The 115,343-nt window shown below is 68.4% G+C and carries 89 protein-coding genes and 1 riboswitch (2 of these 90 only partly in view); of the genes, 42 read left to right on the top strand and 47 right to left on the bottom strand.

All coding sequences use genetic code 11. The annotated features are described in order from the left end of the window. The 3 genes from acnD to prpB all read right to left on the bottom strand — a co-directional run. Positions 1 to 1,860, bottom strand: partial view of a Fe/S-dependent 2-methylisocitrate dehydratase AcnD gene (acnD, locus tag C2U58_RS08315; protein WP_102945395.1) — the 5' portion only. Its footprint begins 759 nt before the window's first position; 1,860 of the gene's 2,619 nt are visible here — the first part of the coding sequence; it begins with the start codon at positions 1,858 to 1,860; its stop codon lies off the left edge, out of view. Positions 1,861 to 1,938: 78 nt separating this feature from the next. Beyond that, positions 1,939 to 3,096 carry a 2-methylcitrate synthase gene (gene prpC, locus C2U58_RS08310; protein WP_102945394.1) on the bottom strand — a complete coding sequence of 386 codons (1,158 nt, stop codon included), beginning with the start codon at positions 3,094 to 3,096 and terminating at the stop codon, positions 1,939 to 1,941. Between the two features lie 28 nt (positions 3,097 to 3,124). Next, positions 3,125 to 4,024: a methylisocitrate lyase gene (prpB, locus tag C2U58_RS08305; RefSeq protein WP_172448103.1), complete on the bottom strand. Its 900-nt coding sequence runs from the start codon at positions 4,022 to 4,024 to the stop codon at positions 3,125 to 3,127. Between the two features lie 149 nt (positions 4,025 to 4,173). Between prpB and prpR the strand changes: the two genes are divergently transcribed. Then, positions 4,174 to 5,769 carry a propionate catabolism operon regulatory protein PrpR gene (gene prpR / locus C2U58_RS08300; protein ID WP_172448102.1) on the top strand — a complete coding sequence of 532 codons (1,596 nt, stop codon included), beginning with the start codon at positions 4,174 to 4,176 and terminating at the stop codon, positions 5,767 to 5,769. A gap of 467 nt (positions 5,770 to 6,236) precedes the next feature. After that, entirely contained in the window at positions 6,237 to 8,789 is a 2,553-nt protein-coding gene (locus C2U58_RS08295; RefSeq protein ID WP_102945392.1) for a hypothetical protein, read from the top strand. Between the two features lie 65 nt (positions 8,790 to 8,854). Here the strand turns inward: C2U58_RS08295 and pdxH are convergent, their stop codons facing one another. After that, entirely contained in the window at positions 8,855 to 9,454 is a 600-nt protein-coding gene (gene pdxH / locus C2U58_RS08290) for a pyridoxamine 5'-phosphate oxidase (RefSeq protein WP_102945391.1), read from the bottom strand. 41 nt (positions 9,455 to 9,495) lie between these two features. Here pdxH and C2U58_RS08285 point away from each other — a divergent pair, with 41 nt between their 5' ends. Further along, positions 9,496 to 10,326 (top strand): kinase, encoded by an 831-nt coding sequence (locus C2U58_RS08285; RefSeq protein ID WP_102945390.1) that lies wholly within the window; start codon positions 9,496 to 9,498, stop codon positions 10,324 to 10,326. A gap of 18 nt (positions 10,327 to 10,344) precedes the next feature. Here the strand turns inward: C2U58_RS08285 and C2U58_RS08280 are convergent, their stop codons facing one another. Beyond that, positions 10,345 to 10,548, bottom strand: a complete 204-nt coding sequence (locus tag C2U58_RS08280; protein WP_102945469.1) for a dodecin family protein — start codon at positions 10,546 to 10,548, stop codon at positions 10,345 to 10,347. A gap of 95 nt (positions 10,549 to 10,643) precedes the next feature. Here C2U58_RS08280 and C2U58_RS08275 point away from each other — a divergent pair, with 95 nt between their 5' ends. The 5 genes from C2U58_RS08275 to mdtD are packed head-to-tail and all read left to right on the top strand — an operon-like array spanning position 10,644 to position 15,080. Beyond that, the gene (locus C2U58_RS08275; RefSeq protein ID WP_070207124.1) at positions 10,644 to 11,186 is read left to right on the top strand and encodes a shikimate kinase; all 543 of its coding nucleotides are present in this window, start codon (positions 10,644 to 10,646) and stop codon (positions 11,184 to 11,186) included. Beyond that, positions 11,183 to 12,292 (top strand): 3-dehydroquinate synthase, encoded by a 1,110-nt coding sequence (gene aroB / locus C2U58_RS08270; protein WP_102945389.1) that lies wholly within the window; start codon positions 11,183 to 11,185, stop codon positions 12,290 to 12,292. Before C2U58_RS08275 ends, aroB begins: the two co-directional genes overlap by 4 nt. A gap of 49 nt (positions 12,293 to 12,341) precedes the next feature. Beyond that, positions 12,342 to 12,596 carry a WGR domain-containing protein gene (locus C2U58_RS08265; RefSeq protein ID WP_070207126.1) on the top strand — a complete coding sequence of 85 codons (255 nt, stop codon included), beginning with the start codon at positions 12,342 to 12,344 and terminating at the stop codon, positions 12,594 to 12,596. After that, entirely contained in the window at positions 12,593 to 13,666 is a 1,074-nt protein-coding gene (hemE, locus tag C2U58_RS08260) for a uroporphyrinogen decarboxylase (protein WP_102945388.1), read from the top strand. The genes C2U58_RS08265 and hemE overlap by 4 nt, the downstream gene beginning before the upstream one ends. 10 nt (positions 13,667 to 13,676) lie before the next feature. Next, entirely contained in the window at positions 13,677 to 15,080 is a 1,404-nt protein-coding gene (gene mdtD / locus C2U58_RS08255; RefSeq protein WP_102945468.1) for a multidrug transporter subunit MdtD, read from the top strand. A 46-nt stretch (positions 15,081 to 15,126) separates the two neighbouring features. Here the strand turns inward: mdtD and C2U58_RS08250 are convergent, their stop codons facing one another. The 4 genes from C2U58_RS08250 to C2U58_RS08235 all read right to left on the bottom strand — a co-directional run bounded on the left by C2U58_RS08250 (position 15,127) and on the right by C2U58_RS08235 (position 29,110). Then, positions 15,127 to 18,681, bottom strand: coding sequence for a hybrid sensor histidine kinase/response regulator (locus C2U58_RS08250; RefSeq protein ID WP_102945467.1), 3,555 nt, complete (start codon positions 18,679 to 18,681; stop codon positions 15,127 to 15,129). A 21-nt stretch (positions 18,682 to 18,702) separates the two neighbouring features. Continuing rightward, positions 18,703 to 21,903: a two-component regulator propeller domain-containing protein gene (locus tag C2U58_RS08245; RefSeq protein ID WP_102945387.1), complete on the bottom strand. Its 3,201-nt coding sequence runs from the start codon at positions 21,901 to 21,903 to the stop codon at positions 18,703 to 18,705. Further along, complete coding sequence (locus C2U58_RS08240) at positions 21,900 to 25,394, bottom strand: ATP-binding protein (RefSeq protein ID WP_146033433.1); 3,495 nt, start codon at positions 25,392 to 25,394, stop codon at positions 21,900 to 21,902. The genes C2U58_RS08245 and C2U58_RS08240 overlap by 4 nt, the downstream gene beginning before the upstream one ends. A gap of 137 nt (positions 25,395 to 25,531) precedes the next feature. Then, complete coding sequence (locus C2U58_RS08235) at positions 25,532 to 29,110, bottom strand: ATP-binding protein (protein WP_102945385.1); 3,579 nt, start codon at positions 29,108 to 29,110, stop codon at positions 25,532 to 25,534. Positions 29,111 to 29,251: 141 nt separating this feature from the next. On the opposite strand from C2U58_RS08235, the gene C2U58_RS08230 reads away from it, so the two are divergent. Genes C2U58_RS08230 through C2U58_RS08220 form a run of 3 tightly spaced genes read left to right on the top strand, consistent with a single transcriptional unit; the run spans position 29,252 to position 31,079 of the window. Beyond that, positions 29,252 to 29,935, top strand: a complete 684-nt coding sequence (locus C2U58_RS08230; RefSeq protein WP_102945384.1) for a YceI family protein — start codon at positions 29,252 to 29,254, stop codon at positions 29,933 to 29,935. Next, positions 29,932 to 30,504, top strand: a complete 573-nt coding sequence (locus tag C2U58_RS08225; protein ID WP_102945383.1) for a cytochrome b — start codon at positions 29,932 to 29,934, stop codon at positions 30,502 to 30,504. Before C2U58_RS08230 ends, C2U58_RS08225 begins: the two co-directional genes overlap by 4 nt. A 2-nt stretch (positions 30,505 to 30,506) precedes the next feature. Further along, on the top strand, positions 30,507 to 31,079 hold the full coding sequence (locus C2U58_RS08220; protein WP_102945382.1) for a YceI family protein: 573 nt from the start codon (positions 30,507 to 30,509) through the stop codon (positions 31,077 to 31,079). 136 nt (positions 31,080 to 31,215) lie between these two features. On the opposite strand, the gene C2U58_RS08215 is transcribed toward C2U58_RS08220, so the two are convergent. Continuing rightward, positions 31,216 to 31,476, bottom strand: a complete 261-nt coding sequence (locus tag C2U58_RS08215) for a glutaredoxin family protein (protein WP_102945466.1) — start codon at positions 31,474 to 31,476, stop codon at positions 31,216 to 31,218. 98 nt (positions 31,477 to 31,574) lie between these two features. Between C2U58_RS08215 and C2U58_RS08210 the strand changes: the two genes are divergently transcribed. Both C2U58_RS08210 and C2U58_RS08205 read left to right on the top strand, forming a co-directional pair. Continuing rightward, on the top strand, positions 31,575 to 32,957 hold the full coding sequence (locus tag C2U58_RS08210; protein WP_070207135.1) for an L-serine ammonia-lyase: 1,383 nt from the start codon (positions 31,575 to 31,577) through the stop codon (positions 32,955 to 32,957). Between the two features lie 48 nt (positions 32,958 to 33,005). Next, the gene (locus tag C2U58_RS08205) at positions 33,006 to 33,998 is read left to right on the top strand and encodes an alpha/beta hydrolase (protein ID WP_102945381.1); all 993 of its coding nucleotides are present in this window, start codon (positions 33,006 to 33,008) and stop codon (positions 33,996 to 33,998) included. Between the two features lie 87 nt (positions 33,999 to 34,085). On the opposite strand, the gene C2U58_RS08200 is transcribed toward C2U58_RS08205, so the two are convergent. From C2U58_RS08200 to C2U58_RS08190, 3 genes are read right to left on the bottom strand one after another with little or no spacing between them, the layout of a single operon-like run. Then, positions 34,086 to 35,156: a homoserine dehydrogenase gene (locus C2U58_RS08200; RefSeq protein WP_102945380.1), complete on the bottom strand. Its 1,071-nt coding sequence runs from the start codon at positions 35,154 to 35,156 to the stop codon at positions 34,086 to 34,088. Beyond that, positions 35,153 to 36,397, bottom strand: coding sequence for an O-succinylhomoserine (thiol)-lyase (locus tag C2U58_RS08195; protein ID WP_102945379.1), 1,245 nt, complete (start codon positions 36,395 to 36,397; stop codon positions 35,153 to 35,155). Before C2U58_RS08195 ends, C2U58_RS08200 begins: the two co-directional genes overlap by 4 nt. Further along, on the bottom strand, positions 36,394 to 37,422 hold the full coding sequence (locus C2U58_RS08190) for a homoserine O-succinyltransferase (RefSeq protein WP_102945378.1): 1,029 nt from the start codon (positions 37,420 to 37,422) through the stop codon (positions 36,394 to 36,396). The genes C2U58_RS08195 and C2U58_RS08190 overlap by 4 nt, the downstream gene beginning before the upstream one ends. 78 nt (positions 37,423 to 37,500) lie before the next feature. Then, positions 37,501 to 37,620: riboswitch (SAM riboswitch) on the bottom strand. A 105-nt stretch (positions 37,621 to 37,725) separates the two neighbouring features. Here C2U58_RS08190 and C2U58_RS08185 point away from each other — a divergent pair. The 4 genes from C2U58_RS08185 to C2U58_RS08170 all read left to right on the top strand — a co-directional run bounded on the left by C2U58_RS08185 (position 37,726) and on the right by C2U58_RS08170 (position 43,068). Then, positions 37,726 to 38,613, top strand: coding sequence for a peptidoglycan DD-metalloendopeptidase family protein (locus tag C2U58_RS08185; protein ID WP_102945377.1), 888 nt, complete (start codon positions 37,726 to 37,728; stop codon positions 38,611 to 38,613). A gap of 75 nt (positions 38,614 to 38,688) precedes the next feature. After that, on the top strand, positions 38,689 to 40,293 hold the full coding sequence (locus tag C2U58_RS08180; protein WP_102945376.1) for a peptide chain release factor 3: 1,605 nt from the start codon (positions 38,689 to 38,691) through the stop codon (positions 40,291 to 40,293). Positions 40,294 to 40,380: 87 nt separating this feature from the next. Beyond that, the gene (locus C2U58_RS08175; protein WP_102945465.1) at positions 40,381 to 41,019 is read left to right on the top strand and encodes a hemolysin III family protein; all 639 of its coding nucleotides are present in this window, start codon (positions 40,381 to 40,383) and stop codon (positions 41,017 to 41,019) included. Between the two features lie 123 nt (positions 41,020 to 41,142). Beyond that, positions 41,143 to 43,068 (top strand): AsmA family protein, encoded by a 1,926-nt coding sequence (locus C2U58_RS08170; RefSeq protein ID WP_172448112.1) that lies wholly within the window; start codon positions 41,143 to 41,145, stop codon positions 43,066 to 43,068. A gap of 473 nt (positions 43,069 to 43,541) precedes the next feature. Here C2U58_RS08170 and C2U58_RS08165 read toward each other — a convergent pair whose 3' ends face one another. Genes C2U58_RS08165 through mtgA form a run of 3 tightly spaced genes read right to left on the bottom strand, consistent with a single transcriptional unit; the run spans position 43,542 to position 45,708 of the window. After that, positions 43,542 to 43,973 carry a CBS domain-containing protein gene (locus tag C2U58_RS08165; RefSeq protein WP_102945374.1) on the bottom strand — a complete coding sequence of 144 codons (432 nt, stop codon included), beginning with the start codon at positions 43,971 to 43,973 and terminating at the stop codon, positions 43,542 to 43,544. Beyond that, positions 43,933 to 44,952, bottom strand: coding sequence for a glycosyltransferase family 2 protein (locus tag C2U58_RS08160; RefSeq protein WP_102945373.1), 1,020 nt, complete (start codon positions 44,950 to 44,952; stop codon positions 43,933 to 43,935). Before C2U58_RS08160 ends, C2U58_RS08165 begins: the two co-directional genes overlap by 41 nt. A gap of 6 nt (positions 44,953 to 44,958) precedes the next feature. Continuing rightward, positions 44,959 to 45,708, bottom strand: a complete 750-nt coding sequence (mtgA, locus tag C2U58_RS08155) for a monofunctional biosynthetic peptidoglycan transglycosylase (RefSeq protein WP_102945372.1) — start codon at positions 45,706 to 45,708, stop codon at positions 44,959 to 44,961. Positions 45,709 to 45,790: 82 nt separating this feature from the next. Here mtgA and C2U58_RS08150 point away from each other — a divergent pair, with 82 nt between their 5' ends. The 3 genes from C2U58_RS08150 to C2U58_RS08140 all read left to right on the top strand — a co-directional run bounded on the left by C2U58_RS08150 (position 45,791) and on the right by C2U58_RS08140 (position 50,827). Continuing rightward, positions 45,791 to 46,684 (top strand): Hsp33 family molecular chaperone HslO, encoded by an 894-nt coding sequence (locus C2U58_RS08150; protein ID WP_102945371.1) that lies wholly within the window; start codon positions 45,791 to 45,793, stop codon positions 46,682 to 46,684. Positions 46,685 to 46,851: 167 nt separating this feature from the next. Then, complete coding sequence (locus C2U58_RS08145; RefSeq protein WP_172448111.1) at positions 46,852 to 47,676, top strand: hypothetical protein; 825 nt, start codon at positions 46,852 to 46,854, stop codon at positions 47,674 to 47,676. A gap of 355 nt (positions 47,677 to 48,031) precedes the next feature. Next, positions 48,032 to 50,827, top strand: a complete 2,796-nt coding sequence (locus C2U58_RS08140; RefSeq protein ID WP_102945369.1) for a TonB-dependent receptor — start codon at positions 48,032 to 48,034, stop codon at positions 50,825 to 50,827. A 139-nt stretch (positions 50,828 to 50,966) separates the two neighbouring features. Here C2U58_RS08140 and C2U58_RS08135 read toward each other — a convergent pair whose 3' ends face one another. Beyond that, a complete protein-coding gene (locus tag C2U58_RS08135; RefSeq protein ID WP_068853700.1) occupies positions 50,967 to 51,569 on the bottom strand; it encodes a TetR/AcrR family transcriptional regulator in 603 nt (200 codons plus the stop codon). 103 nt (positions 51,570 to 51,672) lie between these two features. Between C2U58_RS08135 and C2U58_RS08130 the strand changes: the two genes are divergently transcribed. The 3 genes from C2U58_RS08130 (at position 51,673) to C2U58_RS08120 (ending at position 55,578) form a co-directional block, all read left to right on the top strand. Next, complete coding sequence (locus tag C2U58_RS08130; protein WP_102945368.1) at positions 51,673 to 52,569, top strand: alpha/beta hydrolase; 897 nt, start codon at positions 51,673 to 51,675, stop codon at positions 52,567 to 52,569. Next, entirely contained in the window at positions 52,566 to 55,043 is a 2,478-nt protein-coding gene (locus C2U58_RS08125) for an acyl-CoA dehydrogenase (protein ID WP_102945367.1), read from the top strand. The genes C2U58_RS08130 and C2U58_RS08125 overlap by 4 nt, the downstream gene beginning before the upstream one ends. Positions 55,044 to 55,104: 61 nt before the next feature. Next, a complete protein-coding gene (locus C2U58_RS08120; RefSeq protein WP_102945366.1) occupies positions 55,105 to 55,578 on the top strand; it encodes a hotdog fold domain-containing protein in 474 nt (157 codons plus the stop codon). A gap of 462 nt (positions 55,579 to 56,040) precedes the next feature. On the opposite strand, the gene C2U58_RS08115 is transcribed toward C2U58_RS08120, so the two are convergent. Both C2U58_RS08115 and C2U58_RS08110 read right to left on the bottom strand, forming a co-directional pair. Further along, entirely contained in the window at positions 56,041 to 56,397 is a 357-nt protein-coding gene (locus tag C2U58_RS08115) for a DUF1304 domain-containing protein (RefSeq protein ID WP_070209451.1), read from the bottom strand. Positions 56,398 to 56,426: 29 nt separating this feature from the next. Further along, positions 56,427 to 57,758 (bottom strand): MFS transporter, encoded by a 1,332-nt coding sequence (locus tag C2U58_RS08110; protein WP_102945365.1) that lies wholly within the window; start codon positions 57,756 to 57,758, stop codon positions 56,427 to 56,429. Positions 57,759 to 57,860: 102 nt separating this feature from the next. Between C2U58_RS08110 and C2U58_RS08105 the strand changes: the two genes are divergently transcribed. Both C2U58_RS08105 and C2U58_RS08100 read left to right on the top strand, forming a co-directional pair. Further along, positions 57,861 to 59,441, top strand: a complete 1,581-nt coding sequence (locus C2U58_RS08105; protein ID WP_102945364.1) for a choline dehydrogenase — start codon at positions 57,861 to 57,863, stop codon at positions 59,439 to 59,441. 141 nt (positions 59,442 to 59,582) lie between these two features. Beyond that, positions 59,583 to 60,974, top strand: a complete 1,392-nt coding sequence (locus C2U58_RS08100) for a serine hydrolase domain-containing protein (RefSeq protein ID WP_102945363.1) — start codon at positions 59,583 to 59,585, stop codon at positions 60,972 to 60,974. Between the two features lie 253 nt (positions 60,975 to 61,227). Here C2U58_RS08100 and C2U58_RS08095 read toward each other — a convergent pair whose 3' ends face one another. From C2U58_RS08095 to nudE, 9 genes are all read right to left on the bottom strand, one after another. Further along, a complete protein-coding gene (locus C2U58_RS08095; RefSeq protein WP_102945362.1) occupies positions 61,228 to 61,767 on the bottom strand; it encodes a histone in 540 nt (179 codons plus the stop codon). A 731-nt stretch (positions 61,768 to 62,498) separates the two neighbouring features. Next, the gene (gcvH, locus tag C2U58_RS08090) at positions 62,499 to 62,894 is read right to left on the bottom strand and encodes a glycine cleavage system protein GcvH (RefSeq protein WP_102945361.1); all 396 of its coding nucleotides are present in this window, start codon (positions 62,892 to 62,894) and stop codon (positions 62,499 to 62,501) included. Positions 62,895 to 62,960: 66 nt separating this feature from the next. Beyond that, complete coding sequence (gene gcvT / locus C2U58_RS08085) at positions 62,961 to 64,073, bottom strand: glycine cleavage system aminomethyltransferase GcvT (protein ID WP_102945360.1); 1,113 nt, start codon at positions 64,071 to 64,073, stop codon at positions 62,961 to 62,963. A gap of 117 nt (positions 64,074 to 64,190) precedes the next feature. Continuing rightward, the gene (locus C2U58_RS08080; protein ID WP_102945359.1) at positions 64,191 to 64,622 is read right to left on the bottom strand and encodes an NfeD family protein; all 432 of its coding nucleotides are present in this window, start codon (positions 64,620 to 64,622) and stop codon (positions 64,191 to 64,193) included. 1 nt (position 64,623) lies between these two features. Then, complete coding sequence (locus C2U58_RS08075) at positions 64,624 to 65,586, bottom strand: SPFH domain-containing protein (protein WP_102945358.1); 963 nt, start codon at positions 65,584 to 65,586, stop codon at positions 64,624 to 64,626. 59 nt (positions 65,587 to 65,645) lie between these two features. Further along, positions 65,646 to 65,969, bottom strand: a complete 324-nt coding sequence (locus C2U58_RS08070; RefSeq protein ID WP_070208783.1) for a YnfA family protein — start codon at positions 65,967 to 65,969, stop codon at positions 65,646 to 65,648. Then, the gene (mazG, locus tag C2U58_RS08065; protein WP_102945357.1) at positions 65,966 to 66,778 is read right to left on the bottom strand and encodes a nucleoside triphosphate pyrophosphohydrolase; all 813 of its coding nucleotides are present in this window, start codon (positions 66,776 to 66,778) and stop codon (positions 65,966 to 65,968) included. The genes C2U58_RS08070 and mazG overlap by 4 nt, the downstream gene beginning before the upstream one ends. 11 nt (positions 66,779 to 66,789) lie before the next feature. After that, complete coding sequence (cysQ, locus tag C2U58_RS08060; protein ID WP_102945356.1) at positions 66,790 to 67,593, bottom strand: 3'(2'),5'-bisphosphate nucleotidase CysQ; 804 nt, start codon at positions 67,591 to 67,593, stop codon at positions 66,790 to 66,792. After that, positions 67,590 to 68,138: an ADP compounds hydrolase NudE gene (gene nudE / locus C2U58_RS08055; RefSeq protein WP_102945355.1), complete on the bottom strand. Its 549-nt coding sequence runs from the start codon at positions 68,136 to 68,138 to the stop codon at positions 67,590 to 67,592. The genes cysQ and nudE overlap by 4 nt, the downstream gene beginning before the upstream one ends. Before the next feature lie 62 nt (positions 68,139 to 68,200). Here nudE and bioA point away from each other — a divergent pair, with 62 nt between their 5' ends. Both bioA and C2U58_RS08045 read left to right on the top strand, forming a co-directional pair. Continuing rightward, positions 68,201 to 69,592: an adenosylmethionine--8-amino-7-oxononanoate transaminase gene (gene bioA, locus C2U58_RS08050; RefSeq protein WP_102945354.1), complete on the top strand. Its 1,392-nt coding sequence runs from the start codon at positions 68,201 to 68,203 to the stop codon at positions 69,590 to 69,592. Beyond that, on the top strand, positions 69,583 to 70,317 hold the full coding sequence (locus tag C2U58_RS08045) for a 16S rRNA (uracil(1498)-N(3))-methyltransferase (protein WP_102945353.1): 735 nt from the start codon (positions 69,583 to 69,585) through the stop codon (positions 70,315 to 70,317). The genes bioA and C2U58_RS08045 overlap by 10 nt, the downstream gene beginning before the upstream one ends. A gap of 31 nt (positions 70,318 to 70,348) precedes the next feature. Here the strand turns inward: C2U58_RS08045 and C2U58_RS08040 are convergent, their stop codons facing one another. From C2U58_RS08040 to pilG, 7 genes are all read right to left on the bottom strand, one after another. Then, positions 70,349 to 70,816, bottom strand: coding sequence for a chemotaxis protein CheW (locus tag C2U58_RS08040; RefSeq protein ID WP_102945352.1), 468 nt, complete (start codon positions 70,814 to 70,816; stop codon positions 70,349 to 70,351). A gap of 33 nt (positions 70,817 to 70,849) precedes the next feature. Further along, the gene (locus tag C2U58_RS08035) at positions 70,850 to 72,193 is read right to left on the bottom strand and encodes a chemotaxis protein CheB (RefSeq protein WP_102945351.1); all 1,344 of its coding nucleotides are present in this window, start codon (positions 72,191 to 72,193) and stop codon (positions 70,850 to 70,852) included. Then, a complete protein-coding gene (locus C2U58_RS08030; protein WP_102945350.1) occupies positions 72,159 to 78,665 on the bottom strand; it encodes an Hpt domain-containing protein in 6,507 nt (2,168 codons plus the stop codon). Before C2U58_RS08030 ends, C2U58_RS08035 begins: the two co-directional genes overlap by 35 nt. A 94-nt stretch (positions 78,666 to 78,759) precedes the next feature. Next, positions 78,760 to 80,796 carry a methyl-accepting chemotaxis protein gene (locus C2U58_RS08025; RefSeq protein ID WP_102945349.1) on the bottom strand — a complete coding sequence of 679 codons (2,037 nt, stop codon included), beginning with the start codon at positions 80,794 to 80,796 and terminating at the stop codon, positions 78,760 to 78,762. Positions 80,797 to 80,839: 43 nt separating this feature from the next. Further along, a complete protein-coding gene (locus tag C2U58_RS08020) occupies positions 80,840 to 81,370 on the bottom strand; it encodes a chemotaxis protein CheW (RefSeq protein WP_102945348.1) in 531 nt (176 codons plus the stop codon). After that, positions 81,370 to 81,732, bottom strand: coding sequence for a response regulator (locus C2U58_RS08015; protein ID WP_102945347.1), 363 nt, complete (start codon positions 81,730 to 81,732; stop codon positions 81,370 to 81,372). Before C2U58_RS08015 ends, C2U58_RS08020 begins: the two co-directional genes overlap by 1 nt. An 18-nt stretch (positions 81,733 to 81,750) precedes the next feature. After that, a complete protein-coding gene (pilG, locus tag C2U58_RS08010; protein ID WP_070208795.1) occupies positions 81,751 to 82,152 on the bottom strand; it encodes a twitching motility response regulator PilG in 402 nt (133 codons plus the stop codon). Positions 82,153 to 82,401: 249 nt separating this feature from the next. On the opposite strand from pilG, the gene gshB reads away from it, so the two are divergent. Together gshB and C2U58_RS08000 are read left to right on the top strand one after the other, a co-directional pair. Next, positions 82,402 to 83,352 (top strand): glutathione synthase, encoded by a 951-nt coding sequence (gshB, locus tag C2U58_RS08005; RefSeq protein WP_102945346.1) that lies wholly within the window; start codon positions 82,402 to 82,404, stop codon positions 83,350 to 83,352. A 17-nt stretch (positions 83,353 to 83,369) separates the two neighbouring features. Beyond that, positions 83,370 to 84,236: an energy transducer TonB gene (locus C2U58_RS08000; protein WP_102945464.1), complete on the top strand. Its 867-nt coding sequence runs from the start codon at positions 83,370 to 83,372 to the stop codon at positions 84,234 to 84,236. A gap of 79 nt (positions 84,237 to 84,315) precedes the next feature. On the opposite strand, the gene tsaB is transcribed toward C2U58_RS08000, so the two are convergent. Genes tsaB through mrcB form a run of 4 tightly spaced genes read right to left on the bottom strand, consistent with a single transcriptional unit; the run spans position 84,316 to position 90,074 of the window. Next, positions 84,316 to 85,020 carry a tRNA (adenosine(37)-N6)-threonylcarbamoyltransferase complex dimerization subunit type 1 TsaB gene (gene tsaB / locus C2U58_RS07995; protein ID WP_102945345.1) on the bottom strand — a complete coding sequence of 235 codons (705 nt, stop codon included), beginning with the start codon at positions 85,018 to 85,020 and terminating at the stop codon, positions 84,316 to 84,318. Between the two features lie 6 nt (positions 85,021 to 85,026). Continuing rightward, entirely contained in the window at positions 85,027 to 87,060 is a 2,034-nt protein-coding gene (locus C2U58_RS07990) for an ATP-dependent DNA helicase (protein WP_102945344.1), read from the bottom strand. 21 nt (positions 87,061 to 87,081) lie between these two features. Then, positions 87,082 to 87,612 (bottom strand): hypothetical protein, encoded by a 531-nt coding sequence (locus C2U58_RS07985; RefSeq protein WP_102945343.1) that lies wholly within the window; start codon positions 87,610 to 87,612, stop codon positions 87,082 to 87,084. Between the two features lie 23 nt (positions 87,613 to 87,635). After that, on the bottom strand, positions 87,636 to 90,074 hold the full coding sequence (gene mrcB / locus C2U58_RS07980) for a penicillin-binding protein 1B (RefSeq protein ID WP_102945463.1): 2,439 nt from the start codon (positions 90,072 to 90,074) through the stop codon (positions 87,636 to 87,638). A gap of 95 nt (positions 90,075 to 90,169) precedes the next feature. Between mrcB and C2U58_RS07975 the strand changes: the two genes are divergently transcribed. Next, complete coding sequence (locus C2U58_RS07975; protein ID WP_102945342.1) at positions 90,170 to 92,287, top strand: glycosyltransferase; 2,118 nt, start codon at positions 90,170 to 90,172, stop codon at positions 92,285 to 92,287. Here C2U58_RS07975 and C2U58_RS07970 read toward each other — a convergent pair. The 3 genes from C2U58_RS07970 to C2U58_RS07960 are packed head-to-tail and all read right to left on the bottom strand — an operon-like array spanning position 92,259 to position 96,865. Continuing rightward, on the bottom strand, positions 92,259 to 93,095 hold the full coding sequence (locus C2U58_RS07970) for an NAD-dependent epimerase/dehydratase family protein (RefSeq protein WP_102945462.1): 837 nt from the start codon (positions 93,093 to 93,095) through the stop codon (positions 92,259 to 92,261). The genes C2U58_RS07975 and C2U58_RS07970 overlap by 29 nt on opposite strands. 36 nt (positions 93,096 to 93,131) lie before the next feature. Next, on the bottom strand, positions 93,132 to 94,682 hold the full coding sequence (locus C2U58_RS07965) for a hypothetical protein (RefSeq protein ID WP_102945341.1): 1,551 nt from the start codon (positions 94,680 to 94,682) through the stop codon (positions 93,132 to 93,134). 29 nt (positions 94,683 to 94,711) lie between these two features. Beyond that, positions 94,712 to 96,865: a bifunctional (p)ppGpp synthetase/guanosine-3',5'-bis(diphosphate) 3'-pyrophosphohydrolase gene (locus C2U58_RS07960; RefSeq protein ID WP_102945340.1), complete on the bottom strand. Its 2,154-nt coding sequence runs from the start codon at positions 96,863 to 96,865 to the stop codon at positions 94,712 to 94,714. A gap of 107 nt (positions 96,866 to 96,972) precedes the next feature. Here C2U58_RS07960 and C2U58_RS07955 point away from each other — a divergent pair, with 107 nt between their 5' ends. After that, the gene (locus C2U58_RS07955; RefSeq protein WP_102945339.1) at positions 96,973 to 97,509 is read left to right on the top strand and encodes a hypothetical protein; all 537 of its coding nucleotides are present in this window, start codon (positions 96,973 to 96,975) and stop codon (positions 97,507 to 97,509) included. Between the two features lie 44 nt (positions 97,510 to 97,553). Here the strand turns inward: C2U58_RS07955 and hrpA are convergent, their stop codons facing one another. After that, positions 97,554 to 101,654 (bottom strand): ATP-dependent RNA helicase HrpA, encoded by a 4,101-nt coding sequence (gene hrpA / locus C2U58_RS07950; RefSeq protein WP_102945338.1) that lies wholly within the window; start codon positions 101,652 to 101,654, stop codon positions 97,554 to 97,556. Between the two features lie 89 nt (positions 101,655 to 101,743). Between hrpA and C2U58_RS07945 the strand changes: the two genes are divergently transcribed. From C2U58_RS07945 to C2U58_RS07920, 6 genes are all read left to right on the top strand, one after another. Continuing rightward, the gene (locus C2U58_RS07945) at positions 101,744 to 102,310 is read left to right on the top strand and encodes a Dps family protein (protein ID WP_102945337.1); all 567 of its coding nucleotides are present in this window, start codon (positions 101,744 to 101,746) and stop codon (positions 102,308 to 102,310) included. Positions 102,311 to 102,461: 151 nt separating this feature from the next. Then, positions 102,462 to 104,264, top strand: coding sequence for a DNA helicase RecQ (gene recQ / locus C2U58_RS07940; protein ID WP_102945336.1), 1,803 nt, complete (start codon positions 102,462 to 102,464; stop codon positions 104,262 to 104,264). Positions 104,265 to 104,356: 92 nt separating this feature from the next. Beyond that, positions 104,357 to 104,740: a CopL family metal-binding regulatory protein gene (locus C2U58_RS07935; protein WP_102945335.1), complete on the top strand. Its 384-nt coding sequence runs from the start codon at positions 104,357 to 104,359 to the stop codon at positions 104,738 to 104,740. A gap of 97 nt (positions 104,741 to 104,837) precedes the next feature. Beyond that, entirely contained in the window at positions 104,838 to 106,616 is a 1,779-nt protein-coding gene (locus C2U58_RS07930) for a copper resistance system multicopper oxidase (protein WP_102945334.1), read from the top strand. Then, on the top strand, positions 106,613 to 107,524 hold the full coding sequence (locus C2U58_RS07925) for a copper resistance protein B (RefSeq protein WP_102945333.1): 912 nt from the start codon (positions 106,613 to 106,615) through the stop codon (positions 107,522 to 107,524). The genes C2U58_RS07930 and C2U58_RS07925 overlap by 4 nt, the downstream gene beginning before the upstream one ends. Positions 107,525 to 107,611: 87 nt before the next feature. Then, the gene (locus C2U58_RS07920) at positions 107,612 to 108,124 is read left to right on the top strand and encodes a GNAT family N-acetyltransferase (protein WP_102945332.1); all 513 of its coding nucleotides are present in this window, start codon (positions 107,612 to 107,614) and stop codon (positions 108,122 to 108,124) included. Between the two features lie 30 nt (positions 108,125 to 108,154). On the opposite strand, the gene C2U58_RS07915 is transcribed toward C2U58_RS07920, so the two are convergent. Further along, entirely contained in the window at positions 108,155 to 108,454 is a 300-nt protein-coding gene (locus C2U58_RS07915) for a zf-TFIIB domain-containing protein (RefSeq protein WP_102945331.1), read from the bottom strand. Between the two features lie 162 nt (positions 108,455 to 108,616). Between C2U58_RS07915 and C2U58_RS07910 the strand changes: the two genes are divergently transcribed. Together C2U58_RS07910 and C2U58_RS07905 are read left to right on the top strand one after the other, a co-directional pair. Further along, complete coding sequence (locus C2U58_RS07910; protein ID WP_102945330.1) at positions 108,617 to 109,018, top strand: response regulator; 402 nt, start codon at positions 108,617 to 108,619, stop codon at positions 109,016 to 109,018. Positions 109,019 to 109,103: 85 nt separating this feature from the next. Next, positions 109,104 to 109,766 carry a DUF3011 domain-containing protein gene (locus C2U58_RS07905; RefSeq protein ID WP_102945329.1) on the top strand — a complete coding sequence of 221 codons (663 nt, stop codon included), beginning with the start codon at positions 109,104 to 109,106 and terminating at the stop codon, positions 109,764 to 109,766. Between the two features lie 52 nt (positions 109,767 to 109,818). On the opposite strand, the gene C2U58_RS07900 is transcribed toward C2U58_RS07905, so the two are convergent. Next, a complete protein-coding gene (locus tag C2U58_RS07900) occupies positions 109,819 to 110,487 on the bottom strand; it encodes an MliC family protein (RefSeq protein WP_102945328.1) in 669 nt (222 codons plus the stop codon). A gap of 444 nt (positions 110,488 to 110,931) precedes the next feature. Here C2U58_RS07900 and C2U58_RS07895 point away from each other — a divergent pair, with 444 nt between their 5' ends. From C2U58_RS07895 to C2U58_RS07880, 3 genes are all read left to right on the top strand, one after another. Continuing rightward, the gene (locus C2U58_RS07895) at positions 110,932 to 111,960 is read left to right on the top strand and encodes an acyltransferase (protein ID WP_253256683.1); all 1,029 of its coding nucleotides are present in this window, start codon (positions 110,932 to 110,934) and stop codon (positions 111,958 to 111,960) included. Then, the gene (locus C2U58_RS07890; protein ID WP_102945326.1) at positions 111,957 to 112,883 is read left to right on the top strand and encodes a 2OG-Fe(II) oxygenase; all 927 of its coding nucleotides are present in this window, start codon (positions 111,957 to 111,959) and stop codon (positions 112,881 to 112,883) included. Before C2U58_RS07895 ends, C2U58_RS07890 begins: the two co-directional genes overlap by 4 nt. 798 nt (positions 112,884 to 113,681) lie before the next feature. Beyond that, positions 113,682 to 114,347 (top strand): SOS response-associated peptidase, encoded by a 666-nt coding sequence (locus C2U58_RS07880; RefSeq protein WP_102945325.1) that lies wholly within the window; start codon positions 113,682 to 113,684, stop codon positions 114,345 to 114,347. A gap of 7 nt (positions 114,348 to 114,354) precedes the next feature. Here C2U58_RS07880 and C2U58_RS07875 read toward each other — a convergent pair whose 3' ends face one another. Beyond that, positions 114,355 to 114,825, bottom strand: coding sequence for a hypothetical protein (locus C2U58_RS07875; RefSeq protein ID WP_102945324.1), 471 nt, complete (start codon positions 114,823 to 114,825; stop codon positions 114,355 to 114,357). A gap of 2 nt (positions 114,826 to 114,827) precedes the next feature. Continuing rightward, a protein-coding gene (locus C2U58_RS07870; RefSeq protein WP_102945323.1) for a hypothetical protein crosses the window boundary here: on the bottom strand, positions 114,828 to 115,343 show its 3' portion. It continues 375 nt past the right edge of the window; only the last 516 of its 891 coding nucleotides appear in the window; the start codon falls outside the window, past its right edge — the gene reads right to left on this strand; the stop codon is at positions 114,828 to 114,830.

Here is a 115,343-nt window from a genome sequence, read left to right as displayed (position 1 = left end):
CGGCGGGCGGCGGATGTAAGTGCTCTGCGGGCGCCAGTCGTACAACGGGCTGACCTGCGAGCTGTACTCCACGCGCACGTTGAACATCGGGTTGTACACGCTGCGGAACTGCTCGGGCTTGACCGCCGCCTTCACCACTGCGTCGATCTCGGCATCGCTGGGCCAGATGTCCATCAGCCGCACCTCGTTGCCCTGAGGGTCCACGCCCAGCACATCCTTTTCGATGTCGAAGCGCACCGTTCCGGCAATCGCGTAGGCGATCACCAGTGGCGGCGAGGCCAGGAAGGCCTGCTTGGCATACGGGTGGATGCGGCCGTCGAAGTTGCGGTTGCCCGACAGCACGGCGGTGGCGTACAGGTCGCGGTCGATGATTTCCTGCTGGATCGCCGGATCCAGCGCGCCACTCATGCCGTTGCAGGTGGTGCAGGCGAACGCGACGATGCCGAAGCCAAGCTTTTCCAGGTCCGGCAGCAGGCCGGCTTCTTCCAGGTACAGCTGCACGGCCTTGGAACCCGGTGCCAGCGAGGACTTCACCCACGGCTTGCGCAGCAGGCCGCGCTCGTTCGCCTTGCGTGCCAGCAGGCCGGCAGCGATCACGTTGCGCGGGTTGGAGGTGTTGGTGCAGCTGGTGATGGCGGCGATGATCACCGCGCCGTCCGGCATCAGGCCCTGGGCCTGTTCGGCCTTGCCCGCTTCCAGCTTGGCCGCGTCGGCAATGCCGCGCTCGGCCAGTGCGCTGACCGGCAGGCGGCGGTGCGGGTTGCTCGGGCCGGCCATGTTGCGGACCACGCTGGACAGGTCGAAGCTCAGCACGCGCGGGTACTGCGCGGTGGCGAGGTCGTCGGCCCACAGGCCGGTGGTACGCGCGTAGGTTTCCACCAGCGCCAGCTGCGCTTCCTCGCGGCCGGTCAGGCGCAGGTAGTCGACGGTCTGGCTGTCGATGTAGAACATCGCCGCCGTGGCGCCGTACTCCGGGCACATGTTGGAGATCGTGGCGCGGTCGCCGATGGTCAGCGCGGCGGCGCCTTCGCCGTAGAACTCCAGCCACGCACCGACCACGCGCTGCGCGCGCAGGAATTCGGTCAGGGCCAGCACCACGTCGGTGGCGGTGATGCCCGGCTGCGGCTTGCCGGTGAGCTCCACGCCCACGATGTCGGGCAGGCGCATCCACGAGGCGCGGCCAAGCATGACGTTCTCGGCTTCCAGGCCGCCCACGCCGATGGCGATCACGCCCAGCGCGTCCACGTGCGGGGTGTGGCTGTCGGTGCCCACGCAGGTATCGGGGAAGGCCACGCCGTCCTTGACGTAGATCACCGGCGACATTTTCTCCAGGTTGATCTGGTGCATGATCCCGTTGCCCGGCGGAATCACGTCCACGTTCTGGAAGGCCTGCTTGGTCCAGTCGATGAAGTGGAAGCGGTCTTCGTTGCGGCGGTCCTCGATGGCGCGGTTCTTCTCGAACGCTTGCGGATCGTAGCCGCCGCATTCCACGGCCAGCGAGTGGTCCACGATCAGCTGCACCGGCACCACCGGGTTGACCTTGGCCGGGTCGCCGCCGCCGTCGGCGATGGCATCGCGCAGGCCAGCCAGGTCGACCAGTGCGGTCTGGCCGAGGATGTCGTGGCAGACCACGCGGGCCGGGAACCACGGGAAATCGAGATCCTGGCGGCGCTCGATCAGCTGCCGCAGCGAGGCTTCAAGGGTGGCCGGGTCGCAGCGGCGCACCAGGTTTTCCGCCAGCACGCGCGAGACATACGGCAGCGTGGCATAGCCGCCGGGCTGGATCGCGTCGACCGCGGCCCGGGTATCGAAATAGTCCAGCGCGGTGCCGGGGAGGTTCTTGCGGTAATCAATGTTCATGGCTGGCGGTAGCTGCTCGTTGGCGGGCCGAAGCGGTAAGACGGCCAAGGCACCCCGAGGGGTGCCTTGGCGTTTGCATCACTTGCGTTCGTCGATCGGCACGAAGGCCTGGTCTTCCGGCCCGGTGTAGTTGGCGCTGGGGCGGATGATCTTGCCGTCGATGCGCTGTTCGATCACGTGCGCGCTCCAACCGGAGGTGCGCGCGATCACGAACAGGGGGGTGAACATCGCGGTCGGCACGCCCATCATGTGGTAGCTCACCGCGCTGAACCAGTCCAGGTTCGGGAACATCTTCTTGATGTCCCACATCACCGATTCCAGGCGCTCGGCGATGTCGTACATCTTCAGGTTGCCCTGCTCGGCCGACAGCTCGCGGGCCACGTCCTTGATCACGTTGTTGCGCGGATCGCTGACCGTGTACACCGGATGGCCGAAGCCGATCACCACTTCCTTGCGCTCGACGCGGGCCTTGATATCCGCTTCGGCCTCGTCCGGGGAGTCGTAGCGCTTCTGCACTTCGAACGCCACTTCATTGGCGCCACCGTGCTTGGGACCGCGCAGCGCGCCGATGCCACCGGTGATGCAGCTGTACATGTCGCTGCCGGTGCCGGCGATGACGCGGCAGGTGAAGGTGGAGGCGTTGAACTCGTGCTCGGCGTACAGGATCAGCGAGGTGTGCATCGCCTTGACCCACGACTGCTGCGGCGGCACGCCGTGCAGCAGGTGCAGGAAGTGGCCGCCGATGGAGTCATCGTCGGTCTCCACGTCGATGGCGCGACCGTTGTGGCTCCAGTGGTACCAGTACAGCAGCATCGAGCCGAGGCAGGCCATCAGCTTGTCGGCGATGTCGCGCGCGCCGGGGTGGTTGTGATCGTCCTTCTCCGGCGACACGCAGCCAAGCACAGAGACGCCGGTGCGCATCACGTCCATCGGGTGCGCCGACGGCGGCAGCTCTTCCAGGGCGGCCTTGACCGCAGCCGGAATGCCGCGCAGCGACTTCAGCTTGGCCTTGTAGGCGGCCAGTTCGGCGCGGTTGGGCAGCTTGCCGTGCACCAGCAGGTGGGCGATTTCCTCGAACTCGCTGGTATTGGCCAGGTCCAGGATGTCATAGCCACGGTAGTGCAGGTCGTTGCCGCTGCGGCCGACGGTGCACAGTGCGGTGTTGCCGGCGGCGGTACCCGACAGGGCGACGGACTTCTTCGGCTTGAAGCCGGGGGCGGTGGTTGCTTCGCTCATGATCCCTCCAGAAAACAATGGTGCGACGTTACTTCTTGGCGGCGAACAGCGCATCGAGCTGCTGCTCGAAGGCGTGGTAGCCGATACGGTCGTACAGTTCCTCACGCGTCTGCATGGCGTCCACCACGTTCTTCTGGTGGCCATCGCGACGAATGGTCTCATACACGTTCTCGGCGGCCTTGTTGGCCGCGCGGAACGCCGACAGCGGGAACAGCTGGATCGCCACGCCGGCCGAGGCCAGTTCGTCGCGGCTGAACAGCGGGGTCTTGCCGAATTCAGTGATGTTGGCCAGCACCGGCACCTTCACCGCGTCCACGAAACGGCGGTAGGTGGCCAGGTCGTAGGCGGCCTCGGCGAAGATGCCGTCCGCGCCGGCCTCCACGCAGGCGATGGCGCGCTCGATCGCCGCGTCCACGCCGTCCACCTGGATGGCGTCGGTGCGGGCGATCAGGAAGAAGTCCGGGTCGGTCCTGGCGTCGGCCGCAGCCTTTACCCGGTCGACCATCTCACCCTGGGTCACGATCTCCTTGCCGGGGCGGTGGCCGCAGCGCTTGGCGCCGACCTGGTCTTCGATATGGCAGGCGGCGGCGCCGGCCTTGATCAGCGACTTCACGGTGCGCGCGATGTTGAACGCGCTCGGCCCGAAGCCGGTGTCGATGTCGACCATCAGCGGCAGGTCGCAGACGTCGGTTATCCGGCGCACGTCGACCAGCACGTCTTCCAGGGTGTTGATGCCCAGGTCGGGCAGGCCCAGCGAGCCGGCCGCGACGCCGCCACCGGACAGGTAGATCGCGCGGTAACCGGCACGCTTGGCCAGCAGCGCATGGTTGGCGTTGATCGCGCCGATCACCTGCAGCGGCGACTCGGCGGCCAGCGCTTCACGGAAACGGGCGCCGGCGGAGGAAACAGGGGTGCTCATGGGCAACATTCCATCGTGGTTGACCCGGCAATGGGCGCAAGGGGCATGCCAACTGGCAAGTGATTGATTTCGTTCATAACGCGCCTGAAAACACTCGTTTCACTTTGAAACATTGAAACGCATGTAACATGCATGCAACTGAAACATGGCCCTGCCCGATGTCGATCCGCCTGCCCCGCCCCCCCCTGCCCGACCCCGACCCCGGCGCCCTGCCGGTGATCTGGACGGTGAGCGTCTCGCGCCTGACCGGGCTGCTCGGCGATGTGATTCCCGAGTTCGACCGGCGCGCCCGCATCGTGCCGATCAACCTGGGTTTTGAAGAGGCGGTGGATGTGATCGGCCAGCGCCTGCGTCGCGAGCACTGCGACGTGGTGATTGCCGGCGGCTCCAACGCGGCCTACCTGCGCAGCCGGCTGGAGGTGCCGCTGGTGCCGATCCAGGCCAACGGCTTCGACCTGATGGAAGCGCTGGCACGGGCGCGGCGGATCGCGCCACGGATCGGGCTGGTTACGCATGCCAGCGACGTGCCCAGCTTCAACAGTTTCCAGCACAGCTTCGGGCTGGACATCGAACACCGCCGCTTCGTCACCCGCGAAGACGCGCGCGACTGCATCGCCGACCTGCGCGCCAACGGCATTGAAGTGATCGTCGGCACCGGCATGGCCATCGACCATGCCGAACAGGTGGGGCTGCCCGGGGTGCTGCTGTACTCGGCCGATTCGGTGCGGCACGCGTTCGAACATGCGCTGGAACTGACCCAGACCCTGGCCCGCTCCGGGGCAACGCTCCCGCGCCGGCGCGTTGCCGGCGCACGACGCGCGGAACGGCCGCTGCTGCTCGGCGACAGCGCGCCGATGCAGGACGTACGCGAACGCATCGCGCTGTACGCCCCGCATGACAGCACCGTACTGGTCACCGGCGCCACCGGCACCGGCAAGGAACTGGTCGCGCGCCAGCTGCACGCCTCCAGCGGACGCAGCGGACGCTTCGTGGCGCTGAACTGCGGTGCGATCAGCGAATCGCTGCTGGAAGCGGAGCTGTTCGGCTACACCGAAGGCGCGTTCACCGGCGCGCGGCGCGGCGGACGGGTTGGGCTGGTCGAAGCCGCCGACGGCGGCACGCTGTTCCTGGACGAGATCGGCGAGCTGCCGCTGCCGTTGCAGACCCGGCTGCTGCGGGTGCTGGAGGAGCGCGAGGTGCTGCGGGTGGGCGCCACCGAACCCACCCCGGTCGACGTAAGGGTGGTCGCCGCCACCCTGCAGGCCCTCGAATCGCTGGTGCAGGCACAACGCTTCCGCCGCGACCTGTACTACCGGCTGGCGGCGCTGCGCATTGCGCTGCCCACCCTGCAGGAGCGGCCGCAGGACGTGCCCGTGCTTCTGGAGCACTTCTTCCAGCAGCTCGGCCAACGCCCTTCGCCGCTGGATGCAGAGGCCATCGAACGCCTCTGCGCGTATGACTGGCCCGGCAACGTGCGCGAGCTGCGCAACCTCGTCGATCGGCTGCGCATCCATTGGCCGCTGCAGGCCGGTGCGCTCGGGGTGGCCCAGCTGCAGTCCTGGTTGCCCGAACTGCAGCAGGCGCTCCCCATCGCCGCAGGTACGGCATCCGCCCTCCCCGCCATCGCCACAAGGCCTTCACCGGCCGTGCTGCAGCAGTGGCTGGATGACCACCAGGGCAACCGTGAACAGCTGGCGACACACCTGGGTGTGTCGCGTACGACCCTGTGGCGATGGCTGCGCGTTACAGGCTAACGCGCACGCTGCGCGACGTTGCTGGCGCTTACACGCAGACCGGGTGTCATCCGACATTGCATCGGGAAAATTCCGAAACGCATTCGCCCCATTTTCATTCTGCGACATGTTCATCATTGCGCATCCTGCAAGTGCAGGATCCGACAACGCGTACGGTTACCCGGTTGACTTGAACATACCGCGCCTATCGCACTGAAAACGACATCTTTGTCTACCGCGGCGGGAATCCCCTTGTTTTCAAGGCGCGGACACCGAACCGGTCAGGATCCAACGATTGACTGCGGCGATAGCACCAATCGTCTTTGGCCTGTTACGCGCAACGAACCGGGTTCATCAAGAAAAACCCCGTGTGAATTCTTTGCGAGAAGTGGAATGTGCAAGCCCGTACCGCGCCGGTAGGTTCCGGAGCACACCGGCGGCCGTTCCTGCGCCGGTGAGACCCCGCTCATCCTCACCAGGACATCCGCATGTTCCAAGCTACCGCCAGGATCCTCCCCAGCTTCTTCGTCCGCGCTGCCCAGTTGATGCGCGGGCGCCGCGACAGCGTCATCCCGGTCCCGCCGCATGCAACCACGCCCATCCCGCTGACCGGCATCAGCAACCATCCGTCTCTCGCGTTGCCTGCACCGGTGCGGGTGAGCCGGATGCCGGCGTCGGCCGCCAATGCCGAAGCGCCTCGCGCCCCCGGACCCAACGAAGAAGCGCTGGGCATCCTCAGCAGCCAGATCCACCTGCTGCTCGGCCAGACCCGAAACGGCGCCCCTGCCAGATTCGGCCGCACGCTGGACAGGCTGGCACTGGACCCGGAGGCGTCACTGGGCCGTCGCCAGTGCAGCCAGCTGTTGCGCGCGATCAAGGACCTGCCCACGGGCGCCACCGTGCCCGAGCGGCAGAAGCAGTTGCGGATCACGCTCTACGACCTGACGCGCGCCGCGCGTGCCGAAGCGATGCTGCACGAACAGATCGCCCGGCATACCGAACGCGAGAAGCGCAATGCATTGCCGGGATCGCAGCGCAGCACCCGCACGGGTGGCATGTTGGGGGTCCGCTTTGGATTGCCGGGCGCGGTGGATGCCGGGGCTGCACTGGGAGCAGCCAAAGACACCAGCGTCGGCACCTTCGACGACCTGACCATCGGCACGGTACGCAGCGGCCGGGTCACGGCTGAAGCCACCGCCCAGGCAAGCGTTGCCCCCGGTGTCGGCGTAAACGCGAAGCTCAGCGGTTACTCCAGCGAGGGCGAGGCCGACATTTCAATGTCGATGCGAACCCGGGTCCTGCGCCTGGCCCACGCATCGGTCGAACGCCGGCTCGGCGGCAACGCACTGCAGCGCGCCTTCAACCGCGTCACCGAGCCACGCCGCGACCGCTACGACGAGCGCACCAGCCGCGCGCTGGCACTGCAATCCACATTGCCGGTGCTGTTGGGACACCAGGCCGTGGCTCGACCCCTGGCCTTCGGCAAGCGGGGGCTGCTGATCAGCGCCGGCATGACCGTGCACGGCGGCGCGCTGGACGCGGCTGCCAGCTACGGCGTGGGCCAGCTCGGGGCGAGCGGCGCATTGGCGCGCACCGAGTTGCGCGCGTCGCTGCCCACGCGGCTGACCGAACTGGGCGCAGACGGCCTGCCCGCCACCAAGGATGCGGATGTCCACGCTGCGCTGGATGCCCGGATGTCCCAGCGGCTGGCCCGCGTGCTGGACGCGCGGCCTGCCGACAAACACTGGCAGCTGCCCGCGCTGCGCGCCGTGCGGGAGCTCATGGAACGCCCCGAGGAGGCAGGGAGCCTTGCCCGCCGGCTCGATGCGGTTGCGGACGTCCGCGCCGCCTTCGACCAGCTGCAGGCCCTGGCCGACCTGTCGCTGCGCGCCCCGGCGCACGCGCGCGCACCGCTGGCGTCGCTGGCGCGCGACTGGGGCGCCGCCGGCACGGCCCCCGAGCCGATCATGATCGCGATGCTCGACACGCTGGCGTGGCTGCAGGCAGTCCCGGAGCACGACACGGGACCGGCGCACGCGCAATGGACGGCGCTGCAGCGCAGCGTCCAGGCCGAAGCGCGGCGCATCCACGACACCACGCTGCCGCACGACCGCGAGTGGATGAAGCGCGCCACCCATGCGTTCCGCGAGCAGATCCAGCGCATCGCCTCCACCAGCGGCACGCTGTCGATGTCGGCCGCCCTGCCCCTGTTCAGCGCCACCGGTGCGGTGACAGTGGACCGCCAGGTTCGCCAGGACCCCGATCCGTTGCGCGACGGCGACTACCTGGTGGTGACCTTCGCTGCAGACCTCGCACCTTCGTGGGGCAAGGTCCTGTCGGAGCTGGAGCGCCAATTCCCCGGCTGGGGAACCTTGCCAGCGGAGCAGGTACGAGCCGTGATCGATCCGATCAGCGCCTCGTTCAGCCTGGGCGGCGCCATGCGCTGCAGACTGCGCTTCTTCCGGCCGAGCTTCCAGAACGACCCGGACTTCCCGCGGAAGGCCTGCGGCAGCCATGTCTATTCGGTACGCGTGGAAGGTGAGACATCGAAGGGCGTGGACGTGACCGTGCCGGTGCCCCTGGCGCCGGCAGTGGCAACCACGCTCACGCTGCAACACAGCCGTTCCACTACGACGACCCTGTACGAACGTCTTCCCGCCACCACCCTGACCAACACGTTGATGCGCTACCAGGCCGAGTGCTCGGCCACCACGCCGCATGCCGAGACCTGGACCCGGATGCTCGACCTGTATGGGGACGACCTGGACGCGCTGGCCGAGGCGCTGGTCGATTCAAGCTCGGTTGCCGCGCTGGAAGCGCGCTACTGGCTGCAGCGTGAGCCAGCCACCACCCCGGGCGGCGCCACCACCCGGCGGTCCGCGCCGGACACCTCGACGCTGGACGCCTTCAACCTGGAAGCCGACCGCGCGGTGCGGCGCGACCAGCTGTTCGCCCTGTTCGAAGCCGTGGGTGAGATCACCACGCGACAGAAGGCGACGTCGGCCCTGATCGGTCCGCTGACCCTGCCCGCCGAAACCTGAGTGGTCCGCACTGCGGTGCACCGGCGCCAGCGCCGGCGCACCGCATGTTTCAGCAGGCAGGGCGTTTACGGATACAGCAGGCGCTTGCTCCACTGCCCCGTGGCGTCGACCTCATAGCACCAGCGTTCGTGCAGGCGGAACTGCGCGCCGTACCAGAACTCGATCTTGCGCGGCACCACGCGCAGCCCGCTCCAGCCCTCCGGTCGTGGCACCTCGCGCCCGTCGAAGCTGGATTCGGCGGTGGCCACGCGCGCATCGAATTCCTCGCGCGAGGCCAGCGTGCGCGACTGCAGCGACGCCCACGCGCCGATCTGGCTCATGCGCGGGCGCGAGGCGAAGTAAGCGTCGGCCTCGGCATCGCTGACCTGCTCCACGCCACCCTCGATGCGCACCTGGATGCCGGCCTCGCGCAGGCTGCGCCACAGGAACAGCAGCGCGGCATGCGGGTTGGCCTGAAGCTCGCGGCCCTTGTGGCTGTCCAGGTGGGTGTAGAACACGAAGCCGCGCGCGTCGAACGCCTTCAACAGCACCGTGCGCGCCGAGGGAATGCCTGCGGCCGTAGCGGTGGCCACGGTCATCGCGTTGGGTTCAAGTTCGGCGCTGCGCTTGGCTTCTTCGAACAGCGCGGCGAAGGTGGACAGCGCTTCTGCATGGAGATCGGTCATGGTCGGTATCTTGCGGCTCGGTTTGGGTTTATTGTCACCGCATGCACGTTGCAGCGCACATGTCCCGGAACAAGGAATTTCCCGATGCGCTGGTCGCGCAGGCGCTGGAAGACGCGTTGGCGGTGGACGCACGGGTTCCAGTATTGGCGATAAGCGGCCTGCAGGGCAGCGGCAAATCGACGCTGGCCGCGCAGGTGGTGGCCTTGGCCGGGCAGCGCGGCCTGCGCGCGGCGACGTTGTCCATCGACGATTTCTACCTGACCCGCGCGCAGCGCCAGCGACTGGCGCGCCAGGTGCACCCGTTGCTGCTGACCCGCGGCCCGCCCGGCACCCACGACCTGGACCTGGCCCATGCCACGCTGGATGCCATTTCGGCGCGGCAGCCGGTCGCGTTGCCGCGCTTCGACAAGCTGGCCGACGAGCGCATGCCCGCGTCGGATTGGCCGCAGGTGGACGCCGGTCTGGACCTGCTGGTGTTCGAAGGCTGGTTCCTGGGGACGCCGGCACAGGCCGACACCGATCTGGACCCGCCGCTCAACGCACTGGAACGCGAGGCCGACGCGGATGGCCGCTGGCGCCGCTGGTGCAACCAGGCGCTGGCCGAACACTACCCTGCCCTGTGGCAACGCTGCCATCGGCTGTGGTTCCTGCAACCGCCGGATTTCGCCGTGGTGCCGCGCTGGCGCTGGCAGCAGGAGCAGAACCTGCAGGCCGCGCAGCCCGGGCGCAGCAGCATGAGCCGTGCCCAGCTGGACCGCTTCGTGCAGTACTACGAACGGGTCAGCCGCCAGGCGCTGCGTACCCTGCCGGAGCGGGCCGACCGGGTGGTGGTGCTGGACGAACATCGTGGCATCGTGTCCGCGCCGGGCTGAGCGCGGCACGAGGCGTACTCAGCTCACCAGGAAGGTCACGCGCAGGTTGACCCGCCATTCGGTGATGTTGCCCGAACCGTCGGTGACCACCTTGGTTTCGCTGATCCAGGCCCCCTGGATGCCCTTGACCGTTTCCGAGACTTTTTTCAGGCCGGTGCGGACGGCGTCTTCGACGCTGGTCTTGGAGGCGGCGTTGATCTCGATGACTTTGGCGACTGACATGGAGCTGCTCCGGTTGCGCGCGGGGGATTCCGCGCGGCCCACCATGGGGGTAAACGCGTAAAGGCCGCGACACGGAGGTGTTAGCATCACGGGTAATGAATCCCGCTCCGAACCTGATCCTGATTGGCCCGATGGGCGCCGGCAAGACCTGCATCGGGCGCCGCCTGGCCGAGCGCTTCACCCTCGACTTCGTGGACGCCGACCAGGCCATCGTGGACGCGGCCGGGGCCAGCATTCCCACCATTTTCGAACACTCCGGCGAGGCCGGCTTCCGCCAGCACGAACGCCAGGTGCTGCAGCAGCTGCTGGCCGGCCAGGGCCAGCTGGTCTCCACCGGCGGCGGCGCGGTGCTTGACCCGGACAACCGCGCGGCGATCGCCCGGCGCGGCTTCGTGGTCTACCTGCGGGTCAGCGTGGCCGCCCAGCTGGAACGGCTGGCCCGCGACCGGACCCGGCCGCTGCTGCAGCGGCCCGACCGGGCCCAGGTGCTGGAGCAGATGGCCAGCGTGCGCGACCCGCTGTACCAGGGCCTGGCCGACCTCACCCTCGACACCGATCTGTACACGCCGGGCGAGGCCACCGCGCAGCTGGTGCTGCGCCTGGCCACGCATTGGCAGCGACTGGAACCGACCGCATGACCGCTTCGCCCCGTACCGTCGCCGTGGGCGGCGACACCCCCTACACCATCCATATCGGCCCGGGCCTGCTCGGCCAGGGCACGCTGCTGGCGCGGCATGTACGCGGCCGCCACGTGCTGCTGCTCAGCGACTCCTCGGTGGCCCCGCTGTACCTGGCCGGCGTGAAGCAGGCGCTGCAGGCCGAACGCCCCGACCTGATCATCGGCGAGCTGGTGCTGCCGGCCGGCGAAGCGTCCAAGACCCTGGCCAACTTTGGCGCGGCGATCGCCGCGCTGGCCGCGCTGGGTGCCACCCGCGACGCCTGCGTGATGGCCCTCGGCGGCGGCGTGGCCGGCGACCTGGCCGGCTTCGCGGCCGCGTGCTGGATGCGGGGCGTGGACTGCGTCCAGCTGCCAACCTCGCTGCTGGCCATGGTCGATTCCTCGGTCGGCGGCAAGACTGCAGTTGACATCCCCGAAGGCAAGAACCTGGTGGGCGCGTTCCACCCGCCCCGCGCGGTGATCGCCGATACGGCCGCGCTGCGCACGCTGCCGCCGCGCGAGCTGCGCGCAGGGCTGGCCGAGGTGATCAAGTACGGTGCAATCCGCGACCCGCTGTTCTTCCAGTGGCTGCAGACCGAGCACGCTGCACTGCTGGCCGGCGACGATGCCGCGCTGGCGCAGGCGATCGCGCGCAGCTGCGAACACAAGGCCGAGATCGTCGCGCGCGATCCGCTGGAACGGGGCGAGCGCGCCCTGCTGAACCTGGGCCACACCTTCGGCCATGCGATCGAGACCGAACAGGGCTATGGCGCGCCGGGCAATGACAACCTCAACCATGGCGAAGCCGTGTCGGTAGGCATGGTGCTGGCCGCGCGGCTGTCGGTCGAGCTCGGCATGAGCCATCCCGACGACACCGCGCGCCTGCGCGACCTGCTGCTGCGCTATGAGCTGCCGGTCGAGATTCCCGCCGGGCTGGATCCCGAAGCGCTGCTGGCGCGGATGCGGCTGGACAAGAAGAACGTGGCAGGCCGCCTGCGCCTGGTGCTGTGGCAGGGCATCGGCCGCGCGCAGGTGGTGGCTGACATCGACGAAGTCGACGTGCTGCGGGTGCTCCGGACCGGCTGAGCCGGCGCAGTGACGGCCGCGTTCCCGGTTCGCGGCTACAATCGTGCCCATGCACGTTTTCCTGCAGCACGCCCCGATCGGCACCGAGCGGGCCCACTACCTCGAGCTCACGCTGGTGCCGGACCTGTTCGGCAGCTGGGAGTTGCTGCTCCAGTCGGGCCCGGTCGGGGGGCGCGCGCGGCTGCGCCGCCAGCAGTACGACACCCGGGCCGAGGCCCAGGCGGCCTTCGACAAGGCACGCGACGCCGAGCTGCGACGCGGCTACCAGATCATCGAACGTTTACCCCAAGGACGCACCCCGTGACCGACCCTTCCCGCCATGATCGCCTGCTGCGCGCCCTGCGCCGCGAACCGGTGGACTGCACCCCCGTCTGGCTGATGCGCCAGGCCGGCCGCTACCTGCCGGAGTACCGCGCGACCCGGGCCAAGGCCGGCAGCTTCCTGGCGATGGCCAAGACTCCGGACATTGCCTGCGAAGTGACCCTGCAGCCGCTGCGCCGTTTCGATCTTGATGCGGCGATCCTGTTTTCGGACATCCTGACCATTCCCGATGCGATGGGCCTGGAGCTGTACTTCGTGGAAGGCGAAGGCCCGAAGTTCCGGCACCCGGTGCGCGACACCGCTGCGATTGCCCGGCTTGCGGTGCCGGACATGGAAACCGAGCTGCGCTACGTGATGGACGCGGTGCGCGTGATCCGCCGCGAACTGGATGGCAAGGTGCCGCTGATCGGCTTCTCCGGCAGCCCGTGGACGCTGGCCTGCTACATGGTGGAAGGCGGCGGCAGCAAGGACTTCGCGCGGATCAAGGCGATGGCGCTGAACGAACCGGCCGCGCTGCACCAGCTGCTCTCGGTGGTGACCGACGCGGTGGTGGCCTACCTGGCGGCGCAGCGCGCCGCCGGTGCCCAGGTGCTGCAGGTGTTCGACACCTGGGGCGGCGTGCTCAGCCCGGCGATGTACCGCGAGTTCTCGCTGCGTTACCTGACCCGCATCGCGCGCGAACTGGAGCGCGGCGACGGCGACCAGCGCACTCCGCTGATCCTGTTCGGCAAGGGCACCGGGCTGCACCTGGGCGACCTTGCCGACACTGGCGCCGACGCGCTGGGCGTGGACTGGACCCTGGACCTGGCCGATGCGGTGGCCCGCACCGGCGGCCGCGTGGCGCTGCAGGGCAACCTGGACCCGGCCACGCTGTACGGCAACCCGGACGCGATCGAACGCGCCGCCGGGCAGGTGCTGGACAGTTACGCGCGGGGCAACGGTGGTTCGCGCGAAGGGCATGTGTTCAACCTCGGCCATGGCATGTCGCCGGACATGAATCCCGAACACGTGCAGGTGCTGGTGGAGGCCGTGCACCGCCTCAGCCAGCGCTGAGGTGCCGGAGATGACGACGCCGAGCTACGCCTCGTTCCGGCCGCTGTTGTGGCTGGTGTCGCTGGCGATCTTCATGCAGATGCTGGACTCGACCATCGTCAACACCGCATTGCCGGCGATGGCGCGCAGCCTTGGCGAAAGCCCGCTGCAGATGCAGTCGGTGGTGTTCAGCTATGCGCTGGCCGTGGCGACCTTCATTCCGGCATCGGGCTGGATCGCCGACCGCTTCGGTACCCGCCGCACCTTCCTGGCCGCGATCATCCTGTTCACGCTGGGCTCGCTGGCCTGCGCATTGGCCCAGACCCTGCACCAGCTGGTGGCCGCACGCGTGCTGCAGGGCGTGGGTGGCGCCATGCTGCTGCCGGTGGGACGGCTGGCAGTGATGCGCTCGGTGTCGCGCGAACAGTTCCTGCGTGCGATGAGCTTCATCGCCATTCCGGCGCTGGTCGGTCCGTTGATCGGCCCCACGCTGGGCGGTTGGCTGGTCGAAGTGGCGTCCTGGCACTGGGTGTTCCTGATCAACCTGCCGATCGGCGTGATCGGCTATGTGGCCGCGCTCAAAGTCATGCCCGACCATTACGCCGAACACCGCACCCGGTTCGATATCGCCGGCTACCTGATGCTCGCCTTCGGCATGGTGGTGTTGTCGCTGGCGCTGGACGGCATCTCCGGCATGGGCACGCCGCATGCGCTGGTGATGCTGATGACGGTGGCCGGGCTGGCCGCACTGGTCGGCTACTGGCTGCATGCCGCGAACTCGACCGCGCCGCTGTTTTCGCTGGCGCTGTTCCACGTGCCCAGCTACCGCATCGGCATCCTCGGCAACCTGTTCTCGCGGATTGGCAGCAGCGCCATGCCGTTGCTGATTCCGCTGCTGCTGCAGGTCGGCATGGGCATGAGCCCGATGAACGCCGGCCTGTTGATGATTCCCGTGGCCGCCGCGGGCATGCTGTCCAAACGGTATGCGGTCAAGCTGGTGGAACGCTTCGGCTACCGGCGGGTGCTGATGGTCAACACGGTGCTGGTCGGCATTGCCATGGCCAGTTTCATCTTCATGGTGCCGGGCCAGCCGATGTGGCTGCGCGTGGTGCAGCTGGCGGTGTTCGGCGCGGTCAACTCGCTGCAGTTCACCGTGATGAACACCGTGACCCTGCGCGACCTCGACCGCGGCTTCGCCAGCTCGGGCAACAGCCTGCTGTCGATGGTGATGATGCTGGCCACCGGTTTCGGTGCAGCCGCCGCCGGCAGCCTGCTGGCCGCGTTCGGTCACCTCGATGCACTGCACGGCGCCACCGCCGCCCTGCACGCCACCTTCGTCTGCGTCGGCGCGATCACCCTCACCTCCACCGTGATCTTCTGGCAGCTGCCTGATACCCGTCCTTCACCGCGGGATGTGGAAGAGGTCGCCGAATAGGCGACCTCGCAGCAGCGGGCCGCTGGCCCGATGACCTTCTGGCGTTTCAGCGGACCGACAGCACCCGCGCGATCGCCTGCTCGAGCAGATCGCCGGTCACCGGCTTGCGCAGGAAGCCCTGGAATCCGGCCTGGCGTACCTGTTCCTCGATGCCCGGGTCGGTCCGCGCGGTCACCGCCAGCAGCGGCATCACATAGCCCTGGTTTCGCAGGTGCCCGGCCAGCTCCATGCCGCCCAGGCCCGGCAGGTCCAGGTCGAGCAGTACCACGTCGAACGCGGTATCGCTGACTTCGCGCAGCGCCGCCAACGCATGCCCGGCATGCACCACCTGGTGGCCGCGTGCGCCGAGCAGGCCGACGATCACATCGGCCACGGTGCCGTCGTCCTCCACCAGCAGCAGCCGCAACGGCGGCAACGGCTGGCCGTCGGCCGTCCCTGCACCGCCGGCCGTGGCGTCGGCCAGCTGCAGCGGCAACGGCAGGGTCACGCTGAAACGCGTGCCCACCCCGAGCTGGCTTTCCACCCCGATCTGGCCCTGCATGGCCAGCGCCAGTTCGCGGCAGATCGCCAGCCCCAACCCACTACCGCCGTACTGCGCGGCGGTACGCGCGCCATCGGCCTGTTCAAACCGGCGGAACAGGCGCTGCTGCTGGTCGCTGCTGATTCCCGGACCGGTGTCGGAGACTTCGAAATACAGGCCACGGTCCGGCGCCAGCGCGCGCGCCTTGAGCCGCACCTCGCCCTGGCTGGTGAACTTGACCGCGTTGCCGAGCAGGTTGAGCAGGATCTGGCGCAGACGCACCGCGTCGCCCACGCTGCCCAGTCCGGCCGGCAGGTCGTTGTCGACCACGAACCGCAGGCCCTTCTGTTCGGCCAGGGCCGCCATCAGCGTGCACACATCCTCGATCACACCCTGCAGCGCGAACGGCTGGTTCTGCAGTTGCAGTCGACCCGACTCGATGCGCGCCAGGTCCAGTGCGTCGTTGACCAGGTGCAGCAGGTGCTCGCCGGCGTGGCGGATCGACTCGGTGTAGCTGCGCTGCTGCGGGCTCAGGGGTGAGCCGAGCAGCAGCTCGCTCATGCCCAGCACGCCGGTCATCGGCGTGCGCACTTCGTGGCCCAGATTGGCCAGGAACCGGGTCTTGGCCGCCGAGGCCTGTTCGGCCAGTTCCTGCTTGTGCAGGGCCAGCTGGTAGGCGTGGCGGCGCTGCACGCGGCGCCGGTACAGCCAGGCGAACAGGCTCATCAGCAGCAGCGCGATCGAAGTCATCACCAGCAGGCCGGACACGCTGCGCCACCACGGCGGCTGCACGCGGAATTCCAGCACCTGCACCCGCGACCAGACCAGGTCGGCCGAACGCGCCTGCACTTCCAGCCGGTAGCGTCCCGGCGGCAACCGCGAGAACACGCGCTCGCCGCCCGGCCCCACTTCCACCCAATCCGGGTCATAGCCGGCCAGGCGGTAGCGGTAGCTGTTCGACGACGAATCGGCGAACGAAAGCAACCGCGCCACGATCCGCAGGTCGCGGTCGGCGTCGGCGATTTCCAGCGGCTCCAGGTGGGTCAGGTCGAGCATCTGGTCGCCTCGCCGCACTTCAACCCGCTCGATCACCAGCGGCGCGCGCCGCGTCGCCGGCCGCACCTGGTCCGGGTCGAACAGCACCACGCCGGCCGGGGTACCGCCGGCGACGTGCCCACTGGCGGTGCGCACCAGCGTGCCGCGGCGGAATTCCTGGCTGGGCAGGCCATCGCGCACGCCGTACTGGCGCACGCTGCCCTGCGCGGCGTCGACGCGGATCAGGCCACGTGCGCTGGCCGCCCACACGATGTCCTGCGCGTCGACCACAAGACCGCTCGCCGACAGCTTGGGGTAGCCCTCCTCCGCACCGACCAGCGCGTCGCGCTCCAGCCGCTCGCCGCGCCAGCCATAGCGGACCAGTTGTCCTTCTTCCGACACCCAGATGCTGCCGTCGTTGGCGCGTGCCATGGCATGGATACCGGCGCCCGTGCCGCCGGGCAACGGTTCGAACCGCGCACGCGCGGGCACCCATTGCAGCAGGCCCTGGCTGGTCCCCAGCCACAGGTGGTCCTGCGGCCCGCACAACAGGTCCTGGACCATCTGGCCGGCAGCCAGGCCGCGGGTACCGGCCAGCACCTGCTGCAGGACCCGGCCGTCGGTGTCGCGCTGCTGCAGTCCGCCCGACGCGGAACTCCAGATCCGGTCGCCGTCGCACAATGCCAGCGTCTCCACCGTGCCGTCCAGGGCGGCATCGGTCTGCGCATCATGGCCCCAGCGTTGCAACGCACCGCTGCGCGGGTCGTAGCGCAGCACCGCCTCATCCGAGCCGATCCAGACCTGGCCGCGCCGGTCCTCCAGCACCGACTGCAGCCACTTGCTGCCATTCACCCAGGTGCGATGCTGCTCGACGCTGCCGGACACCGGGTCGAAGCGGTCCAGCGCGCCATGCGTGCCGACCGCCCAGACGCCCCCATTGGCCGACGCGGCCATGCCCAGCACATAGCCATTGCGCAGCGAGGCGGGATCGTCCTCCAAGCGCGACAGCACCGAGAACTGCCACCAGCGCGGCAGCAGGTGCCACAGGCCGCTGTTGCTGCTGGCCAGCCAGATGCCGCCTTCGCGGTCTTCGTAACCGCCGGTCCAGTTGGGCCGCACCTGGCCGCGCGCAACCGCGCTGTACAGCGGCACCTGCTGGAACCGGCCCTGGTAGACACGGCCCAGCCCGGACTGCGTGTCGAGCCAATACCCGCCCTGTTCGTCGCGCAGCATCATGCCCAGCACCTGGTCGCCGGCATCCACCTTCCAGGGCGCGGGCTCGAAGCTGCCGTCGGGACGGCGCACCACGGTGCCGGCAACGGTGCTGATCCACAGGCTGCCGTCCAGTTCGGCGGTCAGCCCGTTGATGAAGGCGGTGGGCAGCCTGGACGTCGGCACACGCTCGAAGTCACGACCGGTCCAGCGCGCCAGGCCTGCCTTGGTGCCCACCCACAGACTGCCATCGCGGGTGGTGGCCATGTGCGTCACCGACGCGGCCGGCAGGCTGCGCTTGTTGCCGGGCTCGGGCATGAAGCGGGTGATGACCCCATCGCGGTCGAGTCGATGCAGGCCGCCTTCGTAGGTGCCGAACCACAGCGCGCCATCGCCGGTGGAGGCCAGGCTCCAGATCGTGTTGCTGCCGATGATCGGGTTGCTGCGGCGGTCGAAGAAGCGCAGTTCGCGGCGGTCGGCGGACATCATTGCCAGGCCCGCGTTCTCGGTACCGATCCACAACTGGTTGCGCGCGTCCACGTGCACGCTCCAGATCTGGTTGTCGCGCAGTCCGTCCTCGGCGCGCCAGACCCGGTAGTTGCGCCCGTCGAAGCGCGCCAGGCCGTCGTTGGTGGCCAGCCACAGATACCCGTAGCCATCCTCGGCCATGCGGTTGACCGTGTTGGAAGGCAGCCCGTCGAACACGGTCAGCTGGCGCGGCGTAGGCGGGATCGGCTGCGCCACCGCCAGTTGCGGCCACAGCAACAGCAGTCCCAACAGGAGCAGCCAACGCGTAGGCACCACCAAATGGATCTCCTGGAACGGACCGGGCATGATCTGACGCAATCGGCCCGATCAAGACGGGATGGTAAACGGTTCTGTCCGGCGCAGGGCCTGGCGCAACGTAGTGGCGCTGACCGGTTTGCGCAGCAGGTCGCCGCCACCCGCCGCGAGGACCCGGCCGGCGAGCCCGGGGCGGGCCTGCCCGCACATGGCCAGCACCGGCGTGTCCGGGTGCGTGGCGCGCAGCAGGCCCAGCAGGTCCACGCCATCCAGGCCAGGCAGGTCGGTGTCGACCAGCACCGCGTCGAATCCGCCGCCGGTCAGTTCGGTCAGCGCCGACAGCGCATTGGTCGCGTGCACGGCCTGCATGCCCTGGGCGCCCAGCAGCGCGCAACCGGCGATGGCGGCAGCGCGATCGTCATCCACCAGCAGCACCCGGCCGGCAGCCGTATCCCCGCCGCCCCCCTCGTGCCCTGCCACGGCCGGCATCGGCAGGCTTACCTGCACGCGCCACTGCCTGCCTTCGGCCGCGTGCACGCGCAGCGCACCACCCAGAGCGCCGGCCAGCCGCTCGGCGGCGGCAAGCGCGGCGCACAGCGCGTCCGCCGACGGTGTCGGCATGACCGCCGCGCGCCCGCCACGCGGCGCCACGCGGCCGGCGGCATCGAACGCCAGCAGCAGGCCGTCGCGTCCCGGTCGCCACGCCACCTGCAGCACCACCCGCCCTGCCCCGGTCCGCCGGCCGAGGGTGCGCGCCACGGTATCCAGCAGCTGGGCCAGCCGCTGTGGGTCGCCGTGCGCGCGCGCGCCCGCCTCCACGTGCAGGCACAGCGCCAGCGCGGTGCCGCGCCGGCAGGAGGGCACCACCTGCCGCGCGAGCCACTGCCGGTGCACGGCCACCACGTCGAAATCGATCGGTTGCAGCGGCGCGCAGCCGGCCTCCAGGCGGGCCTCGTCCAGCGCCGCGTCGACCCGTGCCAGCAGGGCCTGGCCACCGGCCCGGATCTGCTCCAGCGAACGTCGCTGCGCGGCATGCAGCGGCGAGGCCAGCAGCAGCTCGCTCATGCCCAGCACCCCGGTCAGCGGGGTTCGGACCTCATGCCCGAGCGTGGCCAGGTAGTGCGCCTTGGCCTGCGCCGAACGCAGGGTCAGGGCCAGGCGTTGGCTGGACGCATCCGCGCGCCGGCCCCGCGCGACCCGGCGTAGTGCCGCCCAGGCGCCGCCGCCGACCAGCAGCACGCCGGCGCCCACCCGTGCCCCTTCCAGCACCGGGTGGTACCAGCCGCTGCGTTCGACCTGCAGCAGCAGCGACTGCGTTGACGACCAACTGCCATCGGCCAGCCGCGCCTGGAACTCCAGGCGATGCTCGCCCGGTGGCACCCGCGCAAAACCGCGGGTGCCACTGCGGCCCACCCGGATCCATTCGCGATCCAGTCCGCACACGCGGAACCGGTACTGCTGGCGCGCCTGCACGGGCGCCCCCAGCAGGCGCACGCTTACCTGCAGGTCGCGGTCGCCGGGACGCAGCGGGATCACCGCCGCAGGCGGCAGCGTCTGCAGTGCGCCGTCGCGATACAGCTGTACCCGCTCGACCACCAGCGCCGGCTCGCTGCGACGGGCCGCCAGGCCCATCGGGTCGAAGCGCGTCGCGCGGCCGTGGCGGTCCACCGCCAGCATCTGCGTACCGGCAGGTTGCAGTTGCGCGTTGATCACCGCATCGGGCACGCCTTCGCTGCGCGTGTACAGCCGCACCAGGCCTTCGCGCGGGCGCAGCCGCAGCAGGCCGCGCGCACTGCTGGCCCACACCGCGCCGTGCGCGTCGGCGGCCAGCGATACCAGGCGCACTGCGGGCAGCCCCTGGCGGGCATCCACCTGCACGCCGGGTCGGGCCACGCCGTCCTGGATCTGATAGCGACTCACCCGCTCGGGGCTGGCCACCCACAGCGTCGCGGCATCGACGCCATGCAGGGCGGTAACGTCCCCTTCCACACCCGGTACCGGATGGAAGCGCCCTGCGTGCCAGCGGGCCAGGCCATGTCGTCCGCCCCACCACAAGCCAGCGCCCCCATCGCAGTGCAGCGCCAGGGGACCGCTCGGCGGCGCCTTCTCCAGCGCGTTCCAGCGCCAGCGTTGCGGGGCGGCACCATCGGGCGGATGTCGTTCAATGATGGCGGCATCGAGCCGCCAACGACTGCCGTCCGCACAGGCCAGCTGCACCGGAGACCGGTCCGGGTCCAACAGCGCGCCGCTCGCCGCAGGCGCCCCTGCAGGCATCGGGTCGATCGGCTGGAAGTGTTGCCAGTGGGGCGGCAGGCGCCAGACGCCCAGATGCCTGCCCAACAACCAGACGCTGCCATGGCGGTCCTCCATCGCCGTGTGGAACTGCGGCCGGTCCGGGCTGCCCAGCGGCGCCACCGCGACCTCCGGCACGGGTTCCGCGCCGGGCCGCCATACCTGCGCGTCGTCGCCCAGCCACGGCCCACCGCGACGGGACAGGCCCAGCGCGCGGGTGCCGGTACTGGCATCCACCGGATCCAGCCGGCCCGCGCGGGTCCAGCGCCACGGACCCGCTGCACTGCCCACCCAGAGGTCGCCTTCGGCATCCACCAGCAACGCACTGACCGGTGCGTCCGCCAACACCGCAGGGGCGGGAATGAAGCGACCCTCGCGCCAGCGCACCAGGCCGCGCGGCGTGCCGACCCAGAGCGTGCCATCGGCGGTCAGTGCCAGGTGGTCCACGCGCCGGTCGGGAAGACCATCGCCCCGCAGCGCGGGCAGGAACTGGCGCAGGCGTTGGTCCGGTCCCAGGCGGAACAGGCCGGCGTCGCGGCTGCCGAACCACACCGCACCTTCGGGCGTGGGCAGCAGCACGCCGATCGCGGCGTTGGCCAATGCCGGGTAACGCGTACGGTCGAAATGGACGATGTGGCTGCGGTCGGCCGACATCCGCATCAGCTGTCCGTGGGCCGTGCCGATCCACAGCTGGTCGTCGCTGTCGACCGCGATCGAGAGCAGCTGGTTGTCCGACAGGCCCTGCTCCCGGCGCCAGATCCGGAATCGCTCACCGTCGAACCGGGCCAGGCCATCGTCGGTTGCGAACCACAGATAGCCGACGCGGTCTTCCACCACCTGGTGCACCGCGTTGGACGGCAACCCGTCGGCGGTGGTGAAGCGCACGGCATTGGGCGGTGCCGCGCGCGCAACGCCGGCACACAGCAGCACGGCCAGCAGCACGGCCACGCAGCGCAGGCGCGAATGCATCGCCTCGATCACGCCGCCTCCAGCGCTGCTGCCAACCGCGTACCGGTCAGCGGCAGCCGCGCGAACCCCTCGAAACCGCCAGCCCGTGCATCGCGCTCGGCGCAGGCGTCGGCGCGCGCGGTCAGCGCCATCCGCCGCACCCCCGGCCACAGCCAGGGCAAGCGCGCACTGAGCCGCCCGCCCGCGACCAGCAGGTCCGGATCGGCCACGATCAGGTCCCACGGTCCGGGGTCCACATCGTGTACCCAGGCATCCGCGTTGCGCACACCCACCACCTTGTGGCCCTGCGCGCGCAGCATCGCGCAGACCACCTCCACGGTCTCGGCCTCGTCCGGCGACAGCATCAGCATGATCCGCAACGGGGTTGCCGGAGCAGGCGCGCAGGCGGTAGCCGCCACTGTCGCGCCCGGCGGAAGCGGGTGCCAGGGGAGCAGCAACTGGAACTGCGTGCCCCGCCCGCGCTGGCTGTCCACCACCAGGCTGCCGCCCATGGCCTGGGCCAGTTCCCGGCTGATGGCCAGGCCCAAGCCGCTGCCGCCATGGCATGCCCCGGTCGCCGGCGCGTCCACCTGGCTGAAGCGCTGGAACAGCCGCTGCAGCTGCGCCGGGGTCATGCCCGGTCCGGTATCGGACACGCACAGCAGCACCCCATTGCCATCCGGTGCCGGCCGCGCGGCCAGGCGCACCTGTCCGTGCGCGGTGAACTTCAGTGCATTGCCGAGCAGGTTCAACAGGATCTGGCGAAGACGCTGCACGTCGCCGAGATAGCGGGTGTCCGGGTCCAGCGCACTGCTCCAGTGCAGGGCCAGCGCCTTGCGCCGCGCCACCGGCAGCAGCAGGGCGTGCAGCTCGCGGATCAGCTCGGCCAGCACGAACGGAACAGGCTGCAACTGCAGGCGGCCGGACTCGATGCCGGCCAGGTCCAGTGCGTCATCCATCAGCTGCAGCAGATGATGTCCCGCCTGTTGCAGGCTGCCGACCTGCTCGCGTTGCAGGGGCGATAACGGTGACTGCAGCAGCAGCTCGCTCCAGCCGAGCACGGGCGTCAGCGGCGCGCGCACCTGGCTGCCAAGCTCGGCCAGGAAACGGCTGCGCTGCAGCGAGTCCTGTTCTGCGCGCTGCTCGCGCGCACGCGCCTGGCGTCGGCGCGCGCGTTGCCGTTGCCGCTGTTGATGCAGGCGCGACAGCCCGACCGCCACCAGGCAGATGGCGATGCCGGCGACGCTGCGCCCCACGGTTGTTTCCCACCAGCGCGGCACCACCCGCAACGGCAACTGGCGTACGCTCGACCAGGGTCCGCCGGCGTGGCGGGCCTGCACCAGCAGGGTATGGTCGCCGGCCGGCAGACGGGTAAACAGGCGCTGCGCCACCGGTCCGGTGTCGACCCAGCCCGGGTCCTGGCCGAGCAGGCGGAAGCGGTAGTGGATGCGGTCCGGGTCGCCGCGGCCCAGCAGGCGGACCGCCACCCGCACGTTGCGGTCGGCGGTCCCCAGGATCACCGGCTGCATCGACACCGGTACCTGGATGATCCGGCCATGGCGGCGCCGGCTCATCGCGTCGAATACCAGCACCGGGGGCGACACCGGCGTGCGCAACGCGCGCGGGTCGAAGGCCAGCAGCCCGCCTTCGCGCATGCCCGCCACGACCGCGCCCGCACCGGTGCGCAGCAGGCGATGCGACAGCACTTCCTGCACCGGCAGGCCCTGCGCGGTGCCGAGCACCGTCACCTCACCCGGGCCCGGGTCGACCCGCACCAGTCCACGCGCCGCGCCGGCCCACGCCACGCCGTTGCCGCCCACCACCAGCGCTTCGGCGCGCAGCTGCGGGTAGCCTTCGGCAGGGCCCAGCCGGCGCAGGCGCTGCAGCCTGCCGTGCACGCGGCGGTACTGTTCCAGCGCGGCATCGCGGCTGATCCACAGCGTGCCATCGTCGGCCTCGGCGAGCGCCAGGCTTGCGCCGACGCCGTCTCCCGGTACCGGTTCGAAACGTTCGCGGGACGGCGACCAGCGCATCGCACCGGCCGGATCGGTGGCCCACAGTTCGCCGTCGCGCGTGCACAGCAACTGGCGCAGCGGCAGGTCGTTCGCCAGACCCACCGCCTGCGGCGCGAGGTGGCGCAGCCGCTCACCGCCTGGCGACCACTGCTGGATCGCCTGTGGGTGGGCCAGCCAGACCTGCTCCTGCGCGCACACCTGCAGCGACAGCGCACCTTGCGGCGCGTGCAGGCCGAGTGGCCATGTCCGACGCTGTCCCTGCTGCGGGTCGTAGCGCAGCAGACGGTCCGCACTGGCCAGCCAGACCCGGCCACGCGCGTCCTCATCCAGGCCGACCGGCAGCGCGGTCACCCCGGCGTGCGGGTACGCACCGACATCGCGGCCGTGGCCGGTACGCAGGTCCAGGTGCTGCAGGCGCCCGCGGCTGCCGGCCACCCAGGCGTGGTGCGGACCCGACGCCGCCAGGGCCAGCGCGTAGTGACTGCCGATCCCCGGTGTGCCGTCGGCGACAGCGGGCAATGCGGTGAACTGCCGCCAGCGCGCCGACAGCCACCACAGCCCGTGGCGTTCGCTGACCCACCACAGGTCGCCGCCACGGTCTTCCAAGGCCTGGCGGATCACCACCGGACCCGGTGCGGCGCCCGGCGGCAGTACCAGCGACACCGGCAGCACGCGGCCGGCGTCGCGCCGTTGCAGGCCGCGTTCGCCGTGCTGCCACAGGGTTCCATCGGTACTGCGCAGCACGCTGCGGTCGCCGGGCTCGAGGCGGCGCGCTCGGGTGGCCGCCCCGACCGCCCAGCTGCCCCGCGCCGTGGTCACTTCGATGCCACCCTGGGGATCAGCCCACAGTGACTTGATCGGCGCTGCAGCGGAACCCGGCAGGGCGACGCGCGCGAAATGCGCACCCTGCCAGCGCCACAACGCCGCAGGCTGGGCGGCCCACAGCGTGCCGGTACTGTCGCGCACCAGCGCGATCACCGTCGCACCCGGCAGCGGGTAACGCTGCCATTGCCCATCGCGTGGCGACAGCGCATGGAGCTGCTGGTCGCTGCCGATGGCCCAGACCCGGCCATCGCCGCTGCTGCTGACCTGCCGCAGATGGCCCTGCCGCAGCGCAAGCGGGGCCGATGCCGACATCCGCTGGAAGCCGCTGCGATCACTGCCCATCATCACCAGTCCCTGGTTGGCGGTGCCGAGCCACAACCGGTCGCGCGCGTCGACGTGGATCGCGCGCAGGTCCACGTCCGGCAGGCCTTCCTCGCGCCGCCACTGGCGGAAGCGCTGTCCGTCGAATCGCATCAGGCCATCGCTGCCGGCCAGCCACAGGTAGCCGGAGGCATCCTCTGCGATGGCCCGCACCTGGGGATCGTGGAGCCCGTCGGGAATGCCAAGCAGGCGTGGCGCCGGGATCTGCACCACGGTCGGGTTGCCCGCCACCGGCCAGGCAAGCAGGCAGGCCAACAGCACCACGACAGCCCGGGCGTGCAGGGTTGCGCGCGGAAGCGTCACCGTTCAGCGCAGCGTGATCGTTCTCATTGCTGCAACGGTAGAGCGTTCATCGGCCGCGCGCAGCGCCAGACCTGTAACGGCGTCACACTCGGGCGAATCAAGTTTTGAATGGATTTCGCGTTTTCAAATTGCGTTGCCTATGGCGAGATCGTCGCATCCGGCGTTGCGCGACGCTTCGCGAAGGCCTGGGCGATCGCCGAGACCAGCAGGTCGCCGGTCACCGGCTTGCGCAGGAAGCCGTCGAAGCCGGCCGCCAACACCTGCTGTTCGGCGTACGCATCCGAGCGCGCGGTCACCGCGATCAACGGCAGCGCGTAGCCCATCGCCCGTAGCTGCCCGGCAATGGCGATGCCGTCCAGCGCGGGCAGGTCGAGATCGAGCAGGCCTACGTCGAAACGACCGGCGGCCACTTCCGACAACGCGGCCAGGCCGTGCAACGCGTGCACGACCGCGTGGCCGCGCGCGCGCAGCAGGCCGGCGATCACCTCGGCCACGGTCGCGTCGTCCTCCACCAGCAGGATCCGCAGCGGCGGCAGGACCACCGGGCTGCCATCGGGGACCGCCGGCGATCCTGCGCCAGGGCGCTGGCACCAGGGCAGCGGCAGGTGCACGGAGAAGCGCGCGCCCTGTCCGGGCTGGCTGTCGATCTCGATCCGGCCGCCCATCGCCACCGCCAGTTCCTGGCAGATCGCAAGACCCAGGCCGCTGCCGCCATAGCGCGAGGCCGTCCGCGGACCGTCGGCCTGTTCGAAACGATGGAACAGGCGTTCCTGCTGGTCGCGGTTGATGCCCGGGCCGGTGTCGGAGACCTCGAAGACGACGCCATTGCCGTGTTCGACCAGCTCGATGCCAAGCCCGACATGGCCGTGTTCGGTGAACTTGATCGCGTTGCCGAGCAGGTTCATCAGGATCTGGCGGACGCGCATCTCGTCGCCACTGAGCTGGACCGCGCCCGGCAGGGTGAAGCTGCGTTCGTAGGCCAGCCCCCGGTGGTGCGCCATCGGCTCCATCAACGCATCGACCTGGGCCAGCATCGAAACCAGGTCGAACGGCCGGATGTCCAGCTCCAGGCGCCCCGCTTCAATGCGCGCCAGGTCGAGCGCGTCGTTGACCAGCCGCAGCAGGTGGGCGCCGGCATGCTGGATGGAGGCCGCATACCCGCGCTGCAGTTCGTCCAGCGGCGTCGCCAGCAGCAGCTCGCTCATGCCGAGCACGCCGGTCATGGGCGTACGGACCTCATGGCCCAGCGTGGCCAGGAAGCGGCTCTTGGCCTGCGAGGCCTGCTCGGCGATCTGCTGCTTGTGTACGGTCAGCTGCCATTGCTGGCGTCGGCGCAGGCGCGCGCGGGCGAAGGCGGCCACCGCGGCCACCAGCAACAGCCCCAGCATGACGTAGCCCAGGATCGCCCAGCTGCTGCGCCACCACGGCGGCTGCACGCGCACATTGATGGTGCGCGACGACGTCCAGTCGCCATGCGGCGTTGCCGCCTGCACGTCGATGGCGTACTCGCCGGAGGGCAATCGCGACAGCAGGCGTTCGCCGTCTGCGTTCTGCATCACCCAGTTCTGGTCATACCCGGACACGCGGTAGCGGTAGCGGTTGCCCATCGGGCTCGCATAGGACAGCAGCCGCGCGGAGATGATCAGGTCGCGGTCGTCGGGGCCGAGCAGCAGCGGCGCGTTGACCGGCAGCGACTGCTGGCCCTCGGCGTCGTCGCGGCGCACCTGGATGTTGTCGATGACCAGCTGCGAGGGAGGCAGCGCCAGGTCCGGTGCGTTCGGGTCGAACGCCACCAGCCCGGTGGCGGTCACCGCCAGCACGCGGCCGTCGGCGCCCATCACCGGTGGGCGCCCACTGAATTCCACGTCCGGCAGGCCGTCGCGCTCGCCATACACGCGCAGCCGGCGTTCGCGCGGATGCCAGCTGACCAGGCCACGCGGCGTGGTCGCCCAGACCTGGCCGTCCCGGCCCATCGCCAGGCCGCCGATCGACACCGGCGGCATGCCCTGCGCGGCGCCGACGCGCTCGCGCAGGGTCATGGCCAGGCCGTCCCAGCGGTAGCGCTCCAGGCCGCCCTTGCGCGCCAGCCAGGCTTCGTCCGGGCTGATCCAGACCATGTCATGGATGTTCCCCGGGGCGACGCCCGGGACCCGTTGGAAGCGATCGTCCTGCCAGCGCAGCAGCCCCATTTCCCCCAGGTCGCCCATGATCCAGAGCTGGCCGCGCGGATCGAACAGCATCTGTTCCACCGGCACGTCGACCAGGCCGCGGTCGGCGTCGACGCGGATCTCGTCGAGCAGCGTGCCGTCAGCGGCGCGGCGTTGCACGCCGAGGTTGGTGATCGCCAGCCACACCTCGCCATCCGGGGCCTGGCGGATCAGCTCGATGCGCTGGCGCACGTCGGTACCGCTGCCGATCTTCCACTCACGCAACTGGCCGCTGCGCGGCTGGTACAGCCCCAGCCGCCCGGCGCGGCCCAGCCAGAGCGCGCCGTCAGCACGGGGCAGCACCGAGCGCACCGCGCCCACGCCGAGCTGCTTTTCAGCTGCGATCTGGCGCAGGTGTCCGCCCGCGTCGAGCAGGTACACGCCGTGCGCGCCGGCAATGTAATAGTCGTTGCCGGCCGCGGCGGCGCTGAGCAGGTAGGCGCTGTCCAGCGGCTTGCCGTCGAGCTGGTACCACGTGGAGAAGCGCTTCCAGTCCGGCGGCAGGTAGGCCAGTCCCTGGGTCAGCATGGCGAACCACAGCCCGCCTTCATGGTCCTGCAGCATGTCCAGCACGCCGCTGCGCTCGGTGAGGAAGCCGCTGCCGGCATCGCCGGCGAGCAGGCGCACGCTGTGCTCGTCGCCGCGGTACAGGCCGTCGGCGGTGCCGAGCCAGTAGCCGCCGTTGCGGTCGTGCACGACCGACGCGGCGCGCACGTCGGCGCTGGGCGTCCAGGGCGCCGGGCGCACGCTGTCGTCGCTGCCGATGCGGAACAGGCCGCCCTGGGTGCCGGCCCACACGGTGCCGTCGCGGTCGCGGGTCAGGCGGAACACGCTCTTGTCGCCCAGCACGTCCGCGGCGATGCGGGTGAACCCGGTGCCGTTCCAGCGCGCGACGCCGCTGCCAGTGCCGACCCAGACCCGCCCCTGCGGGTCGGACAGCATGCTGTAGATGGTGTCGCTGGGAAGGCTGTCCGGATCGGCGGGTTCGGCGCGGTACCGCATCAGGCTGCCGTCTTCGTCGCGGCGGCAGATGCCATGCGCGTTGGTGCCTATCCACAATGCCTTGCCGGCATAGGCGAGCGACCAGAACTGCCCCTCGCAGAGAACGCTGATGTCGGGGAACTGCTCGAAGTGCTTGCGGTCCGGTCCCAGCATGCTGAGGCCGCCGCCATTGCTGCCGACCCAGACGCGGTCCAGCGGATCGACCAGCAACGTTTCGATTTCATTGCTGGGCAGTGAGCGGGGGTCATCCGGCTCATTGCGCCATACCCGCAGTCCGACCCCGTCGACCCGCGCCAGGCCATCGTCGGTGGCTGCCCAGATATAGCCCTGGCGGTCCTGGGCGAGCGCCAGCACCATGCGCGACGGCATGCCTTCGGCGGCACCGAAGCGGCGCATGCGCGGTGTTTCTGCCGATGTCCCTGCGGCCCACAACGCCGACGGTACGGCACACGCGGCCAGTACCAGCAGCACGATGCCTGCCCGCCAACCGCGCGCGCTCAACGCCATCGAGTTCTCCCTGTAGGCGGCGATTGTCACACAGCGGGCGGTGCTGCGCGCCTGGGCGCGCCACGATCTGTTGCAGCCATGGAGCTGCCCGGCATCACGGGGCAGCGCGTATGATCGGCCCAGCCCTGAACGGAGCCGGCCGTGATCCATCGCCTGACCCTTGCCCTGCTGCTGTGCGCGACCCCATGGGTGGCGTCCGCCTCGCCCGAGACCTATCGGCTCGATCCGGTGCACACGCGGGTGCTGTTCGCGGTGGAGCATGCGGGCTTCTCGCAGGCGCTGGGTACGGTGTCCGGCAGTGAGGGCACGCTGGCGTTCGACGCGGACGACTGGCGCAGCGCGACGCTGTCGGTCAGCGTGCCGTTGCAGCGCCTGGACCTGGGCGACGACAAATGGAACACGGCGGCGCTGGCGCGCAACCTGCTGGATGCGGAGCGGTTTCCCGAGGCACGCTTCGTGTCGACCCGCATTGAACCGGTCGATCCCACGCATGCCCGGGTGATCGGGCAGCTGACCCTGCATGGGGTCACTCGCGAGGTCACGCTGGAGGTGACGCTCAATGCGGTCAAGCGCCACCCGATGCCGCCGTTCCGCCGCACGGCGGGCTTCTCGGCGACGACCACGCTCAGCCGCAGTGCGTTTGGCGTGGATGCGTGGCCATCGATGATCGGCGATGAGGTGCAGCTGCGGATCGAGGCGGAAGCGGTGCGCGATCGTTCGGCCGCCGATCCGCAGGACACACCGTCCGTCGAAGAGCCGGGAACTCCGGCGCCGACCGATGACTCGGACACTTCACCTTCGCCAGCCGGGACGCGCTCGCCATGACCATCCGAAACACCTCCGACCGCTGGGGCAACGTCAGCCAGGGCCTGCATTGGCTGATCGCGCTGTTGATCCTGCTGCTGGGCATCGTCGGGCTGACCATGGGCGAGCTGCCGCGTACGCCGAAGTATTTCTGGGTATACACGGCGCACAAGTCGCTGGGCATCACGGTGCTGGCGCTGGTGGCGCTGCGGCTGGGCTGGCGCCTGGTCGCCGGTGCGCCGGAACCGGTGCCGGGTACGCCGAGCTGGCAGGAGCGGATCGCGTCGGCCACGCATTGGCTGCTGTATGTGCTGATGTTCGCGCTGCCGCTGTCGGGCTGGATCTACGATTCGGCCAGCGGGCTGCGTCCGTTCCGCTGGTTCGGGCTGGTGGAGATGCCCAAGGTGGTGGCGCCGAACCCGGGCGCGGCCGAGATTTCGCATGCGATCCACGAGTGGGGCTTCTGGCTGCTGATCGCGGTCGTGGTCGCGCACGCGGGCGCGGCGCTGTACCACCATCTGTTCCAACGCGATGCCACGCTGGCGCGCATGCTGCCGCAGGGCTGGCTCACCTCCCCCCAGAAGGATTGACGATGAACATCAAGCTCACCTCCCCCGCCGCCGTGGCCGCTGCGCTGGCCGGCCTCATGGCCACCGCGCCGGTGCTGGCGGCCGACTATGTGCAGGCGCCGGGCGCCGGTTCGCACCTGGCGTTCGCCACCAAGTACGACGGCGAGACGTTTACGGGCAGCTTCCCGGGCTTTTCGACCCGGCTGAGCTTCGACCCGGCGAATCCGGCCGCGGGCTCGCTGGACGTGACCATTCCGCTGGCCGGGGCAAAGAGCGGCAACAGCGACCGTGATTCGACCCTGCAGGGGGCGGAATTCTTCAACGTGGCCAAGTTCGCCACCGCGCGCTACACCGCCAAGGGCTTCACCAAGGTTGCCGAGGGCAAGTACGAAGCCAAGGGCACGCTGGAACTGCGCGGGGTGAGCAAGCCGGTGACGCTCACGTTCGACTGGAAGCCGGGTGCGAATCCGGTGCTGACCGGCAAGGCTACTGTGAAGCGGCTGGACTTCGGTGTGGGCGAAGGTGATTGGAAGGATACCAAGACCATTCCGAACGAGACTGCGATCAGTACGGTGGTGAAGTTCCAGGCGAAGTGATTGTTCCCGTTGAGAGCAGCGTTTCAGTTGCTACGTGCCGGGGCGGCCGTCGGGCAGCCCCGCTCCGGGACACGCCGTGAACCCGTCCATGGGGGCTGCTAGAAAACATCCATGTTTTCTAGCGTCCCTCCGGGGGCTACCCGCCGGCCGCCCCTGATGGTTGGTCGTGATTCGGCCCGGGATCCAACCAGGTTGCAAGGCGGGCCGTATCGAATGGCCAGTCCAGCTCACGGCCTTTCGCATCTCTGAGTACCGGGACCCGGACCCCATACCGGGCTTCGAGGTCCGCGTCATCATCAATGAACACACTCTCCAGCCCCCTGACCCGGGCCTGGGCCAGTACGGCCAGGGCCTGGTCGCAGAGGTGGCAGTCGTCGCGCTGGTAAAGAATGAACATTCGGCTCCAGATCGTCGGAAAATGCTGCGCCGCAGCCAGGCCGCGCGCCGGGGACAGCATAGAATAGCGCTCCATCCGATACCCGCAGTTTGGCAATCATGGCTGTCAGCACGTTCGACGTTTTCAAGATCGGCATTGGCCCGAGCTCCTCGCACACCGTAGGGCCGATGAAGGCTGCCGAACGCTTCGTGCACCGCTGGCTGCTGGACCCGGGCTGCCTGCAGGACGTGGTACGCATCCGTGCGGATGTGTACGGCTCGCTGGCGCTGACCGGGCGCGGCCACGGGACCGACAAGGCGGTGCTGCTGGGCCTGGAGGGCCAGCGCCCGAACATGATCGATCCGGACATCATTCCCGATACGCTGGAACGCATCCGCAGCACCAAGCGGATCCGGCTGATGGGTACCCATGAAATCGCCTTCGACGAAAAGCGCGACCTGGGCCTGAACAAGCGCCAGAAGCTGCCGTACCACACCAATGGCATGCGCTTCACTGCCTATGACGCGCAGGAGCAGGTGATCGCCACGCGTGATTATTACTCGGTGGGCGGTGGCTTCGTGGTCAACCAGGACGATGCTGCCGACGACCGCATCGTGCCGGATGAGACGCCGCTGCCCTACCCGTTCAAGAGCGGCGACGAGCTGCTGGCGCAGACGGCGCGCAGCGGGCTGAGCATCGCGCAGCTGATGTTCGAGAATGAGAAGTGCTGGCGCAGCGAAGACGAGATCCGCGAGCAGCTGCGCGAGATCTGGAACGCCATGCAGGCCTGCGTGACCCGTGGCATCCGCCAGGAAGGTACGTTGCCGGGTGGGCTCCATGTGTCGCGGCGCGCGCCGGCGCTGTACCGCGAGCTGTCGTCCAAGCCGGAGGCAGCGATGCGCGACCCACTGACCACGCTGGACTGGGTGAACCTGTACGCATTGGCGGTGAACGAGGAAAACGCGGCCGGTGGTCGCGTGGTGACCGCGCCGACCAATGGAGCGGCCGGGGTGCTGCCGGCGGTGCTGCATTATTTCGACCGGTTCTGCCCGGGCGCGAACGAGCAGCGCGTGTTCGATTTCCTGCTGACCTCGGCGGCGATCGGCATCCTGTACAAGGAGAACGCCTCGATTTCGGGCGCGGAAGTGGGCTGCCAGGGCGAGGTGGGCGTGGCCTGCTCGATGGCGGCCGGCGGGCTGGTCGCGGCGCTGGGCGGCAACCCCAGCCAGATCGAGAATGCGGCCGAGATCGGCATGGAGCACAACCTGGGCCTGACCTGCGACCCGATCGGCGGGCTGGTGCAGATTCCGTGCATCGAGCGCAATGCAATGGGCGCGGTGAAGGCGATCAATGCGTCGCGCATGGCGATGCGTGGTGACGGCAAGCACAAGGTGTCGCTGGACAAGGTCATCAAGACCATGCGCGACACCGGCCGCGACATGCAGGACAAGTACAAGGAAACCAGCCGCGGCGGCCTTGCGGTGAACGTCATCGAATGCTGATGTAATGCGCGGGCGGTTATGCTCCAGTCTCCCCCACTGGAGACCGCCATGCGCATCCTGGCTGCCACCCTGCTTGCCTGCCTGCCCCTGACTTCGTTCGCTGCCGAGACCTACGACGAACGCCTGCAGGGATTCGATTACGGCTGGCCGGTCAATACGTTCCGCTTCGAGTCGCAGCGCCAGCCGCTGGAAATGGCCTATCTGGACGTGGCGCCCACGGGCGCCGCGATGGCCGGCACGGTGGTGCTGCTGCATGGCAAGAATTTCTGCGCCGGTACCTGGCGCGACGCGATCACGGCGCTGAGCGCAGCCGGTTACCGGGTGATCGCGCCGGACCAGGTGGGCTTCTGCAAGTCCAGCAAGCCGGAGCGGTACCAGTATTCGTTCGGGCAGTTGGCAGCCAATACCGAAGCGTTGCTGGCCCATTTGAATCTCGACAGCACCCAGGTGAACCTGGTCGGCCACTCCATGGGCGGCATGCTGGCCGCGCGATTCGCGCTGATGTATCCGCAGCAGCTGCGCACGCTGGCGCTGGTCAATCCGATCGGGCTGGAAGACTGGAAGGCCAAGGGCGTGCCGTGGCGCAGCGTGGATGCCTGGTATGCCAACGAGTTGAAGACCAGCTTCGACAGCATCAGGAAGTACCAGCTGGACGTGTACTACGGCGGCGACTGGACCCCCGAGTACGAACACTGGGCGCGCATGCAGGCCGGCATGTACGCCGGTACCGGCAAGCAGGCGGTGGCGTGGAGCCAGGCGCTGACCTCGGACATGGTGTTCAACCAGCCGGTGGTGTACGAACTGCCGAACCTGAGCGTGCCGACCACCTTGTTCATCGGCCAGAAGGACCGCACTGCGATCGGCCGTGACCTGGCGCCGCCGGCATTGAAGGCGACCCTGGGCGATTACCCGGCGCTGGGCAAGGCCGCTGCAGCCGCGATTCCGGGTGCGACGCTGGTGACCTTCGACGACCTGGGACATTCGCCGCAGGTGCAGGATCCGAAACGGTTCAATGCGGCATTGTTGAAGGCGCTCAAATAACGGGGCTCGGGTGGGTAGAGCCACGCCCTGCGTGGCTGCCGCGCGATGTCCGATGCTCCAGGCCCTGCAGCCACGCAGGGCGTGGCTCTACCGGGCTCGGGTGATGGTCAGCACATCGTCGAGAAGCGCGGCCGCGGTGATGTCCGCGCCTGCACCGGGCCCCTGGATCAACAACGGTTGGGCGTTGTAACGGTCGCTGTGGATCGCTACGCGGTTGTCGGTCTGGGCGCCGCCGGCCAGCGGGTGGTCGCGGGGGATGATGCGCAGGCCGACGGTAGCGCCTTGGGCATCGAAGCCGCCGATGAAACGCAGGCAACCGCCTCGCTCGCGCGCCTGTTCCCATTGCTCGCGCAACGGGGTGTCCAGCAGCGACAGCTGCTCGATCGCAGCAGCAGTCGGCAACCCCGCCAGTGCATCAGGCACCAGCGAGGTGACCTGCACCTGCTCGGCGCGCAGCGCGATGCCGCTGGCGCGGGCCAGGATCAGCAGCTTGCGGCGCACGTCTTCGCCGGACAGGTCCACGCGCGGGTCCGGTTCGGTGTAACCCGCCGCCGCGGCTTCGCGCACCCACTCCGAGAACGCGCGCTGGCCGTCGTAATGGTGGAACAGCCACGCCAGCGAACCGGACAGCACGCCTTCGACCCGATGGATGCGGTCGCCGCCGGCGACCAGCCCACGCAGGCTGCTCAACAGCGGCAGGCCGGCGCCCACGGTGGCGCTGTCGCCGTAATGGGCGCCGCCGTCCTGGCCGCTGTCGGTGATCGCCTGGGCGCGGGCCAGCTGTGCGCCCTGCCCCAGCTTGTTGGCGGTGACCACGTGCACGCCACGCGCCAGCCATTGCTCATGCCAGTTGGCCACGTCATCGCTGGCGGTGGCATCGACCACCACGTCGCCGCGCTGCAGGCCTTCGGCTTCGGCCCAGGGCTGCAGCACCGGTACGTTGCGTGCCGCGTCGTTGGCGTGCTGCAGGGCCTGCGCCGGCTGCTGCCCGCAGGCGCGTGCGGTGCGTGAGTTGGCCAGCCAGGAGAACTGCGGCAGGTCGATGCCGCGCGACTGCAGCGACTGGTAGCGCTGTACGAACGCGGTCCCCACGGTCCCGGTTCCCAGCAACGCCAGGCGGCGCGACGCCGGCCGTGCGAACGGCAGCACCGCGCTCATGCATCCACCCGTTTGCGTTCGGCCAGCTGCACCTGGCGGTCGATCACCGCCTGGGCACGTTCCAGCCCGGCCTGCAGGTCGGCCACCAGGTCTTCGGAGGCTTCGATGCCCACCGACAGGCGCAGCAGCCCTTCGCTGATGCCGGCATGCGCGCGCGCTTCGGCGGTCATTGCGGCATGGGTCATGGTGGCCGGGTGCGCGACCAGGCTTTCCACGCCGCCCAGCGACTCGGCCAGGGTGAAGCAGCGCAGGCCATCAACGAAGGCGCGCACCGCCGCGTGCGGGTCGTCGCCGGGGCACGAGGCCAGTTCGAACGACAGCATCGCGCCGAAACCACTCTGCTGGCGCGCGGCGATGGCATGCCCCGGGTGGTCGGCCAGCCCCGGGTAGTAGACCTGCGCGACGGCGTCGCTGGCGGCGAGCAGCTGCACGATGTCGGCGGTGTTTTCCTGGTGCGCGCGCAGCCGCGCGCCCAGCGTGCGCAGGCCGCGCAGGGTCAGGAAGGCGTCGAACGGCGAACCGGTCAGGCCCAGCGCGTTGGCCCACCACACCAGCTGCTCGTGCAGCGCCGGGTCACGCGCGATCACCGCGCCCCCCACTACGTCGCTGTGGCCGTTGATGTACTTGGTGGTGGAGTGCAGCACCACGTCGGCACCGAAGGCGATCGGCTGCTGCAGCGCCGGCGAGAGGAAGGTGTTGTCCACCACCACCTTGGCGCCCGCGCGGTGCGCGGCGTCGATGACGAAGCGCAGGTCGGTGATGCGCAGCAGCGGGTTGGACGGGGTTTCCACCAGCACCAGGGTGGGCGACTGCGCCAGTGCCTCGGCCAGCGAACGCGGGTCGGTCAGGTCGGCGGTGACCAGGGTGAAGTGGCCCTTCTTCGCCAGCGCGTTGAACAGGCGCCAGCTGCCGCCGTAGGCGTCGTGCGGGACCACCAGGGTGTCGCCCGGCTGCAGCAGCGCGTTGAGCACCAGGTTGATCGCGCCCATGCCGGTGGAGGTGATGACGCCGCCGGCGCCGCCTTCCAGTTCGGCCAGCGCTTCGCCGAGCAGGTCGCGGGTGGGGTTGCCGCTGCGCGTGTAGTCGTACTGGCGCTTGTTGCCGAAGCCGTCGAAGCTGAAATTCGACGACAGCACGATCGGCGGGGTCACCGCCCCGTGCGCGGTATCGCGGTCGATCCCGGCGCGCACGGCGGCGGTGACACGGCTACAGGACGGTTCGGAACCGGCGGACTGGCTCATGCGTTTTCTCCCGGGGTACGAAATGCAGTGGCGAGGATCGCGTCGATGCGATCGGTTTCTTTGAGGAAGGCGTCGTGGCCATACGGCGAGCGCAGTACGCGCAGGCTGCCGCGCGGGCCCAGTCCCTCGACCAGGCCGACCAGGTCGGCCAGCGGTACCAGGCGGTCGCCCTCCACGGCGACCACCACCGTCGGCACGCCGATCGCGGCGGGGTCGACGCGGTGCAGGTCGATCGATTCGGACAGGCGCAGGTAGGCTTCCACCGGCGTGCGCGCGACATACTGCGCACCGGCGGCGTCCAGGTAATCTTCGGCAGCGACGCGCACCCGGCCGTTGACCACTTCCGGCGGCGCGTCGAAGCGCTCACCGAACTCTTCCGGGGTGCGGTAGCTGAGCATGGCGAACTGCCGTGCCAGCGCCAGGCCATGGTGCTCGGCGCACTGCAGTTGCCCCAGGGCAACCGCGCGACGCTGCAGCGCGCGCCAGGCTGCGGCATACGGATGGGGGCAATGCGCGCCGCTCACCGCGACCAGCCGGGCCAGGCGCTGCGGGTGGCGCACGGCAAACTGCTGCCCGACCAGCGCGCCATAGGAGTAGCCGACGAAGCTCTGCAGCTGCGCGATGCCAAGGTGATCCAGCAACAGCGCAAGCGCGTCGGCCTGGTCGGCGGTGTCGATCGGCAGGTCGAGCGCGCCGTCGGCGCCGATGAAGTCGAAGGCCAGCACTTGGCGCACGGCCGGATCCAGCGTGCGGCCCGCCGCGACCAGGCCTTCGGCCCAGCCCTTCTCGGGGAACTCGGCATTGGCGGCCACGTGGCGATGCGCGGAGATGCCACCGGCCAGCACCACCACCGGCGCGCCGGCGCGGCCGACCAGTTCGTAGCGCAGGCGCACCGGACGTGCACCGCCGTGGCGCATCGACAGCACCGCGGCGATCTCGCCGCGCACGGCGCTGCGCCCGGCATCGACCGGAACGCTCAGGGGGGCGAAGGATTCGGTGGCAACAGCAGCGGTGGCGAAACTCATGGCGGTATCCCGAGGAGGAAAACGGCCATCGAGCTTTCGCGGAGCTCGCGTTCGAAGCGCACGGTGCGTGCACGGTTCGAACCATCTTTCGGTGGACGCCACGGTCCCCGCAGGATTTGGCACCTACGCAGGTCGCTTGCGCGCCTGCGGGCTGCCCCGGCTTCAAAGGGCCTGTCCCTCTGCCGGTCTCGATGGTGGAGCCACGATGCCAGCGCTTTCGGTCGATGTCAATCCTTTCATCCGCATGAAGCGATATTGCATTTCCTCATGTAGAGTCCGCCGACCTTTCCGTGAAGATCGAACATGCGCCGGATCCTGCTGCTGCCGCTGCTGTTGTGCCCGCTGGTGACCGTTGCAGCCGGCAACCCGGCGGCCAGCTGGCGCGCGGGCTGGGGCCTGGTGCCCACGGCCGATGCGACGGCGCAGGGAACCGTAGCCGGCCCGGTGGCCTCGTTGACGCTGGAGGGCGGCGCCCCGCAGTGGCAGGCCCGGGTCGAGAACCACCTGGCCGGCCCGGTCCAGGTGGCCCTGCGCCCGGGCGCCGGTGCCCCCGCGCTGCCCGGCCTGCCCCTGCAGACCGTGCTGCCAAGCTCGGCCAACAGGGTGGTGGCCCGGCTGCAGCTGCCCCCGGACGCCCAGCGGCTGGACCTGCTGCTCGACGCCGTGCCCGGCGACCCGTCCGCACGGCCGCAGGACGTGGCCTACCGGTTGCCGTTCGATGCCAGGCGCTTCCAGGTCACCCAGGCGCCGCAGGGCCGTTTCAGCCATGCCGACGCCGAGAACCGCGACGCGGTGGACTTCGCCCTGCCCGAAGGCACGCCGGTGCTGGCCGCCCGCGCCGGCAAGGTGATGCAGGTCCAGGGCAATTTCAGCGGCAACGGCCAGGACCCGCTGCGCGACCGCGAGCGCGCCAACTTCATCCGGATCCTGCACGAAGACGGCAGCATGGCGGTGTATGCGCACCTGCGCGAGAACGGGGTGCTGGTGCGCAGCGGCCAGCGGGTGGAGGCCGGCCAGCGCATCGGCGTGTCCGGCAATACCGGCTTCAGTACCGCCCCGCACCTGCATTTCGTGGTCCAGGCCAATGTCGGCATGCAGCTGCGCTCGATCCCGGCCCGGATCGTGGCCCCACAGGGCGAGCTGCACTTCGCCCGTGAACAGGGCGATGCCGGCCAGGCGGCCACGCCCTGACCCGCCGAGGCGGGCAGCCCGGTATACTGATGGGCTTGTCTCTTTGAATAGCGCCCCGGGCGGGCGCGTGCCGCCATGTCCGAAGTCGCCACCGAAGCTGCGCGCCGCCGCACCTTTGCCATCATCTCCCACCCTGACGCCGGCAAGACCACGCTGACCGAAAAGCTGCTGCTGTTCGGCGGTGCGATCCAGATGGCCGGCTCGGTGAAGGGCCGCAAGGCCGCCCGCCACGCCACCTCCGACTGGATGGCGCTGGAAAAGGAACGTGGCATCTCGGTCACCTCGTCGGTGATGCAGTTCCCGTACGAAGGCAAGATCGTCAACCTGCTCGACACCCCCGGCCACGCCGACTTCGGCGAGGACACCTACCGCGTGCTGACCGCGGTGGACTCGGCGCTGATGGTGATCGACGTGGCCAAGGGCGTGGAAGAGCGCACCATCAAGCTGATGGAAGTGTGCCGCCTGCGCGACACCCCGATCATGACCTTCATCAACAAGCTCGACCGCGAAGGCAAGGAGCCGATCGACCTGCTCGACGAGGTGGAAAGCGTGCTCGGCATCCGGTGTGCGCCGGTGACCTGGCCGATCGGCATGGGCCAGCGCCTGAAGGGCGTGGTGCACCTGATCTCCGGCGAAGTGCACCTGTACGAGCAGGGCCGCAACTTCACCCGACAGGACTCGACCATCTTCCCGTCGATCGACTCGCCGGGGCTGGCCGAGAAGATCGGCGAGCGCATGCTGGCCGACCTGCGCGACGAACTGGAACTGGTGCAGGGCGCCAGCCATCCGTTCGACCTGGAAGCCTACCGCGCCGGCAAGCAGACCCCGGTGTTCTTCGGCTCGGGCGTGAACAACTTCGGCGTGCAGCCGCTGCTGGACTTCTTCGTCGAGCACGCGCCGCCGCCGCAGCCGCGCGAAACCACCGGGCGGGTGATCGCGCCGCAGGAAAACAAGCTGACCGGCTTCGTGTTCAAGATCCAGGCCAACATGGACCCGCAGCACCGCGACCGCGTGGCCTTCATGCGGGTCTGCTCGGGCCGTTTCACCGCCGGCATGAAGACCTTCCACGTGCGCAGCGGCAAGGACATGAAGCTGGCCAATGCGCTGACGTTCATGGCCAGCGACCGTGAGATCGCGGCCGAAGCGTGGCCGGGCGATGTGATCGGCATCCACAACCACGGCACCATCTCCATCGGCGACACCTTCACCGAAGGCGAAGCGGTGAGCTTCACCGGCATTCCGAACTTCGCGCCGGAGCTGTTCCGCCGCGCGCGCCTGCGCGACCCGCTCAAGCTCAAGCAGCTGCAGAAGGGCCTGGCCCAGCTGTCCGAGGAAGGCGCCACCCAGTTCTTCCGCCCGCTGATGAGCAACGACCTGATCCTGGGCGCGGTCGGCGTGCTGCAGTTCGACGTGGCGGCGTACCGGCTCAAGGACGAGTACGGCGTGGAAGCGGTGTTCGAGCCGGTCAGCGTGACCACGGCGCGCTGGGTGACCTGCAGCAACGAGAAGAAGCTGGAAGAGTTCCGCGAGAAGAACGCGAACAACCTCAGCATCGACGCGGCCGGCCACCTGGTCTACCTGGCCCCGACCCGGGTCAACCTGCAGCTGGCCCAGGAGCGCGCGCCGGACGTGCGCTTCGCCGCCACCCGAGAGGCGGCGCACAGCATTTCGGTCGGCTGACCGGGTGCACCGGCGGTGGCGCGTGCACGCGCGCGCCATCGCGGCGATGATAGGGGGGAGCGGGCTCCCCCACCCCGCGCGACGATCATCGCCATGACCTCTGTTGCTTCCGTACGTGAAGAAATCGCCAGCGCCCTGACCCACGGGCTCGGCGCCGTTGCCGCGCTGGCCGGCAGCGCGGTCCTGATTACCCTGGCGGCCATCTATGGCGACGCCTGGCAGCTGGCAAGCGCCATCGTGTTCGGGGTGGCGCTGCTGCTGCTCTACACGGCTTCCACGCTGTACCACGCCATCCAGCACCCGGTCGCCAAGGGCCGGCTGAAGGTGTTCGACCACTGCGCGATCTACCTGCTGATCGCCGGCACCTACACCCCGTTCACCCTGGTTGGCCTGCGCGGTCCGTGGGGCTGGGGATTGTTCGCCGCGATCTGGGCGCTGGCCCTGTTCGGGGTGGTGTTCAAGCTGTTCTACACCGGCCGCTTCAAGCTGCTCTCGACGATCATCTATATCGCGATGGGCTGGATGGTGATCGTGGCGATCAAGCCGATGTGGTCATCGATCGACGGCTGGACGCTGGGCTGGCTGTTCGCCGGCGGGTTGTCGTACACGCTGGGCACCTACTTCTACCACCGCGAGTCGATCCCGTATTCGCACGCGATCTGGCACTTGTTCGTAATCGGCGGCTCTGTCTGCCACTTCGTAGCGGTGACGGCACAGGTGCTGTAACGGCTACGCTGACACGACGCTTACGTCTGCTTCGCGTTGTGTGCACGATGGGCGGGCAACCATGCGCGGGTGAATACTGAATCCGCTCAGGTTACGCCGCCCCCTTCCCGCCCGCGCTGGCGCCTGCGTCGTCCCGGTAAACGCGGGCAACGCTGGCTGGCCATCCTGGTGTTCCTGTTCGCGCTGATCCTGCTGATCATCGCGTTGTGGGACTGGAACTGGTTCAAGGGACCGGTGGAGCGGGCGGTGCAGGCCAAGACCGGGCGCGAGTTCCATATTGGCGGCAATCTTGATGTGGACCTGGGGCGCACACTGACGGTGCGTGCCGATGGGCTGACGTTTGCAAATGCGGAGTGGTCGAAGACGCCGCGCATGGCCAGCGCCGACCGCGCCGAGATCGATCTGCGCGCGTGGCCGCTGCTGCGTGGCCAGGTCCGTATTCCGGAAATCCGCCTGACCCGTCCGGACCTGTTGCTGGAAACGGCGCCGGGCAAGGACCAGCCCGGCAACTGGGATTTCCTGGGCCCGAGCGACGGTGAGCCGCCGGTGCTGCAGCGCCTGCTGGTCGATGACGGTCGTCTCAAGTTCCTGGACGCGGCAGGGAAGACCGACATCCTGGTGTCGCTCAACAGTGGCAAGCCGCGCACGGCAGACGGCGCCCCGCCGTTGCTGGTCAATGGCAAGGGACGCTGGCAAGGCAACCCATTCACGCTGGATGGCAACACGGAGTCGCCGCTGGAACTGACCAACAGCGACCATCCGTTCCGGATTCATCTGGACGGACGCGCGGGCGCGACCCGCGCAATCGCCAGCGGCACGCTGACCAATCCGTTCGCACTGCGTACGTTTGATCTGGATTTCGCGCTCAGCGGACAGGACATGGAGGACCTGTACCCGCTGATCGGGCTGGCGATTCCGTCCACCCCACCCTATCGGCTCAAGGGGCGGCTGAAGCGCAACAACGATACGTGGCGTTACGAGAATTTCACCGGCGTGGCCGGTGACAGCGACCTGGGCGGCACGGCGCAGATCGAGGTCGGCGGCGAGCGCCCGTTCCTCAAGGCGGACCTCGTATCCAAGCGGCTGGACTTCGACGACCTTGCCGGCTTCGTCGGCGCGCCGCCGAAAACCGGCGCGGGCGAGTCAGCCAATGCCGAACAGAAGGCGGAGGCTGCGGCGCTTGCGGCAAAACCCACGGTGCTTCCGGATACGCCCTACGACCTGAGCAAGCTGCGCGCGATGGATGCGGACGTGAAGTGGAAGGCGCAGCGGATCAACGCGCCAAAACTGCCGTTGGATGACATGGACGCGCACCTGAAGCTGGACGACGGACTGCTGCGCCTGGAGCCGCTGAATTTCGGCGTGGCGGGCGGCGACATCCGCAGCACGATCCGGATGGACGCGCGCAAGCCGACCATTTCTACGCAGCTGAAGGCGAGCATCCGCAAGGTGCAGCTGGGTGGATTGTTCCCCGATGCGAAGCTGGCCGAGCAGGCGTCGGGCGGGATCAGCGGTGAAATCGATCTTGCCGGCACCGGCAATTCGATCGCGGCGATGCTGGGCAGTTCGGACGGCAAGGTGGCGGTGGGCATGGGCCGCGGCCATATCGGCAACCTGATCATGGAGCTTGCGGGTCTGGACGTGGCGGAGTCGCTGAAGTTCCTGTTTACCGGCGACAGGCAGATCCCGCTGCGCTGCGCCTGGGGCGACTTCGGCGTGCAGCGCGGTTTGATGACCTCGCAGCAGATCGCGTTCGACACCACGGACACGCTGGTACTGGGCGAAGGCACCATCGACCTCAAGCAGGAAAAACTCGACCTGCTGCTCCGTCCGCGCCCGAAGGACATCAGCATCCTGGCGCTGCGCTCGCCGCTGCGCATCGGCGGCACCTTCAAGGACCCGTCGTTCCGCCCGGACTTCAAGGCCCTCGGCATCCGTGGCGCGATCGCGCTGACGCTGGGGAGCATCGCCCCGCCCGCAGCGTTGTTGGCCACCATCGAAACCGGTCCAGGCGAAGACTCGAACTGCGGCGGCCGCTACGCGAAGTAGCGCCGGGCTCTGCCCGGCTGCTCTTGAATCCGGGCGGGTAGAGCCGGGCCCTGCCCAGCTGCTGTTGGATTCAGGCGAACAGCTGCAGTGTGCAAGGTTCCCTGGTCAGGGCCGTCGGGTGCGGGTTTGTGGGGGACGCCGTAAATACATCCATGTAGGCTCATCGCCGCATCCATGCGGCTCGTGCCCCCTCAAACCCACCCCCGCCGACCCTCCGATAGTTGGCAGGTGGCCACGGGAAACCCCACTACACCGACGGACCACCCGCGTAGGGACATGCCATGCGTGTCTGATTTCCCCACCGCACACGACCCTGTATGGGGGCGGCCGCCGGGTAGCCCCCGGAGAGACGCTAGAAAACATGGATGTTTTCTAGCAGCCCCCATGGACGGGTTCACGGCGTGTCTCGGAGCGGGGCTGCCCGGCGGCCGCCCCAGCACGTAGCAACTGAAACGCTGCTCTACGCAGGAAACTCACCCAGCAACGATGTACTGCTGCAACTGATCCAGCTTCTGGGCCTGTTCGTCGATCACCGACTTCACCAGATCGCCGATGGAGATCACACCGATCACACCACCGCCATCCACCACCGGCAGGTGGCGGATGCGGTAATCGGTGACCAACTGCAGGCAATGCGCCACCTGCTCGGACGGCGCCACTGTCACCACCTTCGCAGTCATGATGTCGCGCACTTTCGTCGTGCTTGACGAACGATCATGCAGCACGATCTTCCGCGCATAATCGCGCTCGGAAAGGATGCCGACCAGCTGGCGGCCGTCCATCACCACGACCGCGCCGATTCCTTTTTCGGCCATCAGCCGGATCGCGTCGATTACCGCCGACTCCGGACCTACCGCGAATACCTCAGGGGACTTGCCTTCCAACAGCTGTCGTACCGTGGTCATCTCGCTGCCCTCCACCGATGGGATGCACCGCCGAGTCTGCCACGAACGGTGCATGCCAGGTGTCAACCAGGTACAGCGGCCGCTGCTTGGATTCCTCGTACAGCCGGCCCAGGTATTCGCCGATCAGGCCCAGCGCGATCAGCTGTACCCCGCCCAGGAACAGGATCACCGCCATCATCGTCGGATACCCCGCCACCCGGTCGCCGTACAGCGCCGCCTTCACCACCACCCACGCGCCGAAGACGAACGCCGCACTCGCCGTCAGCAGGCCCAGATAGGTTGCCGCCCGCAGCGGCGCCGTCGAAAAGCTGGTGATACCCTCCAGCGCGAAATTCCACAGCTTCCAGAACCCGAACTTGGTGTCGCCCACCATCCGCGCGTGGCGGTGGTACGGCAGTGCCTTGCGCCGGAATCCCACCCAGCCGAACAGCCCCTTCATGAACCGGTGGCGTTCACGCAGCTGACCCAGTGCCTCCAGCGCGCGCGGCGACAGCAGCCGGAAGTCGCCCGTGTCGGCCGGAATCGGCGTTTTCGACAAGCGCCCGATGACCCGATAGAACGCCGACGACGTGCCCCGCTTCAGCCAGGTTTCGCCATCGCGTTCCTGCCGCGTGCCGTAGATGTTGTCGTAGCCTTGCCGCCACAGCGCCACGAACTGCGGAATCAGTTCCGGCGGATCCTGGCCGTCCGCGTCGAGAATCATTGCCGCGCCGCCATCGACGAAATCCAGCCCTGCGGTGAGCGCCGCCTCCTTGCCGAAATTGCGCGACAAGCGCAGCAACCCGACGCTGTCGTCGGCCGCCGCCAGCGCCTGCATCACCTGCCAGGTCGCGTCCGTGCTGCCGTCGTCCACGTACACGATGCGGCCTTCGATGCCGTCCAGCCCATCCAGCACCTCGCGCAGCCGCGGATGCAGCAGCGGCAGCGCCATCGCCTCGTTGTGCGCGGCAATCACCAGGGTGAGGCGTTCATTGGACATGGCCGCTCAATCCTCCTGCAGGTAGGCATCGCCGCCCAGCTGCCGTGCCTGGCGCTGGATCCAGTTCGCCCGGCGCTGCACGTAGGGCCCCGGTCGCGCCGCATTGTAGCGGCGCGGCGCCGGCAGCACCGCCGCCAGCTTCGCGCTTTCCGCCGGCGTCAGCTTTGCGGCGTCCTTGTTCCAGAACTGCCGCGACGCCGCCTGCGCACCGTAGATGCCATCGCCGAACTCGGCGATGTTGGCGTACATCTCCAGGATCCGCGACTTCGGCCACAGCGCCTCGATCAGCACTGTGTACCAGACCTCCAGCCCCTTGCGTACCCAGCTGCGGCCCTGCCACAGGAACAGGTTCTTGGCCACCTGCTGACTGATCGTGCTCGCCCCGCGCAGCCGCCCGCCGCGCGCGTTGTGGTCGCGCGCCTTCTCGATCGCCTTCAGGTCGAAGCCGTTGTGCTCCGGGAAGCGCTGGTCCTCGGCCGCCACCAGCGAGATCGGCAGGCTTGGCGCCATCTGGTCCAGGTCGCGCCACTGGTAATGCAGGCGGAAGCCCCAGTCGCGCTGGCCCAGCGCCTCGCCGTAGCGCCACAGCATCACCGTCGACAACGGCGGGTCGATGAAGCGCAGCACGGCCACCTGCAGCACGCTCCCGGCCACGAACAGCACCGACAGCCACAACAGGTACTTCCAGCGCCAGCGACGCCGACGCGACGGTTCCAGGCCCGGTTCGGCCTTGTGGTTGCTGCGCTCTGCCCCCATTACTGGTGCATCCTCTGCTTGCACGGTTGTCGGCGCATTATCCGGCAACACGCCCCCATTACTTAAGCGCAGCCACCGACCGATGACCGCCCAGACCGATTCCCTGCTCCGATTCCTGCTCCCCGCTGCCGGTGTGCGCGGCGTGCACGTCCATCTTGACGCCAGCTGGCAGGAGATCCTGTCGCACGGCAGCTACCCGCCGGCCGCCGCCGAGCTGCTGGGCGAGGCCTGCGTCGCCTCGGCGCTGTTCACCGGCCACACCAAGGTCGACGGCCGCCTCTCGATCCAGCTGCGCAGCAGCTCCCCGCTGCGCGCCCTGTTCGCCGAATGCACCGCCGCTGGCACCCTGCGCGGGATCGTCCAGCTCGCCGATGAGGGCGACGCCCCGCGCGACCTGACCACGCTGGGCGACGACGCCGTGCTGGCCGTCACCATCGAGAACCCGGGCCTGGACCCGCGCGAGCCGCAGCGCTACCAGAGCCTGGTCGGACTGGGTGCGGCCGCCCTGGACGAGGCCTTCGAAGACTATTTCCGCCAGTCCGAGCAGCTGCCGACCCGGCTGCTGCTGGCCAGCGACGGCACCCGCGCGGCCGGCCTGCTGCTGCAGAAGCTGCCCGGCGACGAAGGCGACAGCGACGGCTGGACCCGCGCCAGCGCCCTGTTCGAAACCCTGGGCAAGCAGGAACTGCTGGACGTGGCCGGGGACACCCTGCTGCTCCGTCTGTTCCATGAGGAGCAGGTGGAACTGCTGGGTGAGCGCGCGCTGCGCTTCGCCTGCTCCTGCTCGCGCGAGCGGGTCGAGGCCATGCTGCAGTCGCTGGGTGAGGAAGAAGCCCGTGCCGCCGCCGAGCCGACCGGCGCGGTTGAAATCCGTTGCGAATTTTGCGGACGGGAGTATCACTTTCCGTTGACGGAATTCGACATACTGTTCCACGACGCCGCCGTTCCCGTACCGGCTCCTGAACGGCTTCAGTAATCGTCACACGAGTTTTGTTCTGGGGAGAACCAAGACTTGTTAAGCCACTACTTGTTAAGAAATCATAAACGCCCTAGGATCAGTGTTCCGCTTCGGCGGGAACTTGTGCTCATACCTGCTGTCTGAGAGTTCCCATGCGTTCCCTTCTGCGTCTACCGCTGGCCCTGATGATCGCCCTCGCCGCGATCCCGGGCGCGCATGCGCAGTCCAAGGCCCGCCAGGACAGCACCGTGATTCCGGTGTGGAACAAGGGCAGCGGCAAGGTCGAAGCCCTGCTCTACCTGGAACCCACCGGCGAACAGGCCGCGGGCGCACGCTGGCATTTCGGGCGCAGCTCGCTGGACGCGGCCTTCGGCCTGTCCTCGGGCGACTCGCTGGGCCTGCTCTGCAACAGCAGCCGGGGCACCAGCATCAGCGGCCTGGCCAGTCATTGCATGCTGGCCAGCCTGGGCGACGATGATGACAACGGCCTGAGCCGTCGGGTCACCGGCACCGCCGCGTTCAACCGTCCCGGCGGGCGCCTCGGCATCACCGCCGGCACCGGCAAGGACACCCTGCCGGCCTGGCTGGCCGGCCCGAACAAGTCGCCAGCGCTGCGCGCCGAGCAGAACGACCTCACCGTCTTCGGCCAGAAGAACATCGGCCGCGAAGGCTTCGTCTCCATCGGCGGAACCTACGCCAAGGCGCGCCTGGTCCCGTTGTCGGACATGTCGCCCGCGCTGGTCGACCGCTGGGACAGCAAGAGCCTCACCCTGGGCGCCGGCTACGGCAACTTCAGCGGCAACATCATCGGCCGCGTGGTCGACGTGCCCGGCCAGCCCGGCAAGTGGGAAGGCCTGGGCCTGGGCCTGACCTGGCGCACTCCGTGGAGCGGCCAGCTGACCGTGGGCGCAGAGAACGTGATCACCCGCGGCAAGAATCCGTTCGCCCCGCGCAACGAGAGCACCGACGAGGGCACCGTGCCTTACGTCCGCTACGAACAGGACCTGTAACCGCCTGCCCATGTCGCAGGCTGGACCCGGAAAGGCGCGCCCATGGCGCGCCTTTGTCGTTGTGGCGACCGCTGAACACGCCAACCTGATACAGAGCGTGACAAAACAACTGCAACTATTTTTCTCACATTTCACTAACAAATGAGATGACTGTCGCTTTCCACCTCTCCAGGGCATTGATCCACAAGGACTTTGCCGAATTTCACACAGATCACAGGCAACATTAACGCTACTTTAATTCTTGCGAAGTGGCAGTTACTATCGAGTCAGCCTAGTGGTCTTTGGTGCTTCAGTTGGCACCGCCCCGGGCAAACACCCCAGTGAATACCCAAGATTCCCTTGGAGAGAGAGAGCAATGAACTTTAAGTCCAACAAGCTGCGTGATGCAGTCGTCGTTGCACTGGTCGTCGCGGCCGGCAGCGCCACTGCGCAGGCCCAGGAAACTACCGACAGCACCACGAACCTTGACCGCATCTCGGTCACCGGTTCGCGCATCCGCCAGGTCGATACGGAAACCGCCCAGCCGGTCCTGACCATCAGCCGCGCCCAGATCGAACAGCAGGGCTTCAAGTCGGTCGCCGACATCCTGCAGAACATCCCGGCCGCCGGCTCCCCGGCCATCAGCCGCACCTCTCCGCTGAGCTCGGGTGAAGCGGTCGGTGGTTACTACATCGACCTGCGCAACCTGGGTGCCAACCGCACCCTGATCCTGGTCGACGGCCGCCGCCTCGGCATCACCAACGACGGCCTGCAGGACGTTGCCTCGATTCCCTCGGCCATGGTCGAGCGCATCGAAATCCTGAAGGACGGCGCCTCCACCATCTACGGCTCCGACGCCATTGCCGGTGTGGTCAACATCATCACCCGCAAGGACTTCGAAGGCGCCGAAGCCAACGTCTACATCGGCCAGTGGGACCAGGGCGACGGCAAGCGCGAAAACTATGACTTCATCATGGGCTTCCGTGGTGAGCGCGGCTCGCTGACCGCCGGTGTCGAGTACACCAACGAAGATCCGGTGTGGGCCAAGGACCGCTGGTTCTCCAAGGACCGCTTCCCGACCGGCGAGAAGAGCGCGCCCCGTCCGGGTGGCCTCTCCGGCACCTCGCAGTGGGGTCGTTTCGAATACAACGGTGCCACCTACACGCTGCGCCGTGACGTGCCGGGCCTGGATCCGACCGATTTCGCCAGCTTCCGCCCGACCAACGGTACCGACGTTTCCAATCCGGCGCGTGCTTCGACCGTCTACAGCGGCATCAAGCGCAAGTCGGCGTTCATGAACGGCACGTTCGAATTCAGCGACAACGTGCGCTTCGACACCAGCGTGATGTACACCGACCGCGACTCGTTCGCGCAGAACGCCGGCTATCCGTTCTTCAGCGAAGACTATCCGCTGGCCGGCCCGCTGTCGGCTGACAGCGCATTCAATCCGGTCGGCGAAGACGTGAACTACGTCCGTCGTGGCTGGGAAGTGCCGCGCGAAGTGTTCAACAGCCTGACCACCACCCGCTTCACCGGCGCCTTCAGCGGTTCGTTCCAGACCGGCGAGCGCTACTGGGATTGGGAAGCGGGCTACCTGTACAACCAGAACAAGGGTACCCAGATCAGCACGGGTAACCTGAACACCTACGCCGTCGGCCAGGCCACCGGTCCGTCGTTCCTGAATGCCAACGGCCAGTACCAGTGCGGCACGCCGGACGACGCCATTCCGCTGGGCTTCGGTCCGGGCTCGTGCACCCCGTGGAATCCGCTGATTCCGCAGGGCTACGACGCCCCGAACAGCCTGGGCGACCCCGATGTGCAGGCTTATCTGTACCAGCCGGGCCAGGCACTGTCGCGCACCACCACCAAGAACTACTTCGCCAACATCGCCGGGTCGCTGCTGACCCTGCCGGCAGGTGACCTGGGCGTGGCCGTGGGCGTGGAGCGTCGTGAGGAAAGCGGTTCGTTCTCGCCGGACGCACTGGCGCAGACCGGTATCTCCACCGATCTGGCCGCCGGCCCGACCGCTGGCGGTTACAACCTCAATGAAATCTACGCCGAATTCCAGCTGCCGATCCTGGCGGACGTGACCGGTGCGAAGGAACTGACCCTCACCGCCGCAACCCGTTATTCGGATTACGACACCTTCGGTGACACGCTCAACAGCAAGTTCGGCCTGAAGTGGAAGCCGATCGACTCGCTGCTGGTCCGCGGCACCTCGCAGACCTTCCCGAGCTACACCGATCCGTGCGATACCAGCTTCGGTACCGCCGCCGGTAATGCACGCTGCCTGCAGGACGTGCCGGCCGGCTTCCGCCAGCCGAACACCTCCAGCAGCGGTCCGGCCCAGGGCCCGGGCGAAGCCAGCGACACGCCGTTCGTCACCGGTTCGACCCCGACCCTGACCCCGGAAACCTCGGAGTCCAAGACCTTCGGCTTCGTGTGGAGCCCGGAGTTCCTGCAGGGCTTCAACACCTCGCTGGACTGGTGGAACATCCGCATCGAGAACACCATCGTTGCCGACAGCCCGACCGACCTGCTGGATGACTGCTACCTGCGTGGCATCGAGTCGCGCTGCGTGGGCTTCACCCGTAATGCGAACGGCAACATCACCGACCTGTCGTTCGCCCTGCGCAACGCGGGTTACCAGGAAACCGAAGGCTTCGACTGGGACGTCAACTACCGCTTCGAAACCGGCTTCGGCAACTTCACCACCTCGGTGCAGAGCACCTACGTCACCAAGAACGAGCTGAAGGCTGACAACTCGGACAACCCGCCGAGCCAGAACAATGGCTTCGGTGGCAACTTCCGCATCCGCTCGAACGCCACCATCAACTGGCAGCTGGACAACCTGTCGGTGACCTGGACCGCGCGTTACTACTCCGGTGTCAAGGAAAGCTGCTTCTTCGCCAACCGCTGCACCCTGCCGGACTACGCCGCGCCGGATACCGGTGGCCAGATCGCGCCGCAGAACGAGCTGGGCTCCAACACCTTCCACGACCTGCAGGTGGCTTACAACCTGCCGTGGAATGCGACGGTGGCCGTCGGTGCCAACAACGTGTTCGACCATTGGGCCGCTCCGGCGTACTCCAACCCGAACTCGGGCTACGCGTACTACGGTGGCTACGACATCGGTCGCTTCGTGTACATGAAGTACCAGCAGAAGTTCTGATCGCTCCATTGATCAGCACCTGACGCAGCAACGGCCCCGCAAGGGGCCGTTGTTTTTTGTGCGACATGGCGTGCGCATCCGATCTCGCAGACACAAAAAAAGCCGCTTTCGCGGCTTTTTTCTTCATCTGCGAAACGCCTCACCCGATCGGGATCAGCGTCTCGATCACATGCTCCACATACGCTTCGAAATCCTCGCGCGCCGGCTTGGGCTGCTGCAACTGCAACGACAACTGCAGGAAGCCCACATACGCCGCATAGGCCAGCCGCGCACGGTGCTGCGCATCCGTGCGGCTCAATCCGGCCTGGCGGAACGAGGCCACCAGGTATTCCAGGCGACGGTGCGAGACGCGGTCGATCACCGGCCGCACCATCGGGTGGTCCAGTGCCTTGAGCAGCTCGCTGTAGATGATGTGCGGCTGCACTTCGTGCGCCACCACCTGGAACAGCTGGCGCAGGCGTGCGCGCGGATCGGGCACGTCTTCCAAGCTGCCGAACACCTGTTCCTGTTCGAACAGTTCCCAGCGCTCCAGCGCGGCCTGCAGCAGCGCATCGCGCGAGGGGAAGTGCCAGTAGAAACTGCCTTTGGTCACCCCGAGGCGACGCGCCAGCGGCTCCACCGCAACGGCGCCAACACCTTGTTCAGCGATCAGGTCCAAGGCGGCCTGCGCCCAGTCTTCCGCGCTCAGGCGGCTGTTGCGGCCGGCACGGGGCTCGCCGGCGGAAGCTTCAGGTTCATTCATGCTGACGATTTAACCATACGCCGGGGTCGGTTTGTGTGGAATTCACACTTCGACCATACCCATCGGTATTGACAGGCCAGAACGCAGGTCCATACTAGCCGGTATGGTAACGCCGACCCTCCGCCTGACTGCCGCCCACGACACCGTGCTGGCCGCCACCCGCAGCGCCCCCGGGCGTCGCGGCACCGTGCTGTTCGCCCATGGCTTCGGCCAGACCCGGCACGCCTGGACCGCCACCGCGCAGTCGCTGGAAGCGGCCGGCTACCAGACCCTGGCCTACGACGCGCGCGGTCACGGCGATTCGGACTGGAACCCGGCCGACCTGCCCTATCACGGCGAACAGTTCGCCGATGACCTGATCGTGCTGGCCGGCGAACAGCCGCAGCCGCCGGTGCTGGTGGCGGCCTCGATGGGTGGCCTGTTCGGCCTGCTCGCCGAAGCGCGCTGGCCGGGCCTGTTCTCGGCCATGGTGCTGGTCGACATCACCCCGCGCTGGGATACCGCCGGGGTCGAAAAGATCCTGATGTTCATGACCGCGCATCCGGACGGGTTCGCGTCGCTGGAACAGGCCGCCGACGTGATCTCCGCCTACATGCCGCACCGCCCGCGCAAGTCGGAAGACTCGCTGCGCGCGCTGCTGCGCGAGGACGGCCACGGCCGCTGGCGCTGGCATTGGGACCCTCGCCTGGTCGCCGAGCTGGCGCGCGACAGCGAACAGCACCAGGACGCGCTTGCCGAAGCGGCGCGCCAGGTGAAATGCCCGGTGCTGCTGGTCAGTGGCGGGCGCAGCACCCTGGTCACCCCGCAAACGGTGGCCGAATTCCTGGCGTTGGTTCCGCACGCCCGCCACGTGCAGTTGCCGGAGGCCACCCACATGGTCGCCGGCGACGACAACAACGCCTTTACCGCTACTGTGTTGGACTATCTGGACGTGTTGCCCTCGGCCTCCGCCGTGGCACTGTCCGCCACAACCGAGCACGTCACCGGAGCACGCTCATGAGCTATGTCGTCCCCTTCCTTGCCATCCTGCTGGCAGGCGCCGTCGTCGCCTACCACCGTGGCCGGCTGATCACCTGGACGCTGGCCAGCCTGGCGCTGCTGGCGGCCTGCTGGTTCATTCCCTACGTCAACCAGACCGCCACCATCGTGGCTGCGGCCATCGTCGCCGTCATCGCCGTGCCGCTGCTGCTGCCCTTCATCCGCAAGCCGCTGCTGACCGCGCCGATGATGAAGGTGTTCCGCAAGGTGCTGCCGCCGCTGTCGCAGACCGAGCGCATCGCCCTGGAAACCGGTTCGGTCGGTTTCGAAGGCGAGCTGTTCACCGGCGACCCGGACTGGAACAAGCTGCTCAACTATCCCAAGCCGCAGCTCACCGCTGAAGAACAGGCCTTCCTGGACGGCCCGGTGGAAGAACTGTGCGCGATGGTCAACGACTGGGAAATCACCCACGTCTACGCCGACCTGCCGCCGGAACTGTGGGCCTTCATCAAGAAGAACAAGTTCTTCGGCATGATCATTCCGAAGGAATACGGCGGCCTCGGCTTCAGCGCGCTGGCCCACCACAAGGTGATCCAGAAGCTGGCCTCGGTGTCGAGCGTGGTCAGCTCCACCGTCGGCGTGCCCAACTCGCTGGGCCCGGGCGAACTGCTGGTGCATTACGGCACCCAGGCACAGAAGGACCAGTACCTGCCGCGCCTGGCCGACGGCCGTGAAGTGCCCTGCTTCGGCCTGACCGGTCCGTTCGCCGGTTCGGACGCGACCTCGATTCCCGACTACGGCATCGTCTGCCGTGGCGAGTGGAACGGCGAGCAGGTGCTCGGCGTCAAGCTGACCTTCGACAAGCGCTATATCACCCTGGCCCCGGTCGCGACCCTGATCGGCATGGCCTTCCGCATGTACGACCCGGACGGCCTGATTGGCCCGACCCGCGACATCGGCATCACCCTCGGCCTGCTGCCGCGCGACACCGCCGGCGTTGAAATCGGCCGCCGCCACTTCCCGCTGAACTCGACCTTCCAGAACGGTCCGATCCGCGGCAAGGAGGTCTTCATTCCGCTGACCCAGCTGATCGGTGGCGCGGAAATGGCCGGCAAGGGCTGGAACATGCTCAACGAGTGCCTCGCCGTCGGCCGCTCGATCACCCTGCCCTCCACCGCCAGCGGCGGTGCCAAGGCCGGCGCGGTGGTCACCGGTGCCTACGCCCGCATCCGCAAGCAGTTCGGCCTCTCGGTCGGCCGTTTCGAGGGCGTGGAAGAAGCCCTCGCGCGCATCGGCGGCAAGGCCTACGCGATCAGCGCGCTGTGCCAGGCCACCGCAGCTGCGGTGGATCGCGGCGACGTGCCCTCGGTGCCGTCGGCCATCGCCAAGTACCACTGCACCACCATGAGCCGTGAAGTGATCTCCGACGTCATGGACGTGATCGGCGGCAAGGGCATCATCCTCGGGCCGCGCAACTTCGCCGGCCGCAGCTGGCAGGCCGCGCCGATCGCGATCACCGTGGAAGGCGCCAACATCATGACCCGCAGCCTGCTGATCTTCGGCCAGGGTGCGATCCTCTGCCACCCGTGGGTGCTGCAGGAAATGAAGGCCGCGCAGGACCCGGACACCAAGGCCGGCCTGCAGTCTTTCGACCGCAGCCTGTTCGGCCACATCCGCTTCGGCATCTCCAACGCGGTCCGCTCGTTCTGGCTCGGCCTGACCGGTGCCCGCTTCGGCGCCGCGCCGGGCGACGCCTACACCCGCCGTTACTTCCGCAAGCTGGACCGCTATTCGGCCAACCTCGCGCTGATGGCCGACATCTCGATGATGACCCTGGGCGGCAAGCTCAAGTTCAAGGAATCGCTGTCCGGCCGCTTGGGCGACGTGCTGAGCCACGTGTACATGACCAGCGCCATGCTCAAGCGTTACCACGACGAAGGCGCACCGGCGGCCGACCAGCCGCTGCTGGCCTGGGCCTTCCATGACAGCGTGCACAAGATCGAAGAGTCGCTGTCGGCTGCCCTGCGCAACTTCCCGATCCGCCCGATCGGCTGGCTGATGTGGCTGCTGATCTTCCCGTTCGGCCGCCGCGCCGAAGCCCCCGGCGACCGCCTGGGCCACCGCGTGGCCGCCCTGCTGATGGCGCCCAACGAAGCCCGCGACCGCCTCGCCAGCGGCGTGTTCCTGACCCCGTGCGAGAACAATCCGGGTGGCCGCATCAACAGCTACCTGTCCAAGGCGATCATGGCCGAACCGGTCGAGCGCAAGTTCATCAAGGCACTGAAGACCAAGGGCATCGAAGCCCTCGACTTCACCGCCCAGCTGGACGAAGCCGTGGCCGAAGGCGTGATCACCCAGGACGAGCGCACCCTGCTCGAAGAGCTGCGCACGCTGACCATGGACACCATCACCGTGGACGACTTCGAACCGCACGAACTGCGTTCGGCCAGCTACTACGACCGCGAACGCAAGGACGCCCAGTCGCAGGCGGCATAACCGCCACCAGCAGCACCCCAACGGCGGACTTCGGTCCGCCGTTTTTTTTGAGGACGAACCCATGGCCGCACCCCTGTTGACCCTCTACCACCGCATGCAACGCTGGCCGGCCGGCCAGTGGCTGTTCTCCCGCGCGGTCTGCTTCAAAGCCCCTTACTTCGCCAGCATCGCCCCGCGCATCACCCGCCTCGAACCCGGCCGCTGCGAAGGCCGCATCGCCCACCGGCGCAAGGTCACCAACCACATCGGCACCGTGCACGCGATCGCCCTGTGCAACCTGGCCGAACTCACCGCCGGCCTGATGGTCGACGCCTCGCTGCCACGCGGCATGCGCTGGATCCCGAAAGGGATGGAAGTGAAGTACCTCGCCAAGGCGGTGGGAACCCAGCACGCGGTGGCGGTGCCGGAGATTCCGATTGTCTCGGCGGAGGCGGGGTATGGGCTGCCGGTGAAGGTTGTCGTCAGCGATGACGGCGGCACTGCTGTGTTTGAAGCGAAGATCGAGATGTGGGTGTCGCCGGTGAAGCGTGGTTGATTGCCTGTTCCGCTCAAAGCAGCGCTTCAGTGCTACGTGCAGGGGCGGCCGCCGGGCAGCCCCGCTCCGGGACACGCCGTGAATACGTCCATGTAGGCTGCTAGAAAACATCCATGTTTTCTAGCGTCCCTCCGGGGGCTACCCGGCGGCCGCCCCCATACAGGGTCGTGTGCGGTGAGGAAGAGCAGCCGGGCAGAGCCCGGCTCTACCGCCTTTGGATGACTCACCTGCCCACTATCGGAGGGTCGGCGGGGGTGGGTTTGAGGGGGCACGAGCCGCATGGATGCGGCGATGAGCTTACATGGACGTACTTGCAGCGTCCCCCACAAACCCGCACCCGACGGCCCTGACCAGGGAAACCATGCAGACGGCTGCTGTTCGCCTGAATCCAACAGCAGTCGGGCAGAGCCCGGCTCTACGGACGGTGTGCAATCCGGGATGGTGTGGACGTACGACACGCAATCATGCAGGCACGAATTGCCAGGCGATCACGGCGAGGATCGCAGGCACTGCCTGGATGAAGAAGATCCGCCGGTTGACGCTGTACGCCCCGTAGCAGCCCGCCACGATCACGCAGCCCAGCATGAAGTTCACCAGCATCGGCAGGTGGTCGAACAGACCCCAGAACAGGCCTGCCGCCAGGAAGCCGTTGTACAGCCCCTGGTTGGCCGCCAGCACCCGCGTCAGCTCCGCCTTCTCCGGCGTGTTGCGGAACGTCTTCAGCCCCAGCGGGCGCGTCCACAGGAACATCTCCAGCACCAGGAAGTACACGTGCAACAGCGCGACCACCAGGGTCAGGATTACAGCGGTCCAGTACATGCGCACACCTCGAACAAGTTGGAAACAGCTTACTCCGGCCGCTCCGCCGGCAGCTTCTTTTCTTCGCGCAGCAGCCCGAACGCCGCCGTCGTCATGATCCCCGCCACCACCAGCCCGCCCGCGAACACCGCACTCGAACCGAACACCGACAGCCCCTTGTGCACCCACGCGAACGTCAGGTCGCCCGCCCGGTACACCACCGTGTCGATCGCCGCGCCCGCCTTGTAGCGCCACTGCCGGTCCACCCGCGTGAAGATCGTCTCCCGCGCCGGCTTCGCCAGCGAAAACTCACTTGCCCGCGTCAGCACCTGCACGATCGCCACCATCACCGGCAGCGGCGACGCCGCCAGCACCGAAAACCCCGCAATGATCGCAAAGCCCGGAATCAACAGCGCCGGCGCGATCCCGAACCGCGACAACAACCAGCGCGTCACCCCCAGCTGCAGCACCAGCGTCAGCGCATTGATCGCCAGATCGATCCGCGAATAGAACGCCGTGCTCGCCGCCGCGTCCGTATACAACCGCCGCACGATCGAAGCCTGCTCGTTGTACAGCAGCGTCCCGATCCCCACCCCGAACACCACCATCACCGCCAGCCAGCGCAGCAGCGGCTCACGCGCGATCAGCCTCAGCCCATCCAGCACGCCCCCGCCCATCGGCGTCTCCCCCGACACCAGCTGCTGTTCCCGCTCGCGCGCCACCGCCCACAGGCGCAGCCGCCAGATGCAGAACAGGCAGATGCACAGGAACCCCGCCGACACCAGCATCAGGTTCGCGATCCCCACCCGCTGCACCAACGTCGACGTCAGCGTCGGCCCCAGGAATGCCCCGATCGTCCCCGCCGCCCCGATGTACCCGTAGAACGCCCGCGCCTGCACATTCGAGAACACGTCCGCCATGAAGCTCCAGAACACCGCCACCGCGAACAGGTTGAACACCGCCGCCCAGAAGAAGAACAGCATCCCCCGCCCCGGCACCCCGCTGTCGAACAGCACGTAGAACCCCAGCAGCGTCGCAATGAAGAACCCGTACACCAGCGGCAGGAACACCCGGCGCGGATAACGGCTCACCAGCGCCCCGTACAGCGGCTGCAGGATCACCATGATCACGAACACCCCTGTGAACAGCACCTGCAGCACGAAGTCCTGCAGCGCGATCCCGCGCCCTGCGAACCAACTGATCAACGCCGGCGGGAACACCGCCTGCAGGTCCGCCGACGCCGCCATCGCCTCCCGCACCGGGCGCAGCACGTAATACCCGCTGAGCAGGCAGAAGAAGTACACGCACGCCCACAGCAGCGGCGGCGACTGGCGCAGCGCCGCGCGCAGGCCGGTCGGCGCGGTCGAAGGTACGGCGGTCATGGCGCGTGCGCATTCCGGGCGATAAAGCGCGCACGGTAAACGATGCACCGCAACATCGCCAGTGGTGCCTTATGCTGGCCCGATCACCGTTGGGGAGTGGGCATGTACGACTACATCATCGTCGGCGCCGGATCGGCCGGCTGCGTCCTGGCCAACCGGCTCAGCGCCGACCCGCACTGCCGCGTCCTGCTGCTCGAAGCCGGCCCGCGCGACCGCAACCCCTTCATCCACATGCCCGCCGGCCTCGCCCGCCTGGTCAACAACCGTCGCATCAACTGGAACCTGTACACCGAACCACAGCCCGCCCTCGACGGGCGCCGCCTGTGGTGGCCGCGCGGCAAGGTGCTCGGCGGCTCCAGCGCCATCAACGCCATGTGTTACGTGCGCGGCGTGCCCGCCGACTACGACCGCTGGGCCGCCGCCGGTGCCACCGGCTGGGCGTGGGACCAGGTGCTGCCCTGGTTCCTGCACAGCGAAGCCAACAGCCGCGGTGCCAGCCCATGGCATGGCGACGTAGGCCCGCTCTCCGTCGCCGACCTGCGCCACCACAATCCCCTGTCCGACGCCTTCATCGACGCCGCCGTACAGGCCGGCCACGCCCGCAACCCCGACTTCAACGGGGCCAGCCAATCCGGTGTCGGCCTCTACCAGGTCACCCAACGCGACGGTGCGCGCTGCTCGAGCGCCACCGCCTACCTGCGCCCCGCGCGCGGCCGCCGCAACCTCACCGTGCTGACCGGCGCACGGGCGCGCGCACTGAGCTTCCAGGGCGACACCGCCACCGGGGTGTACTTCCACCAGCGTGGCGCGCACCGGCACGCCCTGGCCTCGCGCGAGGTCATCCTCAGCGCCGGTGTGATCCACTCGCCACACCTGCTCATGCTGTCCGGCATCGGTCCCCATCGCCAGCTGCGCGCGCACGGCATCAGCACCCGCGTCGACCTGCCCGGCGTCGGTGGCAACCTGCAGGATCATCTGGACATCTGCACCCTCGTGCACACCCATCCCGGGGTCAGCTACGACCGCAGCAACCAGGCCCGCATCGCCTTCGACTACTTCCTGCGCGGGCATCGTGGCGCCGGCACCAGCAACATCGCCGAAGCCGGCGGCTTCGCCCGCTCGCCGCTCGCCCCCGACGCCGGTGCCGACGTCCAGTTCCACTTCGTGCCGGCCATGCTCGACGACCACGGCCGCCACCGCCTGCCCGGCGACGGCTACACCCTGCATGCCTGCGCGCTGCACCCGCGCAGCCGCGGCCGCATCCACCTGCGCGATGGCGACCCCACCTCGCCCCCCAGGATCGAACCCAACTATTTGGGCGATGCCGACGGCCACGACCTCGCGATGATGCGGCACTGCGTGCGCATGTCGCAGCAGATCCTCGCCCAGCCCGCCTTCGACCGCTGGCGCGGCGCACCGATCTTTCCCGCCCGCACCGACCTGGACGACGCCGCGCTGGACGCCTTCATCCGCGCCAAGGCGGAAACCATCTACCACCCGGTCGGTACCTGCGCGATGGGCCAGTACGCCGATGCCGTGGTCGACCCCCAGCTGCGCGTGCACGGCGTGCGCAGTCTGCGCGTGGTCGACGCCTCGGTCATGCCCACCCTCGTCAGCGGCAACACCAACGCGCCCACGATCATGATTGCCGAGCGCGCCGCCGCCTGGCTGCGCGACACCTGAACAGGCTCTCACATGCGGCCATTCTTCCCCTGCAAAAACCGGGCCTTTTCAATGCGATACGCATTCATCTTCGCTCAATTTGTGCAATCACGAAAAGCGGCGCTAGAATCGGCCCAAGCAGCTGCGCACAGGCCTTACACGATGAAAGAAAACAGCAGGCGCCGTCCGATCCGTTCGGCGGCCACCGGTTTGCTGGGCATGCTCATGCCCATCGCCATGTCGTCCACCGCCCAGACCCCGAGTGCGGCCCCGGCCGCCTTCCCGGTCAACATTGAAAACAGCGCCGCGCCTGCCATCGCGCATACCCAGCCCGCCGCCTACCGGGCCACCTCGACCACCCCGACCGTGCTGCCACCGGCCGCCGGCTTCAACGTGGCCAACATCGAATCCATGGCCCAGCAGCTCACCTATGGTGAGCGCGTGCCCGGCATGGCGGTGGCGATCGTGCAGGGCGGCCGCGTGCTCAGCGCGCGCGGCTATGGCGTCACCGACGTCAACAACCCGCAGATGGTCGACGCGCACACCGTGTTCCGCCTGGCGTCGCTGTCCAAGGCCTTCGCCGGCACCATGGCCGGCCTGCTGGTCAACGACGGCACCCTGCGCTGGGACAGCAAGGTCACCGACTACGTGCCCGGCTTCCAGCTGAGCACTCCCGAAGCGACCGACCGGCTCACCGTGGCCGACCTGCTCAGCCATCGCGTCGGCCTGCCCTACAACGCCTACGACCGCGACGTGGAAGCCAACGCCGAGTACTACACGCTCACCCACAAGCTCGCCTCGACCTCGCTCAAGTGCCAGCCGGGCGACTGCTACGCGTACCAGAACGTGGCCTTCAGCCTGATCGGGGACGTCGTGTACGCCGCCTCCGGCAGCTTCTACGAGCAGTCGGTGGAACGTCGCCTGTTCAAGCCGCTGGGCATGGACGATGCCAGCCTCGGCTTGGCCGGCATCCAGGCCAGCTCGCGCTGGGCGCGTCCGCACGTGCGCAGCCGCAATGGCTGGGTGTCGCTGACCCCCAAACCCACCTACTACCGCCTGGCGCCTGCCGCGGGCGTCAACGCCAGCGCCAGCGACATGGCGCAGTGGCTGCTGGCCCACACCGGTCACCGCCCCGACGTGCTGCCGGCGCCGCTGCTGGCCACGCTGCATTCGACCCTGATCAACACCCCCGGCGAAATGCGTTCGGGCTGGCGCCGCGAGCGCCTGCACTCGGCAGGTTACGCGCTGGGGTGGCGCAACTTCGATTACGCCGGGCATGAAGTGATCTTCCATGCCGGTGCCGTGCAGGGCTATCGCGGCCTGGTCGCGCTGGTCCCCGAGCGCGACCTCGGCATCGCCATCATGTGGAACGGCGAAAGCAGCCTGCCCAGCGGCCTGCTGCCGACCGTGCTCGATGCGGCCATGGGCCTGCCCGCGCAGCGCTGGCTGGACGTGGATACGGACTTCGGCAGCGACAACCTGATGACCGAAGACAGCAGCCCCGGCAAGCGGAAGGGTGTGTCGTCTGATCGGGCGGTGGCTTCGCCGCGGTAAGGCGATCCGGATGATGGATGCGAAGAAGCGGCCCACGGGCCGCTTTTTTGTTGGTGCACGCATCACCGCCGGTAGTGCCGGCCGCTGGCCGGCTCTCGGCACCGCCTGGGCCGGCCAGCGGCCGGCGCTACCTATCGGGATCAACGTTCGTTGATCCCTCGCGGGGAGGGATTTTTTTTTGCATGGCAAAAAAAAACTCCCTCCCCGCTGGGCTGCCGGGGAAGGAGTTTCAGGTACGGCTATCGGGAATCGATCAGATCAGCGGTGCCGGGGTTGCCGGCAGGGCGACCGGTGCAGCCTTCTTCTTGCGGACCGCCGGCTTGCGCTTGGCGACCTTCTTCACTGCCTTCTTGGCCGAAGCCTTCTTGGCGGCCGGCTTGCGCGCGGTGGCCTTCTTGGCGGTGGCCTTCTTGGCGACCTTGCGGACGGCCTTTTTGGCGGTCTTCTTGGCAGCGGCCTTCTTGGCTACCTTGCGGACGGCCTTCTTGGCGGTCTTCTTGGCAGCGGCCTTCTTGGCTACCTTGCGGACGGCCTTCTTGGCGGTCTTCTTTGCTGCCTTCTTCGCGGTCTTCTTGGCGGCGGCCTTCTTGGCGACCTTGCGGACCGCCTTCTTTGCCGTCTTCTTCACTGCCTTGCGGGCAGTCGCCTTCTTGGCTGCCTTCTTTACCGTCTTCTTGGCAGCCGCCTTCTTGGCTACCTTCTTCACGGCCTTCTTGGCAGCCGCCTTCTTGGCGACCTTCTTTACGGCCTTTTTGGCGGCCGGCTTTTTCTTCGCAGCTTTCTTGGTTGCCATGGGATGGCTCCTCGTCAGTGATCTATGGAGTTGAAACGCCCAGGTAAAGCAAACCCGCTACTACTGCTCTGCGGGGACCGCCGTCGCGTCATGCGCGTCGTGACGGATACGGGGATACCGACCAGGAACTGCCAGGCAGGTATCGAAGGTGGGGTGACCTTGCATTTCACCGGAGGAAGCGAACCGGACTCCACCGTCCTCGGACGCGCGGTAGATGTTCTGGTTGTGCTTCGCGACTGGATGTCGATTCGGTTGGCTCGTTTCGCAGGCAAGGTCTGCTGAGGCGAAACCTAATCACGCTTTTTTTCACTGTCAACAACCCCCGCGAAAAAATTTCACATGGCGGGGGGCCGACGCGCCCGCGCCACACCCTCTGCAGGCGCTCGTCGGGACCGTGTCGAACCGACTCGAACCGACGCGCGCGTCAGGATCTTTGTCGATGCGTTGAAAGAAAAACACTTAAAAGAAGCACTTTCGCTTCAACGCCCTGCATGCAGCACGCGCCAACGCCACGCCGCGACGCGGATGCCATCGAACGCGCAAGCGCTTCCCGCACGGCGCCAAAACGGGGGCGAAAACTTTTCACATCCGGCAACGCTTTTTGCGTCCGGATTCGCGCAACTGCGCAAACTTTTGGCGGCCACCGGGCACCGCCTTCTTGCCGGTTACGTGCATCGGCCAAAAAAAAACGGCCGCACCAGGCGGCCGTTTCTGTTCCGGGAAGACGCGGATCAGTTGTCCTCGTCGTCCAGGCCTTCGGCGTAGTCGTCCGGTTCCAGCAGGTCGTTCAACTCGTCCTTGTTGGACAGCTCGACCACGAACATCCAGCCGTCGCCGTAGGCGTCTTCGTTGATGGTTTCCGGCTTGTCGGCCAGGGCGCTGTTGACCTCGACCACCTTGCCGGAGACCGGGCTGTACACGTCCGAGGCAGCCTTGACCGACTCGACCACCGCGATCTGCTCGCCGGCCTTGGCATCGGCGCCGACTTCGGGAAGCTCGACGTAGACCAGGTCGCCGAGCAGGCCCTGGGCATGGTCGGAAATGCCGACGGTGACGCGGCCGTTGCCTTCAACGCGCGCCCACTCGTGGGACTTGAGGAATTTGAGGTCGCCGGGGATCTCGCTCATGGGACTGCTCCGAAGATTTACAGGGGGTCAGGAAAACGCGGGTAGTGTAACCGGATGGAACGCAGCTCAGCCTTCGCCGAGAACGCCGGGCTGCGCCTGGCCTTCGCGTACGAACGGGAACTTGACCACGCGCACCGGCACCTGCCGGCCGCGGATGTCCACGTGCACCTGGCCGAGTTCGCCGGCCGGCACGCGTGCGAAGGCGATGCCCTTGCCCAGGGTCGGCGAGAACGTACCGGACAGGATCTCGCCGCTGCCGCTGGCGGTGTTCACTGCCTGGCCGTGGCGCAGCACGCCCTTCTCGTCCATCACCAGGCCGATCATCTGGCGCGCGTCGCCGGCGGCCTTCTGCGCTTCGAGCACGTCGCGGCCGATGAAGTCGCGGCCTTTGTCCAGCGCCACCGTCCAGGCCAGCGCGGCTTCGAACGGGCTGATCGCCTCGTCCATGTCCTGGCCATACAGATTCATGCCGGCTTCCAGGCGCAGCGTGTCGCGCGCGCCCAGACCGGCAGGACGTACGCCGGCGCCGGCCAGTGCATTCCAGAACGCGACCACCTGGTCCTGTGCGACCAGGATCTCGAAACCGTCCTCGCCGGTATACCCGGTGCGCGCGACGAACAGCGGCGCGCCGCTGGTTGCAGTGGCCTCGAGCGCGGCGAAGCGGCCCAGCTTCTGCAGCGCGGCGCGGTCGCCTTCGGCAACCAGGCCGATCACCTTGTCGCGCGCGGTCGGGCCCTGCACGGCGATGATCGCCAGGTCTTCGCGCTCGGTGACCGCCACGTCGAAGGCCGCAGCCTGTTCGCGGATCCAGGCCAGGTCCTTCTCGCGGGTGGAGGCATTGACCACCATGCGGAAGAAGTCCTCACCCAGGTAATAGACGATCAGGTCGTCGATCACCCCGCCCTGCGCATTGAGCATGCACGAGTACAGCGCCTTGCCCGGGACCTTGAGCTTGTCCACCGAGTTGGCCAGCAGGCGGCGCAGGAACGCACGCACCTTCTCGCCGCGCAGGTCGACCACGGTCATGTGGCTGACGTCGAACATGCCGGCGTCGGCACGCACCAGGTGGTGCTCGTCCAGCTGCGAGCCGTAGTGGATGGGCATGTCCCAACCACCGAAATCGACCATCTTGGCGCCGAGCGCGCGGTGGGTATCGTTGAGAAGCGTTTTCTGGGTCATGACCACAATCCGGGGGATCGAAAAAAACCGGCCTTCATTATCCCAGAACCGCCCCGTCAACGCCTGCGGCGGTGCGCAATGCTGACGCGCACCCACGCAGGGCGTGGCTCTACCGGATCAGACCTGCTGCACTTTCAACGTCATGCCGTCCACGGCTACCACCCGCACCGGGGTGCCGGCGGGCAGGTCGGGGCCGGCCACCATCCAGAACGCATCATCGATCTTGGCGCGGCCAACGCCGGCCACGATCGGCTGGTCCAGCGCCACCACCCGCCCGATCAGCTGCTCGGCGCGCCGGTTCAACAACGGCGCGTCGGACTCGCGCGCGCGCGTGCGGCCCCACTGCCGGTAGCACTGGATCGAGACCACGCTGAACAGCACGAACGCCACCACCTGCCATAGCAGCGGGATGTCGGCGAACACCGCCACCAGCACGAACACCGCAGCCGCGCCGATCCCGATCCAGAGCATGAACGCGCCCGGCGCCAGCGCCTCGGCGGCGAACAGCACCAGCGCCAGCGCACCCCACCCGACCACTTCCCAGCGCATCTCAGCCTCCGATGCGCGGCGGCACCGCGCGGGTGGTCTTCTTCTCTTCCTGTTTCGCGAACGCTTCCTTGGCCAGTTCCGCCACGCCGGCGATGGAGCCGATCACGCCGCTGGCTTCCATCGGCATCAGCACCAGCTTCTGGTTCGGCGAGGTCGCCAGTTCCTTGAACGCTTCCACGTACTTCTGCGCGATGAAGTAGTTGATGGCCTGCACGTCGCCACTGGCGATCGCCTCGGACACCACCTGGGTGGCCTTGGCTTCGGCTTCGGCCAGGCGCTCGCGCGCCTCGGCGTCGCGGAACGCGGCTTCCTTGCGCCCTTCGGCCTCCAGCACCGCGGCCTGCTTCTCGCCGTCGGCGCGCAGGATTTCGGACTGGCGCGAGCCTTCGGCTTCGAGGATCTGCGCGCGCTTTTCGCGCTCGGCCTTCATCTGCCGCGCCATCGCGTCGAGCAGGTCGCGCGGCGGCTGGATGTCGCGGATCTCGATGCGGTTGACCTTCACCCCCCACGGGTTGGTGGCATGGTCGACCACGCTCAGCAGCTGGGCGTTGATCACCTCACGCTGGCTCAGCGATTCGTCCAGGTCCATCGAGCCGATCACGGTACGGATGTTGGTCTGCACCAGCGCGATCATCGCCACTTCCAGGTTGGCGACCTCGTAGGCGGCCTTGGACGCGTCCAGCACCTGGAAGAACACCACGCCGTCCACGCGCACCGCGGCGTTGTCCTTGGTGATGACTTCCTGGCTGGGCACGTCCAGCACCTGCTCCATCATGTTCACCTTGCGGCCGACCCCGTACACGATCGGGATCAGGAAGTGCAGGCCGGGGGTCATGGTGTGGGTGTAGCGGCCGAAGCGCTCGACCGTCCACTCGTAGCCCTGAGGGACCATGCGCACGGCCTTGAACAGGATCACCACGGCCACGAAGGCGAGGATCAGCGAGAAAAACACGGTTGGAAACATGGGGTACTCCTTTCCCGGACGTAACCCCGAATATACCGCCGATCGCGGCCCCCGCTTGCCTAGGTTGCGCGCGGCGCGAACATGATCACCGCCATGCCGGCCAGGCACAGCCCGACCCCGAGCAGATCCCAGCGGCTGGGCCGGATCCCGTCCACCACCCACAGCCAGGCCAGCGCGGTGCCAATGTAGACACCCCCATAGGCGGCGTACACGCGCCCGCTGGCGGCCGGGTGCAGGGTCAGCAGCCAGGCGAACAGGGCCAGGCTGGCGGCCGCCGGCAGCAGCAGCCACGCGCTGCCATCGCGTCGCAGCCACAGCCAGGGCAGGTAGCAGCCGACGATCTCGGCCACGGCGGTCAGCACGAACAGCAGGAACGTGTTCACGAGGCCGCTTCGCCGGCCTTGGCCTGCTCCCACAGCTGTTCCTGCGCCTGCAGGTCGAGCTCGGCCATGGCCTGCCCGTTGGCGGCAGCCTGCGCTTCCATCGTGCGGAAGCGGCGTTCGAACTTGTGGTTGGCGTGGCGCAGCGCCGCGCCGACGTCCACCTTCGCGTGACGGGCCAGGTTGGCGCAGACGAACAGCAGGTCGCCCAGTTCCTCCTGCAGCCGGGCCTGGTTGTCCTCGACCGGGCCACGCGCGAATTCGGCGGCCACTTCATCCAGTTCCTCGCGCACCTTGTCCAGCACCGGCGCCGGACCCGGCCAGTCGAAACCGACCCGCGCCGCGCGCGCCTGCAGCTTCACCGCACGCTGCCATTCGGGCAGCCCGCGCGAGATCCCGGCCAGCGCGGAGTGGTCGGCGTCGCCCTTGGCGGCACGTTCGGCGCGCTTGATCGCTTCCCAGTTGGTGTTGACGTCTTCGGCACCATCGACCTGCACCTGCGCAAACACGTGCGGGTGGCGGCGGGTCATCTTGTCGCTGATCGCGCGGGCCACCTCGGCGAACCCGAACGCGCCCTGCTCGCTCGCCATCTGCGCATGGAACACCACCTGCAGCAGCAGGTCGCCCAGTTCGTCGCAGAGATCGTCCATATCGCCCCGGTCGATCGCGTCGGCCACTTCGTAGGCTTCTTCGATGGTGTACGGGGCAATGCTGGCGAAATCCTGCTGCAGGTCCCATGGGCAGCCGTCGCGCGGATCGCGCAGGCGCGCCATGATGCCCAGCAGGCGGTCCAGTTCGGCAGGTGCGGACATCGGTGCTCCGGTCAGTCGGGAAGCCAGGTGCGCCACGGCAGGCGGGTGTCGCCCAGGGCGATGAAGTCGCCGTTCAACAGGGTTTCGCGGCGGTTGTAGCGGAACGGCTTGCCGGTGGCGGCCGAGAGCACCGCACCGCCGGCGGCATGCAGCACGCACTGGCCGGCGGCGGTGTCCCACTCGGCGGTCGGGCCCAGCCGCGGGTAGACGTCCAGGGTGCCTTCGGCGAGCCGGCAGAATTTCAGCGATGAGCCCTGCGCGACCACCTCGATCTCGCCCATGCGGTCCAGCAGCGCTTGGGTCTGTTCGCTGCGGTGCGAGCGGCTGGCGGCGACCTGCAGCGGCGGCAGCGCCGGGGTGCGGGTGCGCAGCACCGAGTCGTGCAGGCCGTCGCGGCGGTAGGCCAGTTCGCCACGCATGGCGTGCCAGGCGACGCCGCTGACCGGCGCCAGGACCACGCCGAATGCGGGCGCGCCCTGGTAGATCAGTGCGATGTTGACGCTGAACTCGTCGTTGCGCTTGACGAACTCGCGGGTGCCGTCGAGTGGATCGACCAGCCAGTAGGCGCCCCAGTGGCGGCGCACTTCCCACGGCACCTGCGCCGATTCCTCGGAGAGGATCGGCAGGTCCGGGGTCAGCTGTCCAAGGCCACGCAGGATCACCTGGTTGGCGGCCAGGTCGGCCGCGGTCACCGGGCTGCGGTCGGACTTGATCTCGACGTCGAACGGACTGGCATACACCTCGCGGATCGCCGCGGCGGCGTCCTGGGCGATGGCGATCACCGTTTCGCGCAACGCGGTGGTGAGTTTGATCATTCCCTGCGTTCCAGCCACTGCCGGGCGATGAACAACGCGGCCAGCGAGCGGCCTTCGGAGAAGTCCTCGCGCAGCATCAGCTGGTCCAGTTCGGCCAGCTTCCACGGCACCACTTCCAGCTCTTCGGGTTCGTCGCCGACCAGCCGCTCCGGGTACAGGTCGCGCGCCACCACCAGGTACGACAGGTGGCTCATGTAGGTCGGGGCCAGGGTCATCGCGCGCAGCACGTCGACCCGCCGCGCGCCGTAGCCGGCTTCTTCCTTCAGTTCGCGGTCGGCAGCCTGCTCCGCGGTTTCGCCGGCGTCGATGCGGCCCTTGACCAGGCCCAGCTCGTAGCGGTGCACGCCGGCAGCGTATTCACGCACCAGCAGCACGGTCTCGTCGTCCAGCATCGGCACCACCACCACCGCCCCATGGCCGCGGCTGACCAGGCGTTCGAAACGGCGGCGTTCGCCGTTGGAGAACTCCAGGTCCAGGTGCTGGCGCTGGAACGGGCCGCTTTCCTCGTCCGTGATCTGGTGGATGGTGGGCAGCGGACGGGTCATGCGAACTGGCTCTTGGAGATCGATAGAATGCAGGCAGGTGAAAACGTGTCCATGAGCCCGAAATGCTAGCAGACCCAGCCCCCCTCACGCTGGCCGACCAGTGGCGGCAACGCGATCTGGCCGTGCTGTGGCACCCGTGCACGCAGATGCGCGAACACCCCGACACCTTGCCGCTGGTGCCGATTGCACGGGGTGAAGGCCCGTGGTTGATCGATCACGACGGGCATCGTTACCTGGACGCGGTGAGCAGCTGGTGGACCAACCTGTTCGGCCACGCCGAACCGCGCATCGGCGCGGCCATCGCGCGCCAGGCCACCCAGCTGGAACAGGTGATGCTGGCCGGCTTCAGCCATGAACCGGCGGTGCAGCTGGCCGAACGGCTGCTGGCGATCGCGCCGCGCCAGGCCGGACGCGCGCCGTTGTCCAAGGTGTTCTACGCCGACAACGGCTCGGCCGGGGTCGAGGTCGCGCTGAAGATGGCCTTCCACTACTTCCGCAACCGCGGCGAACTGCACCGCACCCGCTTCGTGGCGCTGGAGAACGGCTACCACGGCGAAACCTTGGGGGCGTTGTCGGTGGGCGACATCCCGCTGTACCGCCGCGTGTACGCGCCGCTGCTGACCGAGGCGCTGTTCGCGCCCTCGCCGGACGCGTACCTGGCCGAACCCGGGCAGAGCGCGGCGCAGCGCGCGCACGAGGCCGCCGACCGCCTGGCCGACCTGTTCGACCAGCACCCCGGCGAGATCTGCGCGGTGATCCTGGAGCCGCGCCTGCAGTGCGCTGGCGGCATGCGCATGCACGACCCGGTGTACCTCAAGCGTGCGCGCGAACTGTGCGACGCCAATGGTGCGTTCCTGATCGCCGACGAGATCGCCACCGGTTTCGGCCGCACCGGAACCCTGTTCGCCTGCGAACAGGCCGGGGTGATGCCGGACCTGCTGTGCCTGTCCAAGGGCCTCACAGGCGGCTTCCTGCCGCTGGCCGCGGTGCTGGCCACCCAGGCGCTGTACGACGCGTTCCTGGACGACAGCCGCGAGCGTGCGTTCCTGCACTCGCACAGCTACACCGGCAACCCGCTGGCCTGCGCGGCCGCGCTGGCGACACTGGACATTTTCGCCAGCGAGGACGTGATCGCGCGCAACCGCAGCACCGCCGAGGTGATGCGCCGGCTGGCCGCACCGTTCACCGATCACCCGCAGGTCGCCGACGTGCGCCAGGCCGGCATGGTGGTGGCGTTCGAGCTGACCCGCAACGGCGATAAACGCACCCCCTTCCCGGCCGAAGCGCGGGTCGGGCTGCGCGCCTACAACGCGGCGTTGCGGCGCGGCGTGGTGCTGCGCCCGCTCGGCAACGTGCTGTACTGGATGCCTCCCTACTGCGTGGAGGACGAACACCTGGACCTGCTGGCCCAGACCACCCTGGCTGCCATCGAGGAAGCTGTTGCATGCGCGTGACCCGTTCCTACGTCGATCTCCCGCTGGCCGTGGGCCAGACCGTGTCGTTGCCCGAAGAGGTGGCCAACCACCTGGTGCGGGTGATGCGCCTGCGCGAAGGCGAAGGCTGCGTGCTGTTCAACGGCGACGGCCACGATTACAGCGCCACGCTGGTGGAATCGGGCAAGCGCGATGCGCGCGTACAGGTCGTCGCGGCACAGCCCCTCGACAATGAGTCGTCGCTGTCGATCACGCTGCTGCAGGGCATCGCCCGTGGCGAGAAGATGGACCTGATCCTGCAGAAGGCGACCGAGCTGGGGGTTCAGGCGATCGTGCCGGTCAATGCCGAACGTACCGAGGTGAAGCTCGATGCGGCGCGCGCGGAAAAGCGCCTGGCGCACTGGCGCAGCGTGGTGGTCTCGGCCTGCGGCCAATCCGGTCGCGCGCGGGTGCCGACGGTGGCGCCGCCACGGAACCTGCAGGAGGCCGCGCTGGCAATGCCGGTAGCGGCATTGAAGCTGACCCTGGATCCCGTGGGCGAATACCGGCTGTCGACGTTGTCGGCCGCGCCCGGCGGCGTGGTGATTGCGATCGGGCCGGAAGGCGGCTGGTCGCCGCGCGATCGGTTGGCGCTGCAGCAGGCCTGTTTCCAGGGGCTGCAGCTGGGGCCGCGGATCCTGCGTACGGAGACGGCGGGGTTGGCGGCGATTGCCGCGATCCAGGCGCGCTTGGGCGACCTGGGGTAGCAGCCACGCAGGGCGTGGCTCTACCGGGTTTTTACGCCGGCAGGGCTTCGTCCAGCGCGGTTTCCAGCGCGTCCAGGTCCGGCAGCAGCGCGCTCAGCTCGCCCAGCAGCACGCGCATGTGCACGCCCGGCGGCAGGGCTTCTTCCGACGCGTCGGCGAGCAGGCCGTCGCGCGGCACCGAGATCAGCTGCGGGAAGTTCGGCGTCACCAGCGCGAAGTACGGGCGCTTGGCATTGCCGCCCAACGCCTTGAGTACCACGACTTTGTTCTTGACCACGCCCTGCTCTTCGCCGAGCCCGGCGTGGCGCGCGAACGACATCAGCGGGACGTCCCAGCCCTGCCACTGGATCTGGCCGAGCAGCCAGGCCGGGGTGTCGGGCACCGGGGTGACACTGGCGGCGGCCAGCATTTCAGCCACCGTCGCGTTCGGGACCAGGACCCGGTCGTGGCCGGCCTGGATCAGTACTCCGCGGATTTCGTCGTTGCTGGCGTAGCTCATGGTCTGCTTCCTGAAAGTGACATGGCGCGGCGATTACTCGCTCACGCCCCAGCGTTCGGCGATGGTGGCGGCCAGCTGCGGCGGGTCGCCCGCGGCCATGCCGGCGGCGACCACGGCGTTGGCGGCGACCGGGTCGTAGCAGCCGTCACCGGTCTGCCCGGCCACCCAGGCGCCGGCCACGGCCAGCGACAGCACGTCGTCCAGCACGGCCACGTCGCTGCCGCTGAGCAGCACCACGGCGCTGTGCGCCGGCGGCAGCGCGGCCACCTGGATGCCCTGCGCATCGGCAGTGAAGTACAGGCCGCGGTTGCGGACCGCCACGCCCACGTCGTCCGGCAGGATGTAGGCATTGCCGGCCAGCACCGGCTGGTCGGACTCGGCCAGCAGCACCGGCAGCGCCGACACCCGCGCCATCTGCTTGACCAGGTTGCCGTAACGGCCGCCGTCCAGGCGCATGTAGACCAGCACCGGCGTGGCCAGCCCGGCGGGCAGCGCGGCCAGCAGGCGGCGCACCGCGTCGGGGCCGCCAATGCCGGCCAGGACCAGCACCGCACCCGGCGCGGAACCGTCCGGCGCAACCTCCGGTTCCAGTTCGACCAGCGACAGGCTTGGCGTATCGAATGCGTCGTTGATCGGCGGCGCGCTCGCCGGTGCAGTCGGCACGGCCGGCGGCGCAACGGTGTCTTCGTCGACCAGCGACCAGCTGCTGTGGTCGCCCAGCGGCGCGCGCGGCGCAGCAGGAGCATCCACCGGCACCGGCGGCGGCACGTTGGCCGGAGCTGCGGCAGGCGAAGCCTGCATAGCGGCCAGCGCTTCTTCCAGCGACATCGGCTCGCTGTACGCCTCCGGCGGCGTGTACAGGCCGTCGGTGGGCACGTCGGCTGCGGCGTCGAAGGCCTCGCGCACGTGGAATTCCAGCGGCGCATCGGCATGCCGTTCGGCCGGAGTCTGCGGCAGGCCCGGTTCGGGCTGCAGCAGGCCGTCCTGCTCCGAGCCCGGCGGCAGCACGTCCTGGTGGCCGTGCAGCTTGGCCACCAGGTGGCGCGCCCAGCGCTGGGCTTCCCAGCCCTCGCGGCGCGCCGCCAGTTCGGCTTCGTCGAAGATCACGGTGAGTTCGGGCGACGCCAGCACCGGGTCGAGGCGCTCCAGCGCATCCTCGACGGCCGGCTCCAGCGCGATCAGCACCGCGCCGGCGTCCACGCCGCCGAGGGTTTCAGCATCGACGCTGTTGGGGTCTTCTTCAAGCACCACGGTCGCACCGGCCTGGGCCAGCGCTTCGCGCAGGCGCTCGCGCGCCGGCCCGACCCGTGCCAGCAGTGCCACCAGCGGCAGCGGGTTCAGGTCATTCGCGGGCACGGGCGATCCCCAGCAGGTCATACACGTTTCGCATCAGGTCCAGCTCCTGGTACGGCTTGCCCAGGTAACGCTGGACACCGATTTCGAAGGCGCGTTGACGGTGCTTGTCGCCGCTGCGCGAGGTGATCATCACGATCGGCACGCCCTTGTAGCGCGGATCGGCGCGCATCGCGGTGGCCAGTTCATAGCCATCCATGCGCGGCATTTCAATGTCCAGCAGCATCAGGTCGGGCACGCGTTCTTCCAGGCGCTCCAGCGCTTCGATGCCGTCGCGGGCGACGGCCACTTCGAAGTTGTGGCGCTCCAGGATGCGGCCGGTGACCTTGCGCATGGTCAGCGAGTCGTCGACCACCATCACCAGCGGTGCCTGGCGGTCGCTGGCCTGGGTGGCCGGGGCGACCGGCTTGAGCGGGTTGGCCTGGTAGCGACGCACCAGCGGCGCCACGTCCAGGATCACCACCACGCGGCCATCGCCGGTGATGGTCGCACCGTAGATGCCCGGGACCGACGCGATCTGCAGGCCGACCGGCTTGACCACGATTTCGCGGTTGCCCAGCACCTGGTCGATCGCCACGGCCGCGCGCAGTTCACCGGCACGGACCAGCAGCAACGGCACCTGGGCCTGGCCTTCGGCGCGGGCCTGGCCCTGGCCGACCAGCGTGCCGAGGTCGTGCAGCACGAACTCTTCGCCGCCGTAATGGTAGCCGCCCTCGGCCGACTCGAAGCGCTCGCGCGAGATCCGGCCGATACCGCTTACCGACGCCACCGGGACCGCGAAAGTGGTGTCGCCGATCTGCACGAACACCGCCTGGGTGACCGCCAGGGTCTGCGGCAGGCGCAGGGTGAAGGTGACGCCCTTGCCCGGCACCGAGTGGATGTCCACCGTGCCGCCGAGCTGGCGCACTTCGTTGTGCACCACGTCCATGCCCACGCCACGGCCGGCCAGCTGGCTGACCTGGTCGGCGGTGCTGAAGCCGGCCGCGAAGATCATCGCATCCAGTTCTGCATCGGACAGGACCGCGTCGGCCTCGACCAGGCCGCGCTGTTCGGCACGGCGACGGATCGCCTCGCGGTTCAGCCCGGCGCCGTCATCGGCCACTTCCAGCACGATTTCCGAGCCTTCGCGGCGCAGGCGGATGGCGATCTCGCCTTCCTCCGGCTTGCCGGCGGCGCGGCGCTGTTCCGGCGTTTCCAGGCCGTGCGCAACAGAGTTGCGCAGCATGTGTTCCAGCGGCGCGACCATGCGGTCGAGCACGTTGCGGTCCAGTTCGCCGTGGGTCCCGTCCAGTGTCACGTGGACCTGCTTGCCGGTGTCCTGGCCGGCCTGGCGCACCACGCGGCGCAGGCGCGGCACCAGGCCGTCGAACGGCACCATGCGCGCACGCATCAGGCCGTCCTGCAGTTCCGAGCTGACGCGGGACTGCTGCTGCAGCAGTACGTCGTACTGGCGCGACAGGTCGTCCAGCACGCCCTGCAGGCCGCCAAGGTCGGCTGCGGATTCGTTCAGCGCGCGGCTGAGCTGCTGCAGGGTGGAGAACCGGTCCAGTTCCAGCGGGTCGAAGCTGTGGTCCACCTGCTCCTGCTCGCGCTGGTAGCGGGCCACGATCTGGGCTTCGGTTTCCAGGTCCAGGCGGCGCAGCTGGTCGCGCAGACGCGCATTGGTACGGTCCAGTTCGCCCATGGCGCCGCGGAAGGCACCGAGCTGCTGTTCCAGGCGCGAGCGGTAGATCGCCACTTCACCGGCGTGGTTGACCAGGCGGTCGAGCAGGTCGGCGCGCACGCGCACCTGTTCCTGCTGCGGACGGGCCAGGCTGTCCTCGTCGTTGGAGGCTTCCAGCGGCACCGGCGCCGACAGCGGCGCGGAGGCCACGGCGGTGTCGATCGCCACCGGTGCGACGTCGGCCGGGACGGAGTCGGTCCCGGTGGCATCGTCGCGGCCCAGGGTGCGCTGTTCGAACGCGGCGATCAGGTCGTCGGGCATCGCCACGTCGCGATGGCGGCCGGTGCGGGTCAGCATCTGGTGCAGGCGGTCGAAGCCCCGCTCCAGCAGCTGCACGTCGCTGCGGTCGATATCGGTACGGTTGGCGGCGACCGCTTCCAGCAGCGACTCGATGCCGTGGCCGAGGTCGCCGATGGCGTTGATCCCGGCCATGCGTGCGCCACCCTTCAGGGTGTGCAGGTCGCGCTGCAGGCCGGCCAGGGCCTCGCGGTCCTCCGGTGCGGCGCGCAGCTCGCTGATCAGGCCATCGCAATGGTCGAGCAGGTCCTTGCCTTCTTCAACGAAGATGTCGACCAGCTCGCGGTCGAGCACGCTGAAGTCCAGCGAGCCGGCGTCGTCGAGCTCGTCGGCGGCGGTTTCGGTTTCGGTTTCGGTTTCGGCTTCGGTTTCGGCTTCGGCTTCGGCCTGGACGTCGACCTCGGCCGTTGCCGGGGCGTCTTCCAGCTCGAACAGCGGCTGCGCGGTCGAGGGCTGCTCGACCTCCGCTTCGGCGAACGCGTCGGCTTCGTCCAGCGTCGGATGGGACGCATCCAGACTGAGCACCGGTGCATCGTCGCTGGAAACCGCGGCGTCGGGGCCGTCAACGATGGTCAGCCCATCATCCAGCGCCTGCTGCAGTTCCACGGTGTCGCCGAAGGCCGGGGCCGGCGGCAGCACGTCGTCGAGCTCGTCGACAACCGCTTCGTCGGCAACGCTGTCGGTCGCGGCTTCGACTACGTCGCTGACCTCGGCGACTTCCACGACTTCGATTTCTTCAACCGCGTCGGTAGCGTCGAGGGTTTCGTGCAGCGCTTCTGCTTCGGCTGCCTCCAGCTCGATGGACTGGACCGCTTCTTCGGCGGCCGGCACGGGCTGTTCGTAGAAGCGCGACAGATCGTCGGCGCCGGTCAGCTCCACGCTCTCCAGGCCGTGGTCGACGATCTCGGCGGTCGGCGCTTCCACGGCGACCACTTCTTCAACAGGCGCAGCGACCGGTGCGTCGAACGACGTAACCAGGCCGGCGTCGAAGTAGGCCGAGAGGTCATCGCTGCCGGTCAACTCATCGACCACCAGCGCATCGGGTGCATCGGCGACTTCGACGGGCTCAGAGACCGCAGGTTCATCGATGATCTCCGCCGCATCGACGACGGTCAGGTCGTCGGCGTCCACGATGGCCTGCTGCAGCGTGCTGTCGGTGCTGTCGTCGGCGATGGCATAGCCATCGCGTTCGTCGAACTGGGCCGAGAACGCGGCCAGCTCGTGCGCGGTGACGTCGTGCGCGTCGCGCGACGCGTCGGCTTCGGCATCGCGTTCAGCGTCGAGGTCAACCTCGAGCGTCTCGACCTCGTCGCCGTCCAGGTCCGTACCGTCTTCGGCCACCAGTGCCGGCCAGCGTGCTTCGGGCAGCGTTGCGGCCAGCGCCTGCAGGCGCTGCGCCAGTTCGGCCTGCGACGGAATGCGCGGCGCTTCGGCCTGCAGCGCGGCCATGGTGGCGCGGATCGCGGCGGCAGTGGCGGTGAGCGCGTCGACACCGTCGGCATCGGGGACCGCATCGGCGGCCAGCGACCGCTTGATGAAGGTTTCCGCCCCGCCGGTGACGGCGGTGATCTCCGGCACGTCGGTCATCGCGAACGCACCGTTCATGGTGTGCACCGCGCGCAGCAGGCTGTCGGTGACCGGCTGCGGTGCGGCCTGGGCGTCCTGCAACCAGGCCTGCAACGTGGCGTGGTGGGCCTCCACTTCGGCTTCCAGGATCTCGCGCAGTACTTCGTCGATGTTGGCCGGGGTGCCGCTCAGTTCCGGCTCGACCGCTTCAACGGTTTCCACCGGCGCGGCCACCGGGACCGAACGCTGCAGCGGCACGTGGAAGGTTTCTTCGCCTGCACCCACGCGGTCGGCGATGGCTTGCATGGCCTGCAGGTCGGCGCTGACACGGCTGCCGTCGCGCAGCGCGGCATTCAGCTGCGGCAGCACTTCGTAGGCCTGGGTGACCATGGCGACCACCGCCGGCGAGGCCGGACGGCTGCCATCCAGCACGCGGTTGAGCATGCCTTCGATCTTCCAGCTGAACTCGCCGAGCGTACGCGCGCCGACCAGGCGGCCACTGCCCTTCAGGGTGTGGAACACGCGGCGGATCGGACGCAGGCGGTCCATGTTGTCCGGTGCCATGCGCCAGACCGGCAACAGGTTGCCCAGGTTGACCAGTTCTTCGTCGAATTCTTCGATGAAGACGTCGCGGATGTCCTGGTCGATGTTCTCGCCATCGTCCTCGAAACCGGCGTCGATGGTGGTGTCCAGTTCGGCTTCAGCGGCGGCGGCCGCCTCCACGTCGCCCACGGCGGCGGCGGGCGCCACGTCCGGGGTAGTGGAGAACTGCGCAGCGGCGACGTCCAGCTCGGCCAGGAAGCGGGCCGACTCGTCGTCCAGTTCGATCGTGCTGATGACCGCTTCCTGCACGCCACCGGTGGCGAGGGGTGCGGCCGCTTCGATCAGTTCGATGCCCTGCTCGTCTTCGACGGCAGCGACCGGCTCGATGATCTCATCGGCAGGTGCGGCGACGTCCTCGAGCGGCGCGTCCACGGTCAGCGGGGTCTCTGCAGCGGGTTCGATCTGCTCCTGCAGGAAGCTCGGCAAGGCCTGCACGTCCAGCGTGCCCTCGGCCTCCTGCGCGGCCACCGGCGCGTCATCGATCTCCAGCGACAGCACGTCGCCGGCGTTCTGCAGCGGTTCGTCGAAGGTGAACTCGATGGGCTCGTCGCTCAGTTCCAGTGCATCGTGCTCGGCGGCGACCGGATCGAACCCGGTGCTGGCCGGCTGGTCGTCGTCGGACACGGCCGTGTCGACCCCGTCCAGCACGATCGGCGCGATCTCCACGGGCGCAACGCCCCATGCCTGGCCTGCCTCGCTGTCTTCAGCCACGACCGGGTCGAAGTTGGCGAAGGTCGGGGCCGCGGTTTCGATGCGGGCAGCATCGCTGTGCAGCGTCCACTGCGGCGCGTCGGCGGCCACCGGTGCCATGGAGGCCTCGAACACCAGGGTCGGTGCCGGCTTGGCGACGCGTTCGACCGGCGCGGTCGCAGCGACCTCGGGCACGGGATCGAAGGTGATGTCCGGCAGCGGCGGCGACGGCACATCGCCCGGCGCAGGCGCGGCCGGGGTCACGGCAACCTCGACCGGCGCGGCCACGGGCGTGTCCCAACCCGTCAGTTCGACGTGCTCCGGGGCGACCGGCAGCGCTTCGGCGCTGACATCGGCCGGCGCGGCGTTCTCGTCCGGCAGCGGCCAGTAGCGCAGCGTTTCAAGGCTGGTACGGGTGATGTCGAGAATGTCTTCGCGTCCCTGGCGACGTTCGCGCAGGGCTTCCAGGTAGTACTCCAGGCTGGCCATGGCGTCGGCCAGGGTGTCCAGCTGGCGCCCGCTGGGCACGCGCTGGCGGCCGATCAGCTCCACCGAGATGTACTGGCGCACGCCCTGCAGGTAATCGGCCGGGGTCGGCAGGTCGAGCATGCGCAGCGCGCCGGCGACCTCACCGAGCAGGCGCGGCACTTCGTGCAGCTGCTGGTGGTTCCAGTTGGTTTCGATGAAGGCGACGAAATGCTCGCGCGCCGCCGCGAAGTTGGCGATCGCTTCGTGCGCCAGGATCTCCACGGTGCGGCGGCCTTCGGCCGCGCTCGGGTCGTCCTCGCCGCTGCCACCGGCGCCCAGGTGCGCGACCTGGTCGTCCAGCGAGGCGTCCACGTACAGCAGGGCACCGGCGATATCCAGCAGCAGGGTCTCGTCGATCTGCTGCGCGCCGTCGACCACGCCGCGCAGCGCGTCGCGCTGCTGCACGACCACGCCACGGGCCACGCCCAGGCCCATCATGCCCAGGGTGTCGGCCACGGCGCCCAGTTCGTCGACCTGGGTCTGCAGCTGTGCGGGCTCGCCGCCGGTGCGCAGGTGCAGGTCCAGCGCGTCCTTGATCCGCAGCAGTTCTTCCTTGACCGCATTGCCCACGGTGTCGAGCAGTTCGCGGTTGCGGCCGCTCAGGCTGCCGCGCGCATGGTCCAGTTCGGCTTCGGTGGCGCTGGCGCTGTCCGGGGCGAAGGCGAACAGCACGCTTTCATTGATGCCCGGCGCCGCACGCGCGGCACGGATGTCGTTGAGCAGCGGCAGCAGCACGATCGGAATGTCGCGGTGGCCGTTCTGCAGGCGCTCCAGGTAGTCGGGCAGCAGCACGCTGCCGCGCATCAGGGTGGCGCAGGCTTCGTCGCGGTCGGGCACTTCGCCCGCACCGATGGCGTTGGCCAGCTGCTCCATTTCCTCGGCGACCATGGCCGGCGCGTACAGCTCGACCATGCGCAGGGTGCCCTGCACCTGGTGCAGGTAGCCGGCGCAGAAGCGCATGCGGCTGCCGTCGGCCGGGTCTTCGGCGTAATACTCGACCTCGTTGCGCACCTGGCGCAGGGTCTCATCCAGCTCCGGCTTCACCCAGCCCAGGGCGGCATGGCTCATGGCATCGCGCAGCGTGCTCATGCCAGGTCTCCCGGCAGGGGCGCGCGCGTGTCGTGCTGTGGCTTCTCGCGATGCATCATCTGCTGATTCCTTCCCTCTCCGCCCTGCCCGCGGCTCACGCCGGCAGCTTGAAGTCGGCAACCGAGCGGCGCAGGTCGGCCGCCAGCTGTGCCAAATGACCGATCGACTCGGCGGTCTGTCCCGCGCCCTGCGAGGTCTGGCCGGTAATCTGACGGATCACGCCCATGGTGCGGGTGATGTCGGATGCGGCCGAGGACTGCTGCTGGGCGGCGATCGAGATGTTCTTGATGAGGTTGTTCAGTGCGTTGGACACGCGCTCGATTTCGGTCAGCGCGGTACCGGCGTCTTCGGCCAGGCGTGCACCGGACACCACTTCGGCGGTGGTCTGCTCCATCGAGCTGACCGCTTCGTTGGTATCGGCCTGAATGGCCTGGACCAGGTTTTCGATCCGTCGGGTCGCACCGGAGGTACGTTCTGCCAGGCGCTGCACTTCGTCGGCCACCACGGCGAAACCACGGCCGGCCTCACCAGCCGAGGCGGCCTGCACGGCCGCGTTCAGTGCCAGGATGTTGGTCTGCTCGGAAATGTCGTTGATCAGTTCCACGATCGAGCCGATTTCCTGCGAGGACTCGCCCAGGCGTTTGATGCGCTTGGAGGTTTCCTGGATCTGGTCGCGGATCTGGTCCATGCCCTGGATGGTTTCGCGCACCACGCCGGCACCCTCGGCGGCGATCACCACCGAGCGCTGTGCCACGTCGGCGGACTCGGCCGAGTTGCGCGACACCTGTTCGATGCTCGACGCGATTTCGCCGATCCGGTCGGAGGCGGAGGTGATCTGGTTGGCCTGGTGGCCGGCCGCTTCGGCCAGCTGCATCGCGGTGGCCTGGGTTTCCTGGGTGGACACGGCGACCTTGGCCGAGGTGTCGTTGATGGTGGTCACCAGGTGGCGCAGTTCGTCCACGGCGTAGTTGATTGCGTCGGCGATCGCGCCGGTCATGTCCTCGGTCACCGAGGCCTTCACGGTCAGGTCGCCTTCACCCAGCGAGCTGATTTCGTCCAGCAGCCGCATGATCGCCTGCTGGTTGCGGCTGTTGAATTCCACCTGGGTCTGGTAACGCAGTTCCTGTTCGCGCGAGCGGCTGCGCACGGTGCTGCTGACGAAGCCGATGATGGCAATCAGCGACAGCGCGCCGGAGATCACGCCCAGCCAGAAGTTCGGGAACAGGCGCGAGTCGCGCACCGAACCGAACGAGGAGAACGCTTCAAACAGCCGCTTGCTGTCGTCCAGCATCTTGGTCGAGCCGGCGGTCAGCGCGGCAGCCGAGGACTGCGCCGAGAACAACTGGCGCGAGCTGGCCAGGATCGCGTCGGCGTCCAGCTTCATCGTGTCCCACTGCTTCTGCGACTGCTCCAGCGCAGCGAGCGCGCCGGCGTTGCGGACCGGGGCAATACCCAGTTCTTCATTGCCGTTGCGCAGTGCGTCCAGCACCTGGGTGAACACCACCGAGTCGCGGGCCAGTGCGTCGCCCGCGGCAGCGGCGTTACCGCCACCGGCGCGCATTTCGGTCACGCGGCGGGCCATCGAGCCCACCACCACGACCTGCTGCAGCGCGTTGTACACCTGCGACGCCGGAGCGCCGCCGGCCGACATGGCGCGGACCACTTCGTTCAGCTGTGCCTGCAGCGCCGGGACGCCGTTGACGAAGTTGTTGGCGTTGCCGGCCAGGGCCAGGACCGCCGGCTCGCTGGCGACCAGCTGGGCGGCGCTCTTGCCGAGCGGCTCCCAGGTCTGGGTCAGCTGGTTGAGCGGACCGGACACGTTGGTTTCGTTGCCGTAGCGCCCCTGCAGGCTGCTCACGGTGCTTTCGATGCGGGTCTTGGTGTCCTTGAAGGCGGTGAACGCCTGGGCGTTGCCCGAGACTGCTTCACGACCCTGGTTGGCCAGCTGCTGGGACAGCACCTGCAGGTCGGCCGCGCCGGTGCTGGCGCCGGCCAGGCGACTGCCCTGCCAGGTGGCCACGCCGGTGTTGAGACCGAACACGATCAGCGACAAGGCCAGCAGGCCGAGCCAGAAATTGGTACCCACCGAGCCCAGCTTGCCGGCCTTGGCAGTTTCCGAAGAAGTACTCATCGTTCAACCTCGATCTTCAATACGGTAAGGAAGCCAGCAGCGTTCATGCCGCGGCCTGCCTGAATTCGGGGGTACGGGACAACAGCGACAGCGAGAACACACCCCAGTCGCGGCCGTCGCCATGGAACGCGCGGTCGACGAAATGGGCGTAACGACCGCTGGCCAGTTCACCAGTACCGGTGTCCTGGTCCAGTTCGAAGCTGCGCTGGCCGAACAGTTCGTCGATGGTCAGGGCCACGTCGCCGCCGGCCTGGCGCATGATCAGCACGCGCTGGCCTTCCTGCTGCACGGTGCGCTCGCCTTCCATGAAGTACTTCAGGTCGACCACCGGAAACAGGTTGCCGCGCAGGTTGCCCACGCCCAGCAGCCACGGCTGCGCGCCGGGCACCGGGGTGATCGGCGGCATCGGGACGATTTCCACCACTTCGCGGAAGTCCGACACCAGGTGGCGCTTGCCGACCCGGTAGCCGACGCCGCGCCACAGGTCCTGGGCGAACTGCCGCTCGGGCAGCTGCACCGCATGGGCCAGGCTGCGCCGTTCGTAGGCTTCAAGGATGTCGAAGGGAGAACGCATCAGGACACCAGTTCGTTGATCCGGGCGATCAGAAACTCTTCGTTCGGCGGCTTGACGATGTAGTCAGAAGCCCCCTGGCGAAGCCCCCAGGCCTTGTCGGTCTCCATCGCCTTGGTGCTGATGATGATGACCGGGATGGCCTTGGTAGCCGGGTCGCGACTGAGTGCGCGGGTCGCCTGGAAGCCACTCATGCCGGGCAGCACCACGTCCATCAGCACCAGCTGTGGCAGGTGCTCACGGACGAGTTCAAGACCTTGTTCAGCATTTTCGGCCTCGAGCACTTCGTGCCCAGCCCCGGCCAGTAATTTCATCATCACCGCCCGTTCGGTCGGTGAGTCCTCGATCAGAACGATTCGAGCCATTGTGCCTTTCCCCCCTGGTCAGGCGTTTACGTATGTGCGGATGGCACCCAGCAGTTCTTCACGCGTGAAAGGCTTGGTCAGGTACTGCTCCGAGCCCACGATGCGCCCACGCGCCTTGTCGAACAGGCCGTCCTTGGAGGACAGCATGATCACCGGTGTCTTCTTGAACAGCTGGTTGTTCTTGATCAGCGCGCAGGTCTGATAGCCGTCCAGCCGCGGCATCATGATGTCCACGAAGATGATCTGCGGCTGCTGGTCGGCAATCTTGGCCAGGGCCTCGAAACCATCGGTCGCGGTCACCACCTCGCAGCCTTCGCGCTTGAGCAGTGTTTCAGCGGTGCGTCGAATGGTCTTCGAATCATCGATGACCATGACTCTCATTCCTGCGAGTTCCCCACCCGCAGCCATGTTTTCAGTCATTACCTTTTCCCCGAGCGCGCGACGCTTCTGCGTAGGTACAGCGCCGCTGCGAAAGCGTATCTATATCCCACCACGCGGCCGTCATCAAGGGTGTGCTGCCCAAGCCACGCCACGCGCACGTCCCCGTCGGCGCCCGGAGCCGGAACTGCGCAAAGCGTGAAGGCCGCCGGATGCTGCGTTCCGCCCCCCGGGGCAGGCAGCGCGGGCGCATTGCCGCTACCATCAGCGCCTGCCCGCCAGGTTGCGACCATGCCGTTGAACGTCATCGTGGTGATGGACCCCATCGCCCACATCAAGATCGCCAAGGACACCACCTTCGCCATGCTGCTGGAAGCACAGCGCCGTGGCCATGCCCTGCACTACGTCAGCCCCGGTGGGCTGACCCTGCGCGACGGCGTGGCCGTGGCCCGGACCGCGCCGCTGCAGGTGCGCGACGACAAGCATGACTGGTTCACGTTGGGCGAATTCAGCCAGACCACGTTCGGCCCCGGCCAGGTCGTGCTGATGCGCAAGGATCCGCCGGTGGATGCCGAATTCATCTACGACACCCAGGTGCTGGGCGTGGCCCAGCAGGCCGGTGCGCTGGTGGTCAACGACCCGCAGGGGCTGCGCGACTTCAACGAGAAGCTGGCCGCGCTGCTGTTCCCGCAGTGCTGCCCGCCGACCCTGGTCAGCCGCCGCCACGCCGACCTGAAGGCGTTCGTGCTCGAACACGGCCAGGCGGTGCTGAAGCCGCTGGACGGCATGGGCGGGCGTTCGATCTTCCGCAGCGGCACCGGCGACGCCAACCTCAATGTGATCCTGGAGACGCTGACCGACGGCGAGCGCAAGCTGGCCCTGGCGCAGAAGTTCATCCCCGACATCACCGCCGGCGACAAGCGCATCCTGCTGGTCGACGGCGAGCCGGTGGACTACTGCCTGGCCCGGATTCCGCAGGGCGACGAGTTCCGCGGCAACCTGGCGGCCGGCGGTCGCGGCGAGGGCCGCCCGCTGAGCGAGCGCGACCGCTGGATCGCCGCCCAGGTCGGCCCGGAGATGAAACGACGGGGCATGCGCTTCGTAGGCCTGGACGTGATCGGCGATTACCTGACCGAGGTCAACGTCACCAGCCCCACCTGCGTGCGTGAACTGGATGCGCAGTTCGGGCTGAACATCGCCGGCACCCTGTTCGACGCGATCGAGGCCAGCCTGCCGCGATGAGCACGGTGGTCGATCCGATGGTGCCGCTGCAGGCCCGCGAGTCGCAGCGCCTGGGCGCCACCCTGGCGCTGTCGGTGCTGGTGCATGCGCTGCTGATCCTGGGCGTCGGCTTCGCGGTGAGCGACAACGCCGCGCTGGTGCCGACGCTGGACGTGATCTTCAGCCAGACCCAGACCCCGCTGACCCCGAAGCAGGCCGACTTCCTGGCCCAGGCCAACCAGCAGGGCGGCGGCGACCACGACAAGGCGCAGCGCCCGCGCGACAACCAGACCGGGATCGTGCCGCAGCCGCAGGCCGGGCTGTCGCCGGTGCCGCAGCAGCGCCAGGACGCCGCGCGTCCCCCGCCGCCGCAGGCGCGGGTGGTGGCCAGCCGCAACAGCCCCGACCAGGTGGCCAAGGCCGAGACCCAACCGCTGCCCGAGAACCCGCAGCCGGACGCGGCGCCCACCGCGCGCGAACAGCGCGACGCGGAAATGGCCCGGCTGGCGGCCGAAGTGCACCTGCGCTCGGCGCAGTACGCCAAGCGCCCGAACCGCAAGTTCGTGTCGGCGAGTACGCGTGAATACGCGTACGCCAATTACCTGCGCGCCTGGGTCGACCGCGCCGAGCGCGTGGGCAACCTCAACTATCCGGACGAAGCGCGCCAGCGCCGGCTCGGCGGCCAGGTGGTGATCACCGTGGGCGTACGCCGCGACGGCAGCGTGGAAAGCAGCCGGATCCTGCGCAGCAGCGGCACCCCGCTGTTGGACGAAACCGCGCTGCGCGTGATCCGCCTGGCCCAGCCGTTCCCACCGCTACCCAAGACCGACGATGGGGTGGACATCCTGCAGGTGACGCGGACCTGGGTGTTCCTGCCGGGCGGGGAACTTCGCGACGACCGGTGACGTGACACGCATGGCGTGTCACTACATGCACCGGACGATGTCCGTAGTGACACGCCATGCGTGTCCCACGGAAAAATGATCACCCCTGTTTCGCAGCCCGCGCGGCCTGCTGCTCCACGAGGGTCAGCGCAACGTTGTTGCGCAGGTAGGCCGGCTCCACCAGCTCCGGCGCCACGCCCTCCCCGCGCTCGAACATCGGCACCGCCAGCGCCAACAGGTCCGACGCACGCGGCAAGGCCTGCGCATCCATCCCATCCAGCTGGCCAGCCAACCGCGTAGCCAGCACACCGTCGGCCGCACCAAACCCGGTGCCCACGCCATACCAGCGGCTGCCGTCCGGCAATGCCACCGCCTCCGGGGCACACACCTGCTCTTCGCCCTGCAGCTGCCACTGCCCGTCCACGCGCACCTGCCGCGCCACGTACACCTCGCCCATACGCGCGTCGATACTGCTCAGCACATGCGTCGCCTCGGTCGGCGCCCGCAGCGCCAGCACCTGGAGGGTGGACACTGGCAACAGCGGACGGTCCAGGGCCAGCGCGATGCCCTGCGCGATGGCGATCGCCAGGCGCACCCCGGTGAACGCGCCCGGGCCGCGGCCCAGCGCAATTGCGTCCAGCTGCGAACGGGCAATCCCGGCCTCAGCCAGCAGCTGCTCCGCCCACGGCAGGCTCAGTTCGGCGTGCCGGCGCGGAGCGACTTCAAAGCGCTCGCGCACCTGCCCTTCCACGTACAGGGCAACGGAACAGGCTTCGGTGGCGGTTTCAAAGGCAAGCAGATTCATGACAGGTCAGAACAGGGAAGTAGGAAAGTCATCGCCGGCAGGCACGGCCTCGGCAGCCGTCGCTGCCGAGCCGACGACCCATTGTGGCGCAAAGAAGGCCTGCACATCGCCGAGCGCGCGGGTGCGGCGGAACGGCGGCAGCGAATCCAGGAAGGTGCGTCCGTAACTGCGCGTGACCAGGCGCGGGTCGCACAGGACCAGCACGCCGCGATCGGTTTCGCTGCGGATCAGGCGCCCCACCCCCTGCTTGAGCGCGATCACCGCCTGCGGCAACTGTTCGTCGCGGAACGGGTTGCCACCGTCGCGGCGGATCGCGTCCAGCCGCGCTTCGAACACCGGGTCGTCCGGGGCGGCGAACGGCAGCTTGTCGATCACCACCACGCTGAGCGCGTCGCCGACCACGTCCACGCCTTCGCGGAAACTGGCCGAGCCCAGCAGCACGCCATTCCCGGATTCGCGGAACCGCTGCAGCAGCGTGGCACGCGGCGCTTCGCCCTGCACGAACAGCGGCCACGGTGCATCGCGCAGCGCTTCGGCCGCTTCGCGCAGCGCGCGGTGCGAGGCGAACAGCAGGAACGCCCGGCCGGCCGACGCCTCCAGCACGGGAGTCAAGGCACGGATCAGCGCCGTACCGAACCCGCGCGCGGCCGGATCCGGCAGGTCGGTGGGCAGGTAGCACAGCGCCTGCCGCGCCCAGTCGAACGGGCTGGGCTGCAGCAGCGTGATCGGGTCGTCCAGTCCCAACCGCTGCGCGATATGGTCGAACTGACCGTCCACGGTCAGCGTCGCCGAGGTGAACACCCACGCCGCCATCGAGCGCTGGCGATGCTCGCGCAGCGGTCCGGACACGTCCATCGGCGTGCGCTGGCAGCGGAAACCGCGCGGGGTGAGTTCGTACCACAGCACTTCGGCCGGCGCCGGCGCGTGCTCGGGGTCGGCTTCGAAATCGAGCATCGGCGCATCGTCGCCCAGCCAGCGCGACAGCCGCGAGACCGCTTCCACCGCGCGCGCATGGCAGGCATCCAGGCCCGGCGAGGCCTCGCGCACGCCGTCCAGCGCATCGCGCAGCCCGACCAGCGCGCTCATCGCCGCGTCGAAACCGTCGCGCACCTGCGGCACCGCCAGCGCGCGCCATTGGGTACCCCGCGACGGCAACCCGTCCATCGCCGCGCGCAGGTCGCGCAGCAGTTGCTCCAGGAGTGCGGCCTGCGCCTGCAGCGTGGCCTGCGCGCCAGCCACGCTGCGGCTTTCGGCCAGGCAGTCGCGCGCCAGTTCCTGCCATGGGCGCATGCCGAAGCCTTCGCCGAAGAAGTTGGCGGCCAGTTCCGGCAGCTGGTGCGCTTCGTCGATCACGAACGCCTGCGCACCCGGCAGGATTTCGCCGAAGCCTTCCTGCTTCAACGCCAGGTCCGCCAGCAGCAGATGGTGGTTGACCACCACCACGTCGGCCGCTTGCGCCCGCTGGCGCGCCTGCACCACGAAGCAGTCCTGCCAGAACGGGCATTCGGTGCCCAGGCAGTTGTCGACGGTGGAGGTGACCATCGGGTACAGCGGCGAATCGTCCGGCAGCGCCTCCAGTTCGGCCATGTCGCCATGTTGGGTGCGCCCGGACCAGGCCACGATGCGCTGGAACTGCGCCACTTCCTGCGGCGAGGTAAAGCGCGGCTCACCTCGGGCCTGCTGCAGGCGGTACCGGCACAGGTAATTGGAACGGCCCTTGAGCAGCGCGCTGCTGTGGCCTACCCCGAGTGCGGCGCGCACGCGCGGCAGGTCGCGGTGATAGAGCTGGTCCTGCAGCGCGCGGGTGCCGGTGGAGATGATGGTCTTCAGTCCGGACAGCAGCGCCGGCACCAGGTACGCAAACGTCTTGCCGGTGCCGGTCCCGGCCTCGGCCAGCAGCACCTCGCGCTGGTCGAAGGCGTCGGCGATTGCGGTGGTCAGGCGCAGCTGGGCCGGGCGCGCAACGAAGGCATCGAGTTGGCTGGCGAGCGTGCCGCCCTCGCTGAGGGCTTCACTGCTGGCATGGGCAAGGCGGGACATGGGCACATGATACGGGGTTGCTCAGTACCGCTTGATGCCAGGCACCGTGCAACCCTCAAGCTGCGCATGCGCCGACGCCGCGTTTTCCTTCTGGCCGCGCGCCAGCTGCGACTGTTCGATGGTGGCCCAGTGCCGGCGGCACAGCGGCCCGGTCTTGGAGCCCAGCGCCACCGACTTGCGGGCCAGCGTTTCGGCGTTGGCCCAGTCGCCCTGCAGCAGGGCGATTTCCGCGCGTTCCTGCAGGATCGAGGGATCGCCTTCGGAAATCTTCAACGCTTCATCCAGGTCTGCGGCAGCGCCGGCCAGATCGCCCGCCTGGCGCTTGGCCTTGGCCGCCACGCGCAGGTCTTCAACCCCGGCGTCGCGCAGCGGCTGCACGTCCAGTTCCTTCGCGTCATTGCCGGCGGTAGCGTCCACCGCGGCCATTCGCTGCGCCGGCGTGGTGGTATCCACCGGCGGTTTCACCGGCGGCGTGGTCGAGACACAGGCACCCAGTGCCACGCCAAGCGCGAGCACGGAAGCGGTACGGATCACGGTACGGGTCGTTGTCATCGGAGCCTGCCTTGTCATGCACGTCATCGAGCGGGGGAAGTAGCCGCGGGTGCGGCCTGGGCCGGTTCTGCCGGGGCGTCGGGCTTCTTGTCCAGCCCGAACCAGCTGCGCCAACCACCGCCTTCGCTGCCCTCGCCGCCCTCGCCTTCCGGCAACGCGGTCGGGGCCACGCAGGGCGCGTACGCCGGCGCGTAGCCGACCACGAACGGCAGCCGGCGTGCGCCAGGGCAGGATTCGTCGGTCGAGGCGGTGCCACCCGCTTCCACCGGCTGCCAGTCCAGGCCTTTGTTGCTGACCTTCAATGGCGCGCTGGGCAGGCGGCTGAAGATGCCCGACCACACCCGCATGGCGCCGGTGGCGCCGAACAGCCCGGTCTGCGCGTTCTGGTCGTTGCCCATCCAGACCACGGCCAGGTGGTCGCCGGTGTAGCCGGCATACCAGCTGTCGCGGCCGTCATTGGAAGTACCGGTCTTGCCGGCCGCCTGCAGGCGCGACAACCCGTCGGCATTGAGCCGCTGCGCGGTGCCGCTGGACACCACCTGCTGCAGGCCGATGCTGATCAGGTTGGCGGCGATCGAGTCGCCTTCCTGGGCCGGCGCCGGGGTCTTGTCGTAGCGCTTGAGCAGCTTGCCCTGCGGGTCGAGCACGCCACGCACCGCATGCAGCGGCTGGATCTCGCCGCCCGAGGCCAGGAACTGGTACAACTGGGCCATCGCATACGGGCTCTGGTCGGTCGACCCCAGGATCACCGCCGGATTGCTCTCGGCCTTCAGCCCGGCCAGCACATGGATCAGCTGGGTGACCCGCTCCGGGCCTACCTGCATGCCCACGCGCACGATGGCCTGGTTGTAGGAATGGGCGAGCGCGTCGATCAGTCGCACGGTGCCATGACTGCGGTTGTCCGCGTTGCCCGGAGTCCACTGCTTGCCACGGCTGAGCTGCACCGTGACCGGCGAGTCGTCGACGAAGCTGGCCAGCGAATACTTGTCCGGCTGCGCCAGGGCCAGCAGGTACACGAACGGCTTGAGCAGCGAACCGACCTGGCGCTGCGCCTCGATGGCGCGGTTGAAGCCCGGCTCGGATACATCGCGGCTGCCGACCACGGCCAGCACGTCGCCGTTGTGCACGTCGGTCAGCACCAGGCCGGCCTGCAGCTCGGGGCGACGCTTGTTTTCCAGCGACTTCAGGGTCCTGGTCACCGAACCTTCGGCATAGGCCTGCGCCGACGGCGCCATGCCGGTCATCACGCTCAGCCCGGCGCCCTGCAGCACCGATTCCGGGTAGTCGTGGCCAAGCTGGCGGCGCACCAGGTCGACGTAGGCCGGGAAGCGGTTGGCCGCGATCAGGCCCGGGGTCTTGGGCACTCCCAGCGGCGCCTTCAGCGCCCGCTGCAGTTCGGCGTCGTCGATCAGGCCGTTCTCATGCAGCTTGCCGAGCACGAAGTTGCGACGGTCCAGCGCGCGTTCGGGATTGCGGCGCGGGTCGTAGTACGACGGCCCCTTGACCAGCCCGATCAGCAGCGCGATGTGCTCGGTGTTGAGCGAGGACAGGTCGCGGCCGAACCAGAATTCGGCGCCGGAGGACATGCCGTGGATCGCCTGGCTGCCGCGCTGGCCGAGGTAGACCTGGTTGAGGTAGGCCTCGAGGATGGTGCGCTTGTCGTAGCGCGCTTCCATGATCAGCGCGTAGAGCACTTCATTGAACTTGCGGGTAACGGTCTGTTCCTTGCCGATCCCGAGTAGGCCGCTGCGCGCCAGCTGCTGGGTCAGGGTGGATGCGCCCTGCCGGCTCTGGCCGCCGGAGCGCACGGTGACCCACACCGCGCGGGCGATGCCGCTCAGGTCGATGCCGTGGTGGCGGTTGAAGTCCTTGTCTTCCACCGCCTGCAGGCCCGTGACCAGCAGTTCGGGCGTTTCTTCCAGCCGCACCAGCCGGCGTTCTTCCTGCTTCTGGCCGTACAGGGTGGCGATGCGCGCCGGATCCAGTCGTGCGGCCTTGATCGCCTTGCGGCTGTCGGCGTCGCGCAGGGAGGCGATCTGCCCGCCGGACAGGCTCAGTTCGATCCGGCGCGGTGCCACCTTGCCGTCCACGTCGTTGTAGCCGCGGCTGGAAACGACGAAACGCCCGCCCTCCTGGCTGAACGTGGCCGGCGACTTGCCGGTGCCGTCGTCGCGGTAGGCCGAGGCCGCCAGTTCGGTCTTGAGCGTCTGCGCGTCCATCGCCAGGCCCGGCGCCAGCGCCAGCGGCCGCGCGTACACACGGGTGGGAATCTGCCAGCGCAGCTCACCGAAACGCTGGGTGACCTGGGTGTTCAGGTACACCGTGTAGGGAATCAGGAAGCCCAGCCCCAGCGCCACGGCGGCCATGCCCCAGGTGATCAGGCGGCGGCGCCACAGTGGACCGTGGCTTTCGGTGTCGTCTTCGAACTCGTCGATGTCGTCGGAATCGTAGCGTCGGGGCACGGGCATGCAAGAATGTAAAAGTCCGGCGAGTCTAGCGCAGCCATGGTGGCGCGCGTGTCCCCCGGTTTTCCCCGCTTAGCTGGAGTTGTAACGGGATGTCGACCTCCCTGGCCGATGCACGCTATTTCCTGAACCGTATGATCGGCCTGTTCCGGCGCAGCCTGGCCAGCCTGCGGACACGGGGGTGGCAGGCCACCTGGCAGCGGATCCGGGTGCATACCCGTGCCCTGCCGCCGCTGCAGCGCGAGCCGCTGTACCTGCCTGCCGCCACGCCGTTCGCGCCGTTCGCGGTGCCGTACAGCGTTGAACCGCGGGTCAGCATTGTGATCCCGGTATACAACCATGTCGCCCATACCCTGGCCTGCCTGCGGGCGCTGGCCGCGCACCCGCCGCAGGTGGCCTGCGAGATCCTGGTGGTGGACGACGGCAGCAGCGATGAAACCGTGCAGTGGATGCCCCGGATCGAGGGCCTGCGCTACGAGGTGCGGGCCCACAATGGCGGCTTCATCGAAGCCTGCAACGACGGCGTGGCCCGCTCCAGGGGCGACTTCGTGGTCCTGCTCAACAACGACACGGTGCCGCAGCCGGGCTGGCTGGATGCCCTGCTGGAGACCTTCCAGCGCGTGCCCGACGCGGGGCTGGTGGGCTCGCAGCTGCTGTATCCGGACGGCCGCCTGCAGGAATCGGGCGGCGTGGTGTTCAGCGACGGCAGCGCCTGGAGCTACGGGCGCTTTGAGTCGCCGGAAGATCCGCGCTACAGCGCGCTGCGCGACGTGGACTACTGCTCCGGCGCCGCCGTGATGCTGCCACGCGCCCTGTGGGACGCGCTCGACGGACTGGACACGCGCTACCGCCCGGCCTATTACGAAGACACCGACCTGGCCTTCGCGGTGCGAGCCGCCGGCAAGCGCGTGCTGGTGCAGCCGGCGAGCCGCGTGGTGCATGACGAAGGCACCAGCAACGGGACCGATACCAGCACCGGGATCAAGGCCTACCAGGTACGCAACCGCAGCGTGTTCGCGGCCAAGTGGGCACCGGTGCTGGCCGGCCACCTGGCGCCGGGCAGCGTGCCCGGCCCTGCACTCCTTCATCGCAACCAGCGCCAGGTGCTGATCCTGGACGAACGGGTGCCGCAGCCCGACCGCGATTCCGGCTCGCTGCGCCAGTACAACCTGATCCGCATGCTGCTGGCCGAGGGCCTGCACGTGGTGTTCGTACCGACCCTGCGCGAACACGTCGGCGCGGCCACCGAAGCGCTGCAGGAATTGGGCGTGGAAGTCTGGTACGCGCCGTTCCTGGAAGGCGTGGGCGCCTGGCTGCGCGAACACGGCCCGCGCTTTGCGGTGGTGATGATGGTCCGCCACCACGTCGCCAGCGAATGCCTGCCGCTGCTGCACCGTTACGCGCCGCAAGCGCGCCGCGTGTTCGACACGGTCGACCTGCACTACCTGCGCGAACGCCGCGGCGCGGAACTGGCGGGCGACGCGGCGCTGCTGCGCAACGCCGAGCGCACCCGCACGCGCGAGCTGGCCGTGATGGCCGACAGCGATGTGACGGTGCTGGTCAGCGACGCCGAGCGCGTGCAGCTGCAGGCGGATGCGCCCGATGTGCAGGTGGCGCTGATCTCCAACCTGCACGAGGTGGCCGGTGGCGGTGCCCGCTGGGAACAGCGCCGCGACCTGGTGTTCGTCGGCGGGTTCCGCCACCCGCCGAACGTGGACGCCATGCACTGGTTCATCGGCGAGGTCTTCGCACACATCCGCGCGCAGCTGCCGGATGTCCAGTTCCACTGCATCGGCGCCGACGTACCGCCGGCGCTGCACGCACTGGCCGCCACCCAGCCCGGCGTGCAGATCCACGGCTTCGTGCCGGTGGTCACCCCCTACATGGACGAGGTCCGCATCGCGGTGGCACCGCTGCGCTTCGGTGCCGGCGTCAAGGGCAAGGTCAACCTGAGCATGGCGCACGGCCAGCCGGTGGTGGCCACCACCTGCGCGGTCGAGGGCATGCACCTGCGCGACGGTGAGGACGTGCTGGTGGCCGACGACGCCGACGCTTTTGCCGCCGCTGTGGTCCGCCTGTATCGCGACGAAGCGCTGTGGCAGCAGTTGTCCTGTGCCGGCCTGCGCAACGTCGCCGACCACTTCTCGCTGGAGGCCGCACGCGAAACGGTGCGGCAGGTCTTCACCCAGGCCGCCAGGTCCCAGGGGTAGGCGCGAAGGGGCGCGGGCGCACGCCCAGCAGCGCGGTCAACGCGGTGTTGTCGGCGACCAGGTCCTGTTCCAGCCGCGACACCGGGCCGCGCGCGCGCGGCACCGTGGCCGCGAGCAGGCGCAACGCCATGCCCGGCAGGTACAGCGGCAACGTGGCGGTGCCGATGCTGGCATGCACGCGCTGGAACATCTGCTGGTAATCCAGGCGTTCGCCCCCGCCGATCTGCAGGGTCTGGCCCGCAGCGGCATCGCCCTGCACGGCAGCCAGCACCGCCTGCGCGATGTCATCGGCGTGCACCGGCTGGCGCAGCCCGTGCGCCATTGGAATCGGGAACACCCGGGTGCGGCGGGCGCGCGCCACGATCGGAGTCAGGCTGCGGTCGACACCGGCGCCATACACCAGGGTCGGGCGCAGGATTGTCCATTGCATGCCCAGGCGGTTGGCCTGCGTCGCCAGGTTCTGCTCGCCCCGCTGCAGCAGCGCCACCAGCGCCTGCTCATCGGGTTGTGCCGAACCCTGCTTGGTCAACACGCTCATCGAACTGGTCACGATGATCTTCGCCGCCGGCGCCACGGCCTGCTTCGCCAACCAGTCGCCCCATGCATCCAGCGGCGCGAAACTGACGATGGCCTGCAGCGGCTGCTCTGGCACCGCCAACGCGCGCATGTCGCCCACCTGCCATTCCACGCCCGGTTGCGCCGGCTGCGCATGCCGGCTCAGCGCGCGCACCGGCACCCCTGCCGCCACAAGGCGCGGCAACAGGAAGCGGCCGATCTGGCTGGTAGCGCCTGAAACAAGAACCGTCATGCCGTATCCACGTTCGAACAAGCGCGCACTATAGCCTCAACGCAGCGCGTCGACGTCGCGCAGCCGCTGTTGCAGGGCCTGGTACTCGGCGGCCGAGGCGGGAATGCCCCAGTGTGCGGCCTGCTGCAGCGCCTGCTGTGCGAACTGCACATCGCCACGACCCAGCCTCTCGCTGCCGATCGCCAGCCAGCGCTGGCCCAGTCGTTGCCGCGCATCGGCCTGGGGACCACTGCGCGACAGCGTCTCCCAGGCATCCAGGCAGGCCCCTGCCGCCTGCACCCGGTTTTCGCGCAGACCGTCCTCAACGCACTGCTGGGCGGCCGGCAACAGGCGCACGGCCGCCGCACGCACGCGCCGGTCCCGGGGCGCCAGGGCCTGCATCTCACGCAGCGCGTCGTAGGCGCTGCGTCCGGGCGGGGTCAGGATGTCGCCACGGGCCTGGGCATCGTCGAAGCGCTCCAACAGCGCCCCCAAGGCTGGCTCGACCGCGCCTGCCGGGCCCGCAGGCGCGGTCAATGCGCGCTCGGCCACGCGCGCCTGCGTCATCGATCGTTTCGCAGCGGCCAGCTGGCGTTCGGTCGCGCCCAGCGCCCGCGCCGACTGCAGTGCCTGCCCGGCCAGGTCGAAGCGGAAATCGGCGGCCTCGCGCGCGGTGGTGACCAGCAGTCCTTCAATCGCTGCCTGCCGTCCCTGCTGTGCGCCGGCGTCGTCCGGGCGCGCGGCAAGCACGGTCTGGAAGGATTCGCCGGCGGCATCCCAGCGCTTGCGCCGCAACAGGCGCCGGCCTTCATCCAGGCGCTTTTCAAGCGCGGCATTGAGCGCCGCCTCGCTGGCCGGCAGGTCCACATGGCCCGGGTCGAAGCCGCGGGCGCTGCGCACGCGGCTGGCGGCGGCGACCACGTCGCCCTTCGCAGCTGCGGTGCGCGCCTGCTGCAGCAGGTCCGACAACGCATCCTCGCGCCCTTCCAGTGCACGCAGGTTGTTGGGCGCGCGCTCGAGCACCTGCTGGTACAGCGGCAGCGCACTGTCGTCGCTGCCGTCCAGGCGTTGCGCCTGCAATGCCGATTCGGCGCGTCCGAGCAGCGCGCCGATACCTGCACCGTTGTTTTCATGGTCGCGCAGCCGGCGTGCCACTGCGTCGGCATCGCGCTGCGGCACCTGCAGCTCGCGCGCCAGCGCAAGCGCCCGCTCCGCCGCTGCGGTATCGCCGGCGTCCAGCGCCGCGGCGGCCTGCTGCAACGCGGCCCGGCCGGTCCGGGCCAGGCCGGTACGCGCCTGCGGCCGGTCGCTGTCCAGCGCGAGTGCGGCCTGGTACCACTCGCGTGCGCCGGTGCCATCGGGCGCGCTCAGGCGGCCTGCGGCGAGCGCCCGGTCGCCGCGGTCGAGCAGCTGCTCCACCTGCGGCTCGTTCCAGAACCAGTTGGCCAGCGGACGGCCGAAGGCCACCAGCAGCACGAACACTGCTACGGCAATCAACAGCGCCCAGCGCCAGATGCGTCCTGCATGCCGGGCCTGCCAACGGCCTTCGCTTCGCACGCGTCGCAGGGCGGCATGCGCGGCATCTTCGTGGGCGGGGCGGCGGCTCATTCCGTGAGCGTAGCGCGGGTCACGTGAGCTCAGCCCAGACGCCGTGCGTCGCTGACCCCTGGCAAGGCATCCAGCTTTCCGAGCAGGTTCGACAGCTGCCCGTAATCGCTCACCTTGAGCCGCAGGCGCAGGTGCGCGCGGCCGCTGTTGCGGACATTGTCGCTGTGGATGTCCAGCACGTACGCATCTTCCTGCGCGATCAGGTTGGTGATGTCCTTGAGCAGCCAGCGCCGGTCGACCGCGTCGACCACCACGTCGACCTCGTAACCGCCGCCGGCCTGGCCCCATTCCACCGGCAGGATGCGCTGCGGGCTGGTCGCCGACAGGCGTGCCAGCGCGGCGCAGTCGGTGCGGTGCACGGTCACGCCACGGGTGCGGGTGAGGTAACCGACGATGGGTTCGCCGGCCACCGGCTGGCAGCAGCGTGCCAGCTGCACCAGCAGGTTGCCCACGCCCTGCACGGTGAACTTGGACGTGCGCAGGCTGTCGCGGCGTGCGGTCGGCCGTGGCAGCACCGGCGCGGCCGGCTGGGTGGCGGCGCGTTCGGCCTCCAGCAGCGCGCGGCTGACCTGGTGCGGGCCGGTGTCGCCGAGTGCCACCTGGATGTACAGGTCGTCCACGCTGTCGGCGTGGAACTTGCGCGTGGCGATGGACAGGTCGGCCTGCTGCAGCCCGAGCCGCTTCAGTTCGCGGTCGAGCAGGTCGCGCCCGGCCTGCACGTTGCGCGCGCGGTCGAGCTTGTGGAACCAGCCACGCACCTTTTCGCGCGAACGGTTGCTGGCCAGGTAGCCGTTGGAGGCCAGCAGCCAGTCGCGGCGCGGGTCGGCCTCCTTGCCAGTGAGGATCTCGACCCGGTCGCCACTACGCAGCCGGTAGGTCAGCGGCACGATGCGGCCGTTGACCTTGGCGCCACGGCAGCGGTGCCCGACCATGGTGTGTACGTGGTAGGCGAAATCCAGCGGCGTGGCACCCTGCGGCAGGTCCATCACCTCGTCCTTCGGACTGAGCGCGTAGACCCGGTCTTCGGTCAGCTCGGCATCCAGTGCACCGGCCAGTTCACCGCTATTGCCTTCCTGCGACTGCTCCAGCAGCTGCCGCATCCAGGTGATCTTGCGGTCGAAGGCCTTCTCCGCGCCTTTGCTGCCTTCCTTGTAGCGCCAGTGCGCGGCCACGCCGAGCTCGGCCTGCGCGTGCATGTCGTGGCTGCGGATCTGTACTTCGATGGTGCGCCCTTCCGGGCCGACCACGGCGGTGTGCAGCGAACGGTAGTCGTTGGCCTTGGGCCGGGCGATGTAATCGTCGAACTCGCTGGGCACCGGCGCCCACAGCGAATGCACCACGCCCAGCGCGGCGTAGCAGGCCGCCACGTCCTTGACCATCACCCGCACCGCGCGGATGTCGTACAGCTGTTCGTAGGCCAGCCGCTTCTTCTGCATCTTCCGCCAGATGCTGTAGATGTGCTTTGGACGCCCACTGACCTCGGCCTCGATGCCCTGCGCGAGCAGCTCCCGCGACAGCACCTTCTTGACGTGCTCGACATAGCGCTCGCGCGCCAGCCGGGTTTCGTCGACTTCGCGCGCGATGCGGCGATAGGTCTCCGGCTCCAGGTGGCGGAACGCCAGGTCTTCCAGCTCCCACTTCAGCTGCCAGATGCCCAGCCGGTTGGCCAGCGGCGCATGGATGTCGCGGGTCAGCTGGGCCAGCGCGCGGCGCTCTTCCTCGGGCAGGCGGTCGGCCGCGCGCATCCGCGCCAGCTGCCGGGCCAGCAGGATCGGCACCACCCGCAGGTCGTGGATGATCGAGAGCAGCAGCCGGCGCAGGCCTTCGCTGTTGCGCCCGGCGTCGCGCCCGGCATGCAGTGCCCAGACCTGGTCGGCCGCATCCAGGCCGTCCAGCAGCCCGACCACCGCCGCCTTGTGGCTCCCCAGTGGCAACCCCTCCAGCCCGGCGCGCAGCCACGGCAGGTCAAACAGCAGCGCCGCCAGCAGCGCGCTGTCGTCGGCCGAGAGCAGGGCCAGTGCGTCCAGGGTGTCGGCCAGCACCGGCCACGCTGCGGCCTGGGTGTGGTCGGCGTCGTCAGCCTGCCAGCGCTGCAGCAGCGCGTCGCGCAGCATGGCGGGCAGCGCGGCGGCCGAGGGGCGGTTCAACAGGCCATCCAGGCCGGGGACGGAAGCGCGGTTCACAGCATCATGCAGGAAAGACAGAGAGCCCTACACTAGCGCTGCTATCGTTGGCGGACAATCACAAGCGTTGCCCGTACCTGTCACCGTTCAATTCCTGGAGAGCTGCCATGCGTTTTACCCGTCTGAGGTTGTTGGCCTGTGCGGCCGTCCTGCTCGGCCTTTCCGGGCACGCGCTCGCCCAGCGCGTGGTCGGCGGCGACCTGCAGCAGCAGATGTCGCCGGCGGAGTTCAAGGCGGCCGGCCTGGACAAGCTGAGTCCGACCGAACTGGCCGCGCTCAACGGCTGGCTGCAGGGCAAGGTTGCGGCGGTCACCGCCGACGTGCGTGAACAGGTCCGCGAGCAGGTGCGCGAAGAGGCCCGCGAGGAAGGCCGCCAGGAGGTGATCGTGAAGAACCGCGGGTTCTTCGACTTCGGCAGCAAGGAGCCGATCACCAGCACGCTGCAGGGCGATTTCCGCGGCTTCGGCAAGGGCTACCGCTTCGTGCTGGCCAATGGCCAGGAGTGGGAACAGACCGACACCACCCAGCGCGCCGGGTCGCGCAAGCCCACGCCGGCAGTGACCATTTCGCCCGGCATGGTGGGGGTGTGGTACATGCAGGTCGAAGGCGTCAACCTGCGCGCCAAGGTGCAGCGGGTGAAGTGAAACCTGCCACCCCGCGCCACGCCGGCGCGGGGTAGCTGTTGCCGTTACGCCTGGCGCAGCGCCGCCACGCGCTGGGCCAGTTTCTTGGCAGAGATGCCGGTTTTCGCGCCGAGCTCCTGGGCGAACAACGACACCCGCAGCTCTTCCAGGTCCCAGCGCAGCGCCTGCCACTGCGGGCGCTCGCGCAGGCCACGTGCCTGCGCCTCGTCCAGCGCGTCCAGGAACGGCCGCAGCTCCAGCATCCGCGCCTGGTCGCGCGGCGGATCGCGCTTGGCACGTTCGCTGCGCAGGATCATCGCGCGCAGGTAGCGCGGGTACTGGGCCAGCGCATCGGCCGGGGTGTCGCGCAGGAATCCGGGATGGACCAGCGCGGCGAGCTGCTGCTCCAGGTCGTCCAGGTTGCCACGCGCCCAGCCCATCAACGGCGCTTCCAGCAGTGGCTTGAGTTCGGCCACATGGGCCAGGATGTTCTCGGCCAGCTTCAACCGCGCCATCGCCTCGCCGAACAGTTCGCGGCCGGCGGCGTCGCGCCGTTTGGCGAACGCACCCGGATCGCGGAGCTCGCCCAGGCCCTCGGCCAGCACGGCATTCATCGCTGCATCGACCAGGTCGCCGCGCAGGCGTTCCTGCGATTCGATCGCCGCATACAGCAGCCCGGTCTTGGGCGGCACCGGCAGCTGCTTGCGCGCCTGCTTGGCCTTGTCAGCCAGCGCGATCTCCAGCAGGCGGCGCACGCCGCGTGGATGCTGTTCCAGCGCTTCATTGCGGTCGGCGAAGATCCGGAGCGAGGCGGTCTCGCCCGCATCCACCAGCGCCGGATAGGCCGGCACGCCGGCTTCGCCGGGCACCTGCAGCGGGATCGCGGCGGCCGGGAACTCGCGCAGCCCTTCGGCGGCGAGTGCGCGCCCGGCGCGCTGCGCGAACGCATCGCCGGCCTGCTCGCCGAAGCGCGCGCGCAGCGCGTCCAGGTCGCGGGAGGCGGCCAGCAGCTTGCCCTGCGCATCGTGCAGGCGCAGGTTCATGCGCAGGTGCGCGTCCAGCGCGGTTTCGTCGAAGTCCAGCGCACTCACCTGCGCGCCGGTCGCGCGCGACAGGAAGCGCGCCAGCTCACCACGCAGGTCGTCCGCAGTCGGCGCCGGGAACGCCTCGGCGAAGGCACGGCCGAAGTCCGGCGCCGGCACGTAGTTGCGCCGCATCGCCTTGGGCAGGCTGCGGATCAGCGCCGACGCCTTGTCGGCCACGAAGCCCGGCGCCAGCCACGACAGCCGTGCCGGGTCCAGCGCGTTGAGCAGGTGCAGCGGCACGTCCAGGCTGACGCCGTCATCCTCGCTACCCGGCTCGAAGCGGTAATGCAGCGCCAGCCGCGCGTCGCCCAGCGGCAGGTACTTCGGATACCGCTCGGCATCGCTGCCCTCGCCGGGCAGAAGATCGCCCAGCGACCAGGCCAGCGCGCGCCGTTTTTCCGGGGCCAGGCCCTTCCACCACGCATCCAGGCCGGTGGCCGAGTGGATCTCGGCCGGAATCCGGTCCAGGTACCAGCGGGCCTGCCAGTCTTCATCGGCGACGATACCGGCGCGGCGCAGCTTGGCCTCTTCCTCGCGCGCCTGTTCCAGCACCTTCAGGTTGTCGGCGATGACGCTGGCGCGGGTGTTGATCTCACCGCTCACCAGCGCCTGGCGCACGAAGATGTCGTGCGCTTCGCCCGGGGCGATGCGGCCGTAATGCACCGGCTTCTTCGGGGCGAGCACCAGCCCGAACAGGCTGATCTGTTCCGAGGCCAGCACCTGGCCCTGCGCGCGCGACCAGTGCGGGTCGAAATGCTTGCGCAGCAGCAGGTGCGGCAGTTCGGCAATGACCCAGTCCGGCTCGATCGCGGCGTTGGTCAGGCCCCACACCTTCTGCGTGTCCAGCAGGGTCGCGGCCAGCAGCCACGGCGGCGGGCGCTTGGCCATCACCGAGCCCGGGAACGGCAGGAAACGTCGCTGGCGCGGGGCCAGGAAATCGCCCTTGTCGCTGCGGTGGCCGACCTGGGTGGGCAGGCCGGCGATCAACGCGCGGTGCAGCGTCTGGTAAGCGTTGGCGCGCACGCGTTCGCTGAAACCGGAACGGGCATCTTCGGCCGGTGCTGGCGCAGCGGCGGGCGCAGCGACGGGCGGCGTTTCACTCTTGCCCTCACGAGCCAGCCGCGCGGCGCGGTGCTGCTGGCCGCGGGTGGCCTTGGCCTTGGCCGCGTCATCGCGTACCGGGGCCGGCGCCGACGAACCGGCCAGCAGCGGCGCCATCGCGCTGTCCACCGGCTCTTCGTTCCAGCCCAGCTCCTCGCACAGCACGCGCAGCTGGCGATGCAGCTCGCGCCATTCGCGCATGCGCAGGAAGCCGAGGAAATGGCGCTCGCACCAGCCGCGCAGCTTGGACTGGGTAAGGTCTTCGTGGGCCTTGCGATAGCCTTCCCACAGGCGCAGCACGCCGACGAATTCGGAGCGCCCGTCGGCGAACAGCGCATGCGCGTTGTCGGCGGCGGTGCGGGCCTCGGGCGGCCGCTCGCGCGGGTCCTGGATGCCCAGGAACGAGGCGATCACCAGCATCGGCCGCAGGCAGCCCTGCGCCTGCGCGGCCACCAGCATGCGCGCCAGCTTGACGTCCACCGGCAGCCGCGCCATCTGCCGCCCGATCGGGGTCAGCCGGCGCTCGGCATCCACCGCGCCCAGTTCGCCGAGCTGCTGCCAGCCGTCGGCGATGGCGCGCTCATCCGGCGCCTCCAGGAACGGGAAGTCCTCGATCCGGCCCAGGCCCAGCTGCAGCATGCGCAGGATCACCCCGGACAGGCTGGAGCGGCGGATTTCCGGATCGGTGAATTCGGCGCGCGACTGGAAGTCCGCTTCCGAGTACAGGCGGTAACAGATGCCTTCGGACACGCGCCCGCAGCGGCCCTTGCGCTGGTTGGCGCTGGCCTGCGAGATGTCCTCGATATGCAGGCGGTCCAGCTTCTGGCGCGGGCTGTAGCGCTTGACCCGGGCCAGGCCGGGGTCGATCACGTAGCGGATGCGCGGCACCGTGAGCGAGGTTTCGGCCACGTTGGTGGCCAGCACGATACGGCGCCTGCTGCCCGGGTTGAAGACTTCGTCCTGGTCCTTCACCGACAACCGCGCATACAGCGGCAGCACGTCGGTTTCGCGGTACTTGCGTCGCTCCAGCGCCTGGTGCGCGTCGCGGATCTCGCGTTCGCCCGGGAAGAACAGCAGGATGTCACCGCGCGGATCGCTGCGGGTGATCTCGTCCACCGCGGCCACCACCGCATCGTTGACCGTGCGTTCGCCGTCGCGGCCGCCGTCCGCATCACCGCCGCCCTCGCCTTCCAGCGGGCGGTAGCGCACTTCCACCGGGAAGGTGCGGCCTTCCACGCTGATCACCGGAGCATCGTCGAAATGCTGGGCGAAGCGCGAAGTGTCGATGGTCGCCGAGGTGACGATCAGCTTGAGGCCCGGGCGCTTGCGCAGCAGCTGCTTGAGGTAGCCCAGCAGGAAGTCGATGTTGAGGCTGCGTTCGTGCGCTTCGTCGACGATCAGCGTGTCGTACTGCGACAACCAGCGGTCGCTGCTGATTTCTGCCAGCAGGATGCCGTCGGTCATGAACTTGATGCGGGTGTCATCGCCGACCCGGTCGGTGAAGCGCACCTGGTAGCCGACGGTGGTACCCAGCTCGGAATGCAGTTCCTGCGCCACGCGCGTGGCTACCGCACGTGCGGCAATCCGTCGCGGCTGGGTGCAGCCGATCATGCCGGCCACGCCGCGCCCTGCGGCCAGGCACAGCTTGGGCAGCTGGGTGGTCTTGCCCGAGCCCGTTTCGCCGGCGATCACCACCACCTGGTGGTCGCGGATCAGCGCGGTGATGCGCTCGGCTTCACGCGCAATCGGCAGGCTGTCGTCCAGAGTGATCGATGGCAGGTTCTGCGCCCGCGCCTGGCGCCGCTGTACCGAGGCCTGCAGCGCCTGTTCGAAGGCCGCCGCAACGCCCGCATCGGCCGGCTTGGCGCGCAGGCGCGAGAGCAGGCCGAGCAGACGACCGCGGTCCCGGCTCATGGCCCCGTCAATGGCGGCCTGCTGCGAAGAGAAGGACGAAGCGGCAGGTTGTTTGATAGCTGTCATCAATCGAATCGTTTAATACGTATGAGTACTACTGAAGGTTAGTCTGATCTATTGTGAAGACCATCCACTCCACGAAGAGGAACTCCCCCATGGCGAAGACCAAGTCCCCGGCCAAGCCCAAGGCCACCAAACAGAAGCTGGCTGCCTCGGCCGCGTCCCTGCCGGCGGCGCCCTCGGCCCCGAACATCGATATCGGGATCAAGGTGGGCGATCGCAAGAAGATTGCCGACGGGCTGGCGGCCTTCCAGGCGGACGCGTTCACGCTCTACCTGAAGACCCACAATTTCCATTGGAACGTGACCGGCTCGATGTTCAACTCGCTGCATGTCATGTTCGAAACCCAGTACACCGAGCAGTGGGCGGCCCTGGACGACGTGGCCGAGCGCATCCGCGCCCTGGGCTTCAACGCCCCCGGCTCGTACCGCGAGTTCGCCGCCCTGACCTCGATCGCCGAGGAACCGGGCCTGACCAACAGCGCCGACTGGCGTGAAATGGTACGCCAGTTGGTGGTTGCCAACGAGGCCGTGTGCCGGACCGCCCGCAAGGTGCTGGACGTGGCCGACGACGCCGACGACGCCCCGACCGAAGACCTGATGACCCAGCGCCTGCAGACCCACGAGAAGTACGCCTGGATGTTGCGGTCCCTGCTGGCCTGATCGGCCCCCTGGTAGTGCCGGCCGCTGGCCGGCTCCACGCGGTGCCCGGCATCGCCTGGAGCCGGCCGGCGGCCGGCACTACGGGGTCCCCCGCACCGCCTCGCGGCGAATTCCTACGGGATCGGCGGCCTCGGCGCGCTAAACTAGCGCGATGTCTTCCCGCCCCGCGCACGAACTGCTGCACCGCATCTTTGGCTACGACGATTTCCGCGGTCCGCAGCAGGCGATCGTCGAGCATGTCGCGGCCGGTAACGACGCGCTTGTCCTGATGCCCACCGGCGGCGGCAAGTCGCTGTGCTACCAGGTCCCTTCCCTGCTGCGCGACGGCACCGGCATCGTCATTTCGCCGCTGATCGCGCTGATGCAGGACCAGGTCGAAGCCCTGCGCCAGCTCGGCGTGCGTGCCGAGTACCTGAATTCGACCCTGGACGCCGAAACCGCCGCTCGGGTCGAGCGCGAACTGGCCGCCGGGGAACTGGAACTGCTGTACGTCGCGCCCGAGCGGCTGCTGACCGGCCGCTTCCTGTCGCTGCTGGCGCGCAGCCGGATCGCCCTGTTCGCGATCGACGAAGCGCATTGCGTCTCGCAGTGGGGCCACGATTTCCGCCCCGAATACCGCCAGCTCACCGTGCTCCACGAGCGTTGGCCGGACGTGCCGCGCATCGCGCTGACCGCCACCGCCGACCCGCCGACCCAGCGTGAAATCGCCGAACGACTGGACCTGACCAACGCCCAGCACTTCGTCAGCTCGTTCGACCGTCCCAACATCCGCTACACCGTGGTCCAGAAGGACAACGCCAAGCGCCAGCTGCTGGACTTCCTGCGTGGGCACCGCGACGAAGCCGGCATCGTGTACTGCATGTCGCGGCGCAAGGTCGAGGAAACCGCTGAATTCCTCTGCAAAGAGGGCATGAACGCCCTGCCCTACCACGCAGGGCTGCCGGCCGAGGTGCGCGCCGCCAACCAGCGCCGCTTCCTGCGCGAGGACGGCATCGTCATGTGCGCGACCATCGCCTTCGGCATGGGCATCGACAAACCCGACGTGCGCTTCGTCGCGCACACCGACCTGCCCAAGTCGATGGAAGGCTACTACCAGGAAACCGGCCGCGCCGGCCGCGACGGTGAGCCGGCCGAGGCCTGGCTCTGCTACGGGCTGGGCGACGTGGTGCTGCTCAAGCAGATGATCGAGCAGTCCGAAGCCGGCGAAGAGCGCAAGGCGCTGGAGCGCTCCAAGCTCGACCACCTGCTGGGCTACTGCGAATCCATGCAGTGCCGGCGCCAGGTACTGCTGGCCGGGTTCGGTGAGACCTACCCACAGCCCTGCGGCAACTGCGACAACTGCCTGCAGCCACCGGACGCCTGGGATGCAAGCGTGGCCGCGCAGAAGGCACTGAGCTGCGTCTACCGCAGCGGCCAGCGCTTCGGCGTGGGCCACCTGATCGACATCCTGCGCGGCGGCGAGAACGACAAGATCCGCCAGTTCGGGCACACCGAACTGAGCACTTACGGCATCGGCAAGGACCTCGATTCGCGCACCTGGCGCAGCGTGTTCCGCCAGCTGGTCGCGGCCGGCCTGCTGGAAGTGGACAGCGACGCCTACGGCGGCCTGCGCCTCACCGACGGCAGCCGCCAGGTGCTGAAGGGACAGCGCAAGGTGATGATGCGCCGCGAAAGCCCCAAGACCCGCGAGCGCGAGCGCAGCGGCCAGCGCACCGGGCTGTCCGTGCTGCCGCAGGACCTGGCCCTGTTCAACGCATTGCGCGGACTGCGCGCCGAGCTGGCCCGCGAGCAGAACGTGCCGGCCTTCGTGATCTTCCACGACAGCACCCTGCGCAACATCGCCGAACAACGCCCCACCAGCATCGACGCGCTGGGACGGGTCGGCGGCATCGGCGGCACCAAGCTGTCCCGTTACGGCGAGCGGCTGGTAGAAATCGTCCGCGAAGAGGGCTGATGCCGCTGCGCCCTGCCAGACCCACGTCCAGACTTGAACCGGCCGTTCAGGCAGGGGTGCGCACGCACCGCGTTGCCGGTAAGGTGGCGCCCATGTCTGCCGGTGGCCTGCTCCTGCGCGTGGTCTTGATGCTCAGCCTGTTGCTCAACGGGCTGAACGCGGCCATGGCCGGGCCCATGGTGCTGGAAATGGCACAAGCGCCCGCAGCACCGCAGGCCGCCGCGCCGCCCTGCCATGGCGAAGGCCACGCAGCCGTGCCCACCGCCCCCACCGGGACAGACCACCACGGCCCGGAAGACAGCGAACACTGCAAGATCAAGGACTGCCTGCGCAACTGCGCCCAGCAGCCCAGCCTGACCGCGCAGATCGCGTGGCTTCCGATCCCACCGCCGTTGTTCCAGGCGCCGTTGCCGGTCGCGTCCGCCCGCCTGCCCAGCCTGCCGCTGGACCGGATCACCCGCCCTCCCATCGCCTGAGCGCGCGTTCACCACGAACGCCTGCGTAACGCGATGCCGTGCTGATGCACGCGCGTCCTGTCGGCACCTGTGCGTGCCCTTTGGATCCGGAGTTGCAATGTCCCACCCCTCTTTCCCCGGCGCGGGCGCCCCGCCGCTGCCGTCACGGCGCCTGTTCGTGCAGGGCCTGGCCGCTGGCGGCGTGGTCGCCGGCCTGGCCGGTGCCGCCCTGCCGTCGCGTGCGCTGGCCAATGCCGGCCCACGCGTGGCCACCGCCCCGCAGGTCCTCACCGGCGAGCAGTTCCAGCTCAGCATTGGTGAATCGCTGGCCAATTTCACCGGGCGCACCCGTCCGGCGATCACCGTCAACGGCAGCCTGCCGGCGCCGATCCTGCGCTGGCGCGAAGGCGACACCGTCAACGTGCGCGTGGCCAACACGCTGCAGGGCCACCCGACCTCGATCCACTGGCACGGCATCCTGCTGCCGGCCAACATGGACGGCGTGCCGGGCCTGAGCTTCAACGGCATCGCCCCGGGCGAGGCCTACCAGTACCGCTTCACGCTGAAGCAGTCCGGCACCTACTGGTATCACAGCCATTCCATGTTCCAGGAACAGGCCGGGCTGTACGGCGCCCTGATCATCGACCCGCTTCAGCCGGCGCCGTACCGGTACGACCGTGAACACGTGATCCTGCTCTCGGACTGGACCGACATGGACCCCGGCGCGCTGTTCCGGCGCATGAAGAAGCTGGCCGAGCACGACAACTACTACAAGCGCACCCTGCCCGACTTCCTGCGCGACGTGCGCCGCGACGGCTGGTCCGCCGCCGCCGCCGACCGTGGCATGTGGGGCCGGATGCGGATGACGCCGACCGACATCTCCGACATCAACGCGCACACCTACACCTACCTGCTCAACGGCACCACGCCGGCGGGCAACTGGACCGGGCTGTTCCGCAGCGGCGAAAAGGTCCTGCTGCGCTTCATCAACGGCGGCTCGATGACCTACTTCGACGTGCGCATTCCCGGCCTGAAGATGACCGTGGTCGCCGCCGACGGGCAGTACATCCACCCGGTCAGCATCGACGAATTCCGCATCGCACCGGCCGAGACCTTCGACGTGATCGTAGAACCGACCGGCCAGGATGCCTTCACCCTTTTCTGCCAGGACATGGGCCGCACCGGCTACGCCGCCGGCACCCTGGCCGTGCGCCACGGCCTGCAGGCGCCGATCCCCGCGCGCGACCCGCGCCCGCTGCTGACGATGAGCGACATGGGCCACGACATGGGCCACGACATGAAAGGCATGGAAGGCGGCTGCGGCGCGAACATGGGCCACGCCGGCCACGGCAGCGCGCAGGGTAGCAGCAAGGCGCCGCGCCACGCGCCCAGCGAGAACGGCAACCCCCTGGTCGACATGCAGAGCATGGCCACCGAGCCCAAGCTGGACGACCCCGGCATCGGGCTGCGCGACAACGGCCGCCAGGTGCTGACCTACGGCGCCATGCGCAGCCTTTTCGAGGATCCCGACGGTCGCGAACCGTCGCGCGAAGTGGAACTGCACCTCACCGGGCACATGGAAAAGTTCAGCTGGTCGTTCGACGGTATTCCCTTCGCCAGCGCCGAACCGCTGCGCCTGAACTACGGTGAGCGCATGCGCATCGTGCTGGTCAACGACACCATGATGCAGCACCCCATCCACCTGCACGGGGTGTGGAGCGACCTGGAGAATGCGCAGGGCGACTTCCACCTGCGCAAACACACCATCGACATGCCACCCGGCACCCGCCGCAGCTACCGCGTGCGCGCCGACGCACTCGGCCGCTGGGCCTACCACTGCCACCTGCTGTACCACATGGAAGCGGGCATGATGCGCGAAGTGAGGATTGAAGAATGAGCACGATTCGATTCCTCACCCCGCAGGTGCTGAGCGCTGCGCTGCTGGTTGCGCTGGCAGCGCCGGCATGGGCGCAAACGCACAACCATGGCGAAGCTGCATCGCAGGATACGCAGGCACCGGTCGATCATTCGACAATGGACCATTCAAAAATGGACCATGCCGCCATGGGTCACGCGGTTGCCCCCTCCACGCCGCGCGAACCCATTCCGGCCGTCACCGACGCCGATCGCGCCGCCGCGTTCCCGCCCATTGACCACGGCGCGATGGAACACGCACCGGAGATCCACAGCCTGCTGCTGGTCAACCGCCTGGAACACTGGGACGGCCAGCACGGCAGCGGCCAGGCATGGGAAGCCAGCGGCTGGGTCGGCGGCAACATCAACCGCCTGTGGCTGCGCAGCGAAGGCGAACGCAGCGGCGGTCGCACCGAATCGTCTGACCTGGAAGTGCTGTACGGGCGCAGTGTGTCGCCATGGTGGGACGTACTGGTAGGCGTGAAGCAGGATCTCCGTCCGGCCGAGTCCCGAACCTGGGCCGCACTCGGCATCCAGGGCCTGGCCCCGTACAAGTTCGAAACCTCCGCCACCGCCTACGCCGGCGACGGCGGCCAGCTGGCGGCCACCCTGGAGGTCGAATACGAACTGCTGCTCACCAACCGCCTGATCCTGCAGCCGCTGGTGGAAGCCACCCTCGCCGCCAAGGACGAACCGGAGCACGGCATAGGCACGGGCCTGAACAAGGTAGAGGCCGGCCTGCGCCTGCGCTACGAGTTCAGCCGCCGCTTCGCGCCGTACATCGGCATCACCCACGAACGCCTGTTCGGCGACACGGCGGACTACCACCAGGCCGCAGGCGAACACACCCGAGATACCCGCTGGGTAGCCGGCGTCCGCCTCTGGTTCTGAGGCAGAACGTCGGTAGAGACACGCCCTGCGTGGCTTCGCGGTGCCAGATCGGCGTAAGCTGCGGCACCGCGCTTCAATTCCACCTCCATGACGCCGCACATCCGCCGTGCAATCCCCGCTGACGCCGATCTGCTCTCCGCACTCGCCATCACCACCTACACCGAAACCTTCGGCGACTCCTACCCGCCGGAGGATCTCTCGGCGTTCCTGCACGCGCACTACTCCCCCGAACCGCAACGTCGGGAACTCGAAGACCCACGCAGCGCCGCATGGCTGCTGTTCGACGACGCCCACCCCATCGGCTACCTCGCCGCAGGCCCCAACACCCTTCCGCACGCAGACGCGCAGGAAGGCGACATCGAACTAAAACGGTTATACGTCCTGGCCAGCCATCAAAGCGGCGGCCACGGCGCCCGCTTGATGGAATCCTTCCTGGCATGGTTGGACCAGCCGCAGCGGCGCACCCTGTGGGTCGGCGTCTGGTCGGAAAACTACGGCGCGCAGCGCTTCTACGCACGCTATGGATGCCAGCAGGTAGGCACCTATGAATTCCCGGTGGGCGACAGCCGCGACCTGGAATTCATCCTGTGCCGGCCCTGAGCGGGACCGGCGCGGACACCGCCGCAGCGGTCAGAAATCGAACAGGTCCGACAGGAAGCTCTCTTTCTTCTTCTTGCGATACCCATGGCCATCGCCATGGTGCTGCTGGCCCAGGTGGCGGGTATCGCGATGCTGCACGTATTCCTGCTGCGGCGGCGGCGCGGCCGCACGAGCCGGCGCCGGTGCAGCGGCACCCACCGAGCGCTCGATGATCTTGTCCAGCTCACCGCGGTCCAGCCACACGCCCCGGCATTGCGGGCAGTAATCGATTTCGATGCCCTGGCGCTCGGACATCACCAGCGCTTGGGTCGTACAGACGGGGCATTGCATCGGTTTTGGCTCCATTCGGGGTCAGAAAGCGACTGTAACGTGGCCTACCTGACCGGTTGGCAACAACGCCACGAATGCGCAACACCATTTGCACGGCCCGCTCACCTTCGCCTCCCCATACTGCCGCGCCACTCCACCCGTCCTGCCAGGGAAATCCGCGTCATGCTGTTGTCCAAGCGCCATGTAGAACCGCGCGTGCTGTTGATCGAAGACACCGAAGACACCCGCGAACTGAGCCGCATGGCGCTGGAAAGCCAAGCCTGCGAAGTGGCCGCGGTCAGCACCGCCGAAGCCGCACTCGGCCTGCTCCAGGCCGGCGAGCGCTTCGACCTGGTGTTCACCGACGTTTGCCTGGGCGGCCTGAGCGGCATCGAGGCCGCCCACCGCATCCGCCAGCAGTTCCCCAGCCTGCCGGTGCTGGTCACCTCCGGCCTGCAGCCGGACCGGGTCACCCCGCAGCTGGCCCCGGGCATCCACTTCCTGCCCAAGCCGTACACCATGAGCGAACTGCTGGACGCCATCCGCGCCTGCTTCGGCGACCACGAGGTCGACCGCGCCGCCTGAGGCGGTTTCATCAGGATTTCATCAAGGGCTGCGCATCGTGGCGGTGACACCATGCCACCCGCCACCCTTGCCGGACTCCCCGAACATGCAGACCCGATTGCTGCTGGGCACTCCCTTGTTGTTGCTGGCCACCCTCACTGACGCGCGCGCCGACGACTTCGTCACCTGCGAAAGCCGCGACAACCGCTATCAGTCCTGTTCATTGCCGTATGCCGGCTATGTGACCCTGGACCGCAAGCTCTCCGGCGCCGACTGCCGCCAGGGCCGCAGCTGGGATTACGACCGCCGCAATGTATGGGTCGACGACGGCTGCCGCGCCTCGTTCCGGGTCAGCAACAACGACCGGCATAATGACCACGACGACGGCAACCACGATGCCAAGGTGGCCGCTGGCGTACTGATTGGCGCCGCGATCCTCGGTGCACTGGTGCACAACGCCAACAAGGACGACCAGCGCTACGACGACGACAACTACCAGGGCGCACGCCACAACTCCTACGTGCCGCAGTGGATGGTCGGGGAATTCGAAGGCTACAACCCGATGTACAACGCCGACATCCGCATGCGGATCGAATCCGATGGCCGCATGAGCGCGCAGGCCCGCGGCCAGAACCTGTCCGGCTGGGTCAACGGCGGCCAGCTCAACGTCGGCAACAGCGTCTTCGACATCAGCCAGAGCCGCGACGGCTTCGTCACCACCGAAGTGGGCGATCGCCAAAACGAAGTGCGTTACCACCGCGTACGCTGAGTGGCGCGCTCCGGACGTAGAGCCGGGCTCTGCCCGGCTCCACGGTGAAGGTTCAGCCCCCGACCTTGCAGCTCAACCGCGTGCCGTAGAAGTCCAGCGTCGCCTCGCCCTGGTGTTCCCAGAACTCCACGCCCTCGCGCGTATAGCGAGCGCCACTGGCGGACGGCGCAGCAAACGTAATCGCCTGGTCGCGCCCCAACCGGACCACCGCAACCTGCGGGTCCAGTTCGTTGTGGAATACCACCGACAAAGGCTTGCTGGCATCGTCACAGGTGTACTGCACCGCCTTCGCGGCCGGCGCCGATGACGAGGACAGGCGCAGCTCCACGATACGGGTCTGGTAGGACTCGACCAGACACCGGTTGGCATCTACCGCCTGCCAGCAGGCATCACGGCCCTTGATCCAGCCCCGCTGCTCGGCGGCAATGTCCAGCTCGCCCGGACCGGTCTGCGCAGCCTTGTACAACGCGGCCAGCTCGCGATCCAGCGCCGACAGACGGGCGTCACCGCAGACCGCCTTCTCCGCATCGGACGCGGCCTTCGCGCAATCGAACGACGGGCCTTGCCCAGCGGCCGCAGCGCTAGGCGTTTCAGTAGTCGCCACCGGCTTCGGCGACTCATTGGTCGGCGCAGCGGGCGCCGGCGCCACCGGGTCGGTCGGGGCGGGCTTACAGGCCGCCAGCGCAAGCGCACCGAGGCCGATCAGGACAAAACGATTCATGGCAGCTCCACTGCAGTCAAAACGGACCAAGCCAGTGTGCGCCAATTGACGCCGAGACGGCGTATAAAGCCGATGCACGGAAGGCGAGCGGTCATACCCGCCGGTAGAGCCACGCCCTGCGTGGCTGAAAGTCCATCATCACCCGTGCACCTGACGCACCCGCCAGACGGATGGGGCATTTACGCCAACTCACGGGAAAAATGCCCTTCCGGCCATTCAACCACGCACCACTGCCCGCCACCGGTTTAGCTTCTGCAGCGAAGTCAGATGCGTCAGCCCCCGTTTCCGACGTTGCACGCGAGCGCCACCATCCGCAGCACAGCGTGACCTGCGGCATGCGATTCCGGAAGAAAGTGGATGAGTCATCGACATGAGGGAGAGACAAGCCCTGCACAAACCTCCGCCAACAGCGCGGGGCTCGCGCGCCCGCTGCGCGGCATTCAGATGCTGCGCGCCGCTGCAGCCCTCGCGGTCGTCATCTATCACATGGTACACGCCGAAGACGTGCATGGAGGCGGAGTCTCCGTGCTCGGCGGGCCTGCTCACTACGGGTACGCCGGCGTTGACGTCTTCTTCGTCATCTCTGGCTTCATCATAGCCAGGATAACGGCAGGGAAATTTGGCAGCGCAACGTTCGCCGTTCAGTTCCTGTGTCGACGCGCCGTACGAATTGTGCCCCTGTACTGGCTGTGCACCCTGGCAATCGCCGCCGTGCTCACACTTCATCCAAACGCATTAAGCAGCAAGTTCGAGAACAAGAGCCTGCTTGACTCGCTACTCATGATTCCACAAGCAGGCGGACCGCTGCTTGCCGTTGGATGGACCCTGAGCTACGAAATCTTCTTTTACGCAATGGCCGCACTCGGTCTGGCATTCGGTTCGCGAGCAGCAATTCACAAGGCCCTCCTGGGCTGGGCACTCGTGCTCCTTTTTCTGCAGGCAGTCCCAGCCCATGGCCCATGGATATCACTACTGACCAGCCCTCTCAGCATCCAGTTCATCGCAGGGGCGCTGGTCGGGCTTCACTGGCGAAGGTTGCCGAGCGTATTGGCGATACCCGCAATAGCCTCGGGGATTGCCTGGATGATTGCCGCAGGATTTCTGCTGTTGGACGCTCCCGGGCATGGTCAATCCGATGGAGTACGAACGCTAGCGTTCGGACTCCCAGCAACGCTTTTGATAGCGGGGCTAGCAAGGTTGGAGGCTGACGGAAAGGCTGTTGCGCCAAAAGTCCTGGTGCAACTTGGCGATGCCTCCTACTCGCTCTATCTGACCCATCTGTTCGTGCTGTCTCTGGTCTCCCGTCTCGGATCAGGCTTGGACGTGACTGGAACAGTCACCGGCAACACGATGCTCCTCATCATCATGTTCATTGCGTCGTGGATAACGGCGCTGGCAGTACACAAGTGCGTTGAGAAGCCGCTCTTGAAGATTGGCAACCACGTCATACAGAGTCGGATCCGTGAACCATGAACAAGTTGAATGCGCCCACCATCCTCAGTCCGAAAATCACTGCCAACGCGGATTCGCTCGCCCAATGCTTCAGTGTCGCAGCGCCGTTTCCGCACATCGTTATGGACGACTTCTTCGCACAGGAGTTTGCGGAAAGGCTGTCCACCGAGTTTCCTGCGTTTGAGCAGGGCAACCATGTGGGCGACAACGGTCTTCCCGGCGGCAAGTCCACGCTTGAAAATATCCGTGAGCTGGGGCCGGCGTTTCGGCAGTTGGATGAGGCAATCCAGTCCCCGAAATTTCTCAACCTTCTATCGAAGATCACCGGTATTGATGCCCTTCTGTACGACCCGTTTTACCTCGGGGGCGGGACCCACGAGAACCACACGGGAATGAGCCTGGATCCCCACGTGGACTTCAACTACCACCCCAGCGAGCGGTGGCACCGGCGATTGAACCTGCTGGTATACCTAAATCGAGACTGGGACGCGCAGTGGGGTGGCTGCTTTGAGTTGTTTTCCGACCCGCATGCATCGCCCCGCCCGGAGGTTTCCATTTCTCCCCTGCTCAACCGCTGCGTCATCTTCGAAACGTCCGAACGCTCCTGGCATGGCTTCAACGCGATCCAGCTGCCAGCCGACCAGGCAAATCGCAGCAGGCGGTCGATTGCGCTTTACTTCTACACAAGAGACCGACCGCAGGATGAGATTGCCGACCGACACACTACCTTGTACGTGAAGCGCCAGTTGCCGGAACGCATTGCCGCTGGCCGAGTGCTTGATGGCGCTGATGTCAGTGAGCTTCAGAGCCTGATCCGGCAGCGGGACGACCACATACGCTCGCTCTATGCCGAGAACACCGCCCTGCGCAAAGCACAGGACCAGGGGCTCACCGGCCACCTGCTGTATCTGGCCAAACGCGCATTCGTGCGCTTTCGTCGCTAAGGAGCTACTGAATGGATCCCGCAACGCTGGTGGCACAGCTCACGTCCCGCGCTGAGCTGGCGTCGGTCCTGCCACCATACGAAAGGGTGGTCGGACTTGCGCACGCGCAGCAGATACTGGCTTCTGCGCTAACGTCCCGCATGGCACCCATCGCATCCGCAAGCAAGCGGGACCTGGCGATTGGCGACCTGGTTGCTGCCATCACCCATCAACGCGCACTGGCGCATTCAACCACCACCGTCTTTGGCTACGAGCTCCAAGCCGCAGGACATCGTGTCGATGCCGCCTTGGCCGCATTGGCTACCTGCCCTTCTCATCCAAACCCACAAAAAAGGCGCCCATCGGGCGCCTAAGTCGTTGATGCAATTGGTGGGCCGTGATGGATTCGAACCATCGACCAAAAGATTAAAAGTCTCCGGAAGGCCACTACTGCCACAAGGGTTTTGCCCGTATACCCGCTCCGCATTCGCAGCTGCGTCTTGGTCTGTAAGTCATTGATCCGACGCAGGCCCGATTTCATTGCGGAGCGCCCTTCTCCCACCACTTCCCGCGCCCCCGGCCCTTGCGCCGCGCTGATTCCTTCCGCGACGCAGCGGCTATTTCCTCCGGTGTGCGCGGGTCCGGCGGGAGCAGCAGGTGGCCCAGGGTGGGCTCCATCTTCGTGGGGTCTGGCCGGGTCGGCTTTGGGTCAGTGATGTCCATGGCCGCAGCCTACTCCTGCTCCGGCTCAGGCGATGAGAACGACCCGGTGAAGGGCATGCCAACGGCCGGCCAGGTCGGCTGGAGTATGGTCTGGCCATGTGCGGCCGATTCGTCCAGACCCCGATCCGAGACGCCGCCAGCCTGGGCTTCCCCCAGCTGGTAGGCGACCTGCTGTCCCTGCCCGCCAGCTACAACCTCGCGCCGACGCAGCGCGCCGCGGTGGTGCTGGACCGTGGCGAAGGGCTGGTGGCGCAGCGGCTGGCCTGGGGCCTGCTCCCGTTCTGGGCGAAGGCGAAGGGCCTGCAGGGCTCGACCATCAATGCCCGCATCGAGACGGTTGCCACCAAGCCGGCTTTCCGCAGCGCGTTCAAGGCGCGCCGCTGCCTGGTCCCGATGGCCGGCTACTACGAGTGGTCGGTCAACCCGGACGACGGGAAGAAGGACCCGTGGTTCATCCATGCGGCTACGCCCCTATGGGCCGCCGGGCTATGGGAGGACACCAGCAAGCTGCTCGGCGAAGATAACCTGGGCACCTTCACGGTCATCACCGGAGACAGCAGCGGCGTGTCGGCCGATATCCACGATCGCATGCCGGTATGGCTCAACCCGGACCAGGCCGAGGAATGGATGACGGCCGATGCCGACGGCGCCATGGCCATGCTGCTGGCCAGCGCGCCGCCGGCGATGGAAGCCTACCGGGTCAGCCGCGCGGTCAACACGCCGCGCAACAACACCGAGCAGCTGCTGGAGCCGGTGGCGTAGGCGCGCGTCAGGCCGGCGGCAGTTGGATCGGGCCGTCTGAACCATCCAGCGGCAGATCGACCTTTTCCGGCCAAGGAAACGCCTCCGGTTGCGGCAGAAGAGCGCGCACTTCCTCCCAGCTATCGACCCCGGCCGGCGGGTTCAGGACGAGCTGCTCCAGCGTCTGGTTCACCGCATCGCGCCACGCCACCATCGCCAACGCCTCTGCCTTGTATCGCGGCACGGCGCTGGTCACGTAGCTGCAGCAGCTCTCGATACTGTCGTACCCGCGCTCCTGCACTACAGCTGCCATCCATGCCCACGCCGCGTCGCGGATGGCGCGGTGATGGGCTGGGGTGTTTGGCAGGTACGGCGGCGGAATCGGCGCTGGCGTGTTGGTGAGCAGCCACTCCGTTGGCCATAGGTAGTGCCCGCGAGGAATAGTCGCCCCCGTCGCGAGGCACAAGATCAAATCAGGGTCTTCGGTGAGCTGATACATGGTCAAAGCTCCGCATCCGCTGTCCAGTGAAAACTCGCACCCCACTGCCCGGCCGCGGTCGAATAGAAGAATGATGCGCCCCGTTCGCCCGGCTGCGTCACACTCGCTGCGAGTGCAACACCATTTACGCTGGCCACCTGGTTCGGGGAGCCGTTCTGGTCGTTGTAGAGCGTTACCGCTGGGGTGCTGCGCTTCGACACCTTGAAACTGAAGGTTCCGAAGGAGTTCCCGCTGGTGTTTCTGTCATAGAACTGGCTCTCCCGGCCAGCCGTGGTTATCGCTCCGGGGGATGCGCCTTGGTTGTAGCTCTTTTCGTAGTAACGCTGGCAAAGCATGAGCTCTGCTGCGGGGCTACGGTACTCGGGCACCGTCATGACCGCGCCTCGCTCGAGCCTCGGCTGGCTGTAGGTGACGCCGGTTGCGGTGAGCTGCACGACCATGTTGCCGGTGCCCGTCGGGGTCAGCGTGACACTGCGGCGTCCCGCTCCGGCGGTAATGGAACCCGTGGCGCCGCCGAT

The organism is Stenotrophomonas sp. VV52, from assembly GCF_002893095.1.
GTDB lineage: Bacteria > Pseudomonadota > Gammaproteobacteria > Xanthomonadales > Xanthomonadaceae > Stenotrophomonas > Stenotrophomonas aracearum.
Note: the sequence above shows the minus strand (reverse complement) of the source record. Positions and strands in the feature narration are given on the sequence as shown.

Excerpts from the sequence above, each read along its gene's own strand:
- C2U58_RS08165 (WP_102945374.1), bottom strand. The coding sequence starts at position 43,973 with ATGACCACGGTACGACAGCTGTTGGAAGGCAAGTCCCCTGAGGTATTC.
- C2U58_RS08220 (WP_102945382.1), top strand. The coding sequence starts at position 30,507 with ATGAACATCAAGCTCACCTCCCCCGCCGCCGTGGCCGCTGCGCTGGCC.
- C2U58_RS07895 (WP_253256683.1), top strand. The coding sequence starts at position 110,932 with ATGCTGCGCGCCGCTGCAGCCCTCGCGGTCGTCATCTATCACATGGTA.
- C2U58_RS08135 (WP_068853700.1), bottom strand. The coding sequence starts at position 51,569 with ATGAATGAACCTGAAGCTTCCGCCGGCGAGCCCCGTGCCGGCCGCAAC.
- C2U58_RS08025 (WP_102945349.1), bottom strand. The coding sequence starts at position 80,796 with ATGAGTACTTCTTCGGAAACTGCCAAGGCCGGCAAGCTGGGCTCGGTG.
- C2U58_RS08075 (WP_102945358.1), bottom strand. The coding sequence starts at position 65,586 with ATGTTTCCAACCGTGTTTTTCTCGCTGATCCTCGCCTTCGTGGCCGTG.
- pilG (WP_070208795.1), bottom strand. The coding sequence starts at position 82,152 with ATGACTGAAAACATGGCTGCGGGTGGGGAACTCGCAGGAATGAGAGTC.
- C2U58_RS07955 (WP_102945339.1), top strand. The coding sequence starts at position 96,973 with ATGCGTTTTACCCGTCTGAGGTTGTTGGCCTGTGCGGCCGTCCTGCTC.
- cysQ (WP_102945356.1), bottom strand. The coding sequence starts at position 67,593 with ATGATCAAACTCACCACCGCGTTGCGCGAAACGGTGATCGCCATCGCC.
- prpR (WP_172448102.1), top strand. The coding sequence starts at position 4,174 with ATGTCGATCCGCCTGCCCCGCCCCCCCCTGCCCGACCCCGACCCCGGC.
- C2U58_RS08185 (WP_102945377.1), top strand. The coding sequence starts at position 37,726 with ATGCGCCGGATCCTGCTGCTGCCGCTGCTGTTGTGCCCGCTGGTGACC.
- prpC (WP_102945394.1), bottom strand. The coding sequence starts at position 3,096 with ATGAGCGAAGCAACCACCGCCCCCGGCTTCAAGCCGAAGAAGTCCGTC.
- C2U58_RS07920 (WP_102945332.1), top strand. The coding sequence starts at position 107,612 with ATGACGCCGCACATCCGCCGTGCAATCCCCGCTGACGCCGATCTGCTC.
- C2U58_RS08095 (WP_102945362.1), bottom strand. The coding sequence starts at position 61,767 with ATGGCAACCAAGAAAGCTGCGAAGAAAAAGCCGGCCGCCAAAAAGGCC.
- pdxH (WP_102945391.1), bottom strand. The coding sequence starts at position 9,454 with ATGACCGATCTCCATGCAGAAGCGCTGTCCACCTTCGCCGCGCTGTTC.
- nudE (WP_102945355.1), bottom strand. The coding sequence starts at position 68,138 with ATGACCCGTCCGCTGCCCACCATCCACCAGATCACGGACGAGGAAAGC.
- C2U58_RS08195 (WP_102945379.1), bottom strand. The coding sequence starts at position 36,397 with ATGAGCCAGTCCGCCGGTTCCGAACCGTCCTGTAGCCGTGTCACCGCC.
- C2U58_RS08120 (WP_102945366.1), top strand. The coding sequence starts at position 55,105 with ATGGCCGCACCCCTGTTGACCCTCTACCACCGCATGCAACGCTGGCCG.
- C2U58_RS08295 (WP_102945392.1), top strand. The coding sequence starts at position 6,237 with ATGTTCCAAGCTACCGCCAGGATCCTCCCCAGCTTCTTCGTCCGCGCT.
- mazG (WP_102945357.1), bottom strand. The coding sequence starts at position 66,778 with ATGTCCGCACCTGCCGAACTGGACCGCCTGCTGGGCATCATGGCGCGC.
- aroB (WP_102945389.1), top strand. The coding sequence starts at position 11,183 with ATGACCGCTTCGCCCCGTACCGTCGCCGTGGGCGGCGACACCCCCTAC.
- C2U58_RS07965 (WP_102945341.1), bottom strand. The coding sequence starts at position 94,682 with ATGAGCCGCCGCCCCGCCCACGAAGATGCCGCGCATGCCGCCCTGCGA.
- C2U58_RS08205 (WP_102945381.1), top strand. The coding sequence starts at position 33,006 with ATGCGCATCCTGGCTGCCACCCTGCTTGCCTGCCTGCCCCTGACTTCG.
- C2U58_RS08190 (WP_102945378.1), bottom strand. The coding sequence starts at position 37,422 with ATGAGTTTCGCCACCGCTGCTGTTGCCACCGAATCCTTCGCCCCCCTG.
- C2U58_RS07985 (WP_102945343.1), bottom strand. The coding sequence starts at position 87,612 with ATGACAACGACCCGTACCGTGATCCGTACCGCTTCCGTGCTCGCGCTT.
- C2U58_RS07970 (WP_102945462.1), bottom strand. The coding sequence starts at position 93,095 with ATGACGGTTCTTGTTTCAGGCGCTACCAGCCAGATCGGCCGCTTCCTG.
- C2U58_RS08000 (WP_102945464.1), top strand. The coding sequence starts at position 83,370 with ATGGTGCCGCTGCAGGCCCGCGAGTCGCAGCGCCTGGGCGCCACCCTG.
- C2U58_RS08035 (WP_102945351.1), bottom strand. The coding sequence starts at position 72,193 with ATGACCTGCTGGGGATCGCCCGTGCCCGCGAATGACCTGAACCCGCTG.
- C2U58_RS08115 (WP_070209451.1), bottom strand. The coding sequence starts at position 56,397 with ATGTACTGGACCGCTGTAATCCTGACCCTGGTGGTCGCGCTGTTGCAC.
- C2U58_RS07975 (WP_102945342.1), top strand. The coding sequence starts at position 90,170 with ATGTCGACCTCCCTGGCCGATGCACGCTATTTCCTGAACCGTATGATC.
- C2U58_RS08145 (WP_172448111.1), top strand. The coding sequence starts at position 46,852 with ATGATCGCCCTCGCCGCGATCCCGGGCGCGCATGCGCAGTCCAAGGCC.
- C2U58_RS07910 (WP_102945330.1), top strand. The coding sequence starts at position 108,617 with ATGCTGTTGTCCAAGCGCCATGTAGAACCGCGCGTGCTGTTGATCGAA.
- gcvT (WP_102945360.1), bottom strand. The coding sequence starts at position 64,073 with ATGACCCAGAAAACGCTTCTCAACGATACCCACCGCGCGCTCGGCGCC.
- mtgA (WP_102945372.1), bottom strand. The coding sequence starts at position 45,708 with ATGGGGGCAGAGCGCAGCAACCACAAGGCCGAACCGGGCCTGGAACCG.
- C2U58_RS07945 (WP_102945337.1), top strand. The coding sequence starts at position 101,744 with ATGGCGAAGACCAAGTCCCCGGCCAAGCCCAAGGCCACCAAACAGAAG.
- C2U58_RS08210 (WP_070207135.1), top strand. The coding sequence starts at position 31,575 with ATGGCTGTCAGCACGTTCGACGTTTTCAAGATCGGCATTGGCCCGAGC.
- C2U58_RS08180 (WP_102945376.1), top strand. The coding sequence starts at position 38,689 with ATGTCCGAAGTCGCCACCGAAGCTGCGCGCCGCCGCACCTTTGCCATC.
- C2U58_RS08130 (WP_102945368.1), top strand. The coding sequence starts at position 51,673 with ATGGTAACGCCGACCCTCCGCCTGACTGCCGCCCACGACACCGTGCTG.
- C2U58_RS07915 (WP_102945331.1), bottom strand. The coding sequence starts at position 108,454 with ATGCAATGCCCCGTCTGTACGACCCAAGCGCTGGTGATGTCCGAGCGC.
- tsaB (WP_102945345.1), bottom strand. The coding sequence starts at position 85,020 with ATGAATCTGCTTGCCTTTGAAACCGCCACCGAAGCCTGTTCCGTTGCC.
- prpB (WP_172448103.1), bottom strand. The coding sequence starts at position 4,024 with ATGTTGCCCATGAGCACCCCTGTTTCCTCCGCCGGCGCCCGTTTCCGT.
- gcvH (WP_102945361.1), bottom strand. The coding sequence starts at position 62,894 with ATGAGCGAGATCCCCGGCGACCTCAAATTCCTCAAGTCCCACGAGTGG.
- C2U58_RS07890 (WP_102945326.1), top strand. The coding sequence starts at position 111,957 with ATGAACAAGTTGAATGCGCCCACCATCCTCAGTCCGAAAATCACTGCC.
- C2U58_RS08030 (WP_102945350.1), bottom strand. The coding sequence starts at position 78,665 with ATGAGCACGCTGCGCGATGCCATGAGCCATGCCGCCCTGGGCTGGGTG.
- C2U58_RS08285 (WP_102945390.1), top strand. The coding sequence starts at position 9,496 with ATGCACGTTGCAGCGCACATGTCCCGGAACAAGGAATTTCCCGATGCG.
- C2U58_RS07990 (WP_102945344.1), bottom strand. The coding sequence starts at position 87,060 with ATGTCCCGCCTTGCCCATGCCAGCAGTGAAGCCCTCAGCGAGGGCGGC.
- C2U58_RS08250 (WP_102945467.1), bottom strand. The coding sequence starts at position 18,681 with ATGCCCGGTCCGTTCCAGGAGATCCATTTGGTGGTGCCTACGCGTTGG.
- C2U58_RS08125 (WP_102945367.1), top strand. The coding sequence starts at position 52,566 with ATGAGCTATGTCGTCCCCTTCCTTGCCATCCTGCTGGCAGGCGCCGTC.
- gshB (WP_102945346.1), top strand. The coding sequence starts at position 82,402 with ATGCCGTTGAACGTCATCGTGGTGATGGACCCCATCGCCCACATCAAG.
- C2U58_RS08105 (WP_102945364.1), top strand. The coding sequence starts at position 57,861 with ATGTACGACTACATCATCGTCGGCGCCGGATCGGCCGGCTGCGTCCTG.
- C2U58_RS07905 (WP_102945329.1), top strand. The coding sequence starts at position 109,104 with ATGCAGACCCGATTGCTGCTGGGCACTCCCTTGTTGTTGCTGGCCACC.
- C2U58_RS07935 (WP_102945335.1), top strand. The coding sequence starts at position 104,357 with ATGTCTGCCGGTGGCCTGCTCCTGCGCGTGGTCTTGATGCTCAGCCTG.
- bioA (WP_102945354.1), top strand. The coding sequence starts at position 68,201 with ATGCTAGCAGACCCAGCCCCCCTCACGCTGGCCGACCAGTGGCGGCAA.
- C2U58_RS08200 (WP_102945380.1), bottom strand. The coding sequence starts at position 35,156 with ATGAGCGCGGTGCTGCCGTTCGCACGGCCGGCGTCGCGCCGCCTGGCG.
- hrpA (WP_102945338.1), bottom strand. The coding sequence starts at position 101,654 with ATGACAGCTATCAAACAACCTGCCGCTTCGTCCTTCTCTTCGCAGCAG.
- C2U58_RS08140 (WP_102945369.1), top strand. The coding sequence starts at position 48,032 with ATGAACTTTAAGTCCAACAAGCTGCGTGATGCAGTCGTCGTTGCACTG.
- C2U58_RS07930 (WP_102945334.1), top strand. The coding sequence starts at position 104,838 with ATGTCCCACCCCTCTTTCCCCGGCGCGGGCGCCCCGCCGCTGCCGTCA.
- C2U58_RS08235 (WP_102945385.1), bottom strand. The coding sequence starts at position 29,110 with ATGGCGTTGAGCGCGCGCGGTTGGCGGGCAGGCATCGTGCTGCTGGTA.
- C2U58_RS08215 (WP_102945466.1), bottom strand. The coding sequence starts at position 31,476 with ATGTTCATTCTTTACCAGCGCGACGACTGCCACCTCTGCGACCAGGCC.
- C2U58_RS07875 (WP_102945324.1), bottom strand. The coding sequence starts at position 114,825 with ATGTATCAGCTCACCGAAGACCCTGATTTGATCTTGTGCCTCGCGACG.
- C2U58_RS08100 (WP_102945363.1), top strand. The coding sequence starts at position 59,583 with ATGAAAGAAAACAGCAGGCGCCGTCCGATCCGTTCGGCGGCCACCGGT.
- C2U58_RS07925 (WP_102945333.1), top strand. The coding sequence starts at position 106,613 with ATGAGCACGATTCGATTCCTCACCCCGCAGGTGCTGAGCGCTGCGCTG.
- C2U58_RS07880 (WP_102945325.1), top strand. The coding sequence starts at position 113,682 with ATGTGCGGCCGATTCGTCCAGACCCCGATCCGAGACGCCGCCAGCCTG.
- C2U58_RS08275 (WP_070207124.1), top strand. The coding sequence starts at position 10,644 with ATGAATCCCGCTCCGAACCTGATCCTGATTGGCCCGATGGGCGCCGGC.
- C2U58_RS08160 (WP_102945373.1), bottom strand. The coding sequence starts at position 44,952 with ATGTCCAATGAACGCCTCACCCTGGTGATTGCCGCGCACAACGAGGCG.
- C2U58_RS07900 (WP_102945328.1), bottom strand. The coding sequence starts at position 110,487 with ATGAATCGTTTTGTCCTGATCGGCCTCGGTGCGCTTGCGCTGGCGGCC.
- C2U58_RS08080 (WP_102945359.1), bottom strand. The coding sequence starts at position 64,622 with ATGCGCTGGGAAGTGGTCGGGTGGGGTGCGCTGGCGCTGGTGCTGTTC.
- recQ (WP_102945336.1), top strand. The coding sequence starts at position 102,462 with ATGTCTTCCCGCCCCGCGCACGAACTGCTGCACCGCATCTTTGGCTAC.
- C2U58_RS08020 (WP_102945348.1), bottom strand. The coding sequence starts at position 81,370 with ATGCGTTCTCCCTTCGACATCCTTGAAGCCTACGAACGGCGCAGCCTG.
- C2U58_RS08045 (WP_102945353.1), top strand. The coding sequence starts at position 69,583 with ATGCGCGTGACCCGTTCCTACGTCGATCTCCCGCTGGCCGTGGGCCAG.
- C2U58_RS08225 (WP_102945383.1), top strand. The coding sequence starts at position 29,932 with ATGACCATCCGAAACACCTCCGACCGCTGGGGCAACGTCAGCCAGGGC.
- C2U58_RS08015 (WP_102945347.1), bottom strand. The coding sequence starts at position 81,732 with ATGGCTCGAATCGTTCTGATCGAGGACTCACCGACCGAACGGGCGGTG.
- C2U58_RS08110 (WP_102945365.1), bottom strand. The coding sequence starts at position 57,758 with ATGACCGCCGTACCTTCGACCGCGCCGACCGGCCTGCGCGCGGCGCTG.
- C2U58_RS08150 (WP_102945371.1), top strand. The coding sequence starts at position 45,791 with ATGACCGCCCAGACCGATTCCCTGCTCCGATTCCTGCTCCCCGCTGCC.
- C2U58_RS08040 (WP_102945352.1), bottom strand. The coding sequence starts at position 70,816 with ATGAGCTACGCCAGCAACGACGAAATCCGCGGAGTACTGATCCAGGCC.
- C2U58_RS08265 (WP_070207126.1), top strand. The coding sequence starts at position 12,342 with ATGCACGTTTTCCTGCAGCACGCCCCGATCGGCACCGAGCGGGCCCAC.
- mdtD (WP_102945468.1), top strand. The coding sequence starts at position 13,677 with ATGACGACGCCGAGCTACGCCTCGTTCCGGCCGCTGTTGTGGCTGGTG.
- C2U58_RS08280 (WP_102945469.1), bottom strand. The coding sequence starts at position 10,548 with ATGTCAGTCGCCAAAGTCATCGAGATCAACGCCGCCTCCAAGACCAGC.